Origin of the sequence: Pseudomonas sp. BP01 (assembly GCF_022760795.1) — a bacterium.
GTDB lineage: Bacteria > Pseudomonadota > Gammaproteobacteria > Pseudomonadales > Pseudomonadaceae > Aquipseudomonas > Aquipseudomonas putida_Q.
Map to the genome: position 1 here is coordinate 343095 of NZ_JAFBKA010000001.1, position 114145 is coordinate 457239.

The 114145-nt window shown below is 62.5% G+C and carries 102 protein-coding genes, 5 tRNA genes, 2 rRNA genes and 3 pseudogenes; 51 read left to right on the forward strand and 61 right to left on the reverse strand.

What is annotated here, in order from left to right; all coding sequences use genetic code 11:
- The first annotated feature begins 226 nt into the window (after positions 1 to 226).
- Positions 227 to 463: a YdcH family protein gene (locus JOY50_RS01565; protein ID WP_019470635.1), complete on the forward strand. Its 237-nt coding sequence runs from the start codon at positions 227 to 229 to the stop codon at positions 461 to 463.
- A 123-nt stretch (positions 464 to 586) separates the two neighbouring features.
- Here the strand turns inward: JOY50_RS01565 and JOY50_RS01570 are convergent, their stop codons facing one another.
- Positions 587 to 1768, reverse strand: coding sequence for a PLP-dependent aspartate aminotransferase family protein (locus JOY50_RS01570; RefSeq protein ID WP_132846796.1), 1182 nt, complete (start codon positions 1766 to 1768; stop codon positions 587 to 589).
- A gap of 92 nt (positions 1769 to 1860) precedes the next feature.
- Here JOY50_RS01570 and JOY50_RS01575 point away from each other — a divergent pair, with 92 nt between their 5' ends.
- Entirely contained in the window at positions 1861 to 2322 is a 462-nt protein-coding gene (locus JOY50_RS01575) for an Lrp/AsnC family transcriptional regulator (RefSeq protein WP_243054666.1), read from the forward strand.
- Between the two features lie 126 nt (positions 2323 to 2448).
- Here JOY50_RS01575 and JOY50_RS01580 read toward each other — a convergent pair whose 3' ends face one another.
- Complete coding sequence (locus JOY50_RS01580; protein WP_132846795.1) at positions 2449 to 4779, reverse strand: FdhF/YdeP family oxidoreductase; 2331 nt, start codon at positions 4777 to 4779, stop codon at positions 2449 to 2451.
- Between the two features lie 337 nt (positions 4780 to 5116).
- Between JOY50_RS01580 and moaA the strand changes: the two genes are divergently transcribed.
- Together moaA and JOY50_RS01590 are read left to right on the forward strand one after the other, a co-directional pair.
- Positions 5117 to 6121 (forward strand): GTP 3',8-cyclase MoaA, encoded by a 1005-nt coding sequence (gene moaA, locus JOY50_RS01585; protein WP_138737193.1) that lies wholly within the window; start codon positions 5117 to 5119, stop codon positions 6119 to 6121.
- A gap of 20 nt (positions 6122 to 6141) precedes the next feature.
- A complete protein-coding gene (locus JOY50_RS01590; RefSeq protein WP_132846792.1) occupies positions 6142 to 7041 on the forward strand; it encodes a bestrophin family protein in 900 nt (299 codons plus the stop codon).
- A gap of 130 nt (positions 7042 to 7171) precedes the next feature.
- Here JOY50_RS01590 and moaB read toward each other — a convergent pair whose 3' ends face one another.
- Positions 7172 to 7711: a molybdenum cofactor biosynthesis protein B gene (moaB, locus tag JOY50_RS01595; RefSeq protein ID WP_132846791.1), complete on the reverse strand. Its 540-nt coding sequence runs from the start codon at positions 7709 to 7711 to the stop codon at positions 7172 to 7174.
- A 139-nt stretch (positions 7712 to 7850) separates the two neighbouring features.
- Between moaB and JOY50_RS01600 the strand changes: the two genes are divergently transcribed.
- On the forward strand, positions 7851 to 8738 hold the full coding sequence (locus JOY50_RS01600) for a LysR family transcriptional regulator (RefSeq protein WP_132846790.1): 888 nt from the start codon (positions 7851 to 7853) through the stop codon (positions 8736 to 8738).
- On the opposite strand, the gene JOY50_RS01605 is transcribed toward JOY50_RS01600, so the two are convergent.
- A complete protein-coding gene (locus tag JOY50_RS01605; RefSeq protein WP_132846789.1) occupies positions 8726 to 9508 on the reverse strand; it encodes an AraC family transcriptional regulator in 783 nt (260 codons plus the stop codon). The two genes, JOY50_RS01600 and JOY50_RS01605, sit on opposite strands and share 13 nt — an antisense overlap.
- A gap of 377 nt (positions 9509 to 9885) precedes the next feature.
- On the opposite strand from JOY50_RS01605, the gene JOY50_RS01610 reads away from it, so the two are divergent.
- The 5 genes from JOY50_RS01610 to JOY50_RS01630 all read left to right on the forward strand — a co-directional run bounded on the left by JOY50_RS01610 (position 9886) and on the right by JOY50_RS01630 (position 16420).
- The gene (locus tag JOY50_RS01610; RefSeq protein ID WP_019472075.1) at positions 9886 to 11499 is read left to right on the forward strand and encodes an APC family permease; all 1614 of its coding nucleotides are present in this window, start codon (positions 9886 to 9888) and stop codon (positions 11497 to 11499) included.
- Between the two features lie 23 nt (positions 11500 to 11522).
- On the forward strand, positions 11523 to 12449 hold the full coding sequence (locus JOY50_RS01615) for a 4-hydroxyproline epimerase (protein WP_132846788.1): 927 nt from the start codon (positions 11523 to 11525) through the stop codon (positions 12447 to 12449).
- Positions 12450 to 12493: 44 nt separating this feature from the next.
- Complete coding sequence (locus JOY50_RS01620; RefSeq protein WP_243054667.1) at positions 12494 to 13441, forward strand: dihydrodipicolinate synthase family protein; 948 nt, start codon at positions 12494 to 12496, stop codon at positions 13439 to 13441.
- A gap of 151 nt (positions 13442 to 13592) precedes the next feature.
- Positions 13593 to 15170 (forward strand): aldehyde dehydrogenase (NADP(+)), encoded by a 1578-nt coding sequence (locus JOY50_RS01625; protein WP_243054668.1) that lies wholly within the window; start codon positions 13593 to 13595, stop codon positions 15168 to 15170.
- A 2-nt stretch (positions 15171 to 15172) separates the two neighbouring features.
- Positions 15173 to 16420, forward strand: a complete 1248-nt coding sequence (locus JOY50_RS01630; RefSeq protein ID WP_243054669.1) for an FAD-binding oxidoreductase — start codon at positions 15173 to 15175, stop codon at positions 16418 to 16420.
- 133 nt (positions 16421 to 16553) lie between these two features.
- Here the strand turns inward: JOY50_RS01630 and xenA are convergent, their stop codons facing one another.
- On the reverse strand, positions 16554 to 17645 hold the full coding sequence (gene xenA, locus JOY50_RS01635) for an NADH:flavin oxidoreductase/NADH oxidase (RefSeq protein ID WP_243054670.1): 1092 nt from the start codon (positions 17643 to 17645) through the stop codon (positions 16554 to 16556).
- A gap of 49 nt (positions 17646 to 17694) precedes the next feature.
- Between xenA and JOY50_RS01640 the strand changes: the two genes are divergently transcribed.
- Entirely contained in the window at positions 17695 to 18030 is a 336-nt protein-coding gene (locus JOY50_RS01640) for a helix-turn-helix transcriptional regulator (protein WP_243054671.1), read from the forward strand.
- A 131-nt stretch (positions 18031 to 18161) separates the two neighbouring features.
- Here the strand turns inward: JOY50_RS01640 and mqo are convergent, their stop codons facing one another.
- The gene (gene mqo, locus JOY50_RS01645) at positions 18162 to 19799 is read right to left on the reverse strand and encodes a malate dehydrogenase (quinone) (RefSeq protein ID WP_016498351.1); all 1638 of its coding nucleotides are present in this window, start codon (positions 19797 to 19799) and stop codon (positions 18162 to 18164) included.
- A 332-nt stretch (positions 19800 to 20131) separates the two neighbouring features.
- Here mqo and JOY50_RS01650 point away from each other — a divergent pair, with 332 nt between their 5' ends.
- The 3 genes from JOY50_RS01650 (at position 20132) to JOY50_RS01660 (ending at position 24332) form a co-directional block, all read left to right on the forward strand.
- Entirely contained in the window at positions 20132 to 20662 is a 531-nt protein-coding gene (locus JOY50_RS01650; RefSeq protein WP_132846549.1) for a sigma-70 family RNA polymerase sigma factor, read from the forward strand.
- A gap of 4 nt (positions 20663 to 20666) precedes the next feature.
- A complete protein-coding gene (locus JOY50_RS01655; RefSeq protein ID WP_132846548.1) occupies positions 20667 to 21632 on the forward strand; it encodes a FecR domain-containing protein in 966 nt (321 codons plus the stop codon).
- A gap of 258 nt (positions 21633 to 21890) precedes the next feature.
- Entirely contained in the window at positions 21891 to 24332 is a 2442-nt protein-coding gene (locus JOY50_RS01660) for a TonB-dependent siderophore receptor (RefSeq protein ID WP_243054672.1), read from the forward strand.
- Positions 24333 to 24419: 87 nt separating this feature from the next.
- On the opposite strand, the gene JOY50_RS01665 is transcribed toward JOY50_RS01660, so the two are convergent.
- On the reverse strand, positions 24420 to 24611 hold the full coding sequence (locus JOY50_RS01665; RefSeq protein WP_003254720.1) for a YhfL family protein: 192 nt from the start codon (positions 24609 to 24611) through the stop codon (positions 24420 to 24422).
- 189 nt (positions 24612 to 24800) lie between these two features.
- On the opposite strand from JOY50_RS01665, the gene JOY50_RS01670 reads away from it, so the two are divergent.
- A complete protein-coding gene (locus JOY50_RS01670) occupies positions 24801 to 25418 on the forward strand; it encodes a LysE family transporter (RefSeq protein WP_138737205.1) in 618 nt (205 codons plus the stop codon).
- Between the two features lie 25 nt (positions 25419 to 25443).
- Here JOY50_RS01670 and JOY50_RS01675 read toward each other — a convergent pair whose 3' ends face one another.
- Positions 25444 to 26607, reverse strand: a complete 1164-nt coding sequence (locus JOY50_RS01675) for an ATP-binding protein (RefSeq protein WP_138737206.1) — start codon at positions 26605 to 26607, stop codon at positions 25444 to 25446.
- A 414-nt stretch (positions 26608 to 27021) separates the two neighbouring features.
- Between JOY50_RS01675 and JOY50_RS01680 the strand changes: the two genes are divergently transcribed.
- Positions 27022 to 27285: a hypothetical protein gene (locus tag JOY50_RS01680; RefSeq protein ID WP_138737207.1), complete on the forward strand. Its 264-nt coding sequence runs from the start codon at positions 27022 to 27024 to the stop codon at positions 27283 to 27285.
- 136 nt (positions 27286 to 27421) lie between these two features.
- Positions 27422 to 27694 (forward strand): DUF3077 domain-containing protein, encoded by a 273-nt coding sequence (locus JOY50_RS01685; protein WP_138737208.1) that lies wholly within the window; start codon positions 27422 to 27424, stop codon positions 27692 to 27694.
- Between the two features lie 53 nt (positions 27695 to 27747).
- On the opposite strand, the gene JOY50_RS01690 is transcribed toward JOY50_RS01685, so the two are convergent.
- The 5 genes from JOY50_RS01690 to dapA form a co-directional block, all read right to left on the reverse strand.
- Positions 27748 to 27837: transfer RNA gene (locus tag JOY50_RS01690), tRNA-Ser, on the reverse strand.
- A 91-nt stretch (positions 27838 to 27928) separates the two neighbouring features.
- The gene (gene purC, locus JOY50_RS01695) at positions 27929 to 28639 is read right to left on the reverse strand and encodes a phosphoribosylaminoimidazolesuccinocarboxamide synthase (RefSeq protein WP_132846499.1); all 711 of its coding nucleotides are present in this window, start codon (positions 28637 to 28639) and stop codon (positions 27929 to 27931) included.
- Between the two features lie 30 nt (positions 28640 to 28669).
- Positions 28670 to 29428, reverse strand: coding sequence for an MBL fold metallo-hydrolase (locus JOY50_RS01700; RefSeq protein WP_132846498.1), 759 nt, complete (start codon positions 29426 to 29428; stop codon positions 28670 to 28672).
- Positions 29429 to 30550 (reverse strand): outer membrane protein assembly factor BamC, encoded by a 1122-nt coding sequence (bamC, locus tag JOY50_RS01705; RefSeq protein WP_132846497.1) that lies wholly within the window; start codon positions 30548 to 30550, stop codon positions 29429 to 29431. It lies immediately after the preceding gene.
- Between the two features lie 15 nt (positions 30551 to 30565).
- On the reverse strand, positions 30566 to 31453 hold the full coding sequence (dapA, locus tag JOY50_RS01710; protein ID WP_132846496.1) for a 4-hydroxy-tetrahydrodipicolinate synthase: 888 nt from the start codon (positions 31451 to 31453) through the stop codon (positions 30566 to 30568).
- Positions 31454 to 31712: 259 nt separating this feature from the next.
- On the opposite strand from dapA, the gene JOY50_RS01715 reads away from it, so the two are divergent.
- A complete protein-coding gene (locus JOY50_RS01715; protein ID WP_016488638.1) occupies positions 31713 to 32276 on the forward strand; it encodes a glycine cleavage system protein R in 564 nt (187 codons plus the stop codon).
- A gap of 11 nt (positions 32277 to 32287) precedes the next feature.
- Positions 32288 to 32761 carry a peroxiredoxin gene (locus JOY50_RS01720; RefSeq protein WP_019473798.1) on the forward strand — a complete coding sequence of 158 codons (474 nt, stop codon included), beginning with the start codon at positions 32288 to 32290 and terminating at the stop codon, positions 32759 to 32761.
- A 34-nt stretch (positions 32762 to 32795) separates the two neighbouring features.
- Here the strand turns inward: JOY50_RS01720 and JOY50_RS01725 are convergent, their stop codons facing one another.
- Positions 32796 to 33866: an AI-2E family transporter gene (locus JOY50_RS01725; RefSeq protein ID WP_019473967.1), complete on the reverse strand. Its 1071-nt coding sequence runs from the start codon at positions 33864 to 33866 to the stop codon at positions 32796 to 32798.
- A gap of 20 nt (positions 33867 to 33886) precedes the next feature.
- A complete protein-coding gene (locus JOY50_RS01730; RefSeq protein ID WP_016498337.1) occupies positions 33887 to 34126 on the reverse strand; it encodes a sulfurtransferase TusA family protein in 240 nt (79 codons plus the stop codon).
- A 122-nt stretch (positions 34127 to 34248) separates the two neighbouring features.
- On the opposite strand from JOY50_RS01730, the gene JOY50_RS01735 reads away from it, so the two are divergent.
- Entirely contained in the window at positions 34249 to 35685 is a 1437-nt protein-coding gene (locus tag JOY50_RS01735) for a M48 family metalloprotease (RefSeq protein ID WP_028613414.1), read from the forward strand.
- A gap of 32 nt (positions 35686 to 35717) precedes the next feature.
- On the opposite strand, the gene nadA is transcribed toward JOY50_RS01735, so the two are convergent.
- Positions 35718 to 36776, reverse strand: coding sequence for a quinolinate synthase NadA (nadA, locus tag JOY50_RS01740; protein WP_019472564.1), 1059 nt, complete (start codon positions 36774 to 36776; stop codon positions 35718 to 35720).
- Positions 36777 to 37125: 349 nt separating this feature from the next.
- Positions 37126 to 38634: a YdgA family protein gene (locus JOY50_RS01745; RefSeq protein WP_138737209.1), complete on the reverse strand. Its 1509-nt coding sequence runs from the start codon at positions 38632 to 38634 to the stop codon at positions 37126 to 37128.
- A gap of 433 nt (positions 38635 to 39067) precedes the next feature.
- Between JOY50_RS01745 and JOY50_RS01750 the strand changes: the two genes are divergently transcribed.
- From JOY50_RS01750 to JOY50_RS01760, 4 genes and pseudogenes are all read left to right on the forward strand, one after another.
- The gene (locus tag JOY50_RS01750) at positions 39068 to 40420 is read left to right on the forward strand and encodes an APC family permease (protein ID WP_132846494.1); all 1353 of its coding nucleotides are present in this window, start codon (positions 39068 to 39070) and stop codon (positions 40418 to 40420) included.
- 285 nt (positions 40421 to 40705) lie between these two features.
- A pseudogene (locus JOY50_RS29185) lies at positions 40706 to 41695 on the forward strand (HAMP domain-containing protein); the annotation flags it as partial.
- A gap of 102 nt (positions 41696 to 41797) precedes the next feature.
- Positions 41798 to 42553 carry a methyl-accepting chemotaxis protein gene (locus tag JOY50_RS29190; protein ID WP_403009168.1) on the forward strand — a complete coding sequence of 252 codons (756 nt, stop codon included), beginning with the start codon at positions 41798 to 41800 and terminating at the stop codon, positions 42551 to 42553.
- A 145-nt stretch (positions 42554 to 42698) separates the two neighbouring features.
- Positions 42699 to 43658 carry a cation diffusion facilitator family transporter gene (locus JOY50_RS01760; RefSeq protein ID WP_132846492.1) on the forward strand — a complete coding sequence of 320 codons (960 nt, stop codon included), beginning with the start codon at positions 42699 to 42701 and terminating at the stop codon, positions 43656 to 43658.
- A gap of 84 nt (positions 43659 to 43742) precedes the next feature.
- On the opposite strand, the gene JOY50_RS01765 is transcribed toward JOY50_RS01760, so the two are convergent.
- From JOY50_RS01765 to JOY50_RS01850, 18 genes are all read right to left on the reverse strand, one after another.
- Positions 43743 to 43818 (reverse strand) — tRNA-Lys (locus JOY50_RS01765).
- 60 nt (positions 43819 to 43878) lie between these two features.
- Positions 43879 to 44553 carry a 7-cyano-7-deazaguanine synthase QueC gene (gene queC, locus JOY50_RS01770; RefSeq protein WP_132846491.1) on the reverse strand — a complete coding sequence of 225 codons (675 nt, stop codon included), beginning with the start codon at positions 44551 to 44553 and terminating at the stop codon, positions 43879 to 43881.
- A gap of 16 nt (positions 44554 to 44569) precedes the next feature.
- Positions 44570 to 45217 (reverse strand): 7-carboxy-7-deazaguanine synthase QueE, encoded by a 648-nt coding sequence (gene queE / locus JOY50_RS01775; protein WP_132846490.1) that lies wholly within the window; start codon positions 45215 to 45217, stop codon positions 44570 to 44572.
- A gap of 168 nt (positions 45218 to 45385) precedes the next feature.
- The gene (ybgF, locus tag JOY50_RS01780) at positions 45386 to 46192 is read right to left on the reverse strand and encodes a tol-pal system protein YbgF (protein ID WP_132846489.1); all 807 of its coding nucleotides are present in this window, start codon (positions 46190 to 46192) and stop codon (positions 45386 to 45388) included.
- Positions 46193 to 46198: 6 nt separating this feature from the next.
- Positions 46199 to 46699 (reverse strand): peptidoglycan-associated lipoprotein Pal, encoded by a 501-nt coding sequence (pal, locus tag JOY50_RS01785; protein WP_012273762.1) that lies wholly within the window; start codon positions 46697 to 46699, stop codon positions 46199 to 46201.
- Between the two features lie 54 nt (positions 46700 to 46753).
- The gene (gene tolB, locus JOY50_RS01790) at positions 46754 to 48025 is read right to left on the reverse strand and encodes a Tol-Pal system beta propeller repeat protein TolB (protein WP_012051477.1); all 1272 of its coding nucleotides are present in this window, start codon (positions 48023 to 48025) and stop codon (positions 46754 to 46756) included.
- 26 nt (positions 48026 to 48051) lie between these two features.
- Positions 48052 to 49170 carry a cell envelope integrity protein TolA gene (gene tolA, locus JOY50_RS01795; protein ID WP_019472556.1) on the reverse strand — a complete coding sequence of 373 codons (1119 nt, stop codon included), beginning with the start codon at positions 49168 to 49170 and terminating at the stop codon, positions 48052 to 48054.
- Positions 49170 to 49622, reverse strand: a complete 453-nt coding sequence (gene tolR / locus JOY50_RS01800; RefSeq protein WP_012273765.1) for a protein TolR — start codon at positions 49620 to 49622, stop codon at positions 49170 to 49172. The genes tolA and tolR overlap by 1 nt, the downstream gene beginning before the upstream one ends.
- 14 nt (positions 49623 to 49636) lie before the next feature.
- A complete protein-coding gene (gene tolQ, locus JOY50_RS01805) occupies positions 49637 to 50332 on the reverse strand; it encodes a protein TolQ (RefSeq protein ID WP_008090219.1) in 696 nt (231 codons plus the stop codon).
- 2 nt (positions 50333 to 50334) lie between these two features.
- Entirely contained in the window at positions 50335 to 50787 is a 453-nt protein-coding gene (gene ybgC, locus JOY50_RS01810) for a tol-pal system-associated acyl-CoA thioesterase (RefSeq protein ID WP_016711994.1), read from the reverse strand.
- Between the two features lie 125 nt (positions 50788 to 50912).
- Positions 50913 to 51959 (reverse strand): Holliday junction branch migration DNA helicase RuvB, encoded by a 1047-nt coding sequence (ruvB, locus tag JOY50_RS01815; RefSeq protein ID WP_019472555.1) that lies wholly within the window; start codon positions 51957 to 51959, stop codon positions 50913 to 50915.
- Positions 51956 to 52573 carry a Holliday junction branch migration protein RuvA gene (gene ruvA / locus JOY50_RS01820; protein WP_019472554.1) on the reverse strand — a complete coding sequence of 206 codons (618 nt, stop codon included), beginning with the start codon at positions 52571 to 52573 and terminating at the stop codon, positions 51956 to 51958. The genes ruvB and ruvA overlap by 4 nt, the downstream gene beginning before the upstream one ends.
- A 109-nt stretch (positions 52574 to 52682) precedes the next feature.
- Positions 52683 to 53207: a crossover junction endodeoxyribonuclease RuvC gene (gene ruvC, locus JOY50_RS01825; protein ID WP_016498323.1), complete on the reverse strand. Its 525-nt coding sequence runs from the start codon at positions 53205 to 53207 to the stop codon at positions 52683 to 52685.
- Between the two features lie 188 nt (positions 53208 to 53395).
- On the reverse strand, positions 53396 to 54142 hold the full coding sequence (locus JOY50_RS01830) for a YebC/PmpR family DNA-binding transcriptional regulator (RefSeq protein WP_132846488.1): 747 nt from the start codon (positions 54140 to 54142) through the stop codon (positions 53396 to 53398).
- A 114-nt stretch (positions 54143 to 54256) separates the two neighbouring features.
- Positions 54257 to 56032, reverse strand: coding sequence for an aspartate--tRNA ligase (aspS, locus tag JOY50_RS01835; protein WP_019473360.1), 1776 nt, complete (start codon positions 56030 to 56032; stop codon positions 54257 to 54259).
- Positions 56033 to 56125: 93 nt separating this feature from the next.
- Entirely contained in the window at positions 56126 to 56347 is a 222-nt protein-coding gene (locus tag JOY50_RS01840) for an FmdB family zinc ribbon protein (RefSeq protein ID WP_003254776.1), read from the reverse strand.
- Between the two features lie 92 nt (positions 56348 to 56439).
- Positions 56440 to 56769, reverse strand: a complete 330-nt coding sequence (locus tag JOY50_RS01845; protein WP_132846487.1) for a ribbon-helix-helix domain-containing protein — start codon at positions 56767 to 56769, stop codon at positions 56440 to 56442.
- Positions 56770 to 56958: 189 nt separating this feature from the next.
- Complete coding sequence (locus JOY50_RS01850) at positions 56959 to 57432, reverse strand: Dps family protein (RefSeq protein WP_132846486.1); 474 nt, start codon at positions 57430 to 57432, stop codon at positions 56959 to 56961.
- A 280-nt stretch (positions 57433 to 57712) separates the two neighbouring features.
- On the opposite strand from JOY50_RS01850, the gene JOY50_RS29070 reads away from it, so the two are divergent.
- The gene (locus JOY50_RS29070) at positions 57713 to 58306 is read left to right on the forward strand and encodes a cold shock domain-containing protein (RefSeq protein WP_132846485.1); all 594 of its coding nucleotides are present in this window, start codon (positions 57713 to 57715) and stop codon (positions 58304 to 58306) included.
- A gap of 184 nt (positions 58307 to 58490) precedes the next feature.
- On the opposite strand, the gene JOY50_RS01860 is transcribed toward JOY50_RS29070, so the two are convergent.
- A complete protein-coding gene (locus JOY50_RS01860) occupies positions 58491 to 58697 on the reverse strand; it encodes a SlyX family protein (RefSeq protein ID WP_132846484.1) in 207 nt (68 codons plus the stop codon).
- 1 nt (position 58698) lies between these two features.
- Positions 58699 to 59118 carry an HIT domain-containing protein gene (locus tag JOY50_RS01865; protein ID WP_132846483.1) on the reverse strand — a complete coding sequence of 140 codons (420 nt, stop codon included), beginning with the start codon at positions 59116 to 59118 and terminating at the stop codon, positions 58699 to 58701.
- 691 nt (positions 59119 to 59809) lie between these two features.
- Here JOY50_RS01865 and JOY50_RS01870 point away from each other — a divergent pair.
- The 3 genes from JOY50_RS01870 (at position 59810) to JOY50_RS01880 (ending at position 63942) form a co-directional block, all read left to right on the forward strand.
- Positions 59810 to 61093, forward strand: a complete 1284-nt coding sequence (locus tag JOY50_RS01870) for an OprD family porin (RefSeq protein WP_019473355.1) — start codon at positions 59810 to 59812, stop codon at positions 61091 to 61093.
- A 159-nt stretch (positions 61094 to 61252) separates the two neighbouring features.
- On the forward strand, positions 61253 to 62968 hold the full coding sequence (locus JOY50_RS01875) for a proline--tRNA ligase (RefSeq protein ID WP_016498316.1): 1716 nt from the start codon (positions 61253 to 61255) through the stop codon (positions 62966 to 62968).
- 20 nt (positions 62969 to 62988) lie between these two features.
- The gene (locus JOY50_RS01880) at positions 62989 to 63942 is read left to right on the forward strand and encodes a hypothetical protein (RefSeq protein ID WP_019473354.1); all 954 of its coding nucleotides are present in this window, start codon (positions 62989 to 62991) and stop codon (positions 63940 to 63942) included.
- Positions 63943 to 64110: 168 nt separating this feature from the next.
- On the opposite strand, the gene dinB is transcribed toward JOY50_RS01880, so the two are convergent.
- The gene (gene dinB, locus JOY50_RS01885; protein ID WP_177313770.1) at positions 64111 to 65169 is read right to left on the reverse strand and encodes a DNA polymerase IV; all 1059 of its coding nucleotides are present in this window, start codon (positions 65167 to 65169) and stop codon (positions 64111 to 64113) included.
- Between the two features lie 221 nt (positions 65170 to 65390).
- Here dinB and JOY50_RS01890 point away from each other — a divergent pair.
- The 5 genes from JOY50_RS01890 to JOY50_RS01910 all read left to right on the forward strand — a co-directional run bounded on the left by JOY50_RS01890 (position 65391) and on the right by JOY50_RS01910 (position 70084).
- Positions 65391 to 65467, forward strand: a tRNA-Met gene (locus tag JOY50_RS01890).
- A gap of 134 nt (positions 65468 to 65601) precedes the next feature.
- Positions 65602 to 65678: transfer RNA gene (locus JOY50_RS01895), tRNA-Met, on the forward strand.
- Positions 65679 to 65811: 133 nt separating this feature from the next.
- Positions 65812 to 65888, forward strand: a tRNA-Met gene (locus JOY50_RS01900).
- Positions 65889 to 66149: 261 nt separating this feature from the next.
- Positions 66150 to 68792, forward strand: a complete 2643-nt coding sequence (mprF, locus tag JOY50_RS01905; protein WP_132846481.1) for a bifunctional lysylphosphatidylglycerol flippase/synthetase MprF — start codon at positions 66150 to 66152, stop codon at positions 68790 to 68792.
- Complete coding sequence (locus JOY50_RS01910; RefSeq protein ID WP_019473351.1) at positions 68792 to 70084, forward strand: virulence factor family protein; 1293 nt, start codon at positions 68792 to 68794, stop codon at positions 70082 to 70084. The genes mprF and JOY50_RS01910 overlap by 1 nt, the downstream gene beginning before the upstream one ends.
- 134 nt (positions 70085 to 70218) lie before the next feature.
- Here JOY50_RS01910 and JOY50_RS01915 read toward each other — a convergent pair whose 3' ends face one another.
- Positions 70219 to 72129, reverse strand: coding sequence for a potassium transporter Kup (locus JOY50_RS01915; protein ID WP_019473350.1), 1911 nt, complete (start codon positions 72127 to 72129; stop codon positions 70219 to 70221).
- A gap of 236 nt (positions 72130 to 72365) precedes the next feature.
- Here JOY50_RS01915 and rimO point away from each other — a divergent pair, with 236 nt between their 5' ends.
- The gene (gene rimO / locus JOY50_RS01920; protein ID WP_063427443.1) at positions 72366 to 73697 is read left to right on the forward strand and encodes a 30S ribosomal protein S12 methylthiotransferase RimO; all 1332 of its coding nucleotides are present in this window, start codon (positions 72366 to 72368) and stop codon (positions 73695 to 73697) included.
- A 71-nt stretch (positions 73698 to 73768) separates the two neighbouring features.
- On the opposite strand, the gene JOY50_RS01925 is transcribed toward rimO, so the two are convergent.
- The 4 genes from JOY50_RS01925 to JOY50_RS01940 are packed head-to-tail and all read right to left on the reverse strand — an operon-like array spanning position 73769 to position 77862.
- A complete protein-coding gene (locus JOY50_RS01925) occupies positions 73769 to 74518 on the reverse strand; it encodes a hypothetical protein (RefSeq protein WP_063427445.1) in 750 nt (249 codons plus the stop codon).
- A 54-nt stretch (positions 74519 to 74572) separates the two neighbouring features.
- Positions 74573 to 76321, reverse strand: coding sequence for a DUF5666 domain-containing protein (locus JOY50_RS01930; RefSeq protein ID WP_243054673.1), 1749 nt, complete (start codon positions 76319 to 76321; stop codon positions 74573 to 74575).
- On the reverse strand, positions 76318 to 77112 hold the full coding sequence (locus JOY50_RS01935; RefSeq protein WP_238342469.1) for a DUF6502 family protein: 795 nt from the start codon (positions 77110 to 77112) through the stop codon (positions 76318 to 76320). The genes JOY50_RS01930 and JOY50_RS01935 overlap by 4 nt, the downstream gene beginning before the upstream one ends.
- A gap of 57 nt (positions 77113 to 77169) precedes the next feature.
- Entirely contained in the window at positions 77170 to 77862 is a 693-nt protein-coding gene (locus JOY50_RS01940) for a hypothetical protein (RefSeq protein WP_243054679.1), read from the reverse strand.
- A gap of 209 nt (positions 77863 to 78071) precedes the next feature.
- Here JOY50_RS01940 and JOY50_RS01945 point away from each other — a divergent pair, with 209 nt between their 5' ends.
- The 4 genes from JOY50_RS01945 (at position 78072) to tsaA (ending at position 80520) form a co-directional block, all read left to right on the forward strand.
- Entirely contained in the window at positions 78072 to 78524 is a 453-nt protein-coding gene (locus JOY50_RS01945) for a GNAT family N-acetyltransferase (RefSeq protein ID WP_138737788.1), read from the forward strand.
- A gap of 77 nt (positions 78525 to 78601) precedes the next feature.
- Positions 78602 to 79312 carry an rRNA pseudouridine synthase gene (locus tag JOY50_RS01950; RefSeq protein WP_132846478.1) on the forward strand — a complete coding sequence of 237 codons (711 nt, stop codon included), beginning with the start codon at positions 78602 to 78604 and terminating at the stop codon, positions 79310 to 79312.
- 47 nt (positions 79313 to 79359) lie between these two features.
- The gene (locus tag JOY50_RS01955) at positions 79360 to 79821 is read left to right on the forward strand and encodes a DUF1456 family protein (RefSeq protein WP_132846477.1); all 462 of its coding nucleotides are present in this window, start codon (positions 79360 to 79362) and stop codon (positions 79819 to 79821) included.
- Positions 79822 to 79827: 6 nt separating this feature from the next.
- The gene (tsaA, locus tag JOY50_RS01960) at positions 79828 to 80520 is read left to right on the forward strand and encodes a tRNA (N6-threonylcarbamoyladenosine(37)-N6)-methyltransferase TrmO (RefSeq protein WP_132846476.1); all 693 of its coding nucleotides are present in this window, start codon (positions 79828 to 79830) and stop codon (positions 80518 to 80520) included.
- Between the two features lie 74 nt (positions 80521 to 80594).
- Here the strand turns inward: tsaA and JOY50_RS01965 are convergent, their stop codons facing one another.
- From JOY50_RS01965 to JOY50_RS01980, 4 genes are all read right to left on the reverse strand, one after another.
- Positions 80595 to 81917, reverse strand: coding sequence for a dicarboxylate/amino acid:cation symporter (locus JOY50_RS01965; RefSeq protein ID WP_016488678.1), 1323 nt, complete (start codon positions 81915 to 81917; stop codon positions 80595 to 80597).
- A 411-nt stretch (positions 81918 to 82328) separates the two neighbouring features.
- Complete coding sequence (locus tag JOY50_RS01970) at positions 82329 to 83675, reverse strand: ATP-binding protein (protein ID WP_132846475.1); 1347 nt, start codon at positions 83673 to 83675, stop codon at positions 82329 to 82331.
- The gene (locus JOY50_RS01975) at positions 83672 to 84349 is read right to left on the reverse strand and encodes a response regulator (protein ID WP_138737785.1); all 678 of its coding nucleotides are present in this window, start codon (positions 84347 to 84349) and stop codon (positions 83672 to 83674) included. Before JOY50_RS01975 ends, JOY50_RS01970 begins: the two co-directional genes overlap by 4 nt.
- A gap of 149 nt (positions 84350 to 84498) precedes the next feature.
- A complete protein-coding gene (locus JOY50_RS01980; protein ID WP_138737784.1) occupies positions 84499 to 85104 on the reverse strand; it encodes an outer membrane beta-barrel protein in 606 nt (201 codons plus the stop codon).
- 129 nt (positions 85105 to 85233) lie between these two features.
- On the opposite strand from JOY50_RS01980, the gene JOY50_RS01985 reads away from it, so the two are divergent.
- Together JOY50_RS01985 and JOY50_RS01990 are read left to right on the forward strand one after the other, a co-directional pair.
- The gene (locus JOY50_RS01985) at positions 85234 to 86028 is read left to right on the forward strand and encodes a dienelactone hydrolase family protein (protein ID WP_132846472.1); all 795 of its coding nucleotides are present in this window, start codon (positions 85234 to 85236) and stop codon (positions 86026 to 86028) included.
- 173 nt (positions 86029 to 86201) lie between these two features.
- Positions 86202 to 86903: a 4'-phosphopantetheinyl transferase gene (locus JOY50_RS01990; RefSeq protein ID WP_243054674.1), complete on the forward strand. Its 702-nt coding sequence runs from the start codon at positions 86202 to 86204 to the stop codon at positions 86901 to 86903.
- Between the two features lie 3 nt (positions 86904 to 86906).
- On the opposite strand, the gene JOY50_RS01995 is transcribed toward JOY50_RS01990, so the two are convergent.
- The 3 genes from JOY50_RS01995 to JOY50_RS02005 form a co-directional block, all read right to left on the reverse strand.
- Positions 86907 to 88514 (reverse strand): ATP-binding protein, encoded by a 1608-nt coding sequence (locus JOY50_RS01995; protein ID WP_132846470.1) that lies wholly within the window; start codon positions 88512 to 88514, stop codon positions 86907 to 86909.
- Entirely contained in the window at positions 88511 to 89209 is a 699-nt protein-coding gene (locus JOY50_RS02000; protein WP_132846469.1) for a response regulator transcription factor, read from the reverse strand. The genes JOY50_RS01995 and JOY50_RS02000 overlap by 4 nt, the downstream gene beginning before the upstream one ends.
- A gap of 400 nt (positions 89210 to 89609) precedes the next feature.
- A complete protein-coding gene (locus JOY50_RS02005) occupies positions 89610 to 89771 on the reverse strand; it encodes a hypothetical protein (RefSeq protein ID WP_165931655.1) in 162 nt (53 codons plus the stop codon).
- A 195-nt stretch (positions 89772 to 89966) separates the two neighbouring features.
- Here JOY50_RS02005 and JOY50_RS02010 point away from each other — a divergent pair, with 195 nt between their 5' ends.
- From JOY50_RS02010 to JOY50_RS02055, 11 genes are all read left to right on the forward strand, one after another.
- Positions 89967 to 92846, forward strand: a complete 2880-nt coding sequence (locus JOY50_RS02010) for a ribonucleoside-diphosphate reductase subunit alpha (protein ID WP_243054675.1) — start codon at positions 89967 to 89969, stop codon at positions 92844 to 92846.
- Positions 92847 to 92985: 139 nt separating this feature from the next.
- Positions 92986 to 93117, forward strand: a complete 132-nt coding sequence (locus tag JOY50_RS28980; protein ID WP_259136227.1) for a hypothetical protein — start codon at positions 92986 to 92988, stop codon at positions 93115 to 93117.
- Between the two features lie 506 nt (positions 93118 to 93623).
- On the forward strand, positions 93624 to 94874 hold the full coding sequence (locus tag JOY50_RS02015; protein WP_003254823.1) for a ribonucleotide-diphosphate reductase subunit beta: 1251 nt from the start codon (positions 93624 to 93626) through the stop codon (positions 94872 to 94874).
- A gap of 851 nt (positions 94875 to 95725) precedes the next feature.
- On the forward strand, positions 95726 to 96964 hold the full coding sequence (locus JOY50_RS02020) for an OprD family porin (protein ID WP_138737783.1): 1239 nt from the start codon (positions 95726 to 95728) through the stop codon (positions 96962 to 96964).
- Positions 96965 to 97204: 240 nt separating this feature from the next.
- Positions 97205 to 98011, forward strand: a complete 807-nt coding sequence (locus JOY50_RS02025) for an NAD(P)-dependent oxidoreductase (protein WP_138737782.1) — start codon at positions 97205 to 97207, stop codon at positions 98009 to 98011.
- Between the two features lie 26 nt (positions 98012 to 98037).
- Positions 98038 to 98919 (forward strand): SMP-30/gluconolactonase/LRE family protein, encoded by an 882-nt coding sequence (locus JOY50_RS02030; RefSeq protein WP_138737781.1) that lies wholly within the window; start codon positions 98038 to 98040, stop codon positions 98917 to 98919.
- A gap of 64 nt (positions 98920 to 98983) precedes the next feature.
- On the forward strand, positions 98984 to 99955 hold the full coding sequence (locus JOY50_RS02035; protein WP_016488691.1) for a TRAP transporter substrate-binding protein: 972 nt from the start codon (positions 98984 to 98986) through the stop codon (positions 99953 to 99955).
- Positions 99956 to 100021: 66 nt separating this feature from the next.
- Positions 100022 to 100549: a TRAP transporter small permease gene (locus JOY50_RS02040; protein WP_138737780.1), complete on the forward strand. Its 528-nt coding sequence runs from the start codon at positions 100022 to 100024 to the stop codon at positions 100547 to 100549.
- Positions 100550 to 101830, forward strand: a complete 1281-nt coding sequence (locus tag JOY50_RS02045; RefSeq protein WP_019472239.1) for a TRAP transporter large permease — start codon at positions 100550 to 100552, stop codon at positions 101828 to 101830.
- Between the two features lie 154 nt (positions 101831 to 101984).
- A complete protein-coding gene (locus JOY50_RS02050) occupies positions 101985 to 102908 on the forward strand; it encodes an EamA family transporter (protein WP_138737779.1) in 924 nt (307 codons plus the stop codon).
- A 24-nt stretch (positions 102909 to 102932) separates the two neighbouring features.
- On the forward strand, positions 102933 to 103802 hold the full coding sequence (locus JOY50_RS02055; protein ID WP_138737778.1) for an aldose 1-epimerase: 870 nt from the start codon (positions 102933 to 102935) through the stop codon (positions 103800 to 103802).
- Between the two features lie 147 nt (positions 103803 to 103949).
- Here JOY50_RS02055 and JOY50_RS02060 read toward each other — a convergent pair whose 3' ends face one another.
- The 11 genes and pseudogenes from JOY50_RS02060 to JOY50_RS02110 all read right to left on the reverse strand — a co-directional run.
- Positions 103950 to 105245 (reverse strand): MFS transporter, encoded by a 1296-nt coding sequence (locus JOY50_RS02060; protein ID WP_019472242.1) that lies wholly within the window; start codon positions 105243 to 105245, stop codon positions 103950 to 103952.
- 157 nt (positions 105246 to 105402) lie between these two features.
- On the reverse strand, positions 105403 to 106299 hold the full coding sequence (locus JOY50_RS02065) for a LysR family transcriptional regulator (protein WP_132846461.1): 897 nt from the start codon (positions 106297 to 106299) through the stop codon (positions 105403 to 105405).
- A 173-nt stretch (positions 106300 to 106472) separates the two neighbouring features.
- Positions 106473 to 108509, reverse strand: coding sequence for a pyridoxamine 5'-phosphate oxidase family protein (locus JOY50_RS02070; RefSeq protein WP_243054676.1), 2037 nt, complete (start codon positions 108507 to 108509; stop codon positions 106473 to 106475).
- Between the two features lie 27 nt (positions 108510 to 108536).
- Positions 108537 to 109166 carry a glutathione S-transferase family protein gene (locus tag JOY50_RS02075; protein ID WP_132846459.1) on the reverse strand — a complete coding sequence of 210 codons (630 nt, stop codon included), beginning with the start codon at positions 109164 to 109166 and terminating at the stop codon, positions 108537 to 108539.
- A gap of 169 nt (positions 109167 to 109335) precedes the next feature.
- Complete coding sequence (locus JOY50_RS02080; protein ID WP_063424766.1) at positions 109336 to 109887, reverse strand: UPF0149 family protein; 552 nt, start codon at positions 109885 to 109887, stop codon at positions 109336 to 109338.
- Positions 109888 to 109978: 91 nt separating this feature from the next.
- Positions 109979 to 110482, reverse strand: a pseudogene (locus JOY50_RS02085) (asparaginase); the annotation flags it as partial.
- Positions 110482 to 110718, reverse strand: a pseudogene (locus JOY50_RS02090) (hypothetical protein); the annotation flags it as partial. The pseudogenes JOY50_RS02085 and JOY50_RS02090, both read right to left, overlap by 1 nt.
- Positions 110719 to 110728: 10 nt before the next feature.
- Complete coding sequence (locus tag JOY50_RS02095; RefSeq protein ID WP_132846458.1) at positions 110729 to 111343, reverse strand: nitrilase-related carbon-nitrogen hydrolase; 615 nt, start codon at positions 111341 to 111343, stop codon at positions 110729 to 110731.
- 412 nt (positions 111344 to 111755) lie between these two features.
- On the reverse strand, positions 111756 to 113399 hold the full coding sequence (locus JOY50_RS02100; protein ID WP_132846457.1) for an acetolactate synthase large subunit: 1644 nt from the start codon (positions 113397 to 113399) through the stop codon (positions 111756 to 111758).
- Between the two features lie 390 nt (positions 113400 to 113789).
- Positions 113790 to 113905 (reverse strand): 5S ribosomal RNA (gene rrf / locus JOY50_RS02105).
- 134 nt (positions 113906 to 114039) lie between these two features.
- Positions 114040 to 114145 (reverse strand): 23S ribosomal RNA (locus JOY50_RS02110); the annotation flags it as partial.

The following is a 114145-nucleotide window of genomic DNA, read 5'->3' on the forward strand; positions in this document are numbered from 1 at the left end:
TCAGCCCCCGGCCGGATGGCACTGAGGGAAAGTTGGCCGAACTCTAGAAAGCGCGTCATCAATTTTTTGTGAAAAAGACGGTAACAATTTCGTGAAGCTTCGTCTTTTATCAATTACGTGAAAGCCATTCAGCTGCCATTCAGCCAAGCCGCCATCACAAGCCTGCGCAAACGCGGCTATCCTCAGAGGTCAGGACCTTACCGACAACCCTGACAGAGGTGAAGAAATGCCAGTTCCGCATGATCTGCTCGCTGACCTGCACGTTACCGCTGATGCATTCCAGGCGCTCATTGACAAAGACCAGACGCTGCACACGCTGCACAAGGAATACAACGCCAAGGACAAGGAGGTGGTCGCCGCCGAAGGCAACGGTACCAACGACGACGCCGTCAACCGGCTGCGCAAGGAACGGTTGCTGATCAAGGACAAGATCGAACGGATCATCCATCCGCCCAAATCCTGACAAAAATTCATCAAACCTGCTGGCCTCTTCGCGGGCTCGCCCGCTCCCACAGGGTCGTCACAGCCCTCAAGACCTGTGCAGTACCTGTGGGAGCGGGCGAGCCCGCGAAGAGGCCAGCAGCCCTTACACTGCAGCCAGCGCTGTCAGTGCACCATCCAGGTCCTCGATCAGGTCGCGGTAGTCCTCGATCCCCATCGACAGCCGCAGCAGGTTCTCACTGATCCCCATTACGCCTTTCTGCTCCGGGCTCAGCGAGCAATGCGACATGGTCCACGAGTGGTTGATCATGCTCTCCACCCCGCCCAGCGAGTCGGCCAGCACAAAGATCTGCAATGCCTCGACCAGGCGGTTGAGCGCGGCCCGATCACCCTTGACCTTCATCGCCACCACCGCCCCGCCACTGCGCATCTGGCGTTTGCACAGGTCATGCTGGGGGTGGCTTTCCAGCCCTGGGTAATACACCTGCTCGATCTGCGCATGCCCTTCGAGGAAGCGTGCCACCTGCAGGGCGTTGCTGCATTGGCGTTCCATGCGCACATCCAGGGTTTTCAGGCCGCGCAGGGCGAGGTAGCAGTCGAACGGCCCCTGCACCGCGCCAATCGCCATGCTGATGCGGCGCAGGCGTGCCAGCAGTGCATCATTGGCCGCTACTACAACGCCACCGGTCAGGTCGGAATGGCCGCCGATGTACTTGCTGGCCGAGTGCATCACCAGGTCTACGCCCAGGGTGATCGGGCGCTGGTTCCACGGTGAGCAGAAGGTGTTGTCGATGCAGGTAAGAATACCCCGCGCCTTGGCCAGGTCGCACACCGCCTTGATGTCGACCAGGTGCAGCAACGGGTTGGTCGGCGACTCGATCCAGATCAGCTGGGTTTCTGGCTTGATGGCGGCGGCTACGGCCTCAAGGTCGTTGAGGTCGACATAGGTGGTGGTCAGGCCCGAGGTGCGGCTGCGGTAGTCTTCCAGGATGCGGAAGGTGCCGCCATACACGCCGTTCATCACTACCACATGGGAGTCCTTGGGCAGCAGCTCCAGCACCGTCGCAGTGGCATTCACCCCCGAGGCACAGGCCACCGCGCCCACGCCTTCTTCCAGGGCGGCGACACAGGTTTCGTAGGCATGCCGGGTGGGGTTGCCGACCCGGCTGTAGGAGTACTCCGGCTTGTCGTCCAGGCTGCGCTTGGTGAACGAGCTGGCGGTGACGATGGCCGGGAAGATGGCGTTTTCGGCGACGCTGAACTGCTCGCCGGCGTGAATGGTTCGGGTGGCGAAATTGCGCGGCTTGTCGGACATGGTCAGGCCCATTGGCAGAGTGAAGGCTGCAACTATCGCACAACCCAAATCGTCTGGCCTTGGGGTAATCTGTGAAAAATTTTTCTACACGGCCCGCGCGCGATATGGACAGTTTCGACCAGCACATTCTTACCCTGCTTCAGCGCGATGCCTCGCTCTCGCTCAAGGACCTGGCCGAGGCCGTCAACCTGTCCACCACGCCGTGCTGGAAGCGGGTAAAGCGCCTAGAAGAAGAAGGCTACATACTCGGCCGTGTCGCCCTGCTGGCCCCCGAACGGCTAGGGCTGGGGCTGACGGTGTTCGTCCAGCTCAAGACCCAGCGCCACGACAGCGCCTGGCTGGAGCAGTTTGCCGCGACCGTGACCGGGTTCGAGGAAGTGATGGAGTTCTACCGCATGTCGGGGGACTGGGACTACATGCTGCGGGTGGTGGTGGGGGATATTGCGGCGTATGACCGGTTCTACAAAAAGCTGATTACCCGTACCGATGGGCTGTCGAACATCACCTCCAGTTTTGCCATGGAGCAGATGAAGTACACCACGGCTTACCCGGTGCATCGTTCCTGATTCTGTATGGCTGCACCGGCCCTATCGCCGGCAAGCCAGCTCCCACAGGTTTATCACAGGTTCTGAAATCTGTGCGGTCCTTGTGGGAGCTGGCTTGCCGGCGATAGGGCCCTTGCAGGCAACCTGTCAATCCGCGGCCAACGCCGCGGCAATGCGGTTCCCTGCCTTGGCTTTTTCGACCTTGATGGCGACAAACTTCGAGGTCGGGGTGTAGGTCCCCTCACCATAACTTTCCAGCGGCACCAGTGGGTTGGTCTCGGGGTAATACGCCGCCGCTTGCCCTTCAGGCACGTCATACGCCACCAGGCGGAAGCCGGAGACGCGCCGCTCCACGCCATCCTCCCACAGCGACACCAGGTCTACCTGCTCACCCGGCTCGAAACCCAGGCGGCGGATGTCGGCCTCGTTGACGAACACCACCTCACGCAGGCCAAACACCCCGCGGTAGCGGTCGTCCAGGCCATACAGGGTGGTGTTGTACTGGTCATGTGAACGCAGCGTTTGCAGGATCAGGTCGGGCTTGTCACCCCGTGCCAGTACCTTGGCGTTGATCAACTCTTCCGGCAGTGCGTGGGGCATGAAGCGGGCCTTGCCCGTGGCCGTGCGGAAGCTGCGATCGGCAGCGTTGTTGCCCAGGTGGAAACCGCCCGGGCTATGCAGGCGTTCGTTGAAGCCGGTGAAACCTGGGATCACGTCGGCGATCATGTCACGAATGCGGTTGTAGTCGGCCACCGCATACTCCCAGTCGATCGGCTGATTGCCCAGCGTGGCCTTGGCCATACCGGCGATGATCCACGGTTCCGAGCGCATGTGCGGCGAGCGCGGGCGCAACTGGCCGTTGGAGAGGTGCACCATGCTGAAGGTGTCCTCCACGGTCACGCCTTGCGGCCCTTCGGCCTGCAGGTCGATTTCGGTACGGCCCAGGCACGGCAGTATCAGCGCATCGCGGCCGGTGACCAGGTGCGAGCGGTTGAGCTTGGTGGAAATCTGCACGGTCAACGCGCAGTTCTGCAGCGCCGCGTGGGTGCGCAGGGTGTCCGGAGTGGCTTGGGCGAAGTTGCCGCCCAAGGCGATGAACACCTTGGCCCGCCCCTCTTCCATGGCCTTGATCGCCAGCACCGCGTTGTGCCCGTGGGCCCGCGGCACCTGGAACTGGAAGCGTTTCTCGATGGCATCGAGCAGCGCTGCCTTGGGTTTTTCGTCGATACCCATGGTGCGGTCGCCCTGCACGTTGCTGTGGCCGCGCACCGGCGACAGGCCGGCGCCGGGTTTGCCGACGTTGCCGCGCAGCAACTGCAGGTTGACGATTTCCTGCACAGTCGGCACCGAATGGCGGTGCTGGGTAACGCCCATGGCCCAGCACATGATCACCCGCTCGGCCTTGCGGTACATGCGTGCGGCCAGCTCGATCTCAGCCAGGGTCAGGCCCGACTGTTTGACGATGTGCGCCCAGGAGGTGGCGTCCACCGCCGCTAGGTACTCATCCAACCCGCTGGTGTGCTCGGCGATGAAGGCATGGTCGAACACCGCCGGCTCGCCCTTGGCCTGGGCTTCACGCTCCCACTGCAACAGGAACTTGGCAATGCCACGCATGGCCGCCATGTCACCACCCAGGGCCGGGCGGAAGTAGGCGCTGGACGTCGGCTCAGAGCCGTTGCTGAGCATTTCGAACGGGTGCTGTGGGTGTTGGAAGCGCTCCAGGCCACGCTCTTTCAGCGGGTTGAAGCACACCACCTGGGCCCCACGCTTGACCGCCTCACGCAGCGGTTCGAGCATGCGCGGGTGGTTGGTGCCGGGGTTCTGGCCGATGACGAAGATGGCGTCGGCCAGCTCCAGGTCGTGGAACACGACAGTGCCCTTGCCCACCCCGAGGGTTTCCGACATGCCTGCGCCGCTGGCTTCGTGGCACATGTTCGAGCAATCGGGGAAGTTGTTGGTGCCGTAAGCGCGCACGAACAGCTGGTAGAGGAACGCCGCCTCGTTGCTGGCCCGGCCCGAGGTGTAGAACTCGGCCTCATCGGGCGACTGCAGCGCACGCAGGTGCGTGGCGACCAGCTCGAAGGCCTCCTGCCAGGTGGTTTCGACATAGTGATCGGTGGCAGCGTCGTAACGCATCGGGTGCGTGAGGCGGCCCTGATATTCGAGCCAGTAGTCGGTCTGGTCCCTCAGCGCGCTGACGCTGTATTTGGCGAAGAAAGCCGGGTCGACCGAGCGACCGGTCGCCTCCCAGTTAACCGCCTTGGCGCCGTTTTCGCAGAACTTGACCATGTCGCTTTCCGGCGACTCGCCCCACGCACAGCCGGGGCAGTCGAAGCCGCCGTTCTGGTTGGTCTTGAGCATGGCCCGCAGGTTCTTGAAGGCATTTTCGCTGCCCAGCCAGCTTTTGGTGACGCTCTTGAGCGCCCCCCAACCGGCGGCGGCGCCTTTGTAGTCCCTGATGTGTTCGTCCTGGCTCATGCGATGAATCCTCACGCTTCGATGCTTTTTTCCAGCCTATTGAGCGTGAGGCAGGGGCGTCCAATCGAAAGATCTTACGGTGTGATAAGCGGTTTCGATCATGGGCCGGAATGGGGGTTGTAGTATTCGCGGGCACGCCCGCTCCCACGGGATTACCTTGCACCTCAGCCCTGTGATGTACCTGTGGGAGCGGGCATGCCCGCGAACGAGGCGACTCGGTCAGGCATTGGGAATGCCATGATAGAGGCCGTCGATCAAGCAGTCGGACAAAGCAATTTGACGCCCCTGCGGCCAGGTTATAGCTTGGAGATGTGTCCCAACCCATTCGAGCGCGAACGTGGAACAGAACAGCCGGGCCCTGATTGACGGCTTCAACCGGAAAATCGACTACCTGCGGATGTCGGTCACCGACCGCTGCGACTTCCGTTGCGTGTACTGCATGGCCGAAGACATGCAGTTTCTGCCGCGCCAGCAGATCCTCAGCCTCGAAGAACTGTTCCAGGTGGCCGAACGTTTCGTCGCCCTGGGCACCCGCAAGATCCGCCTGACCGGCGGCGAGCCACTGGTACGCCAGGGCATCGTCGACCTGTGCGGGCGCATCGCAGCCCTGCCCGGCCTGCGCGAACTGTGCCTGACCAGCAACGGCTCGCAACTGGGGCGCCTGGCACAGCCGCTGTTCGATGCCGGCGTGACGCGCCTGAACATCAGCCTCGACAGCCTGGACGCCGAACGCTTCAAGCAGCTGACCCGCACCGGCGACCTGCATCAGGTCATCGCCGGTATCGACGCCGCACGCAAGGCCGGCTTCAAGCGCACCAAGCTCAACTGCGTGGTGCTCAAGGGCCGCAACGATCATGAACTGGTCGATCTGGTGCGCTTTGCCATTGATCGCGAACTGGACATCACCTTCATCGAAGAAATGCCGCTAGGGGTGATCAGCGAGCATGAACGCGGCGAGTCGTTCTGCTCCAGTGATGAAGTACGTGAGCGCCTTGCCGAGCAGTTCACCCTGATCGAATCCACCGAATCCTCACAGGGCCCGGCCCGCTACTGGCGCCTGGCCGAAACCGCGAACACCCGGGTCGGCTTCATCTCGCCGCACAGCCACAACTTCTGCGCCACCTGCAACCGCGTGCGCCTGACGGTCGAAGGCCGCCTGCTGCTGTGCCTGGGCAATGAACATTCCGTGGACCTCAAGCATGTGCTGCGCGCCCACCCCGGCAACGCCGAACGCCTGGAAAAGGCCATCCGCGATTCGCTGCACCTCAAACCCTACCGCCACCACTTCGAAGTCGGTGGCGACGTGCAGATCCTGCGCTTCATGAACATGACCGGCGGCTAAGCGGCCGTCTCTGGATTTCCATGATCGTCCACCCAACCCCCGATGTGCTGCGTGTGCTGTTCACCCTCAAGGGTTCGATCGTCAAGCGCATTGCCCTGCGCTGCCTGATGGTGACCTTGCTGGCAGCATTGATCGTGCTGGTCGAGCGCCATTACCCGGCGTTTTTCTACCCGGTGAGTGCCACGCCGTTCACCTTGCTTGGCCTGTCGCTGTCGATCTTCATGAGCTTTCGCAACAACGCCTGCTATGACCGCTGGTGGGAGGGCCGCAAGGCCTGGGGCAAGCTGATCATTGAAACCCGCTCGTTCGTACGCGAAAGCGTGGTCATTACAGATGAAAAACTGCGTAGCGACCTGCTGCGCAGCCTGTGTGGTTTCGCTCATGCGCTTAATGCACGATTGCGTAACGAGGACGAACGGGTAGCTGCCAGACCGTGGTTGGCCCGGCCCGATGCGATCAGCCCACACAATGTGTGTGACGGCATCCTGCGTGAAATGGGCGAGCACTGTTCGCGCTTGGCCGCGCAGCAGCAGATCAGCGATTGGCGCTACAGCCTGCTGGAGCAGCGGCTGGTGGGGCTGACCGAAGTGCAGGCCACCTGTGAGCGGATCAAGGGTACACCCTTGCCGTTCCCCTATACGCTGCTGCTGCACCGCACCATCTACATCTTCTGCATTCTGCTGCCGTTTGCCCTGGCCGAGCCGCTGGGCTGGCTGGCGCCGCTGTTCACCACCATCGTGGGGTACACGTTCTTCGGGCTGGATGCGATTGGCAACGAGCTGGAAGACCCGTTCGGGCGCGATGAAAACGATTTGCCGACCGATGCCATGGTGCGGACTGTGGAGCGCGATGTGCTGGCGGGGTTGGGGGAGCAGCAGTTGCCGCCGGCGTTGTTGCCGGTGGGGTATGTGCTGAGCTGAGCAAATGCGCCGTCCTGTGCTGGCCCTTTAGCGGGTAAACCCGCTCCCACAGGGACTGCACAAAGACCAAAGGCAGTGGCGATCCTGTGGGAGCGGGTTTACCCGCGAAAGGGCCGGTACAGGATCCAGTTCACCCCCGGCTTGCGCAGGCCTCGATCGGCAACAGGTGTTTGACGAAGTTGCACGGCCGATGGCGGGCATCCAGCTGCTCGGCCAGGATACCCTCCCACGCGGTACGGCAGGCCCCGGTAGAGCCAGGCAGGCAGCACACCAACGTTTTATTGGACAACCCGGCCAACGCCCGGCTCTGCACGGTCGAGGTGCCGATATCCAGAATCGACAGCGCCCGGAACAGCTCACCAAAACCGTCGATGCGCTTGTCCAGCAGGCACTCGACGGCTTCCGGCGTGCTGTCTCGCCCGGTAAAGCCGGTACCGCCGGTAATCAGCACCACCTGCACCTGCTCATCGGCGATCCAGGTCGCGACCTGGGCGCGGATCTTGTACAGGTCGTCCTTGAGCAGCGCCCGCGCCACCAGCCGGTGGCCGACCTCTACCGAACGGCTGGCCAGCAGCTCGCCAGAGGTGTCGTTGTCGTAGGTACGGGTGTCGCTGACGGTCAGCACGGCGATGTTCAGCGGTACGAAGACCGCATCGGGTTGGATGCGCACGGTAAAACTCCTTGATGGCATTGTCGCCACGCTAGAGCCACGGCCCGAGGGCGTCCAATCGATATGGCGTACCGGGCGATCAATGACATCTATCGCAGACGTGGGTTAAGGTCTGCATAACCAGACGCCAGGCACTTTCATGGACATCAAGCAGCTCAAGTTCCTCATCGCCCTCGACCAGACCCGCCACTTCGGCCAGGCCGCGGCGCTGTGCCATATCACCCAGCCAACGCTGTCCATGCGCCTGCGTAACCTGGAGGACGAGCTTGAGCTGGTGCTGGTCAAGCGCGGCCAGCGCTTCGAAGGTTTTACCGAAGCCGGCGAGCGCATCCTGGCCTGGGCCCGCACCCTGCTCGCCGCCCACGACGGCCTGCAGGCCGAGGCCGCCAGCTGCCGCGGCCAGGTGGTCGGCAGCCTGCGCCTGGGTACGGTGCCGCTGGCCAGCTTCAACCCCATGCACCTGCTGCTGCCACTGCGCGAAAAATACCCCGAACTGCACTTTCAACTCAGCTCGCTGAGCTCGGAACAAGTCATCGACGGGCTCAGCCGCAACCAGCTCGACCTGGGTATTTGCTACCTGGACCAGGTCAATACCAGTTTTTTCGAAGTGATCGAACTGGGCACCACCACCATGGGCCTGCTGCACGACACCCGGCACTTCCAGTTTGCAGGCGACCCGCTGCGCTGGGATGCACTCAGCGATATACCGCTGGGCTTGCTGAGCAAAGGCATGCACTACCGCCAATCATTGGACCTGAGCTTCCGCAGCCGTGGCCTGGAGCCGAATGCGGTGCTGGAGAGCGACTCGACCTTCCAGCTGATCCAGGCCATCAACACCGGCATGTGCTGCGCGATCATGCCGCTGGACTGCGGCCTGGAAGACCTCAGCGAGCACCTGCGCATCGTGCCGGTGGCCGACGCCGCCATCCACAGCCAGGTCGGCCTGCTGTTGCGGCGCAGCGAGCCGCGCTCGGCGATTGCCGAACAGTGCTTCGCCGAGGCGCGAGCACTGTTTCAAGCCACCTGATCGCTGGTTGCCTGGCGATACTGGCGCGGGGTAAAGCCGGTCAGTTGCTTGAACTGGCGGCTGAAGGCGCTGTGGTCGGTGTAGCCGCAGCACATCGCCACTTCCGTGATCGGCAGCTCCGAATGCAACAGGCGGTGGGCGTGCTCCAGGCGTGCCTTGTGGATCATCTGCCGGGGCGTGAGGTGGAACACCCGCTTGCAATAGCGCTCCAGCTGGGCCACGGAAATACCGGCGATGCGGGTGAGCTCGCCCATGCTGATCGGCTGGTGAAAGTGCTGGCGAATGTGCTCGTCCACCGCGGCCAGGCGTTGATAGGCGGGGTGGCTGTCGGCGGCTGATTGCAGGTCGACCGAAATGCCAACCAGGCCGATGATCTCGCACGCCTGGTTGTACAGCGGGCGCTTGTGGGTCAGGCACCAGCCGGGCTCGCGGCTACCGTACAGGTGCAGCTCCAGTTGGTCCTCTAGCACCATGCCTTCCTTGAGCACCCGGCGGTCCTGTTCGGTGTAGCCGGGGCCCAGCTGTGCCGGGAACACCTCGGCGCTGGTCTTGCCCAGCAGCGGTTGCAGGCGCTTGAGACCACAGCGCTGGACCAGGGTGTTGTTGGCCAGCACGTAGCGGGCGGCCAGGTCCTTGATGAAGATCGCGGCGTTGGGGATGGCGTCGAGGATCGGCAGCAGCAGCGACACACCGGCGAGCAGGGCCTCGAGGTTGGCGGGGCGGTGCTGGTCAAGGGACTGGTAGAGGGTTGCCAGGGGAGTATCGGTCATCTGTCGGTTCTCTGCTGGCTGTGGCGGCCTCTTCGCGGGCTCGCCCGCTCCCACAGGTCCTCCACACGTTTCGGATTCTGCGCCGTACCTGTGGGAGCGGGCATGCCCGCGAAGAGGCCGGCACTATAATCACACCCTTACAGGCCTTGTGCGATGTGGCCTACAGCCTATCTACCAGCCCACCCTGGCCGCCAGCATTTTTTGCAACTGTGCCGATTTCGTCATCCCCCCTGCAGAAAACCATCAAGAACCGTCGCCCCGACCGGTTCACTCTATGCCCCACGCAAGCCGCCCAAGTCCTACAAGAGCGCGGCCCAAAAAGCCGCATCTCGTGACATCAGACCTGCCTATCCAATAACCAACAAAAAGGCGAACCCATGTCAGGCAAATTCAAGAAACAGTTATCACTGCTGGACCTCACCTTCATTGGCCTGGGGGCCATCTTCGGCTCCGGCTGGCTGTTCGCCGCCAGCCACGTGTCGGCCATCGCCGGCCCGGCCGGCATCCTCTCCTGGTTCCTTGGCGGGTTCGCCGTACTGCTGCTGGGCATCGTCTACTGTGAACTGGGCGCCGCCCTGCCACGTGCCGGTGGCGTGGTGCGCTACCCGGTTTACTCGCACGGCCCACTGCTCGGCTACCTGATGGGTTTCATTACCCTGATCGCCTTTTCCAGCCTGATCGCCATCGAAGTGGTCGCCTCACGCCAATACGCCGCCGCCTGGTTCCCCGGGCTGACCAAGGCCGGCTCCAGCGACCCGACCGTGCTCGGCTGGCTGGTGCAGTTCGCCCTGCTGGGGCTGTTCTTCTTCCTCAATTACCGCAGCGTGAAAACCTTCGCCAAGGCCAACAACCTGGTCAGCGTGTTCAAGTTCATCGTGCCGCTGCTGGTGATCGGCGTGCTGTTCACCTTCTTCAAGCCAGAAAACTTCGAGGTCCACGGCTTTGCCCCGTTCGGCCTGTCCGGGGTGGAAATGGCCGTATCGGCCGGCGGCATCATCTTCGCCTACCTGGGCCTGACGCCGATCATTTCGGTAGCAAGCGAGGTGAAGAACCCACAGCGCACCATCCCTATTGCACTGATTTTGTCGGTGCTGCTGTCCACCGCGATTTACGCCCTGCTGCAACTAGCCTTCCTCGGCAGCGTGCCGACCGAAATGCTGGCCAACGGCTGGGCCAGCGTGACCAAGGAACTGGCCCTGCCCTACCGTGACATCGCCCTGGCCCTGGGTGTGGGCTGGCTGGCCTACCTGGTGGTGGCCGACGCCGTGATCTCGCCCAGCGGCTGCGGCAACATCTACATGAACGCCACCCCGCGCGTGATCTACGGCTGGGCGCAGACCGGCACCTTCTTCAAGTACTTCACCCGCATCGATGCAGAGTCCGGCATCCCGCGCCCGGCCCTGTGGCTGACCTTCGGCCTGTCGGTGTTCTGGACCCTGCCGTTCCCCTCGTGGGAAGCGCTGATCAACGTGGTATCGGCTGCCCTGGTGCTGAGCTACGCCGTCGCCCCGGTCACCGTCGCCGCCCTGCGCCGCAATGCACCCCACATGCCGCGCCCGTTCCGGGTCAAGGGCATGGCCGTGCTCGGCCCGCTGTCGTTCATCATCGCCGCGCTGATCGTGTACTGGTCGGGCTGGAACACCGTGTCGTGGCTGCTGGCCCTGCAAATCGTGATGTTCGTGCTGTACCTGCTGTGCAGCCGTTTCGTACCCACCCAGCACCTGTCGCTGGCCCAGCAGGTTCGCTCGTCGGCATGGCTGATCGGGTTCTACGCGGTGACCATCCTGCTGTCGTGGCTGGGCAGCTTCGGCGGCCTGGGGGTAATCGGCCACCCGCTCGACACCGTGGCCGTGGCCGCCTGCGCGTTGGGCATCTACTACTGGGGCGCCGCGACGGGCGTGCCTGCCCACCTTGTGCGCCTGGAAGGTGAAGACGAAAGCGAAGCCAGCGCTGAACCCTATACCGGCCGCCCTGCTGCCGTCGCTTCCTGATCTTTTACGCAAGGGACAAGCCCATGAAACAGATACACGTCATCGACTCCCACACTGGCGGCGAACCAACCCGCCTGGTGATGAAGGGCTTCCCGCAACTGCACGGCCGCAGCATGGCCGAACAGCGCGACGAACTGCGCGAGCTGCACGACCCGTGGCGGCGTGCCTGCCTGCTGGAGCCACGCGGCAACGATGTGCTGGTCGGCGCGCTGTACTGCCCGCCGGTGTCGGCCGACGCTACCTGCGGGGTGATCTTCTTCAACAACGCCGGCTACCTGAACATGTGCGGCCACGGCACCATCGGCCTGGTCGCCTCGTTGCAGCACCTGGGCCTGATCGCACCGGGTGTGCACAAGATCGACACCCCGGTCGGCCAGGTCAGCGCCACCCTGCATGAAGACGGCGCCATCACCGTCGGCAACGTGCCCTCCTACCGCTACCGCCAGCAGGTGGCGGTGGAGGTGCCTGGCCATGGCGTGGTGCATGGCGACATCGCCTGGGGCGGCAACTGGTTCTTCCTGGTTTCCGAACACGGCCAGCGTATCGAGTTGGGCAACCGTGAGGCGCTGACCGAGTACACCTGGGCCATGCTCAAAGCCCTCGAAACCCAGGGCATCACCGGCGAAAACGGCGCGCCTATCGACCACGTCGAGCTGTTTGCCGACGACGCCAACGCCGACAGCCGCAACTTCGTGATGTGCCCCGGCAAGGCCTACGACCGCTCCCCGTGCGGCACCGGCACCAGCGCCAAGCTGGCCTGCCTGGCCGCCGACGGCAAGCTTGCCGAGGGCCAGACCTGGGTACAAGCCAGCATCACCGGTAGCCAGTTCCATGGTCGTTACGAGCGTGACGGCGAGCACATTCGCCCGTTCATCACCGGCCGCGCCTACATGACCGCCGACAGCACCCTGCTGATCGACGAACAGGATCCGTTCGCCTGGGGCATCTGAGCCCCGGCTTTTTCGCAAACCCAATTTCGCCAGGAGTAACAACAATGACCAACAACATCTTCACCGGCACCATGCCCGCCCTGATGACCCCGTGCACCGCCGAGCGCAAACCGGACTTCGACGCCCTGGTGCGCAAGGGCCAGCAGCTGATCGAGGCCGGCATGAGCGCCGTGGTGTACTGCGGTTCGATGGGCGACTGGCCACTGCTGACCGAGGCCGAGCGCCAGGAAGGCGTGGCGCGCCTGGTGGCCGCCGGCATCCCGACCATTGTCGGCACTGGCGCGGTGAACACCCGTGAAGCGGTAGCGCATGCCGCCCACGCGGCCAAGGTCGGCGCCGCCGGCCTGATGGTCATCCCTCGCGTGCTCAGCCGCGGTGCCTCGCTGATCGCCCAGAAGCACCACTTCTCGGCCATCCTCGCCGCCGCGCCCAAGCTGCCAGCGGTGATCTACAACAGCCCCTACTACGGCTTCGCCACCCGCGCCGACCTGTTCTTCGAGCTGCGCCGCGAATTCCCCAACCTGATCGGCTTCAAGGAATTCGGTGGCGGTGCCGACCTGCGTTACGCCGCCGAGCACATCACCTCCAAGGATGACGACGTGACCCTGATGGTGGGCGTGGACACCCAGGTGGTGCATGGCTTCGTCAACTGCAACGCCACCGGTGCCATCACCGGCATCGGCAATGCCCTGCCCCGTGAGGTGCTGCACCTGGTAAGCCTGAGCAAGCAGGCGGCCAAGGGCGACGCCAAGGCCCGTCGCCTGGCCCGCGAGCTGGAAGCGGCGCTGGCGGTGCTGTCGTCGTTCGATGAGGGCTGCGACCTGGTGCTGTACTACAAGCACCTGATGGTGCTGAACGGCGACAGCGAGTACAGCCTGCACTTCAACGAAACCGACGTGCTGACCGACGCCCAGCGCAACTATGCCGAACAGCAGTACGCGCTGTTCCGCAACTGGTACGCCAGCTGGTCGGCCGAGCAGAACATCGCCTAAGCAGCCACTGCTTTCCCTGTGGGAGCGGGCGTGCCCGCGAACACCGGCGCAGCCGGTGTCAGGTACCGAGTTGCCTGATTCGCGGGCACGCCCGCTCCCACAGGGTTCGTAGTGCCCCCATGCATATGCATTAGATTTCCAAGGAGGCTACATGACCCTCACCGGCTACATGCTGATCGGCCAGACGCCGGTAACCGGCAGCCGCGAAGCCATCCGCGGCATCGACCCGGCCACCGGCGAGCCACTGGAACCGGCCTACCTGGGCGGCACCGGCGAACACGTGGCCCAAGCCTGCGCCCTGGCCTGGGCGGCGTTCGATGGCTACCGCGAAACCACGCTCGAACAACGGGCGAAATTCCTCGAAACCATCGCCACCCAGATCGAAGCGCTGGGCGATGCCCTGATCGACCGCGCCATGGCCGAAAGCGGCCTGCCCAAGGCGCGCATCCAGGGCGAGCGTGGCCGCACCTGCACCCAGCTACGCACCTTCGCCCGGGTAGTGCGGGCCGGTGAATGGCTGGATGTGCGGGTCGACAATGCCCAGCCAGAACGCCAACCCTTGCCGCGCGCCGACCTGCGCCAGCGCCAGGTAGCCCTGGGGCCGGTAGCCGTGTTCGGTGCCAGCAATTTCCCGCTGGCCTTCTCGGTGGCCGGTGGCGATACCGCGTCGGCACTGGCTGCTGGCTGCCCAGTGGTGGTCAAGGCCCACAGCGCCCACCCTGGTACCAGCGAGCTGGTCGGCCAGGCGGTGGCGCAGGCGGTGAAGCTGTGCGGCTTGCCGGCCGGCGTATTCTCGCTGTTGTACGGCTCCGGCCGTGAAGTGGGCATCGCGCTGGTCAGCGACCCGCGCATCAAGGCCGTTGGCTTTACCGGATCACGCAGCGGTGGTATCGCGCTGTGCCAGGCGGCCCAGGCCCGCCCGGAGCCGATCCCGGTGTACGCCGAAATGAGCTCGATCAACCCGGTGTTTCTGTTCGAGGCAGCCCTGCAGGCCCGCGCCGAAGCGCTGGCGCAAGGTTTCGTCGCCTCGTTGACCCAAGGTGCCGGCCAGTTCTGCACCAACCCCGGCCTGGTGATTGCCCCCCAAGGGCCGGCGTTACAACGGTTTATCGACGCTGCCAGCGAGCACGTGCGCCAGGCCGCTGCGCAAACCATGCTCACCCCGGGCATCTTCAGTGCTTACCAGGCCGGTGTCGGTGGCTTGGCAGGAAACGCCAATGCCCAGGCTGCGGCCAGCGGCCAGGCAGGGCAAGGCCCCAACCAATGCCAGGCGCAGTTGTTCGTCACCCAAGCCGAAGCCTTCCTCGCCGACCCGGCGTTGCAAGCTGAAGTGTTCGGCGCGGCGTCGCTGGTGGTGGCGTGCGCCAGCGATGAACAGGCACGCCAAGTGGCCGAGCACCTGGAAGGCCAGTTGACCGCTACCCTGCAACTGGACGATGCCGACATCGACCGCGCCCGTGCGCTGCTGCCGACACTTGAACGCAAGGCTGGGCGCATTCTGGTCAATGGCTGGCCGACCGGCGTCGAGGTGTGCGATGCCATGGTCCATGGCGGGCCGTTCCCGGCCACCTCCGATGCCCGTACGACTTCGGTGGGCACGGCGGCGATCCTGCGCTTCCTGCGGCCGGTGTGCTACCAGGACTTCCCCAATGCCCTTCTGCCGCAAGCCTTGCAGCACGGCAACCCGCTGCAACTGCGGCGCCTGCTCGACGGCAAACGGGAAGGCTAAGCATGGTCCAAACCCCTGAAGCCGATATCGCCGTGGTCGGCGCCGGCATTGTCGGCGTCGCCTGTGCCCTGCAACTGGCCCGCCAGGGCCGCCGGGTACTGCTGGTGGACCGTCAGGCACCCGGCCAGGGCGCGTCCTATGGCAACGCCGGGCATCTGGCCACCGAGCAGGTGTTCCCGATTGCCGACCTGTCTATTCTCAAGCGCTTGCCGCGCATGTTGCTCGACCCGATGGGCCCGCTGCGCCTTGACTGGAAGTACCTGCCCAAGGCCATGCCCTGGTTCACCCGCCTGCTGCTCAACCTGCGCCCGGCCCCGTTCCAGCGCAGTGTGGCCGGCATCCGCACGCTGAACGAGGCCAGCCTGGGTGCCTGGCAGCGGCTACTGGGCTCGATCGGGCGCAGCGAACTGTTCCAGGAGGATGGTTCGTTGCTGGTGTTCGAGAAGCCTGAGTCACGCCAGGCACTGGAGGCGTTGCGCACCCGCATGCAACAGCAGGCGGTGCCGGTGGACGTCTGGTCGGCCGAAACTGTGCGCGAGGCAGCGCCGCAACTGAGCCCGACACTGCTGGGCGGGCTGTTCTTTCCGCGCACCGGGCACTTCATCGACCCTTACCGGGTAGTGTGCGAATTGTTCGAAGCGGCCAAGGCCTGCGGCGTGCGCTTTGTTCAGGCGCAGGTCGATGGCGGGCAGTTGCACAGTGCGGGCGTTAGCCTGGCCAGCGACCAGGGCACGCTCAATGCCCGCCAGGTGCTGATCAGCTGTGGTGCCCATTCTGCGAAACTGACCGCCGCGCTGACGGGCAAGCGGGTGCCGCTGGACACAGAACGCGGTTACCACCTGATGTTGCCGGGTGAGCACCAGCGCCTGCCGTTTGCAGTCACCTCGCTGGAGCGCAAGTTCATCATGACGCCCATGGCCGAAGGCTTGCGCCTGGCCGGCACGGTGGAGTTCGCCGGGCTGGAGGCACCGCCTAGCATGCAACGGGCTTGGCAGTTGCACCGGTTAAGCCAGGGGTTGTTCCGGCAAGACTTGAGCGTCGAAGGGGCGACGCCGTGGATGGGTTTCAGGCCATCGTTGCCAGACTCGTTGCCGGTGATCGACCGGGTGTGTGATGGGCGGGTGCTGTTGGCGTTTGGGCATCAGCACCTGGGGTTGACCCAGGCGGCGGTGACGGCGGAATGGGTGGGGCGGTTGGCTGAGCGGGCCGCTGGGCCTGGGATGGCAGCCTACCGTCTGGATCGGTTCTAGATTGGGGGGGCCGCGGTGCGGCCCAATCGCCGGCAAGCCAGCTCCCACAGGATCATCACAGGCTTCAAGCCCTGTGCAATACCTGTAGGAGCTGGCTTGCCGGCGATTGGGCTGCGCAGCGGCCCCGGCATTCTCAGCGATAGCGCTCAAGCCAGTGCGCATACGGCGCCGGCAAGGTCCAGGAGGCTTTCTCCACCCCCAGCTCCTTGGCCGCAAAGTACGCCCAGTGCGGGTCGGCCAGGTGCGCACGCCCTACCAAAACCAGGTCCAGCTGGTTTGCCTGCAACGCGGCCTCAGCCAGTTGCGGCGTGCCAAAGCCCCACGCCGAAGTCACCGGCAGCTTCGCCTCACGGCGCACACGCTCGGCAATCGGCCCCATGAACGCCGGGCCCCACGGGATGTTGGTCTCGGGAATGGTGAAACCGACACTTACGCTAAGCAGGTCCAGGCCGCCAGCCTTGAAGCGGCGCGCCAGTTCGATCGACTCTTCCAGGGTCTGCTCGTCGCGGCCATCGTATTCCAGCACACCAAAGCGCGCGGTCAACGGCAGGTTTTCTGGCCACACTTCACGCACCGCAGCCAGGGTTTCCAGCAAGAAGCGGCTGCGGTTGTCAAAGCTGCCACCGTAGGCATCGGTCCGCTGGTTGGAATGTTCGGAGAAGAAGCTCTGGCCCAGGTAGCCGTGGGCAAAGTGCAGTTCGATCCATTCGAAGCCGGCATCACGCGCACGGCGGGCGGCATCGACGAAGTCCTGCTTGACCCGGGCAATGTCGTCCAGAGTCATTTCGCGTGGCACTTTCGGCAGGTGCGCGCCAAAGGCAATGGCGGACGGGGCGATGGTTTCCCAGCCACGCGCGTCGTCGGCGGCAATGTGGTCGTCACCCTCCCACGGGCGGTTGGCGCTGGCCTTGCGCCCGGCGTGGGCGATCTGAATGCCCGGTACGGAACCTGCGGCCTTGATGGCCTGCACCACCGGTACGAATGCCTGGGCGTGAGCATCGCTCCAGATACCGGCACAACCGGGGGTGATACGGCCTTCCGGTGCCACCGCAGTGGCCTCGACCACCAGCAGCCCGGCACCGCCACGGGCCAGGCCGGCCAGGTGCACGTGGTGCCAGTCGTTGATCATGCCGTCTTCGGCCATGTATTGGCACATCGGCGGAATAGCAATGCGGTTACGCAGGGTGACGTCTTTGAGGCTGTAGGGTTCGAACAGTGCGGACATGGGAAACTCCGGGTTCATTTCAATACTGTTGTTCGATCATAATCGAACTATGGCAATTAGTGAAACCCCCGTTATCATGTCGGCCATGCGAGCCTATAAACATCCCAACGCTGAACACCTGATCCTTGAACGCCTGCTCTATGCGCTCAGCGACCCCGTGCGCCTGGAAATCGTCCGCCATCTGGCCGGCGTTGCCGAGGCCAGCTGTGGCGAGCTTGACGGTGGGCGGCCCAAGTCGAGCATGTCGCACCACTTCCGCGTACTACGTGATGCGGGGTTGGTGCACACCCGCAATGTGGGGACGACCCATATGAATTCATTGCGCAGCGAAATGCTGGGCGAGCGGTTTCCCGGGCTGCTGGAGTGCATCCTGCGCCAAAGATGATTTTGCCGCAGGCCCCGGGGTAGTGATGAGCCCGTGGGCCCATCAATACGTCGAACCGCCGCGCAAAGGCCCGAACAGGCAAAAAAAAACCACGAGGTTTCCCCCGTGGCTTCTTTCACGACAATGGCCGATTACAGCGCCATGTCGTTCTCAGGCTTGCTTTCAACCGGCTCGCTGGCCGCGCCACCGAAATCGACGCTGGCGTCGATCACTGGCGGTTTCTCCAACTGCAGTACTTCAGCGGTATAGTTCCACTCTTTCTGGGTGGCCGCCGCCGAATCGTTCAGCTTGGTGCCGTAGCTCGGCACGATCTGCTTGATCTTGGCCTGCCACTCTGGGGTAGCGACCTTTTCCTTGAACACGGTTTCCAGCACGGTCAGCATGATCGGCGCAGCAGTCGAAGCACCTGGCGATGCACCCAGCAGGCCGGCAATGGTACGGTCTTCGGACGCGACCACTTCGGTGCCCAGCTTCAGCACGCCGCCCTTCTCGGCATCACGCTTGATGATCTGCACACGCTGGCCGGCCTGCCACAGGCGCCAGTCTTCCTTCTTGGCATTCGGGAAGTAGGTGCGCAGGGCTTCGAAGCGGTCATCGTCAGACAGCATCAGCTGGCCAGCGAGGTACTCCACCAGCGGGTACTGCTCGATACCGACCTTGGTCATCGGCCACACGTTGTGGGTGGTGGTGCTGCTCAGCAGGTCCAGGTACGAGCCGTTCTTCAGGAACTTGGTCGAGAAGGTGGCAAATGGGCCAAACAGGATCACGCGCTTGCCGTCCAGCACGCGGGTGTCCAGGTGCGGTACCGACATGGGTGGCGCGCCAGTCGAGGCAATGCCGTAGGCCTTGGCCATGTGCTGCATCGCAATGGTCGGATTCTCGGTCACCAGGAACGAGCCACCCACCGGGAAGCCTGCGTATTCCTTGGCTTCAGGAATGCCCGATTTCTGCAGCAGCTTCAGTGCGCCGCCGCCGGCACCGATGAACAGGAACTTGGCATCGGTAGCCGATTCGGTACCGTCCTTCAGGTTCTTGTACTCGACGTGCCAGGAGCCGTCCTTGTTGCGGGTGATGTCCTGCACTTCGCTGGACAGCTTCAGGTCGAACTTGTCCTGGGTCTTCAGGTGGCCGACCATCTGGCGGGTGATCTCGCCGAAGTTGACGTCGGTGCCGATTGGCGTCCAGGTCACGGCCAGCTTCTGGTTCGGGTCGCGCCCTTCCATCATCAGCGGGACCCACTTGGCGATCTGCGCGTGGTCCTCGGAGTACTGCATCGGGCGGAACAGCGGGCTGGCCTGCAGCGCGTCGTAGCGCTTTTTCAGGAACTTGATGTTGTCATCGCCCCACACGAAGCTCATGTGCGGAGTGGTGTTGATGAACGAATGCGGGTTCTTCAGCACGCCCTGGCGAACCTGCCAGGCCCAGAACTGACGGGAGATCTGGAAGGCTTCGTTGATTTCGATGGCCTTGGAGATATTGACGTTGCCGTCTTTGTCTTCCGGGGTGTAGTTCAGCTCGGCCAGCGCGGAGTGGCCGGTGCCGGCGTTGTTCCAGCCGTTGGAGCTTTCTTCAGCCACGCCGTCCAGGCGCTCGACCATCTCCATCGACCAGCTTGGCTCCAGCTCGTGCAGCCACACAGCCAGGGTGGAGCTCATGATGCCGCCGCCGACCAGCAGCACATCTACTTTTTTGGTTTCTGCGGCGTGCGCTTGCATGAAGCTCGCAGCGACAGCCAGACCCAGCAAGGTCTTGCCAGCTTTCTTGAACATTGATCTATTCCAGTCAGGAGAACGGAGGGAGGGCCTGTGGCTGGCCCAGGTGTTCCGTGTTCTTCAGCGCAGGCTTGTTGTTGATCATTGTTCGGCAGCCAGAGAACCAGAAAACGACTCGGCCTTTTGTCGAATTGACCGACAGGGCTGAATCGTTTTTCTGATTGTATCCGAAATGCCAGCGCAAACAAATTGCCGGCCCTCGCGTCAAGGTGACGGGTTGTCCCAGGGCATACCCGCAAGCTTTGCAGTGATTGCAGTATTCTCTCGGCGCCCCTACTATTGCGATCATTTCTCATTCGCACCATTATGCGCTCGCGCCGGATGCCGCCGTGGTTTCGATCCCAGAGTTGAACACCTCGCTCCATACCCTGTACCACAGCCACTCGCGCTGGTTGCTCGGCTTTCTGTACCGCCGGTTAGGCAGCCGCTGCGATGCCGCCGACCTGGTGCAGGACACCTTCGTGCGCATCCTCAACCGCCCTAGGCAGTTTGACGGTGAACGCGGCGAGCGCTCGTACCTGGCGACCATCGCCCGCGGCCTGTGCGTGGACCACTGGCGCCGGCAAAAGCTGGAACAGGCCTGGTTGCAGCAGCTGGCCTTGCAGCCCGAGGCACTGCAACCCTCCCCCGAACAGCGCGCGATCATTGTCGAGACCCTGCACGAGGTGGACGCCATGCTGCTGCGTTTGCCGAGCAAGGTGCGCCAGGCATTCCTGCTGGCGCAGATCGATGGCTTGGCCTACCGCGACATTGCCGCGCACGTCGGGGTAAGCGAACGCATGATCAAGAAGTACCTGGCCCAGGCGTTTCTGCATTGCGCCATTCTCGAAGCCGAACTCGACGGCTTGCTGGTGGAGTGAAGCCATGATCTCGCCCGCGCAAAAACTCAGCCACGCCAGCCTGCAGCAAGCCGCGCACTGGTACGTGCAGTTACAGGACGAAAACGCCGCACCGCAGTTGCGCACGCAATGGCAACACTGGTTTGACCAGCACGGCGACCATCAGGCGGCCTGGCACTATGTGCAACGGGTCGGCCAGCGTTTTGCCCCGTTGCAAGCCGAAGGCGCCGCTGCGGGCCGGGCACTGCGCGAGCAAGACGCGCGTCGCTTCAGCCGGCGCACCGGGCTCAAGTCGCTGCTGGTGCTTGGCGCAGGCTCCCTGCTTGGCTGGCGGGCGTGGCACGGCGCCCCGTTGTCGGGCTGGGCTGCCGACATGGCCAACGGCATCGGTGAAATCCGCGAAACCCGCCTGGTTGATGGCAGCCAGTTGTGGCTGGGGGCTCAAAGTGCTGTGGACCTGGAATTCTCCACACTCAGCCGGGTACTCAAGCTGCGCTTTGGCGAGCTGCTGGTGGAAACCGCCCACGACCCGCGCCGCCCGTTCTTCGTCGACACTGCGCAAGGGCGCATGCAGGCCCTGGGAACACGCTTTGCAGTTTGCCAGCTGGGCGAAAATACCCGGCTGGACGTATACGCCGGCGCCGTGGAGGTGTGCACGGCTCAAAGCGGCGAGCGCTGCATCGTGCCAGCGGGCCAGCAGGTGGACTTCAGCGCTCAGGCAATCAGCAACACCCGCCCGGCCCAAAGCGCCGGCGAGTCGTGGATTTATCACCGCCTCAATGCCGAAGACATGCCATTGGCGCATTTGCTGCAAACGCTGGGGCGCTATCGCCACGGGCACCTGGGTTGGCACCCGGATGTCGCCAAGCTGTCGGTGATGGGTGCCTTCCCGCTCAAAGATACCGAGCGCGCACTGGCCTTGTTGCAAGCGGCATTGCCGGTGCGGGTGCAGCGGCTGACGCCCTGGTGGGTCACAGTCGAGCCGGTTTGATACCGGTACATCGCGCTGGGTTCTTCGCGGGCATGCCCGCTCCCACAGATGCGGTGTGAACCCGCAGCCTGCGTAGTACCTGTGGGAGCGGGCAAGCCCGCGAAGCAGGCGACACGGTATTTGGATCCCGCTGTGCCGGTGCTGGCAAATTCGTTGGAGCCGGTCAAAAAATCTTCCAACCCGGTTCCCTTTTTCCAATCTCGTTCGGTTAACCCGGCATAGCCCTCCCAACTCACCCTTTCGATCCCAGAGACCAGCATGCCGACGCCCTTCCACCCCGCGTTCCGCCTGGCGCTTGCCGCGCCCATCTCGCTGTGTGCCGCCGCCCCACTGCTGTTGCCCGCCAGCCAGGCCCACGCCGAACAGGCGGCCAGCGCCGAAACCCGCTTCAACATCGCACCCGGCTCGCTCACCAGCGCCCTCAACCAGTTCAGCAGCCAGGCCGGCATCTACCTGGCCGGCAGCAACGAACTGGCCGCCGGCAAGACCAGCCAGGGGCTGCAAGGCCGTTTCAGCGTCGCCCAAGGCCTGGCCCGGCTGTTACAGGGCAGCGGCCTGCAAGCCGTGCCCCAAGGCAGCGCGGGTTATGTACTGCAACCGCTTGCCGATGGCACCGCCCTGCAACTGGATGCCACGTCGATCAACGCCGCTACCCTGCTCGCCAGCAACGGCCAGGGCGATAGCGGCTACCGCGCCATCGCCAGTGCCACCGCCAGCAAAACCAGCAGCGCCCTGGCTGACACCCCGCGCTCGGTTTCGGTGGTAACCCGCCAGCGCATGGATGACCAGCAATCGCAAACCCTCACCGAGGTGCTGGGCTATGTACCAGGTATTTTCTCACCGCCGTTTGCCGGCGGTGATGGCCAAGCGGGTGACCTGTTCTTCATCCGTGGCTTCAACGCCACCGACTACGGCTATGGCCTGCTGCGCGATGGCCTGCGGGTGCAGGGCAACCGCTACGACACCAGCAGCGAACCCTACGGCCTGGAGCGGGTGGAAGTGTTCCGCGGCCCGACTTCGATCCTGTATGGCGAAAACGCCCCGGGTGGCGTGGTCAACCTGGTCAGCAAGCGGCCTACTGCCGAAGCGCGCGGCGAAGTGCAACTGAGCTACGGCTCGCACAACCGCCGCCAGTTGGGCGTCGACGTTTCCGGCCCGCTGACCGATGAGGGCAATGTTCTCGGCCGCCTGGTGATGATGGGGCGCAAGGCCGACACTCAGGTCGACCATCAGCCCGACGACCGCATGTACATCGCGCCATCACTGACGTTGAACTTCGACGACTTCAACAGCCTGACCGTGCTGGCCACCTACCAGCGCGACCGCACCTTGATGGAGCTTGGTTACCCGGCCGCCGGCACCCTGCTGCACAACCCCAACGGCAAGATCGACAAGGACCAGTTGTCCGGCAACCCAGACTGGGACAACTTCGAGCGAGAAACCTGGAGCCTGGGCTACGAGTTCAGCCACCGCTTCAACGACACCTGGCAGTTCCGCCAGAACTCGCGCTACATGCAGTCGCGCATCGACCGCCAGGAAATGTGGCCAGGCAGCCTGAACAACGGCGGCTTCGGCACCACCCTGAGCAACACGGCCTACGACCGCTACAACAAGTCCATCGCCTACTCGCTGGACAACCAGTTCGAAGGCCACTTCACCAGCGGCGCGTTCGACCACACCTTCCTGATCGGAGCAAGCCTGGACCGCACGTCGTTCAACCAGGATTGGGACGCGGGCAATGGCGGCACCATCAATGTGTTCGACCCGGTATGGAACGGCAAGCCAAGCACGCCTCTGCATGTGCAGAACGCCTTGCTCGACCAGACCATGTACGGCCTCTACAGCCAGCTGCAAACCAAGGTCGACAACTGGGTGCTGCTGTTGGGCGGGCGACTGGACCGGGTCAACAGCCAGTTCCGCAATAAAGCCGGCACCCTTAACGCACAAGCCGACATGGACAGCTGGGACAGCAAGTTCACCTGGCAGACCGGGGTGATGTACCAGTTCGAAAACGGCCTGTCGCCGTACTTCAGTTACTCCACCGCCTTCGCCCCGACCCAGCAGACCGAAAGCAAGAGCGGCCCGCTGGACCCCACCACCAGCGAGCAGTACGAAGTGGGTATCAAGTACGAGCCGAAAGGCTGGAACACTGCCTTCACCGCATCTGTGTACGACCTGCGCAAGAAAGACGACGTACTGTTCGATTCCGCCGTGGGTGACTACCGCCAGATCGGTGCCAGCCGGGCCAAGGGCGTGGAGCTTGAACTTAACAGCGACCTGAGCGAAAACCTCAACCTCACCGCTGCCTACACCTACACCGATTCGCGCATTACCAAGGACGCGGCCGGGTCGCTGTATGAAGACCACCAGATGACCGGCGTGCCACGCAACCAGGCGTCGGTGTGGAGCACATATCGCTTCCGTGACGGCCTGTTCAAGGGCTTGCAGATCGGTGGCGGCGTGCGCCACTTCGACAGTACCTTCGCCTATACCCCGGCGAGCCTGTACGGCAAGCTGGATACCGGTGACGTGACGCTGGTGGATGCCAAGGTGGGCTATGAAATCGACGAAAACTGGTCGGTCGAAGTCAACGCCCGCAACCTGTTCGACAAAGAGTATGTGGCAGGCTGCAACAACGCCGGCCGTTGCTACTGGGGTGAAGAGCGCACGCTGCTGGGAACCGTGTCGCTGCGCTGGTAAGTTGCCACAAACAAAAGCCCCCGGCCATTTACATGACCGGGGGCCTTGGATCACGCCGCAAGCGTCGCGATCAGGGTACCGCCAAGATTACTGCTGCTGAGGCAGTTTATCGATCGGGCCGCAGCCACCGATAATCTTGGAGATGGAAACCGAAGGGTGGAACAGGTAGTCGTAAGTGCAGTTTTTCGGTTGGTTGTAAACTTGGCCAGTGCAACCCGACAGCAGGGCAACACCTGAGACAACAGCAACGGCTACGGTGGCCTTGAACAGCTTTTTCATACAAAGTCCTTTAAATGAATCATCTTCGGCCATCTTCTGATGGCCGCGGGATGATACAGACTCCACCCATTGGATCCAAGTCGTACCTGGCACAAGTTCGTTGCAATTGTGCAACAACAGGTTGAAAAGCGCGCCTTTGGCGACGATAGTTCAGGGCACTGCCTTCGTCATGCCCAACAGGAACTCACCATGCTCGGCGTCACCGACTACGGCGCATTCGTCATCGCCTTCATCATTCTTCTGGCCATCCCCGGCCCGGGCAATTTTGCCTTGATCACCGCCACCGGCAAGGGCGGTATCAAGGCAGGCCTGGCTGCGACACTTGGGGTGATCATGGGTGACCAGGTGCTGCTGTGGCTGGCGGTAGCCGGCGTCGCCACCCTGCTGGCCACCTACCCCACCGCCTTCCACATGGTGCAATGGGCCGGTGCTGCGTACCTGGCGTACCTGGGCCTGCGCATGCTCCTGAGCAAACCCGGTGGTGCTGCCCACACCTGCCGCATGGACAACGGCCAGTACCTGCGCCAGACCATGATGATCACCCTGCTCAACCCCAAGGCGATCATGTTCTACATGGCGTTTTTCCCGCTGTTCGTCGACCCGGTGAAGCACCAGGGGCTGGTGACGTTCGGCTTCATGGCTGCGACGGTGGCGGTGGTGACCTTCGCGTATGGGCTGATTGCCGTGGTGCTGACCCATCAGCTGGCTGAACGCATGCGCGCCAACCCACGAATCAGCAACCTGTTCGAGCGGTTGGCAGGGGCTTGTCTGGTAGGGTTTGGTATCAAGTTGGCGGCGATGCGCTGAGCAAGGCCGCGGCACAGTTTGTGGGTCAACTCTGGCGACGCATGAACTCTGCAAAAAGCGGTACGGTGAAATCCAGCACACCATGATCGGTGCTGTAGGCCATGCCTTTGGCGATGACCTTGGCTCTTATGGGGCCAAGTGACGATTGGGTTCGGCCCATGGCCTTGGCGATATCACCTACCGCATAAGGCCCATCGCCAAGCTCCGACATGGCTCTGACGAAAAGCACTTCGCTGGGTGTCAACTGGTCGATACGCACCCTGAAGAAACCTGCATCCAGCAAAGCCAGGGTTTCCGAGTAGGATTGAACGACATCATCCAGCGATATCTCTGGCCCCTCGGCACAGTTCCACGCCGTGGACGCCCACTCTTGCAAAAAGAACGGATAGCCCTTGGTACGCACGACAATCTCTTGCAAGGCGGCCTCTGCAATGGATGCCTCCTCGTCCAGGATCGGCTTGAGCACGGCCTGGGCAGCAGCATCGGCATCAAGTGCATTGATTTCCGGATACAGGAACAGCCGCTCTGCATAGGATTTCGCCTCACCTGCCAACCGCGCGACCTGAGGCAGCCCGGCACCCACAAGCAGCACCGGCAGGCCTTCCTGAGACATTTTGTGCATGGAGACAATCAGGGCCCTGAGATCGGCCTCACTCAGGTACTGGACTTCGTCGATCAACAGAATCCAGCCTTTGCCTGCGGCCTGGGCCGCACGCCCGATAACGTTGAACAGGTCTGGCAGGTCGTATTGAAGATTGCCACTGTCCGCAAGGCCGGGCTCTGGCTCTACACCCACTTCCACACCGGCGATATCGATCTTGAAGATGGAGGCAAACCCACGCAGGCCCTTCAGCCCCCGATTTGCAATTTGCTTGGCGGCTTCCACGGTGGACAGGGAGCGCATGACCTTGCGCATTTCCGGGTAAAGAAGGCGCGCAAGGCTTTCCTCTTCCGGCGACTCGACCTTGGAGACCAGCAAGCCCGCTTGCTCTGCAATTTTCCCGACTTCGTTCAAGAGCACCGTTTTGCCAGTCCCTCTCAAGCCAAGCAGCATCATGGAGCGCGCGCTGCGCCCGTTGATAGCCCGCCCACACGAAACGCGCGCGTGCTCAAGCACCACATCGCGGCCTGCCAGCTCAGGCGGTCTGCTGCCGGCGCCGGGTGCGAAAGGGTTGCGGTACGGGTCCATGGGCTGCCTCCAGAGAACGGTTATAGCAATAGATAGCGAAGTCTAGCGATTTTCGCTATCTATGAGTAGATTTAGGTAGCGTTTGCCCTTCGGCGCTGCATATCAGCCCCCGTCCTACAGCTTGAACTCAGAATTATTCCCTTCCTTGTAGGGCGTTTCCCAAACATACTGGCAACCCGCTCAAACTGTTGCGACGGATTCGATCGCGCTCTAGTCTCGGCTTGTCGTTGTGAAATCAGCGACCGGCTTTGACAGGCCGACTACTCAAGTTTCCATTGCAGCGCTTAATGGCAGCTGTGCATGGGGCACATTCGTGTGCGCCGGGTCCTTGGGTACCGGTCTGTCAACCCATGTATAGCTGCCTCCATTCGTTTGACAGCGTTGCCAGGCGGCTCCACTACCCAAGGAGCTTACATGCGCAAGATGGTCCCCGATCCACCCTACTCCCTCGATTCCACCCAGGTCCTGCAAGACACCCTGGTCCAGTCCTCAGAGTACGTACTCTGCGCCCTGTCCGTCGCCCGCCAGTCCGTGCAACTCAAGCCTACCGCCTACAGCTCGATTGTGATGCAGGCCGTGATCCATGAAATGGAGGCGGTCCAGAGCCTGGTCGAGTCGGCATTGATGCAATTGCAGATGCGGCCGCATTTACCCACTGAGCCGTACACCTTGCACTAGCAGGCCAGGCCTCTTCGCGGCTAAAGCCGCTCCCACAGGGTTATCTCCGCCCTCAGGCACTACACAGCACCTGTGGGAGCGGGTTCACCCGCGAAGAGGCCAGCCCAGGCAACCCAGAACCCAGGGAAACAAATCAATGCCCACCGACAACACACAAGAACCCACCACAGTCGGCAAGACCTGCTTCTACCAAGGCGAAAACAACACCCACCCGCTGTTCCGCATCGAACCCGGCATCCCCTGCCAGGACGCCCGCGAACAGGCATCCGAACTGATGGGTTACGTGCGCGACCTGATCATCACCGGCCTGATGGACGGCGACCAGAAACTGATCCGGGCCTCGCACTACCTCAGCGCGATGGCCAAGGCGCTGCTGGATGATGCTGAATTGGGGATGATGAAAAAGTAAGGCACAACGAAAAAGCCCCTGGAAGCTTTCGCTTTCAGGGGCTTGATCTTGTATGGCGGAGAGATAGGGATTTGAACCCTAGGTACTGTTGCCAGTACAACGGATTTCGAATCCGTCCCGTTCGACCACTCCGGCATCTCTCCAATGCCGCGCATCATACCAGCGTTCTTTTAAAACGCAAACCTTTTTTTAAAAAAAATCGCGTGGTATCAGGCGCTTGCGTGAACGCGCCGCTTACAGGGACACGCCCAGGCGCTTGGCAACTTCTTCGTAGGCTTCGATCACGTCGCCCAGGCCCTGGCGGAAGCGGTCCTTGTCCATCTTCTTGCGGGTTTCTTTGTCCCACAGGCGGCAGCCGTCCGGGCTGAACTCGTCGCCCAGCACGATCTGGCCGTGGAATACGCCGAATTCCAGCTTGAAGTCGACCAGCAGCAGGCCGGCGTCATCGAACAGCTTGGTCAGCACCTCGTTGACCTTCAGCGACAGCTTTTTCATTTCGACCAGCTGCTCGGCGGTGCCCCAGCCGAACGCGACAACGTGGGATTCGTTGATGAAGGGGTCGCCCTTCTCGTCGTTCTTCAGGAACAGTTCGAAGGTGGACGGCTCCAGCTTGATGCCCTCCTCCACGCCCAGGCGCTTGACCAGGCTGCCGGCAGCGTAGTTACGCACTACGCACTCGACCGGGATCATGTCCAGCTTCTTCACCAGGCACTCGTTGTCGCCCAGCAGCTTGTCGAACTGGGTCGGCACGCCGGCTTCTTCCAGTTTCTGCATGATGAAGGCGTTGAACTTGTTATTCACCGTGCCTTTGCGGTCGAGCTGTTCGATACGCTTGCCGTCGAACGCCGAAGTGTCGTTACGGAACAGCAGGATCAAGCGGTCAGCGTCGTCGGTCTTGTAAACCGATTTGGCCTTGCCGCGGTAGAGTTCGTCGCGTTTTTCCATGATTGGGCTCCGCTTGCTTGAGGTGTTGGGCTAGGCGATTTCGCGCCAGTCGAGCCCGTGTTCCTGATTCGCCACCTGGAGCCAGTCCGGGTCGCACCCTAAGGTGTCGACGAAGCACTGGCGGGCCAAGTGTGGCAGGTTGTTCTTGCTGCTGAGGTGGGCCAGCACCAGGTGTTGCAGGTTGCTCCAGCCCAACTCGTGCACCAGGCGCGCGGCCTGGTGATTGTTCAAATGCCCTTGCATGCCACCTACCCGCTGCTTCAGGAAGACCGGGTAGTGACCGCGTGCCAGCAGGTCGCGGCAGTGGTTGGCCTCGATCAGCAGTGCATCCAGGCCCTGGTAACGCTCCAGCAACAACGCGTCGTACGAGCCCAGGTCGGTCAGCATGCCGAAGCGCCGCTGGCCGTCGCTGATCACGTATTGCAGCGGCTCGTAGGCGTCGTGCTCTACCCGCGCTGCGGTCACTTCCAGGCTGCCGATACGCAGGCTTTGGCCACAAGCGAGAAAACCGGCCACCTCCACCGGCTTGCGCATGCCGCGCAAGGTCCCTTGGCTGAGGTAGACCGGTACATTGTAGCGCCGTGACAGCAAGCCGACCCCATGCACGTGGTCGGCATGTTCGTGGGTGACCAGTACCGCGCTGATCTGGGCCGCCGAGACGCCGAGCAGCGCCAGGCGCCGCTCGGTTTCACGCAGGGAAAAGCCGCAATCGACCAGGATGAACGTGTCACCACTGGCGATCAGCGTGCCGTTCCCTTGGCTGCCGCTTCCGAGTACCGCGAAGCGCACTTAGCCCAGGTGGTCCTGAATGGCGCTCAGCACGCGGCGGGCGACATCGGCCGGAGCCACGGTGTTGATGTTTTTCTCGACCGTGACCTGCACGCTCTCACCCACCTTGCTCAGGCGAACCTGGTAGCGCTCGGCACGGGCTTCACGCTCTTCCTTGGTCGGCTCGCTGCCGAACATGCGGCTGAAGAAGCCAGGCTGGTTCTGCTTGTCGTCAGGCTTTTCCGAGAGGTTGATGTAGTACAGGCCCAGGCTGCGGTTGATGTCTTCGACACGCCACTCGCCACCCTGCTCCAGGGCACGGCCCACGCCAGACCAGGCACGGTCCAGGTCGGAACCCAGGTACAGCACCGGGTTGCCGCTGCCGTCTTCGCTGAGGCTGACGCGGCTTGGCGCGTCGAAATCGCGCGCGGCCAGCAGCGACACCGAACCGCCCTTCTCGGCGCTGCGGTTCATGCTGGCAAGCATTTCGTCGACCAGCAGGGCATCGGCACCGGTATTGCTGGACGTGGACGGGAACCCTGGCTCGGCAGTGCTGCCGGCCGGGCGCTCGACGCTGACCACGTACACCTCGGAGGTGTTGCGCTGCACGCCAGGTTCCATGCGCACACGGACGCGAACTTCGCTGTCACCGCTGCTGGCGGTGCTGGCCAGGCGCTGGCCAAGCGACGCCGACAGTTCGTCGAAACGCTGCCAGGTGGTGTTGAATTCACCGGTCTGCGGGCGCTCTTCAGCAATGCGGAAGCCGTTGTCCTCGAAGAACTGGCGGGCCACTGGCCACACCTCGGCAGGCGAATGCTGGGCCAGCACCCAACGGCTGCTGCCGCTGCGTTGCAGGCTGTAGTCGGTGACCTGGGCGGCGCCACCGGTCAGCGGTTGCGGGCGCGGCACTTCGAACTCGCCAGCGACGTTATCATCGGCGACGTTACGCGGAATGGGCAGCAACGGGTCAAGGCGCTTGACGTTGCTGGCGTCCTGCGGCAGCTGCATTGGCGCAGTCGGGTGCGCCTGCAGGTAGTCGCTGCCGCGGTCGCGGAAATAGCCATCCTCGCCCCACAGCCAGCCACACCCACTGGTGCTGGAGATAATCAGGGCAAGGGCGGAAAGACCAGCCAGTCGCTTCATGCGGTGTACTTCCTCTTAAACCAGTACGCCGGACTGGCGCAAGGCAGTACGGACTTTTTCGTGGCAGCTTTCGCTCAGCCAGGTCAGTGGCAGGCGAATACCTTTGTGCATCAGGCCCATTTCGACCAGCGCCCATTTCACAGGGATCGGGTTGGCTTCGCAGAACAGGTCTTTGTGCAGCGGCATGAGTTTTTCGTTGATCGCGCGGGCCTTCTCGGCATTGCCCGCAAGGGCGGCCTCGCACAGGTCGGCCATTTCGCGCGGGGCGACGTTGGCAGTAACGGAGATGTTGCCCTTGCCGCCCATCAGGATCAGCTCGACGGCAGTCGGATCGTCGCCGGACAGGACGATGAAGTCCTTGCTGACGCCATCGAGGATGGCCTTGGCGCGGACCAGGTCGCCGGTGGCTTCCTTGATGCCGATGATGTTCGGCACGGTCGACAGGCGGATCACGGTCTCGGCCTGCATGTCGCAGGAGGTGCGGCCGGGTACGTTGTAGAGGATCTGCGGGATGTCGACGGCTTCGGCAATGTGCTTGAAGTGCTGGTACAGGCCTTCTTGCGTCGGCTTGTTGTAGTACGGCACGACCAGCAGGCAGGCGTCGGCACCGGCGCTCTTGGCGTTCTGGGTCAGGTGCACGGCTTCGGCAGTGGAGTTGGCACCGGTGCCAGCGATGACCGGTACGCTGCGGCTGCTGCGCTTGACGCGCTCGACCACGTGCTTGATCACCAGGATGTGCTCTTCGACATCCAGCGTGGCGGACTCACCGGTGGTGCCAACAGCGACGATCGCATGGGTGCCGTTTTCCAGGTGGAAGTCTACAAGTTTGTCGAGGCTGCCCCAGTCAACACGCCCTTGTGCATCCATGGGTGTGACCAATGCCACCATACTGCCCGCAATCATGTAACTGCTCCTGCCGGAAAAAGAGAGCGGTAATGGTACTGGGGGCATCGACCTTGCACAAGCGAAGCAGGCGGGCGGAGCATTCCCCTCGGCGCCTTATTTCGCTACCCTTGGCCCTTTGATCGGTGCAGCGCGGCCCGCCGGGCCGTCGACCTTGCTCCCCGCCGGCGTCCAAGACCTCGCATGCGAGCCCCGGGCCCCGCCGACAGGTGGCTTTTGGCCGTCCTGCACCGACCGCTCATCGTTTTAGGAATGCTGCATGTCCACCCCCACCACTGTCCGCGAACAATTCCTTGTCATCAGTGCCCTGGGACCGAATCCCATGGAACTGGCCAACGTCCTCAGCCGCGCTGCCTTCGAAAACCGCTGCGCGGTGGTCACCTCGCGCCTGAGCCGCCACGGCGAGACCAGCGCCCTGGTGCTGCAGGTGGGCGGCAGCTGGGACGCCCTGGCGCGCCTTGAATCCACCCTGCCAGGCCTGGGTAAGAAGCACGGCCTGACCCTGGACGTGGTGCGCAGCGCCGACCAGGAAGTGCGCCCGCAGGCCCTGCCCTACGTGGCTTATGTGAGCGCCGCCTACCGCCCGGACATCATCAACGAGCTGTGCCAGTTCTTCCTCGATCACCGTGTCGAGCTGGAAGCCATGACTTGCGACACCTACCTGGCACCGCAGACCGGCAGCAGCATGCTCAACGCCCAGTTCACAGTGATCCTGCCGGCCGGCACCCAGATCAGCTGGCTGCGTGACCAATTCCTGGACTTTGCCGACGCCCTGAACCTCGATGCGCTGATCGAGCCATGGCGTCCCCAGAACCCAATGTAAGGAAACCGACCATGGCTGTAGCACTCGACCAACCTGTTGCCGACTTCCAGGCCCAGGCCACCAGCGGGCAGACCGTCAGCCTGGCCGAGCTCAAGGGCCAGCAAGTGGTGGTGTATTTCTACCCGAAGGACAGCACGCCGGGCTGCACCACCCAGGGCCAGGGGTTCCGCGACCAGCATGATGCCTTTGCCGCAGCCAACACTGTGGTGTTCGGGGTATCGCGCGACGGCATCAAGTCGCACGAGAACTTCAAGGCCAAGCAAGGCTTCCCGTTCGAGCTGATCAGCGACAAGGACGAGGCCCTGTGCCAGCTGTTCGACGTGATCAAGCTGAAAAAGCTGTATGGCAAGGAATACATGGGCGTTGACCGCAGCACCTTCCTGATCGACAAGGACGGTGTGCTGCGCCAGGAATGGCGTGGAGTGAAGGTGCCTGGGCATGTGGATGCCGTATTGGCGGCAGCCCAAGCCTTGAACAAGGCTTGAGATTCAATGGGGCTGCTTTGCAGCCCCAGTTACATCAAAGTAGCGGTGACACGCTAGGCTCCTGCCGCGGCCAGGCATCCAGCACGGCCTTGATCAGCGTCGCCAGCGGGATGGCGAAGAAGATCCCCCAGAACCCCCACAACCCGCCAAACAGCAGTACCGCGCAAATGATCGCTACCGGGTGCAGGCTCACCGCCTCGGAGAACAGCAGCGGTACCAGCACGTTGCCGTCCAGCGCCTGGATAATCGCGTACACCGTCATCAGGTAAATGAACTGGTCGCCCCAACCCCACTGGAACAGCGCAATCAGCGTCACCGGTACCGTCACTACCACGGCGCCCACATACGGCACCACCACCGACAGCCCCACCAGTAGCGCCAGCAGCGCGGCGTAGTTGAGCCCCAGGCTGATGAAGGCGATATAGGTGGCGATGCCACAGATCAGGATTTCGATGCCCTTGCCGCGAATGTAGTTGGCAATCTGCCGGTTCATCTCACTGCCCACCCGGTTCAGCAAGGCGCGCTGCCTGGGCAGGTAGCCACTGACCCAACGGCCGATCAGTTCGCGGTCCTTGAGGAAGAAAAACACCAGAATCGGCACCAGCACCAGGTAGATCATGGCGTTGACCAGCAACGGCAGGCTCGACAGCGAGAAGGTCAACGCCCACTGGCCAAACTTGCCAATTTCCCCGCGCACCGACTCGATCGCATGCAATACCTGCTCGTCCGACACCAAGTGTGGGTAGCGCTCGGGCAGCAGCAACAGCAGCGACTGCCACTTGCCGAGCATGCCCGGCAGCTCGTTGAACAGGGTAATCAGCTGGTGCCACAACAGCGGCACCAACACCAGCATGAACACCGCCAGCGCGCCCATGAACAAGGCGAACACCAGCATCACCGCCAGGCGGGTAGGCACCCGTAGCCGCTCCAGGGCGTTGACCAGCCCCTGCATCAGGAACGCCAGCACCATGCCCGCCAGCACCGGCGCCAGCATGCCGCCCAGCGTGAGCACGGCGGTAAAAGCCAGGAACAACAGGACCGCTAGCACCACTGCCTCTTCATCGGAGAAGTAGCGCTGCATCCAGTCGCGAAGCACTTTGAACATTGACGATCCTTGGAAAAGACTCAGGCCTTGCGCAGCCAGTAGGTATAGGTGCCGGCCTCAGCCGTTTCCTGCAGCAGGGTATGACCGGCCAGCTTGGCGAAAGTGCGGAAGTCGCGCTGGGAGCCGGCGTCGGTGGCGATCACCTTCAGCACCGCGCCGCTGGCCAGGCGATTGAGCTCCATCTTGGCCTTGAGCAGCGGCAAAGGGCAATTCAGCCCGCTGGCGTCCAGTTCGGCGTCGCAGGTCAGGGTGTCACTCATCGCGGGGCTCTCCAAAGGCATTGCCGGGTTGCTGCTTGACAGGGTTGGCTAGGATAGCGCCACTGGTCGCCAACGTGTGAGCCCGCTACAGTAGGTATCTTTGATCGACGCGAGCTTCGTGCATGAATCTACTGCGCCCTACCCTGCTGACGCTGGCCTGCCTAATGGCCCTTCCCGGCCATGCTGACGACCTGCCATCACTGGGTGACGCCAGTTCCGCGATCGTCTCGCCGCAACAGGAGCACCAACTGGGCCGCGCCTGGCTGAGCCTGCTGCGCGGCCAGGTCAACCAGTTGAACGATCCGCAGCTCAAGGACTACGTCGAAACCAGCGTATACAAGCTGGCCGAAACCAGCCAACTGCAGGACCGGCGCCTGGAATTCATCCTTATCGACAGCCGCGAGCTCAACGCCTTTGCCGCACCGGGTGGCATCGTCGGGGTCAACGGTGGGCTATTCCTCAACGCCCAGACCGAGGGTGAATACGCCTCGGTACTGGCCCACGAACTGGCGCACTTGTCACAGCGCCACTTCGCCCGCGGCGTTGAGGCGCAGCAGCGCATGCAACTGCCGATGATGGCCGCGCTGCTGGCCGGCATCGTGCTGGCGGCAGGTGGCGCTGGCGATGCGGGTATCGGCATGATTGCCGGCACCCAGGCGGCGGCGATCCAGGAGCAGCGGCGCTTCTCGCGGCAGAACGAACAGGAAGCCGACCGCATCGGCATTCAAAACCTGGAAAAAGCCGGCTACGACCCGCGCAACATGCCGTCCATGTTCGAGCGCCTGGCGCGGCAGTACCGCTACGACGCCAAGCCGCCGGAATTTCTGCTGACCCACCCGGTGACCCAGTCACGTATCGCCGATACCCGCAACCGTGCCGAACAGGCGCCCAAGGGTGGCGTGGAAGACAGCATGCGCTACCAGCTGATCCGCGCCCGGGTGGCACTGACCTATGAGGGCACCCCGGGGCTTGCCGCCAAGCGCTTCCGTGCCCAGCTGGACGAAGACCCCAAGCTGGACGCCGCGCGTTACGGCCTGGCCCTGGCGCAAATCAAGGGTGGCCAGCTTAACGAAGCGCGCGAAATGCTCAAGCCGCTGCTGGCCAAGGCGCCCAACGACATCACCTACAACCTGGCGCAGATCGACCTGGACATCACCAACAATCGCCTGGCCGACGCGCAGCAGCGGGCCGAGCGGATGCAGGGGCTGTACCCTGGCAACTACCCGCTGAAACAAGTGCGTGCCGATCTGCTGGTGAAGCAGAACAAGCCTGCCGAGGCGGAAAAGGTATTGAACGAGTTGATCAAGAGCCGGCCGGATGACCCGGACGTGTGGTACGACATGGCTGAAGTGCGGGGTTTGTCGGGCAATACCATCGGCTTGCACCGGGCTCGAGCCGAGTTCTTCACCTTGGTAGGGGATTTTGACCAGGCGATCCAGCAGCTGGACTACGCCAAGCGCCGAGCGGGCGGCAACTTCCCGCTGGCGTCGCAGATCGACCAGCGCCAGCGCGAGATCCTGGAGCAGCAGCGCATGGTTCGGGAAATGATGGGGCGCTGAGAATCTGGGGGGCGCTTTGCGCCCCAGCATTTTCAAGCGTTACCGGAAAGCTTCAGGCGCGCCGCCTGGGTAAAGTCCAGCATGCGGTTCAGCGGTTTGATCGCCTTGGGCACCAGCGCCGGGTCGACAAAAATCTCGTTGCTGCCATTACGCAGGCAATCCAGCACTCGCTCCAGGGTGTTCATCGCCATCCACGGGCAATGTGCACAGCTGCGGCATGCTGCGCCGTTGCCGGCGGTAGGGGCTTCGACAAACTCTTTGTCCGGGCACAACTGCTGCATCTTGTAGAAGATGCCGCGGTCGGTGGCGACGATGAAGGTCTTGTTCGGCAGGGTCTGCGCCGCCTTGATCAGCTGGCTGGTAGACCCCACCGCGTCGGCCAGCTCGATCACCGCTTCCGGCGACTCGGGGTGTACCAAAATGGCTGCGTCCGGGTACAACGCCTTCATGTCGGCCAACTGGCGCGACTTGAACTCTTCGTGAACGATGCAGGCACCGTCCCACAGCAGCATGTCGGCACCGGTTTGCTTCTGGATGTAACGGCCCAGGTGCTGGTCCGGGCCCCAGATGATGGTTTCGCCGTTGTCCATCAGGCTTTCGACGATTTCCAGTGCGCAGCTTGAAGTCACCACCCAGTCGGCACGGGCTTTCACGGCTGCGGAAGTGTTGGCGTAAACCACCACGGTGCGTTCAGGGTGCTGGTCGCAGAAGGCTGAGAACTCTTCCACCGGGCAGCCCAGGTCGAGCGAGCAGGTGGCCTCCAGGGTGGGCATCAGCACGCGCTTTTCCGGGGTAAGAATTTTCGCAGTCTCGCCCATGAAGCGCACACCGGCCACGATCACCGTTTCGGCCGGGTGATTCTTGCCGAAACGGGCCATTTCCAGCGAGTCGGACACGCAGCCGCCGGTTTCTTCCGCCAGGGCCTGGATGACCGGGTCGCAGTAATAGTGGGCAACCAGCACGGCATTCTGAGCCTTGAGCTCGGCAGCGATGGCCGCACGGTATTCGGCCTCCTGCTCGGCTGTCAGCGGGTTGGGCTGCTTGGCGTCGAGGTGAGCCTGAACCAACAGGCGTTCGGAAATCTGGGTCATGATCGCTGGACCTGCAGGCGCGCGTGCGCGTCAAATCGAGTGTATCACCCGGCCCTGGCAGATCGGCTAAGGGTGCCGGACGGTACGCAGGCCGCCACGGCCCTCTGCGGGCGCGGATTATTATCGGAGGCCGAAGGCTACAGACAATCCAGCGATTACTAAAGTGGTTTTTGTGTTGTCACCCAGGCGACTGCAATGAGCTTTGTGTAGGAGCGGCCTTGAGTCGCGAAAGGGCTGCGAAGCAGCCCCAGCAATTCGTGCATCTGCGCTGAAGTGCCGGGGCTGCTTTGCAGCCCTTTCGCGACACAAGGCCGCTCCTACAAGACAGCGTTACCTGACAAAGCGGGTATCAACCCTGCGGCGACAGTGCTGCCAGATGTGCTGCAATGAGCATGGCGAACTCTTCCACAGTCATCTTCTTGCCGTTGAAATCAACCATGCCATCGGCATAGTGCAGGCTGCTCACCACATCGTTGCCTTCGACGGTCGCCAAGCCACTTTGCAGCGCCATCATGCCGACCATCTCCCCCGCCTGGCTCGACTGCATGGCAATCGCCTGGGCGTCGGTCTGGCCGTCCAGCAGCGCCTGCAAGGTCGCCAGGTCACCCATCATCGGCTTGGACAGCGACAGCTTGCTCTTCACCTCGGTGATCAGCTGCTTGCTCAACTGGTCCGGCGGCAAGTCGAAACTGGCCGGGGCGGCGAAGTCCATCGACAGGTTGAAACGGCTCTCGCCATTGGCGGTCTTGAACGACAGGTTTTCTATCGCCACCTTGGGCTTGGCGGCCAGCAGTTGCCGCAGGTCACCCTGGAACCGGGCCTTCTCTGCGTCGTCCATCTGGATCTGCGGCACAGGCTGACCGGCTGCAGCGGCCGCCTCGAACTCCGGCAGGTGCGCCTGGTACCACTTCGACAACGCCTGCAATGCCGGTGCGTTGACCGAATTGACACTCACCAGCATGTGCGCCTTGCCCACCGCACGGCCATCCCAGGTGATGTCGCCGACCTTGTACTCCACGCGACCCCCCACTGCATCCGGGCCGTCCAGGGTTTGCAGGACATTCTGCTCCAGGCCGTTGATCAGCAGCACTTGCTGCTTCGGCCCCAGGGTGACCTTGGTTTCTGCCAGCGCCAGATCGACATTGCCCACATAGATGGCGTCGTGCGCGGTGGCCTGAAGGTTGCCGCCCACCGTCAGGCCTTTGAGTTCGAACGTGGCAGGCGGCTGGTCATCGCGCACAAGTTTCATCACGAAACGGTCGGCCTGGCCGTGGAACTTCGACGCCTTGCCTTCCTTGTCGCCACTGACTTCCAGCTGCATGCCCGAGAAGTCGAGGCTGTTGCCGTCTGCCTCGTCGAGCTTGACCGGCGCCAGCCGGACCTGGCTGACCACACTGCCGCCGTAACCCAGGCTGGTCTGTGCGCTGACCGGGGCCTGCTCGCCTGCAGCGGCGAACCACGCTGCGGTGGCATCGTCCTTTTGCAAAGTGCTGTTGCTGACCCCCATCACCGGCATCAGCTTCAACGCCTTGACCCGCGACCAGGGAAACGGGCCGTGCTCGATCTGGTCGGTCACGCCCACGTCGAAACTCACTACCTCGCCATCACCCACGTTGATATCGCGGGCCTTGAGCCGGTACTGGGCGGTACTGCTGAAGAAATGCTGCTCCAGCGACACCCGCTCGATGCTCATGCTACCGCCGGTGGTCACCAGGGCCTTCTTGAGCTCGGCGTTGCTGCGGACAAGGGCGTTGTCCAGCTCGGCAGGCAGCTGCTTGCCGGTGTACCAGGCGCCAGCGGTGGTTACGACGGCAATGGCAATCGCCAGGCCGGAAAGGATGCCAACTGATTTCTTCATGAATAGAACCGATTGTCCGTAAGGCTTCTTGGGCGACAAAGGCCACGCAGGAGGCGAAGAGTACCACTGCGACAGAACACGATGACCGGTCCGAAAAGAGAAAACACATTTTTCAGAGGAGTCTGCCCCCCTCAAAGGGAGCATCACTCGTTAATTTTTACGAACATTCGAATTGATCAAAACCGCAAAAAACCGCGCAAAAACCGAACAAAAGCCCCTATAAATCGATAAATATTTCAATTTGGTAACATCTTGTCATGTTTAACTTGACAGTCACCTACCCATCGTTTTTTATTTTCACCACTTAGCGCGTCTCCCCCCGCGCCTTCCGCCGCTCCTACAAAAAAGGTGAACAACATGGAGCCCACCCGCTCGCCCTTGCCGCATGCGCAATACACCGTGCCCGCCGTTTACGCCCAGGAGCCATGCCAGCATGCAGCCTGATCACAGCGCTTCCGGCGACGGCCAACTCCGCAAAACCCTGCGCCTCTGGCACGTGATCATCATCGGCCTGGCCTACCTGACCCCGATGACCGTGTTCGATACCTTCGGCATCGTCAGCGGGATCACCGCCGGCCATGTGCCTAGCGCCTACATCCTGGCGCTGGCGGGCATCCTGTTCACCGCCGTGAGCTACGGCACTCTGGTAAAACGCTTCCCGCAGTCGGGCTCGGCGTACACCTACACACAACGCGCGATCAACCCGCATGTGGGCTTCCTGGTCGGCTGGTCGTCGCTGCTGGATTACCTGCTGCTGCCAATGGTCAACGCGCTGCTGGCCAAGCTGTACCTCTCGGCCATGTTCCCCGAAGTGCCGGAGTGGCTATGGGTAGTCGGCTTCGTCAGCCTGATCAGCCTGATCAACATGCGCAGCGTAAACCTGGTGGCGCACTTCAACCTGCTGTTCGTGGGCGTGCAGGTGGTGATCATCGCCGTGTTCATCTACCTGTGCGTGCGCGGCCTGGGCCAGGGTGAAGGGCTGGGTACCACCTGGAGCCTGCTGCCGTTCGCCGACAGCCAGACCCACCTCAGCGCGCTGGCCGCCGGCGCGACCATCCTGTGCTTCTCGTTCCTGGGCTTCGACGCGGTCACCTGCCTGTCCGAAGAAACCCGCGACCCGGCCAAGACCATCCCGCGGGCGATCTTCCTCACTGCGCTGATCGGTGGCGTGGTGTTCATCACCGTGTCGTATTTCATCCAGGCCTACTTCCCGACCATGGCGCGCTTCCACGACCAGGAAGCAGCCCTGCCGGAAATCGCCCTGTACGTTGGCGGCAAGCTGTTCCAGTCGATTTTCATCGCCTGCACCGTGATCAACACCATCGCTTCGGGCCTGGCCTCGCAAACCAGCGTGTCGCGCCTGCTGTACGTGATGGGCCGCGACAACGTGATCCCGGCCAGCCTCTTTGCCCGCCTGCACTCGCGCTACAAGACGCCGGTGCTGAACATTGCCGTGGTGGGACTGGTTGCGCTGTCGGCGATCTTCTTCGATCTGGTCACTGCCACTTCAATCATCAACTTCGGTGCGCTGGTGGCGTTCAGCTTCGTCAACCTGTCAGTAATCAACCACTGCTACCTGCGCGAAGGTAACCGCCGGGGCCTGGCCAACCAGCTGAAGTACCTGGTGCTGCCAACCATAGGCTTCTGCATCATCGTCTCGCTGTGGCTGGACCTGAACGCGCATTCGCTGATGTTCGGCGGCATCTGGGCCGCGGTCGGGTTGATCTACCTGGGTTGGCTGACCAAAGCCTTCCGCTCGGCACCCCCCAACTACGTCTCCGAATGACCCATGCTGCCAACAACGCCCGCGCCTGACCGCGGGCGTTGTACTTGATCGAAAAGGAACGCCCTCATGCCGCTGCGTCGCCTCACCATCCAGTGGAAGATCACCCTGCTGGTCGGCCTGTGCCTGCTGGCCATCGTCGCCCTGCTGGTGGCCACGTCATTGACCCAGGCGCGGCGCAGCGCTGCGCTGGTCAACCAGGCCAATACCGCCATGCTCGACAGCAGCGCGCGCCAGCGCCTGCAGGCCCACGCCGAAACCCAGGCCCTGCGTGTGCAGCGCTACTTCATGGACGCCTACCAGTACGGCAATGGCTTTGCCCGCCTGGTGCAGGTGCTCAAGGCCCGAGGCGGCAGCGACCTGCGGGCCGAGCTGACACGCCAGGCCCGCGCCAGCCTGGCCGGCAACCCAGATGTGATCGGCCTGTACCTGGTGTTCCAGCCCAACGCGCTGGACCAGCAGGACAGCCAGCACCTCGGCCAGGACGCCATGGGCAGCAATGAACGGGGGCGTTTCTCGATGTACTGGTCGCAGCCTCGCCCCGGCACCCTGGAACTTGAAGCCATGCCGGAAGCGATGCTCGGCGATGCCAGCATCGGCAGCAACGGTGCGGCCAAGAACCGCTGGCTGACCTGCCCGCAGGACACCGCCCGTGCCTGCATGCTCGAACCGTACCTGGACGAGGTCAATGGCCGCCAGGTGCTGATGACCAGCATTGCCCTGCCACTGCTGGAGCATGGCAAGGTGGTCGGCGTGGTCGGCCTGGACATCGGCCTGGCCAATCTGCAGCAACTGAGCCTGGACGGCCGCCGGGAGGTGTTCGATGGCCAGGGTCATGTGAGTATCGCCAGCGCAGCTGGCCTGCTGGCAGGCAATAGCCGCGATGCCAGCGTGCTCGGCAAGCCCATGGACAACGCGGTGGCCGACGGCCTGCTGCGCGTGGCCCACCCCTTCGCCCCTATCCCTGGCGCAGCCCCTTGGCAGGTGTTGCTGGAACTGCCGGAAAGCGTGCTGCAGGCTCCCGCCGTGGCCCTCAACCAGCGCCTGGACGCCCATAACCAGAATGCCAACCTCACCAGCCTGCTGATCGGCCTTGGCGCCGCCATCGCAGGTTTGCTGCTAGTGTGGTTGACCGCACGCGGCGTTACCCGTCCAATTTTGGTCGTGGCCGCACGCCTGGAAGACATCGCCAGCGGCGAAGGCGACCTCACCCGCCGCCTGGACTACGCCCGCCAGGACGAACTGGGCCAGCTCACCCACTGGTTCAACCGCTTCCTTGACAAGCTGCAGCCGGTCATCGCCCAGGTCAAAGGCTCGCTGCAGGAGGCCCGCGGCACCGCCGACCAGTCGGCCGCCATCGCCAGCCAGACCAGCAACGGCATGCAGCAACAGCACCGCGAAATCGAGCAGGTGGCCACGGCAGCCAACGAGATGAGCGCCACGGCCCTGGATGTCGCCCACAATGCCTCGCAGGCGGCCCAGGCCGCACGTGCCGCCGACCAGGCCAGCCGCGAAGGCCTGCAACTGATCGACAGCACCCGCCAGGGTATCGATCGCCTGGCCGCCGGCATGAACACTGCCATGGACGAAGCACGCGCACTGGAAGGCCGTAGCGGCCAGATCGGTTCGGTGCTGGAGGTGATCCGCGCCATTGCCGAGCAGACCAACCTGCTGGCACTCAATGCCGCCATCGAAGCCGCCCGCGCGGGCGAAGCCGGGCGTGGTTTTGCCGTGGTCGCCGATGAGGTGCGCGGCCTGGCCCAGCGCACACAGGTGTCGGTGGAGGAAATTCGCCAGGTCATCGAAGGCCTGCAACAAGGTACCCAGGATGTAGTGGGCGCCATGCACGAAGGCCAGCGCCAGGCCCAGGCCAGCGCGGCACGCATGGAACAGGCACTGCCTGCACTGCAGCGTATTGGCGAGGCGGTGACCGTGATCAGCGACATGAACCTGCAGATTGCCTCCGCAGCCGAAGAGCAGAGCGCGGTGGCCGAGGAAGTAAACCGCAACGTGGCGGGCATCCGGGATGTGACAGAATCATTGGCTGGCCAGGCCGACGAATCGGCGCGCATCAGCCAGGCGCTGAACCGGCTGGCCAACCAGCAACAGGCGCTGATGGAGCAATTTCGCGTCTAACCTGCAAGGGCCCTTTCGCGGGCACGCCCGCTCCCACAGGTGCGCCGTCGCCTTCCAGGCCGACGCAGACCCTGTGGGAGCGGGCGTGCCCGCGAAGAAGCCATTACAGACACCACAGCATTATCGTTTTTACTGAGCACACGTCATGCAGACCGCAACCAGATCCACCTTCTTCGACATCACCAGCGAACAGGGCCTGTTACGCACCTCGATTGCCGTGACCCTGTTCATCGCCACCATCGGCATCGCCTTCGGCCTGGCTTCCGGCTCGTTCTCCATCGTCTTCGACGGCGTGTACTCGCTGGTCGACGCCAGCATGAGCGGCCTGTCGCTCGTCGTAGTCAAACTGATTACCTCGCACACCACCAGCGTGCAAATGTCGCGCAAGCTGCGCGAGCGCTTCACCATGGGCTTCTGGCACCTGGAACCGATGGTGCTGGCACTCAACGGCATCCTGCTAAGCGGCGTGGCCATCTACGCGCTGATCAACGCCGTCAGCAGCCTGCTGGAAGGCGGCCGCCACCTGGAGTTCGGCATTGCCATGGTTTATGCGGTACTGACCGTGATCACCTGCGTGACCATCGCCGTCGTCGAAGCCCGCGCCAACCGCAAGCTGAAGTCAGACTTCGTGCGCATGGACGTCAAGGGCTGGGTGATGTCGGCCAGTATCACTGCCGCGCTGTTGATCGCCTTCTGCTTTGGTTATGCGGTGCAGGGCACGTCGCTGGAGTGGGTGTCGCCGTACATCGACCCGGCGGTGCTGGCGCTGGTGTGCCTGGTGATCATTCCGCTGCCGCTGTCGGTGGTGCGCCAGGCGCTGTCGGAAATCTTCCTGGTTACCCCCGGTGACCTCAAGCTGCACGTAGATGAAGTAGCCAAGGCCTTTGTCGCCCGCCACGGGCTGCAATCGTACCGCGCCTATGTCGCCAAGGTCGGGCGCTCACGGGAGATCGAGCTGTATTTCATCGTGCCAAAGACCTTGGCTGCGAAGACCATCGATGAATGGGATACGTGGCGTAACGAGATTGGTGATGCAGTAGGCGGCGAAGGGCCGGACCGCTGGCTGACGGTGGTGTTCACCGGCGACCCGGAGTGGGCTGAGTAAGCTTGGGGCGCTGTGCGCCCCAAGGATCCCGAAAACGAAAAAGCCCGCGACCATTTCTGGTAGCGGGCTTTGACGTACTGCGTATGGTGGGTCGTGTAGGATTCGAACCTACGACCAATTGGTTAAAAGCCAACTGCTCTACCAACTGAGCTAACGACCCGATTGATGGCGCGTATAATACTGATTTCTAACGAGAAATCAATACCCCATCAAGGTTTTTTCAAGCATACCGGGTCGGGTCTGCTACACCGGCCGCCTTGAAGCCGTCCGCGCGCAGGCGGCAGCTGTCACATTTTCCGCAAGCGCGGCCATCATCGTCGGCTTGGTAGCAGGACACGGTCAGGCTGTAATCCACGCCGCGGGCCATACCAGCCTGCACGATCTGCGCCTTGCTCATGTTCTGCAGGGGCGCCTGGATACGGAAGCCCTGCCCTTCTACACCCGCCTTGGTCGCCAGGTTGGCCATGCGCTCGAAGGCTTCGACAAACTCGGGGCGGCAATCAGGGTAACCGGAGTAATCCACGGCATTGACGCCAATGAAGATATCACGCGCTTGAAGCACTTCTGCCCAACCCAGGGCCAGTGACAGGAACACGGTATTGCGCGCTGGCACGTAGGTGACCGGGATGCCTTCGCTCGGGGCTTCCGGCACGTCGATGCTGGTGTCGGTCAAGGCCGAACCACCGATACCGTCGAGGTTCAGGCCGATCACCTTGTGCTCGACGACACCCAGGTCGCGGGCTACTCGGGCAGCAGCATTCAGCTCGGCACGGTGGCGCTGGCCATAGTCGAAGCTCATGGTGTAGCAGTTGTAGCCTTCGGCCTTGGCCATGGCGACCACAGTGGCCGAGTCCAGGCCGCCGGACAACAGGATTACTGCGCGTTTGTCTGTCATGTGTGCTTGCTCCTAATCAACGCCCGGGTTCGTCGTTCCACAGCAGCTTGTGCAGCTGCATCTGGAAGCGTACGGGCAGGTTGTCAGCGACGATCCAGTCCGCCAGATCGCTGGCGTTTACCTGGTGGTGGCTGGGTGAGAACAGGACCTCCCCGGCACGCTCAGCCAGGTTGTACTGGATCAGCTTGGAAACCGCCCAGTCATAGTCCTCACGGGAACAGATGACAAACTTGACCTGGTCGTTGCGGGTCAACTGCTCGATGTTCTCGTAGCGGTTACGATGCGATTCTTCGGAGCCCGGGGTCTTCAGGTCGACCACGCGGCTGACGCGGGTGTCGGTGCCGGCGATATCCAACGCGCCGCTGGTCTCCAGCGATACCTCGTAACCGGCGTTACACAGGCGCTGCAGCAGCGGCAGTGCGTTGGGCTGCGCCAGTGGCTCGCCACCTGTGACACAGACGTAGCGCGGTTTGAAGCCGGCAACCTGCTCAAGGATCGAATCGAGGGTACGAATAGTGCCGCCAGTAAAGGCATAGGCACTGTCGCAGTACTGGCAGCGCAGGGGGCAACCGGTGAGGCGCACGAATACGGTGGGCAGCCCAGCCGTTCGCGTTTCACCCTGCAAAGAGTAAAAGACTTCTGTGATGCGTAATGTGTCTTGCATGCTCGCCACGGGCGTGACAGCTAAACAGGCTGTCCGCCTCCGTCAGGCACTGTCGCGGACTCGACATGGCGTTATCCGCAGCAGCGTGTTTACGAAAAAAGGGCAGTGATTCTAACGAAAAAACCCGCGACTGGCGCGGGTTTATTTCGAGCGGTACCGCTACAAGGCTTAGAGCCTCTGCAAGTCACGCTGGGCCAGTTGCGCGGCAGAGGTGCCGGGGTACTGGGTGATGACTTGCTGGAGGATGCCCTTGACCTTGTCGGTGTGGCCCATGCGGCGCTCGACATCGGCCAGCTTGTACAGCGAATCCGGCACCTTGCTGTGCTTGGGATACTTCTGGCTGACCTGGGCGAAGGCCTGGCTGGCACCCGGCAGGTCGCCTTTGGCCAGGTTCACTTCACCCAGCCAGTACTGGGCGTTGCCGGCGTACTGGCTGTTGGGGTACTTGCGCAGGAAGGCATTGAAGGCCTGGCTGGCCTTGTCAAAGTCCTTCTGCTTGATCAGGTCGAAAGCAGCATCGTAGTAGAGCTTTTCTTTCGCTGGATCACCGGGCTCGCTACTGGCGGCCGGTTGTTGCGCAGCAGCGCCAGCTGCTGCACCAGGGGCGGCATTTGAAGCACCACCACCGGAGGAATTGTCAGGGGTCGCGGCAGGTGCGGCGCCACTGTTGATGCGACGGTCCAGGTCCTGGTATCGCTCCAGGTTTTCCTGCTTCATGCGCGACACATCGTTCTGCAGCTCTTCGATGATGCCTTGCTGGCGGGAAAGCTGGTCCTGCATCTGTTGCAGCTGCATGAACAGCTGGCCCTGTGCAGAGGCAGGGGCCGAAGCCCCTGACCCGGCATAGGCGCCGCTCGTGCCATAACCCACAGGCGGGTAGCCGCCTGCGTTGTCATCTACTACAGGGACCTCAGCCCAGGCCGCGAGCGGCAGGCTGAGTGCGAGGACGGTTACTACACGGCGGCACATACGCATAAGAACTTACTTACGCAGTTCTACGCGGCGGTTCTGAGCCCAGGATTGCTCGTCGTTGCCAGTGGCAACAGGACGCTCTTCACCGTAGGAGACCAGTTCCAGCTGAGCAGGGGAAACGCCCTGCAGAACCAGGTAGCGCTGAACGGCTTTGGCACGACGCTCACCCAGAGCCATGTTGTACTCGCGGGTGCCGCGCTCGTCGGTGTTGCCTTCCAGGACAACGCGGTTGCCGTTGGACTTCAGGTCCTTGGCGTGAACGTCCAGAGCGCGCATGGCTTCTGGCTTCAGGTCCGAGCTGTCGTATTCGAAGTAGAAGGTGGTGATTGCGCGCAGGGCGGCTTCTTCGCTCAGGGAGCCGTCAACAGCGCCAGTGTTGGCACCGTAGCCAGCGTTCGGATCTACAGCAGCGCCTTCGCCTGCGTTGTCACCGCCTTTCGAGGAGCAACCTACAGCTACGGCCATGGCCAGAGCCAGCGCAGCGAATTTACCAAACTTCAGCATTTCCATCGTGAAACTCCTAATGAAACCCCAGTGTGTTAAGCAAAACGTATTACGCCGCAATCAGTTCAGGTAAGGGGACCAGGACGGTTCTCTGACTTCGCCTTGAGCGGTAGGAAGTGGGAGCCTCACGCGGCCATTAAGCGACACGAGCATCAAGACTCCCCGGCCCTGCTGGCGGGTGGCGTAGATTAGCATGGTGCCGTTTGGCGCAACAGTGGGAGACTCATCAAGACTTGTTTCCGAGAGAATCTTTACACTTCCGCGTTGCAAGTCCTGTGCCGCCACTTTGAAGTTGGTAAAGCCCTGTTGGCGATGAATCATTACCAGGGTCTTTTCGTCAGCCGACAGTTTCGGGTTGGCGTTGTAGTTGCCCACGAAGGTTACGCGCTCGGCACCGCCACCGCTGACCGACTGTTTGTAGATCTGCGGCTTGCCGCCACGGTCGGACGTGAAGTAAAGGGTATTGCCATCTTTACCCCAGAACGGCTCGGTGTTGATACCGGGGCCTGCGGTCACTCGGCTGATCTGGCGCGACGCCACGTTCATCACATAGATGTCCGGGTTGCCGTCCTTGGACAGCACGAACGCCAGGCGCGAACCATCGGGCGACCAGGCTGGCGCGCCGTTCAGGCCTTCGAAGTTGGTCACCTGCTCGCGGCGGCCGGTATCGATGTTCTGAACGAAGATGCGCGGGCGCTTCTGCTCGAACGACACGTAGGCGATACGCTTGCCATCGGGCGCAAAGCGTGGCGACAGGATCGGCTCACGCGATTGCAGCAAGGTGACCGCACGTGCACCGTCATAGTCCGAACGCTGCAGGGTGTAGCGGGTGTTGTTGGTGGAGAAGCGCTCGGCCGTCACGTACAGCATACGGGTAGAGAACGCACCCTTGATGCCGGTGAGCTTCTCGAACGACTGGTCGGCGATGTAGTGCGCCATGTCGCGCAACTGGTCGGTGCTGCCTGCGACGCTACCGGTCAGCACTTGCTGCTCGGTGGCGACGTTGAACAGGGCGTACTGCACCTGCAGGCGACCGCCCGATGGCACGATGCTGCCGACCATCACGTATTGGGCACCCAGCGCTTTCCAGTCACGGAAGATCACTTCGCTGGCCTGCGACGGCTGGCTGATCATGTTCTGCCGCGGAATTGGCGAGTAGTAGCCAGAGTTGCGCAGGTCGTTGCCGATGATATCGGCAATGTCTTCGGGCAGCACGCTGCCGCCTTGCAGACCGAACGGCACTACCGCAATGGGAGTTGCCCGGTCGCTGCCGCTGGTGACCAGGATGTTTTTTTCCTCTGCCACCGCCATGCCTGCCACGCAGCAGAGCATGACCAGCAGTCCTCTCAGACGTTTAATCACAACGCTAGATCCTCAGGTGTAAATGTCATCTTGAACGAACGATATTGGTTGAAATCGCTCGGCTTCATACCCTGCATCTCGGTCAAACGACCAATGTTTTTCACCGCAGCCACCGCCGAACTGTCATACGGGCCGTCACCACTGGAACGGGCCACGCTGACACTGGTGATGGTACCGTCCGGCAACATGTTGATCTGCAGGACCACCGTCATGCCCTTGCGCGCGGAAGGCGGACGTGCCCAGCCCTCGGCCGCGCGCATGCGGATCAGGTCGTCGAAGTCGCCGGCCACCTGGTCACCCTGCTCGTCGGCCAGCGCCTGCTGCCGCTCGGTGGTGTCGGACAACAGCTCGGCCAGGGCCTGGGCTTTCTTGTCTTCTGCCGCCTTGCGGGCCGCTTCCTGTGCCTTTTTCTTCTGGGCGTCTGCAGCGGCCTTTTTCTTGGCCTCTTCAGCTGCCTTCTTCTTCGCGTCCTCGGCCGCCGCTTTCTTCTTGGCGTCCTCGGCTGCTTTCTTCTTGGCCTCTTCGGCTGCCTTTTTCTTGGCGTCCTCGGCGGCTTGTTTCTTCGCCTCTTCAGCGGCCTCTTTCTTGGCCTCTTCTTCGGCTTTTTTCTTGGCTTCGTCCTCGGCCTTCTTCTTGGCGATGTCGGCCTGCTGCTTCTCGGCGGCCTTCTTCGCCTCATCGGCCTTCTTGGCTTCTGCGGCTTTCTTGGCCTCGCTAGCCTTGGCGGCTTCGGCAGCCTTGGCAGCGTCCTCGGCTTTTTTCGCCTCGGCGGCTTCGCGAGCCTCCTCGGCCTTTTGAGCGGCGTCGGCCTTCTTTTGTTCCGCGGCCTTCACGGCCTCCTGCTCGACCTTCTTCTGCTCCAGCTGCTCGACCTCGGTCTGGCGCGAAGCGGTTTTCTTCGCTTCCCCGGCAATCTTCTGATTGGTCTGGGTGGTCGCCTGGCTCTTGGACTTGAGCTGGTACAGGGTAGCCTGAACGATCGGCTTGGAAGGCGGCAGTTCAGGCGTCATGGCAAAACTGACGAACAGCAGGGCGAACACCAGCACATGCAGGCCGATGGCCCAGACACTGGGCCAGAAGTAGCTTTCCGAGGCGGATGGCTCTCGCTGTTGCATCAGGGCGCCTCGGTAATCAGGCCAACGTTACCGACACCGGCCTTCTGCAACCCGCCCATGGCACCCATGACCGCGCCATAGTCGACAGCCTTGTCGCCACGAATGAACACCTGGGTCTGCTTGCCCTGGTCACGGCCGGCAGCAATGATCTTGGTCACTGCATTGGTCATGTCAGGCAAGGTCATGGCCTTGTCCATCTGCTTGTCGGTATCGACTTCGCTGCCAAGGTTCCAGTAATAGGTTTTATCGGCCTTGATGGAGATGGTGAGGATCTGGACGTTGTTGTCCTGCGGCAAGGCTTCACTGGAAACCTTGGGCAGGTCGACCTTCACGCCCTGGTTGAGCATGGGCGCCGTCACCATGAAGATGACCAGCAGCACCAGCATCACATCGATGTAGGGCACCACGTTCATCTCGGCGACGGGCTTGCGTTTGTGGCGAACTCGGGCCATGGGCTTCTACCTGATTACTCTTCGCTGGTGTGCACTTTGCGGTGCAGGATCGCCTGGAACTCGTCGGCGAAGGTGTAGTAACGACCGATCAGCACTTCGCTGCGCGCGGCGAAACGGTTGTAGGCGATTACCGCCGGGATTGCTGCGAACAGGCCGATGGCGGTGGCGATCAGCGCTTCGGCGATACCCGGGGCGACGGTCGCCAGGGTGGCCTGCTGGGCGCTGGCCAGGCCGCGGAAGGAGTTCATGATGCCCCACACGGTACCGAACAGGCCGATGTACGGGCTGGTGGAACCGACGGTGGCCAGGAACGGCAGGCTCTGCTCGAGTTTTTCTTCCTCGCGCGAAATGGCTACACGCATGGCACGGCCAACGCCCTCCATGACGGCGTCCGGGTCAACGCCCGGCTGCTGACGCAGGCGGGAGAACTCTTTGAAGCCGGCACGGAACACCTGCTCGACGCCGGAATCCGGGTCTGGGTTGCTGCCTGCCTGGCGGTACAGCTTGGACAGGTCGATGCCCGACCAGAAGCGCTCCTCGAAGGCATCCAGCGCACGACGACCGGCGCGCAGCATGGTGCTGCGCTGGAAGATCATGATCCATGAGGTGACCGAGGCGGCCACCAGGATCAGCATTACCAGCTGTACCACCACGCTGGCATTGCTGACCAGACTCCACATGGAGGTATGGTCGACGACGTTAGCTTCCACGCTTATTCTCCTGCATTCGATTGATTACCCGAGCCGTCCGCCGCAAAGGCGTCGCGCAGCTGGGGGGGTATGGCTCGGGGTTTGAAAGTGTCGGCGCGCACGGCGGCCACCAGGAACTGCCCTTCGCAAAGCAGCGTTTCATCCTTTTCCCGCCAGACCTGCTGTACAAAACGCAGGCTGGCGCGATTGAGTTCAAGTACTTGCGCGGTCACCCGCAACTCGTCATCCAGCCGCGCCGGCGCGTGATAGCGCGCTTCGCTGGAATGGACCACGAACAGCAGGTTGTCTTCGGCCAGCTGCGACTGGGAAAAACCCAGGTGCCGCAGGCGTTCGGTACGCGCGCGCTCCATGAATTTCAGGTAGTTGACGTAATACACCACGCCGCCCGCATCGGTATCTTCGTAATAGACGCGACAACGGTGTGCGAACGGTTCGAGCTGATTTTGCGCGCGCATACTCTAGTGCTTACTCCTCAGCTTGCCAATCCGCTGTGGCAACTGTTTTTTCTTCATTAATGTCTTATTGCCAGCGCACCTTGGGCATGCCAGCGGTAGGACCACGAAAAGTCGCTTTTGATCTGTCATTCATCGCCTGGCTCGGAAAAATCAGCGCCCTCCCCCAAACGCCCGGGAATATTCAGGCCAAAGTGCAGGTAGGCATGCCGGGTGACCACGCGGCCACGCGGGGTGCGCATGATATAGCCCTGCTGGATCAGGTACGGCTCCAGCACATCCTCGATGGTATGGCGCTCTTCGCTGATGGCCGCAGCCAGGTTGTCCACACCCACCGGGCCGCCATCGAACTTCTCGATCATGGTCAGCAGCAGGCGGCGGTCGGAATGGTCGAAACCACGCTCGTCGACGTCCAGCAGGTTCAACGCCATGTCGGCCACGGCCTTGGTAATCTGGCCCTTGCCGCGCACCTCGGCGTAGTCACGCACACGGCGCAGCAGGCGGTTGGCGATACGTGGCGTGCCACGGGCACGTCGTGCAATCTCGTAGGCGCCCTGGTCTTCGATGACCAGGCCAAGGATATTGGCCGAACGGCTGACGATGGTGGCCAGGTCCTTGTCGCTGTAGAACTCCAGGCGCTGGACGATACCGAAGCGGTCCCGCAACGGGTTGGTGAGCATGCCGGCACGGGTGGTAGCCCCTACCAGGGTGAACGGTGGCAGGTCGAGCTTGATCGAGCGGGCCGCCGGGCCTTCGCCGATCATGATGTCGAGCTGGAAGTCCTCCATGGCCGGGTACAGCACCTCTTCGACGACCGGTGACAGGCGGTGGATCTCGTCGATGAACAGCACGTCGTGCGGTTCGAGGTTGGTCAGCATGGCTGCCAGGTCGCCGGGGCGCTCGAGGATCGGCCCCGAGGTGCTTTTTACCGACACGCCCATTTCATGGGCGATAATGTTGGCCAGGGTGGTCTTGCCCAGCCCCGGCGGGCCGAAGATCAGGGTGTGGTCCAGCGACTCGCTGCGGCCACGGGCAGCCTGGATGAACAGCGCCATCTGTTCGCGCACCACCGGCTGGCCGATGTAATCGTCCAGGCTCAGCGGGCGAATCGCTCGGTCCTGGACTTCTTCACGGTCGCGGCCACTGGCGGCGATCAGGCGGTCGGCTTCGATCACTTGGTAATCATCCCTTTCAGGCTGCGGCGGATCAGTTCTTCACTGCTCAGGCCGGCCTTGTCCTTGATCGCGGCGATCGCCTTGCTCGCTTCCTGCGGCTTGTAGCCCAGCGAGACCAGGGCGCTGACGGCATCAGCCTCGGCGCTGGATTCGCTGGCGACCGGCAACGGGCCATCGGACACCAGGGTAAACATGGCCGGGGAGGTTTCCCAGGCCTTGAAACGGTCCTTGAGCTCTACCAGCAGGCGTTCGGCGGTTTTTTTGCCGACACCGGGCACGCGCACCAAGGCCGACGTATCCTGGGCCTGCACGCAACGCACCAGCTCGTCGACTTCCAGGCCGGACATCAGTGCCAGTGCCAGCTTCGGCCCCACGCCGTTGAGCCGGATGAGCTCGCGGAACAGCTCACGCTCGCGCTTTTCGGCAAACCCATAGAGCAAATGGGCGTCTTCACGCACCACCAGATGGGTGTGCACGGTGACGGGTTCGCCCAGCTTGGGCAGACGGTACAGCGTAGTCATGGGAACTTCCAGTTCGTAACCCACGCCGTTGACGTCGATAATCAGGTGCGGCGGCTGTTTCTCCGCCAGGGTGCCGCGCAAACGTCCAATCACGTTCCGATCCTTCCTCTCGGGGAGCCGGTCAAAGACCGCTCAACCCTATCAGCAAATGCAACGGGTGAACGCATCACCCGCACAAAATGTGTATCAGCGCATGAAGCGCCTACAGACGCAAGCGCCCGCCGCGTCGCCGCGCCGTGGCCAGGCCATGCGGCACCAGGCTGGAGCGGGTATGGGCGTGGCACAGGGCGATGGCCAGGGCGTCGGAGGCGTCGATCTGCGGCTTTTGCGTCAATTTCAACAGGTGCATGACCATCATCATCACCTGCTCCTTGTTGGCCCCACCGGTGCCGGCTACCGCTTGTTTGACCTGTGTGGCGCTGTATTCAGCGATTTCCAGGCCGGCTTCGGCGGCAGCGACGATAGCCGCGCCGCGGGCCTGGCCGAGCTTCAGCGCCGAGTCGGCGTTACGCGCCATGAACACGCGCTCGATGCCCATGGTCACCGGTTCGTGCTGGGCGATGATTTCACTGACGCCGCGAAAAACAATCTGCAGCCGCTCGTGCAGCTCGCCGCTGCCGGTGCGGATGCAGCCCGACGCCACGTACTCGCAACCACGGGCGGTCTGGCGTACCACGCCATAGCCGGTGATGCGCGAACCGGGGTCGATACCAAGAATCAGAGTCATAGTGCCTGTCGTTCAAAGCTCACGATTCAAGACCATTAGGGCCGCTGCGCGACCCATCGCTGGCAAGCCAGCTCTCACAAGTACAGTGCAGGCCTGAAGAAATGCACTGTACCTGTGGGAGCTGGCTTGCCGGCGATGGGCTGCGCAGCGGCCCCAATAGCAGCCTTGACGCGAAGGGTCAGGAGACCTTAGCCGATCTTTTCCATGATCTCGTCGGAAATCTGGGCATTGGAGTAGACGTTCTGCACGTCATCCAGGTCTTCGAGCATGTCGATCAGCTTGAGCACCTTTTCAGCACCGTCCTGGTCCAGCTCGGCACTGGTGGTCGGCTGCATGACGATTTCTGCATCATCGGCCTTGAAACCAGCCTCTTCCAGGGCATTACGCACGGCATAGAAGCTGTTGAACGAGGTGAACACGTCGAACGAGCCGTCATCGTTGGCCACCACGTCGTCAGCATCGGCTTCCATCGCCGCTTCCATCAGCGCGTCTTCATCCACGCCCGGGGCAAAACTGATCTGCCCCTTGCGCTCGAACAGGTAGGCCACCGAGCCGTCGGTACCCAGGTTGCCGCCACACTTGGTGAAAGCATGCCGCACGGCGGCGGCGGTGCGGTTGCGGTTGTCGGTCATGGTCTCGACCATGATCGCCACACCACCCGGGCCATAACCTTCGTAGCTGAGCTCTTCGACGTTGTCGCTTTCATTGGTGCCAGCACCACGGGCCACGGCTCGGTCGATGATATCGCGGCTCATGTTGGCGCCCAGGGCCTTGTCCAGCGCCAGGCGCAGGCGCGGGTTGGATGCCGGGTCAGGGCCGCCCTGCTTGGCAGCGACCGTGAGCTCGCGGATCCACTTGGTGAAGACCTTGCCTCTCTTGGCATCCTGGCGCTCTTTGCGGTGCTTGATGTTCGCCCACTTGGAATGACCAGCCATAACGACTCCGAATCCTTTGAATCACAAACAGCCCCGCCCCTGTACGGGGCGGGACGGGAAAATACCTGCGCCGAAACGCAAAGGCGCATCCATGTGGATGCGCCCGGGGACCGCTTACTCGACCTTGGTCTGTTCGCGCAGTCGGATGTGCAGCTCGCGCAGGGCCTTGGCGTCGACCAGGCCAGGAGCCTGGGTCATGACGCACGCGGCGCTCTGGGTTTTCGGGAAGGCGATCACTTCACGGATCGACTGGGCGCCGGTCATCAGCATGACCAGGCGGTCCAGACCAAAGGCCAGGCCACCGTGAGGCGGTGCACCGAACTTCAGTGCGTCGAGCAGGAAGCCGAACTTCTCTTCCTGTTCTTCTGCCTCGATACCCAGCAGGCGGAATACCGCCTGTTGCATCTCTTTGCGGTGGATACGGATCGAACCGCCACCCAGTTCGGTGCCGTTCAGCACCATGTCGTAGGCACGGGACAGGGCCGTGGCCGGGTTGGCCTCAAGCTCTTCCGGGCTGCACTTGGGCGCAGTGAACGGGTGGTGCAGCGCAGTGAAGCTGCCGTCTTCGTTCTCTTCGAACATCGGGAAGTCGACGACCCACATCGGCGCCCACTCACAGGTCAGCAGCTCGAAGTCGTGGCCCAGGCGGATACGCAGCGCGCCCAGGGCTTCGCTGACCACCTTGAACTTGTCGGCACCGAAGAACACGATGTCGCCGTCTACAGCGCCAACGCGGTCGAGGATGTTGTTGAGGTTGGCCTCAGGGATGTTCTTGACGATCGGCGACTGCAGGCCTTCAACGCCTTTAGCACGCTCGTTGACCTTGATGTAGGCCAGGCCCTTGGCACCGTAGATGCCGACGAACTTGGTGTACTCGTCGATCTTGCTGCGCGGCATGCTGGCACCGCCTGGCAGACGCAGGGCAGTAACGCGGCACTTCGGGTCGTTGGCCGGGCCGGCGAACACCTTGAAGTCGACATCCTTCAGCTGGTCGGCAACGTCGACCAGTTCCAGTGGGTTACGCAGGTCTGGCTTGTCGGAACCGTAGCGACGCATGGCTTCTTCGAAGGTCATGTGCGGGAATTCGCCGAATTCCAGGTCCAGCACTTCCTTGAACAGCTTGCGGATCATGCTCTCGGTCAGGCCCATGATCTCGCTTTCATCGAGGAAGCTGGTCTCGATGTCGATCTGGGTGAATTCCGGTTGGCGGTCGGCACGCAGGTCTTCGTCACGGAAGCACTTGGCGATCTGGTAGTAGCGGTCGAAGCCGGCGACCATGAGCAGCTGCTTGAACAGCTGCGGCGACTGCGGCAGGGCGAAGAAGCTACCAGCGTGGGTACGGCTTGGCACCAGGTAGTCACGCGCGCCTTCCGGGGTGGCGCGGGTCAGGATCGGCGTTTCGACGTCGAGGAAGCCGTTTTCATCGAGGAAGCGACGGATGCTGCTGGTGATGCGCGAACGCAGACGCAGCTTGTCGGCCATTTCCGGGCGACGCAGGTCGATGAAGCGGTAGCGCAGGCGGGTTTCCTCGCCAACGTCGGAGAATTCGTTCAGCGGGAACGGCGGGGTTTCCGCTTCGTTGAGCACGGTCAACTGGTAGCCGAGGATCTCAATGGCGCCGGAGGCCATGTTGGCATTCACCGCACCGTCAGGGCGCTTGCGGACCTTGCCGGTGACCTGCACGACGTATTCGCTGCGCACGCGGTCGGCGGCGGCGAAGGTTTCGGCGCGATCCGGGTCGAACACGACCTGGGCCATGCCTTCGCGGTCACGGATGTCGAGGAAGATCACCCCGCCGTGGTCGCGGCGACGATGGACCCAGCCGCAAAGGGTGACTTCCTGGCCGTCCAGGCTCTCGTTCAGTTGGCCGCAATAATGGCTGCGCATCATGATGGTGGTTTCGCTTCTCGTGATTCGTGTATTCGGTGGAGGCCTTGGCCGCCCGGAGGGCTAATACTGCAAGACCCGGTCACAGCATTCAACTCAGTCGGCCTTGTCGCCGCCTGCCAGATTCTTTTTCGCCCCGGTCTTGAAGTCGGTCTCGTACCAACCATTACCGCTCAGGCGGAAGCCTGGCACCGACAGCAGCTTCTTGAGCGCCGGCGCCTGACAGGCCGGGCAATCGGTCAGCGGCGCGGCGCTGATCTTCTGCAGCACTTCCATGCGGTGCTCGCAGGACGCACATTGATAGTCATAAAGGGGCATGGGTGTCTCTCGTCAACCACAACGCTGGCTGCCGGGGCAGCAAAAAGCGGGATTATATATGGTTAGCAAGCACTGCGCAGCCCGCCAGACGATCAGCGCACACTTGGCGGGTCCTGCAGCCAAGCGACGCAAATTACCCGAATCAGCCCGCTGAAGTTGCGCACCCCACCCTGGCGCAGGTGCACTTCGCGGTCCACATAGGACAACACCGCACTGACCGAACAGCGATTGGCGGCGGCGATGCGTTCAAGGATACCCCAGTACACGGCCTCCAGACGCAGGCAGGTAGAAAAACCGTTCAGCCGCACGGAACGTGATACCGGCTGTGTCTGCAACATGTCGAAATCCGCCTTGAACGGATCAATGCACTGTTTTCCTGGCCAACTCCCCAGGCCAGCCACACGCTTGTTCGCTTGCATCATGCGCCCTACTTCCTCGTCACCGGTAACAGGTGACCAATGAAGCGCCGGGCAGCAGGTTTAAAGCAGCGGCAAAACCTTCCCGCACAAACATAAAAGACGGTGCCGGACACTGTGGGAGCAGGCGCACCGGCCAGGCCGGTGTTCGCGGGCTCCTCCGCCCCCACAGGGTCATGTCACAGCTTCGTGTGGTTACTTACCGTCGAGCAGCACCCGCAGCATCCAGGCAGTTTTTTCGTGAACCTGCATACGCTGGGTCAGCAAGTCGGCAGTCGGCTCGTCACTGACCTTGTCCACTACCGGGAAAATGCTGCGCGCAGTACGCACCACGGCCTCCTGCCCCTGGACCAGCTGGCGGATCATCTCGTCCGCCGGGGGTACGCCTTCCTCCTCCTTGATCGAGGAGTGCCGTGCATAGAATGCATACGACCCCGGCGCCGGGAACCCCAGGGCACGGATGCGCTCGGCAATCGAATCGACTGCCAGCGCCAGTTCGTTGTACTGCTCTTCGAACATCAGGTGCAGGGTGCGGAACGACGGACCGGTGACGTTCCAGTGAAAGTTATGGGTTTTCAGATACAGCACGTAGGTATCCGACAACAGGCGGGACAGCCCATCGACGATGGACTTGCGATCTTCTTCATTGATACCGATATCGATTGCCATTGAAGCTCCCCTTTCCATAAGGCTTGAGACTCAAGCGGATGCCGACCACTGTAGCAACACTTGACCCACACCGCCTGTGACATGGCGCAACACATCGCCCACCACGGCCTGCAATTTGAGTAGCCTTCGGCTTTGCTGTTAAATAGGCACCGTGCCACCCGTGCGGACTGTCATTGCCGGGTGCATAGGCTGGCTTGTCACGTGTTCGCGCTTTACACCTCATGCGCACCGTGCTGCCAGCTCTTCCTGTGATCGGCCTTATCAACGGTGAGCCAACTCCATGTTCAAGATCGTCCATCTGGTGACGGGCGTGGCAGCCTTGCTGCTATCGCTCATACCCAGCCTGAAAACCGATGCGACACCCTTCCTGCAACAACCCGACGCGGTGTACCTTGCCCTGCTCGGCCTGCTAAACCTGGTCCTGGCCCCGGTCGTGCCGCTGTACTACCGCGGCGCCCGGCAGCAGTTGCAGCACCTTGCCTGCGCCCTGCTGGTGGTGGCGGTGGTGCTGCAGACCCTGACGCTGCTGGCCCGCCCGGAAATGGGCAACCTCGCTGCGCTGGTCTGCGCGGCCTTGGCCGTAGGCCTGCACCTGGCGGTGGGCTTTGCCCGCAGCCCGCGCAAGGCACGCACCAACCAGCATGCCGCCCAGGAGGCCGGCAACCGCGATACCGGCACCGTAAAGTGGTTCAACACGTCGAAAGGCTTTGGTTTCATCTCCCGTGATTCGGGTGATGACATTTTCGTGCACTTTCGCGCCATTCGCGGCGAAGGCCACCGCATTCTGGTCGAAGGCCAGCGTGTGGAGTTTTCGGTGATGCACCGCGACAAGGGCCTGCAGGCCGAAGACGTGGTTGCGGTAACCCGCCGCTGACTGTGCAGGCAACTGCCCGCGCCCATAGGGCATCGCCTTCATGGCATGCACTAGCCCTGTAGGAGCGGCCTTGTGTCGCGATAGGGCTGCGAAGCAGCCCCGGCAATATTTGCAACACCGCTGAAACCCCGGGGCCGCCTTGCGGCCCATCGCGACACGAGGCCGCTCCTACAGGGGCACGGCGTCAGTAATGAGGCGGCGGCGCCTCTTCCCCTTCGCTGCCGTACTGGCCGACCATCTCTTCATGGCGCTTGATCAGCTCGGCCACCTGCAATTGCAGCCGCTCGATCACCCGCCCCTGCTCGACCACCACATCATTCAGCGCCTGGATAGCGTCATCCTGAAACGCCTGACGGGTTTCCAGTTCGACAATACGCAATTCCAGCGACATGTCAGGCCTCCTTATAGCCCGCGAGCTGCAACCCACGCAGGCGTTGGCGGACGGCTTGCAACTGGTCGTCGCTGTAAGCCAAGGCCGGGCACTTGCCCCACACCGGTGCCGGCCAGGCGGCGTCGTCACGCTGGCGCACGATCACATGCATGTGCAACTGGCTGACAACATTGCCCAGCGTGGCCACGTTCATCTTGTCGGCGCCATAGCTGGCCTTCAGCGCTTCAGCCAGAAGGGTGGTTTCCTGCCACAACTGCTGCTGCTCCGCCGCTTCAAGCTCGAACAGCTCGCTGATACCGGCGCGCTTGGGCACCAGGATGAACCATGGGTAGTTGGCATCCTTGCTCAGCAGCAGCTGGCACAACGCAAACTCTCCCAGCACCAGGGAATCCTGCTGCAAACGCGAATCCAGAACGAACACGGCATATCTCCTTCAGGCAAAAACGACCCGCTTCAAGCGGAAAACAGACCTGCAAGGATACCTTGCACACTCTCGGTAACACAGCGCTACTTTTCGCACCAAAATGAGGCCACCTGCGCACCGCCACCACACTTGTCACCCCACAATCGAGACTGGATGAACAAATTGCGGTAACACATTGACTTTCATGGCAGCTTTTTAAATTTTAATGATTCGCGACTCCAACATGCGCTCAGGCAGCCGTCGCCCCGTGTTTACGGCACTTTCCGACCCTCGGTAGCAGGTTTTGTGAAAATTTCATGAAGTGTTGCGAATTTTGAGCACGCTTGTTGCATTCACTTCACGCCAAGTCGGCACGACATCTGCACTGGCAGGTGTACGCGACAAATAACAACAGCCGCATTGGTTACCAGGGAGTTTCCTCAACCAGAATCCGTAGTTACAGATTCGTTACGGTGACAGGAACAGCGCTGGCGTTATACGGCCCATAAACCGGGGCGTGATTTGCGACATGGATATACGTAAAAGCGACATGGCAAAAAAGTTCCGCAAAGAGTCTATATAGCCATATCGCCAACAACAGTCAGCGTGCTATACATTTTCGCCGACATAACAAGAAAGAGCTGCACCCTATAACTAAAACACCTGGGCGCAGCGGTACTCTTCCTAAAAACCAAAGGAGCAAATCACGATGCGCGTGATGAAGTGGAGCATGATCGCCCTGGCCGTTGCGGCAGGGACCTCGCAGTTGGCAATGGCCTCGGCACAGGACGAGTCCAAAGGTTTCATTGAAGACAGCAAGCTGAACGTCAAGACCCGCATGCTGTACTTTAGCCGTGACTTCCGTAACAACGCACCTGGCACCCAAAGCCGCGTTGAAGAAACCGGCCTTGGCTTCCTCGGCACCTTTGAATCGGGCTTCACCCAAGGTACCGTGGGCTTCGGCGTCGACGCCATCGGCATGCTGGGCCTCAAGCTGGACAGCGGCCGCGGCCGTGCCGGCACCGGCCTGTTCCCGACAGGTTCCGACGGCCGTTCGCAAGACGACTACTCCGAAGCTGGCGGCGCAGTGAAAATGCGCATCTCCAACACTGTGCTCAAATGGGGTGACCAGTTCACCGCCCTGCCAGTACTGGCTACCGACGACAGCCGACTGCTGCCGGAAGTTGCAGAAGGCGGCCTGATCACCAGCAACGAGATCGATGGCCTGACCCTGCATGCCGGTCACTTCACTGCCATGAATGCGCAGGCTCAGACTTACCACGACAGCCTGAACATGACCGAGGCCAACGTCTTTGGTGGCACTTACGCCATTAATGACAACCTCAGCACCAGCGTCTACTACTCGCATATCGAAGACCACTTCCGCAAGTGGTACGGCAATATCAACTGGGCGCTGCCGATCAGCGACAAGCAAGGCCTGGTGTTCGACTTCAACATCTATGACACCAAGTCGATCGGCAACAACCTGACCGGCGCGTTCGTCAGCAAGGCCGACGGCAGCAACGAGCTGGACAACATTGCAGCCAGCCTCTCGGCCGCCTACAACATTGGCGCCCACACCTTCACCCTGGCCTACCAGAAAGTCAGCGGCGACGGCGACTATGCCTACGGCGTCGACGGTGGCGGTACGGTCTTCCTGGCCAACTCCGTGGCCCGCTCCGACTTCAACGCCGAAGACGAGAAGTCCTGGCAGGCACGCTACGACCTGAACTTTGCCGAATTCGGCGTACCAGGCCTGACCTTCATGACCCGTTACGTGCGCGGTACTGGTGCAACTACCCGCACCACCGACGACGGCAAGGAATGGGAACGCGACATCGACGTCAAGTACGTGATGCAAAGCGGCCCGGCCAAGGACCTGAGCTTGCGCGTACGTCAGGCCACCTACCGTTCGGGCGATGGCGTCTACTACGGTTCCCCATCGATCGACGAACTGCGCCTGATCGTGGAGTACCCGCTGAGCATCCTGTAAGCCTGGCTTGCAGTGCCCCGCACCTGAAAAGCCCGGCGATCTCGCCGGGCTTTTTCTTGGCTGACAAGCGGCCCGCCCTGGGGCATCCTGTACGCCTTCGTTTCGCCCCCGTACAATGCGGGGCTATTTCAACGTCTTAGGCAATCGACACGGCTAACCATGCGCACCAGTCAATATTTGCTCGCCACCCAGAAAGAAACCCCTGCCGACGCAGTGGTCATCAGCCATCAGCTCATGCTGCGTGCCGGCATGATCCGCAAACTGGCCTCCGGCCTGTACACCTGGCTGCCGATGGGCCTGCGGGTAATGCGCAAGGTCGAAGCCGTGGTGCGTGAGGAAATGAACGCCGCCGGCGCCCTGGAAGTGCTGATGCCAAGCATCCAGCCTGCCGAGCTGTGGCAGGAGTCCGGCCGCTGGGAGCAGTACGGCCCTGAGCTGCTGCGCCTGAAGGACCGCCACCAGCGCGACTTCTGCGTTGGCCCGACCCACGAAGAAGTCATCACCGACCTGGCCCGTAACGAGCTGTCCAGCTATAAACAGCTGCCGCTCAACATGTACCAGATCCAGACCAAGTTCCGTGACGAGATCCGCCCGCGCTTCGGCCTGATGCGCGGCCGCGAGTTCATCATGAAGGACGCCTACTCGTTCCATGCCGACCAGGCTTCCCTGCAGGAAACCTACGACCGCATGCACCAGGCGTACAGCAACGTATTCACCCGCCTGGGCCTGGACTTCCGCCCAGTGCAGGCCGACACCGGCTCGATCGGTGGCAGCTACTCGCACGAGTTCCACGTACTGGCCGAATCTGGCGAAGACGACGTGATCTTCAGCGACAGCTCCGACTACGCCGCCAACATCGAGAAGGCCGAAGCCATCCCGCGTGAAACCGTGCGCCCTGCCCCTACCGAGGAGCTGCGCCTGGTCGACACGCCAGAGGCCAAGACCATCGCGCAACTGGTGGAAAACCATGGCCTGGCGATCGAGAAGACCGTCAAGACCCTGATCGTGCGCGGCGCTGAAGAAGGCAAGCTGATTGCCCTGATCGTTCGCGGCGACCACGAGCTGAACGAAATCAAGGCCACCAAGCTGGAACAGGTTGCCGACCCTCTGGTCATGGCCACCGAAGCCGAACTGCGCGACGCCATTGGCGCCGGTGCCGGCTCGCTCGGCCCGCTGAACCTGCCGCTGGAATGCATCATCGACCGTTCGGTTGCCCTGATGAGCGACTTCGGCATCGGCGCCAACATCGACGACAAGCACTACTTCGGTGTGAACTGGGAGCGCGACCTGCCGGTTCCACAGGTCGCCGACCTGCGGAACGTGGTCGAAGGCGACCCAAGCCCGGACGGCCAGGGCACCCTGGTGATCAAGCGCGGCATCGAAGTGGGCCACATCTTCCAGCTGGGCACCAAGTACAGCGAAGCGCTGAAGTGCCAGGTACTGGGCGAGAACGGCAAGCCGGTGGTTCTGTCGATGGGCTGCTACGGTATTGGTGTGTCCCGCGTGGTCGCCGCTGCCATCGAGCAGAGCTATGACGACAAGGGCATCATCTGGAACGATGCCCTGGCGCCGTTCCAGATCGCCCTGGTACCGCTGCGCTACGAAACCGAGGTGGTTCGCGAGGCAACCGACAAGCTGTACGCCGAACTGACCGCCGCCGGCTTCGAAGTGCTGCTGGACGACCGCGACAAGAAGACCAGCCCAGGCATCAAGTTTGCCGACATGGAGCTGATCGGCATCCCACACCGCATCGTCGTCAGCGATCGCGGCCTGGCCGAAGGCAACCTGGAGTACAAGCACCGCACCGAGCAGGACGCCCAGGCGTTGCCGCTCAATGAAGTGCTGAGCTTCCTGCAGGCCCGCGTTCGCCGCTGATAACCAATGCACGAGTGATCATGTTCAAGCGAAGTACCTTTACCCTGGGGGGCGCCGCACTGTGCGGCGCCCTGCTCGTCAGCGGCTGCGCCAACCAGATGTCCCAGCGCAGCGACCACGAGGAGCGCGTCGAGCGCAAATTGCTCGAGCACACCCTGCAGATCGATGTCGGCGAGCCGAAGGTGATGGAGCTTCCGCAACGGCGTGTGCGCGTGCATGAGCTGAAGCGTTTCGAAGTCACCGAGTTCGAAGTCACCCGTCGCTATGACCGCTACACGCCTTACCAGCCCTGGCGGGAGGTCTACGAGATCCCGCTGGGTGCAGTGGCCGTGGTGGCGGGCGTCGGCGCCAACGTGGTGAACGTCTTCGCCTTGGGCAACCTGCCGCAAAGCATCACCCACGACTGGCTCAGCTACGGCGTGGATGGGCTCAACCCGTTCATGAACGTGCCGTCCAACGGGCGTGCCCAGCAGAACCTGGCCGGGATCAGCGAAGTGCAGAAAGGCAAGCGCGAGGAAGCCACCAGCGTGCCCTGGAGCGAACGCCTGGTCGAGGTCAAGGCTGGCAAGATGACCCACGAACTGACCACCGACAGGAACGGCGTGCTGCGTCTGAACCTGCTCGACAGCCCATTCTCCGAGCAAAACCTCAACCACATCGGCACCCTGCACCTTCAAGTACTCGACGAGGACAACGCGGTACGTGGTGATGCCAGCCTGCTGGTCAGCGCCACCCTGCGCAACAAGCTGCTCGAAGCCCATGAACTGATCTTCGACGACCTCGAGGATGACGATGTTGGCCAGTGGGTACATCGGGTGAAGCGCCTGTCGGAACTGGGCCTTGAAGAGGAAGCCAGTGAAATGGAACAAAGCCTGATCGAGCTGACCCGCAACGATCCGGAGCTGCAGCAGGAGTTTCTGCAATCGCTGACCAAGGCCACTGGCCGGTTGGTGGCAGATCCGGGCGTGCAGTAACCCGCCTTCATGCACACCCTGTAGATACTCTGTCGCGATGGGCTGCGCAGCAGCCCCGGCAATTCATGCATTAACGCTGAAATCCTGGGGCTGCTGCGCAGCCCATCCGACCGGTCCGGCGCCCCGGCAAGGCCGCTCCTACAGGGACCGCGCAATTTGATGAGGCTTCTATATAGGCGGGAAGAGCTCCAACTGTTCATGCGCTCCGCGTAAATCGCGCAACCTTACCCCTACCCCCAGCAAGCGCACCGGCTTGCCACCCCGGGCGAACGCCTGGCCCAGCAGTTGCCGATAACTTTCAAGATCCCGTCCAGCCCCTGCCTGCTCCAGGGTGGTCTGGCTGAAGTCATGGAACTTGACCTTGACGAACGGCTTGTCCGGGCGATAACTGCTGTCCATGCGGGCGATACGCTCGTTCAGGCTTTCCAGCAACTCGGGCAACCGCGCCAGGCAACTGGCCAGGTCCGGCAGGTCGGTGTCGTAGGTGTTTTCCACGCTGACTGACTGCCTGCGGCTGTCATTGTGTACTGCACGGTCATCTATACCCCGCGCCAGCCCCCACAAACGCTCGCCAAAGCTGCCAAACTCTCGCACCAAGGCCAAGCGCGACCACTCACGCAGGTCCAGGCAGGTGTCGATGCCCAGCCGCGTCAGTTTATCTGCCGTCACCTTGCCCACCCCATGCAGCCTGGCCACCGGCAAGGCGGCGACAAAGGCCTCCACCTCGCCCGGGGTAATCACGAACAGCCCGTTGGGCTTACGCCAGTCACTGGCAATCTTGGCCAGGAACTTGTTCGGCGCCACACCCGCCGACACGGTGATATGCAAGGTGCGGGCGACGCGCCGGCGAATATCCTCGGCGATGCGCGTGGCGCTGCCCGCATACCACTGGCTATCGCTGACATCCAGGTAGGCTTCGTCCAGCGACAAAGGCTCGATCAGCTCGGTGTAGTCGCGGAAGATGGCGTGGATTTCCCGTGAGGCCTCACGGTAGGCCTCGAAGCGCGGCTTGACGATCAACAGGTCGGGGCACTGCTTCAGCGCATGCCGTGACGACATGGCCGAGCGCACACCATAGGCACGCGCTTCATAGTTGCAGGTGGCGATCACCCCGCGGTGCTCGGGCGAGCCCCCAACCGCCATGGGCCGCCCGGCCAGACGCGGGTCGTCACGCATCTCGATCGCGGCATAGAAGCAATCGCAGTCGACGTGGATGATCTTGCGCAAGGACATGGGTGGCCGTCAGCACTGTAAATTCATACAGATAGTATCGCATGCGACCCTACCTGAAACACCTCACCCGGCGCATCACACGACAAAGTGCCTGAAAGCCCCGTCGCGCCTGACCTGCTTGCTGACAGCGAGCGCTAAGGGTTTGAACAAAAAAGGGTTTTTCAATGAAACTGCTTGACACTGGGGCGTAAATCCGTAGAATTCGATCTCACAGGCGCGGGATGGAGCAGCCTGGTAGCTCGTCGGGCTCATAACCCGAAGGTCGTCGGTTCAAATCCGGCTCCCGCAACCAGATTAAAGAAAAGGCCACTGTTCATACAGTGGCCTTTTTCTTTGCCCTCAAAAAAGTAACGCCGAAAAACCTTTGATAAATCAAAGCTTAGCGCTTGACACGCCCTCAACAAACTGTAGAATGCGCCCCACAGACGCGGGATGGAGCAGTCTGGTAGCTCGTCGGGCTCATAACCCGAAGGTCGTCGGTTCAAATCCGGCTCCCGCAACCAAGTTCAAGAAAAGGCCACTGTTAACACAGTGGCCTTTTTCTTTGTCTGCTAAAAAGCAGCCTCGAAAAACCTCGACAAATCAAAGCTTAGCGCTTGACATACAAGCCACACGCTGTAGAATCCGCCCCACTGACGCGGGATGGAGCAGCCTGGTAGCTCGTCGGGCTCATAACCCGAAGGTCGTCGGTTCAAATCCGGCTCCCGCAACCATATTCGTCAGAACAAACCCCGCCTGTGTAACAGCAGCGCGGGGTTTGTTGCATCTGCCCTCCCTGTTCTTCCCAGCCTCTTGTCTCCCCGCCCTCCAGCCAACCCGCAGGCTTGAGGCATCGTGCCCAGGATGAACTATCTTTAACCCTGCCAGGCCACTGAAAGTGCCTGAGTCCGGAGTAACATTGGATACGTTTTTCTAAGGGACTTTCACTTGGCCGTACCTCCCCTCTGCCTCGCGCTGTATGCCCGGGGCAAACCATGACTTCACACAACCCCGAACCTCCGGTGCCACTCGCCTCGGCGCTACCCGGTGCCGTGCAGCGCCTGCCCTTGCTTGAACGCCTGAGCCGCTACCGCCAGCCCATCGGCCTGGTCGTGACCCTGGTGCTGTTCACCATGGCCTTGATTGCCTGCCGCCACCTGCTGAGCGAGCTGGACATCTATGCCTTGCACGATGCCATGCTCAGCGTGCCGGCCCAGTCGATGCTCGGCGCCGTGTTGGCGACCGTGATCGGCTTCGCGATCCTGTTAGGTTACGAGTGGTCGGCCAGCCGCTATGCCGGCGTGAAACTGCCGGCACGCAGCCTGGCGCTGGGCGGTTTCAGCGCCTTTGCCATCGGCAACGCCATTGGCCTGTCGATGCTTTCGGGCGGCTCGGTGCGCTACCGCCTGTATGGACGCCAGGGTCTGGGGGCTGGCGAAGTCGCACGCATGACGGTGTTTGCCAGCCTGTCACTGGGCTGCGCGCTGCCGCCCCTGGCCGCCTTGGCAACCTTGAGCGACCTGCCCGCAGCCTCTACGGCACTGAGGGTGGCGCCAGGCCTGCTGGCAGGTATCGCCGCTGCGGTGCTTGTGGCGTCCGTCCTGCTGGTGTTCGGCTTGTACCGCCGGCGCCTGGCCGAACAGCCGCTGGCCAATAACCTGCTGGTGCAACTGGGCCGCCGCACACTGCGCCTACCAAGCGCACGCCTGGCTGCCCTGCAATTGCTGATTACCGCGCTGGATGTGGCAGCGGCCGCCACCGTGCTGTACATGCTGCTGCCCGAAGCACCACCCTTCGGCGCGTTTGTGCTGGTGTACCTGCTGGCCTTGGCCGCAGGCGTGCTCAGCCACGTACCGGGCGGCGTCGGGGTGTTCGAAGCCATCCTGCTGGCCGCCTTTGCCGACCAGCTCGGTGCCGCGCCACTGGCGGCCGCCCTGCTGCTGTACCGGCTGATCTATGTGGTGCTGCCGCTGCTGCTGGCCTGCGTGTTGCTGCTGGCCAATGAAGCCCGGCGCCTGCTGTTCGCACAGCAAGCCATCAAGGCCGCCTCCGGCATGGCCGCACCCATCCTGTCGATACTGGTATTCCTGTCCGGGGTGGTGCTGCTGTTTTCGGGCGTCACCCCCGAGATCGACACCCGCCTGGAACATATGGGCTTTCTGGTGCCGCACCGGCTGATCGATGCCTCGCACTTTGGCGCCAGCCTGATCGGCGTGCTGTGCCTGCTGCTGGCCCAGGGCCTGCGCCGACGCCTGTCCGCCGCCTGGTTGCTGACCACCGTGCTGTTGCTGGTCGGCGCCCTGCTGTCACTGCTCAAGGGCTTTGACTGGGAGGAGGCTTGCCTGCTGACCTTCACCGCCGCCCTGCTGGCCCTGTTCCGTCGCTCCTTCTACCGCCCCAGCCGCCTGCTGGAGCTGCCGTTTTCACCGGTGTTCCTGGTGGCCAGCGCCTGCGCCGTGGGCGCATCGGTGTGGCTGCTGCTGTTCGCCTACCAGGATGTGCCCTACAGCCATCAGCTGTGGTGGCAGTTCACCCTCGACGCCGATGCCCCGCGCGGCCTGCGCGCCGCCATGGGCAGTGCCTTGTTGCTGGCTGCCTTGGCGCTGACCTGGCTGCTGCGCACCGCGCCGCCAGTGATCCACCTGCCCGACGACGACGAACTGCAGCGCGCCAACCGTATTCTGCTGGCCTCCGACCAGCCCGACGGCGGCCTGGCCCTGACCGGCGACAAGGCGTTGCTGTTCCACCCCCGCGACAATGCCTTCCTCATGTACGCCCGTCGCGGCCGCAGCCTGGTGGCCCTGTACGACCCGATCGGCCCGGCCCTGGAGCGCGCCGAAATGATCTGGCAGTTCCGCGACCTGTGCGATCTGCACCACGCCCGGCCGGTGTTCTACCAGGTGCGCGCCGAAAACCTGCCTTTTTATATGGACATCGGCCTGACGGCACTGAAGCTGGGCGAAGAAGCCCGGGTCGACTTGCGCCGCTTCGACCTCGAGGCCAAGGGCAAGGAGATGAAAGACCTGCGCTACACCTGGAACCGTGGTGGCCGCGACGGCCTGAGCCTGGAAATCCACGAGCCCGGTCACGCCCCGCTGGCCGAGCTGAAGGAAATTTCCGATGCCTGGCTCAGCGGCAAGAACGTGCGCGAGAAAGGCTTTTCGCTGGGCCGCTTCAGCCCGGAGTACCTGCAGCACTTCCGCGTTGCCCTGATCCGCTTCCAGGGTCGGCCGGTGGCCTTCGCCAACCTGCTGGAGACCCACAGCAACGAGCTGGCCAGCCTTGACCTGATGCGTGCGCACCCCGAGGCCCCGAAGCTGACCATGGAATTCATGATGATCGGCCTGATCCTGCACTACAAAAGCCATGAGTATTCCCGCTTCAGCCTGGGCATGGTGCCGCTTTCAGGCCTTCAGCCGCGGCGTGGCGCGCCGTTGACCCAGCGCCTGGGCTCAATGGTGTTCCGCCGTGGCGAGCAGCTTTACAACTTCCAGGGGCTTCGACGCTTCAAGGACAAATTCCAACCGGATTGGGAACCCCGCTACATGGCCGTGCCGGCCGGGCTCGACCCGCTTGTGGCACTGGCCGATACTGCCGCCCTGATTGCAGGCGGCCTGACTGGATTGGTGAAACGTTGATGACCCGACGCTTTTGGCTGTACCTGCTGGTTCCCCTGCTGCTGGCCGCCCTGGGGGGTGCGCTGGCGTTCTGGCTGTGGACGCGCCCGGCTCCCGAAGCGCGCCTGGAGCAATTGAGCATCAATGACACCAGCATCACCCGCGTGACCCCAGGTGTGCATCCCAAGGCCCGGGTGGCCATCGGTGTGCCACAAGACCAGGCGTTGACGGACAAGCAGCTGCTCGACCTGAGCCAGGCCGGTGAAGCCCAGCTGGTGCAGGTGATCTTGCCGCCTAACGACTGCAGCAAGCAGCAACAGGCCATGGACCAGGCCCTGGCCGAGCTGCCGGAAAAGCCGACGTTGGTGGCCGGTATCGGCCCTGGCGCCGCCCAGGCCTGGCGCTGGCTGGCCAGCCAGAACAATGACAAGGCCCGGGCCATTTCCGTGGACTTCAGCCTGGAGCAACCTGGCTGCCAGTCCCCGCTGCCCAAGGCGGCTGCCCACGGCCACTGGAACGTCGCCTGGAACGACAACCCGGATGACGCCAGCGCCGCCTTCGTGCGCGACCAGGCCAATGCCGAAACCAGCATCAGCGACTACGACATCCATCTGCCACAAGTGCTCAAGGCCCAGCTGACCCAGGCCCTGGTAGGCCACGACGGCAACGCCTTGGCCATCCCTGTGGTGGAAGTGCCGGCCGGGCAGACAACCGACACGGTCACCCTGTTCCTCTCCGGTGACGGCGGCTGGCGCGACCTGGACCGCGATGTTGCCGGCGAAATGGCCAAGCTGGGCTACCCGGTGGTGGGTATCGACACGCTGCGCTATTACTGGCAGCACAAAACCCCGGAGCAAAGTGCGGCCGACCTGTCCGAGCTGATGCAGCACTACCGGCAGAAGTGGGGTACCAAGCGCTTTGTACTGACCGGCTATTCGTTCGGTGCCGATGTGCTACCGGCGATCTACAACCGCCTGCCGGTGGAGGACCAGCAACGTATCGACGCGGTGATGCTGCTGGCCTTTGCCCGCAGCGGCAGCTTCGAGATCGAGGTCGAAGGCTGGCTGGGCAAGGAAGGCCAGGAAGCACCCACCGGACCGGAAATGGCCAGGCTGCCAGCCTCCAAGGTGGTGTGCGTGTATGGCGTGGAAGAGACCGATGAAAGCGGTTGCACCGAAAGCACTGCGGTGGGTGAACGCCTGAAGCTGCCTGGAGGGCATCACTTTGATGAGAACTACCCGGCGCTGGCCAAGCGCTTGATTGGTGAGATCGAGACACGCCAGGGCAAGTCCAGCGTCGCCGAACAGAACTGATAATGATTGGGGCCGCTTTGCGGCCCATCGCCGGCAAGCCAGGCTCCCACATCTACTGCGCACATCTCCGCCATTGTGCTGTCCCTGTGGGAGCCTGGCTTGCAGGCGATGGGCTGCAGAGCAGCCCTTGGCAATCAGATCTCGACCTGGGTCCCCAGTTCGATCACTCGGTTCAGCGGCAGGTTGAAGAAGCGCAGGTTACCGTTGGCATTCTTCAGCAAGAACGCGAACAGGTTGCCCCGCCAGCGCGACATCCCCTCCAGCCGTGACGCGATTACCGTCTCGCGGCTGAGGAAGTAGGTGGTGCGCATCGGGGTGAAGTCCAGATCGTCCAGGTGACACAGCTTCAATGCCGCCGGCACGTCCGGTTCGTCCATGAAGCCAAAGTGCAACAGCACACGGAAGAACCCGTCACCATAAGCCTCCACCTCGAAGCGCTCCTGCTCCGGCACCCGCGGCCGGTCCTCGCTGACCACGGTCAGCAACACCACCTGGCTGTGCAGCACCTGGTTATGCAGCATGTTGTGCAACAGGGCATGGGGCACGGCATCCGACCGGGCAGTGAGGAACACCGCCGTCCCTTCGACCCGGTGCGGCGGCTGAATGCGGATACTGCTGATGAACAGCGGCAACGGCAGCGCACCTTCGTCGATGCGCTCCACCAGGATCTGCTTGCCGCGTTTCCAGGTGCTCATCAGCAGGAACAACACACCACCGGCCAACACCGGGAAAGCACCGCCCTGGATGATTTTCGGTACGTTGGCGGCGAAAAACAGCCCATCGACAAACAGGAAGCCCACCAGGATCGGCACTGCCAGCACCGGCGGCCACTTCCACAACAGCAGCATCACCGCCGACACCAGAATGGTGGTCATCAGCATGGTGCCGGTCACCGCCACGCCGTAGGCCGCCGCCAGGGCGCCGGACGACTCGAAGCCGATCACCAGCAGCACCACGCCCACCATCAGCGTCCAGTTCACGGCACCAATGTAGATTTGCCCCTGCTCGTCGCTGGAGGTGTGCTGGATCTGCATACGCGGAATGTAACCCAGCTGGATGGCCTGGCGGGTCAGGGAAAATGCCCCGGAAATGACCGCCTGTGAGGCGATCACAGTGGCCATTGTGGCTAACCCGACCAACGGCAGCAGCGCCCAGCTTGGCGCCAGCAGGTAGAAGGGGTTACGGGCCGCCTCGGGGTTTTGCAGCAGCAGTGCACCCTGGCCAAAATAGTTGAGCACCAACGCGGGTAGCACCAGGATGAACCAGGCCCGGGCGATCGGCTTGCGGCCAAAATGGCCCATGTCGGCATACAGCGCCTCGGCGCCGGTCAGCGCCAGCACCACCGCGCCGAGGATGGCCACACCCATGCCTGGGTGAACCACGAAGAAGTTGACCGCCCAGCCCGGATTAAAGGCCTTGAGTACTTCCGGGCTCTGCGAGATACCGTGCACGCCCAATGCGCCCAGCACCACGAACCAGGTGACCATGATCGGGCCGAACAGCTTGCCGATCTTCTCGGTGCCGTGCTTCTGCACCAGGAATAGCGCCACCAGCACCACCAGCGAAATCGGCACCACCCAGTGGTCGATACCGTCAAACGCCAGGCCCATGCCCTCCACGGCCGACAGCACCGATACGGCCGGGGTGATCATGCTGTCGCCATAGAACAGCGAAGCGCCGATCAAACCGCAGATCACCATCAACGTACGTAACCGCGGATAGGCCGCCGTGGCCCGACGCGCCAGTGCGGTCAGCGCCATGGTGCCACCCTCGCCCTGGTTGTCGGCGCGCAGGATGAACATCACGTACTTGAACGACACCACCCACAACAGCGACCACAGGATCAGCGACAGGATCCCCAACACGCCATCATGGTTGACCGGCACCCCGTAGCCGCCGGTGAAGACTTCCTTGAGGGTATACAACGGGCTGGTGCCGATATCGCCATAAACCACCCCGACCGCCGCCACGAGCAGGCCCAGCGACCGCGCCGCTCCCTGCTTCCCCGCGTGTCCGCCCTCGGCGTGACTGCTTGCCTGAACCATCGACCACTCCCGCAGACGGCCATCTCGGCCTTTAGTATTCACTCGCGCGCCAGGCCCCCGAAGGCACCTTCACGCAACGGCGCGAAGCATAGCGCAGCGTTCGTCGTATTTCTGCTGGTCAAGCGACCTTGCGCTCGCTAGAATTGCGCACTTTTTGATCAGAGGCGCTAAAAAGCGCCCGTCAAGATCGCCCGCGATTCCGGCCGGGCGACCTGCATTCAATACCGAGGTTAGTCATGTCCACCACGCCCGCCACCCCCAAGGTAGGTTTCGTAAGCCTGGGTTGCCCAAAAGCCCTCGTCGATTCCGAGCGCATCCTCACCCAGCTGCGCATGGAAGGCTATGAAGTCGTGCCCACCTACGAGGACGCCGACGTGGTGGTGGTCAACACCTGCGGCTTCATCGACAGCGCCAAGGCCGAGTCGCTTGAAGTGATCGGCGAAGCGATCAAGGAAAACGGCAAGGTCATCGTCACCGGCTGCATGGGTGTCGAGGAAGGCAGCATCCGTGACGTACACCCCAGCGTGCTGTCGGTCACCGGCCCGCAGCAGTACGAGCAGGTGGTCAACGCCGTGCACGAAGTGGTACCGCCGCGCCAGGACCACAACCCGCTGATCGACCTGGTGCCGCCACAGGGCATCAAGCTGACCCCGCGCCACTATGCCTACCTGAAGATTTCCGAAGGCTGCAACCACAGCTGCAGCTTCTGCATCATCCCGTCGATGCGCGGCAAGCTGGTCAGCCGCCCGGTGGGTGAAGTGCTGAGCGAGGCCGAGCGCCTGGTCAAGGCCGGGGTCAAGGAGATCCTGGTGATTTCCCAGGACACCAGCGCCTACGGCGTCGATGTCAAGTACAAGACCGACTTCTGGAACGGCCGCCCGGTCAAGACCCGCATGCTCGAACTGTGCGAGGCCCTGAGCAGCCTGGGTGCCTGGGTACGCCTGCACTATGTGTACCCGTACCCCAACGTCGACGACGTGATCCCGCTGATGGCCGCCGGCAAAATCCTGCCGTACCTGGACATCCCGTTCCAGCATGCCAGCCCGAAAGTGCTCAAGTCGATGAAGCGCCCTGCCTTCGAAGACCGCACCCTGGCGCGCATCAAGAACTGGCGCGAGCAATGCCCTGAGCTGGTAATCCGCTCCACCTTCATTGTCGGCTTCCCAGGCGAGACCGAGGAAGACTTCCAGTACCTGCTGGACTGGCTGACCGAAGCCCAGCTCGACCGTGTGGGCTGCTTCCAGTACTCGCCTGTAGAAGGCGCCCCGGCCAACGACCTGGGCCTGGAAGAAGTGCCGGACGAGATCAAGCAAGCGCGCTGGGACCGCTTCATGGCCCACCAGCAGGCCATCAGCACCGCCCGCCTGCAACTGCGCATCGGCAAGGAAATCGAAGTGCTGATCGACGAAGTCGAGGAACAGGGTTCGGTTGGCCGCAGCTTCTTCGATGCCCCGGAAATCGACGGCAGCGTGTTCATCGATGGCGACCATGGCTTCAAGCCAGGCGACAAAGTGCGTTGCCGTGTAGTGGATGCCGACGAATACGACATGTGGGCAGAGCCCATCTAAAACGGCGGAAACCTGAAAAGCCCCTGCCCTGGCATTCCCCGCGAGAATGACCGGCGCAGGGGCTTTTTTCGTTAAAACGTGTGAAACAGCATCAGGCCACCCTCTGCATCCGGGCTGGCATCAGAGAAGCCTTTGACCGCATAGAGCTGGACTTTCCATTGCTGGTTGAGCTTGTGGGTCAGGAACAGGGTGAGCTCCTTGATCTGCGAGCCGGTCGAGACCACTTTCTGCCGCCAGTCGTAGGAGGCGCCCGCGGAAGTACCTGCAGCCACAGGCAGGGCGAAGCCAAGGCTGATAAATACCGGGTCGTCAAAGTCGCTGTCGGGCGGGTCGCCGAACTTCTTCCAGCCCAATGTCGCGAAGCCTGTGACCGGGCCAAAGCCCTGAGTGATGTCGACCTGGGCGGTGTAGTCGTATTCACCGGTGCCAAGGCACTGGTCTTCATCGGCGGTGGGGAATTTGACCTTGCCGATCAGGTCGAGCATCAGGCCGCCGTCACTGCCATCCAGCAGGGCATACCCGGCGCTGGCGACCGTGTCACCCAGCCCGCTTTCCACATCCCGGCAACCTCCGGGCAGGGGGTCACCATTGGGGCCTACTTCCGGGTTGGTGATACGCAACCAGGGCACGGTGACCTTGTAGGTCATGGGGCCGGTTTCATATTTGCCGACCACGGGGACGTACCAGATTTCCGAAGTGGTACCTGTGCCATAGTCGCCACTTGAGTAGTCCATGCCGATGGCGGTGCTGAAGGTATCGGCCACGGTCGACGCACTGGTGCATGACAGCAGGCAGGCAAAAAGAGGGAGCGCGGGTCTCATCTGCACCTCAGTACCCATTCGGGAAGTGTGGTCGGACTTCCCCAGCCTAGTTGCCTAACGCCCGGATCGCTCCGGATGCTCTACTTTTTCGACGGTCTCTACCTTTTCCGGCCTTTCGATGGTTTCGAATTTCTCGACTTTTTCCACCTTCTCGACCTTTTCAGGCTTTTCTACTTTCTCTACCTTTTCGACTTTTTCGACTTTTTCGACTTTTTCGACTTTTTCGACTTTTTCGACTTTTTCGACTTTTTCGACTTTTTCAGGCTTTTCGACTTTTTCGACCTTCTCAACTTTTTCTACTTTCTCGACCTTTTCAGGCTTCTCGACCTTCTCGACCTTCTCGACCTTCTCGACCTTCTCGACCTTCTCGACCTTCTCAACCTTCTCAACCTTTTCCACTTTCTCGACTTCAATCTTCTCTACCCGATCACCCTTCCCACTGTTGCTGCTCTCGGGCTGCTCCACGGTTTCGACATGCTCTGACTTGCCAGACTTGTCCACGCTTTCAGACCTGCCGTGACCACTGGCGTCTTCAACGGTACTGCGCCCACTGTGATCATCACTGCTTTCGCTGCGAACACTGATCGCCTCGCTTGTTCCATGGCCGCTATTGTCGGAGCCGCCTGACTCACTGCTGCCGTGCTCGCCGCCGTGCCCCGAATGGCCTCGGTCCGGGTTGTCAGCACGGTCATCCTGGAACTCCACACGGGTGGCCCGTAACTCGTGAGTACCACTGAGCACGCCGCTGACCCGAACGCGTTGATCGAGCGCCAACACTGCAGGCTGCCTGCCGACAACCACGGTGCCCTGCCCCAGCGTCACATTGATACCCGCGACCACCAGTTGCCGTGCCTGCACGCGCTGCACCAACCCTTCGACCACCGCCTGCTGGACGCGGCCAGCAAACGGCAGGCTCGGGTCTGGACGGGTTTGTGCCACTTCCAGCTGGCGCCCGGTCCACTGGCCGCGCACCAGCACTTCCCGTGCGGGGGCTACGCGAGTGCCCAGCGCCAACCCTTGCAGGCTGCCTGGGCGGTCGATTGCACCAATGGCACTGGCCTCTCTGAGGCCCGGCGCCCGTTCGATACGAGTTGCCACCACTTCGCCCGTGGCATCGCGCAGGCCACTGACCCGGACCGGCTCGCCCGCACGCAGCCCTTCAGCCACCCGCGCGCCTGCGGCGAGCCGCACAGGCTGGCCCATCACCCGCAGGGGGGCCGAGGCATTGGGGAGCGCCGTCAGCGGCCCTTCGTAGACGTTGAGGATCGAGATACGCCCTGCCTGGAGACCGCGCTGGGTGGCAATTGCCTCCACCGCTACAACCTGCCCGATCGCCAAGTGAGCACTGCTGGCGGGTGCACCGTTTTCACTCACCGGCACGTCTTTGCCATAGTGCACTTCCATGCCATTGACGCAGATCGAAGCAAACCCGGTGATGGTGCCGACGATGCCGGTACCACCGGTACCGCCTGGGCGCAGGATCGGCGCACCGGTACCGCCTACCCCACCGTTACCGTGATCAAAGTAGGTGCCGTCCACACCTTCGGCCACCGCGCCAGTACCGCCGGTGCCGCCAGGGCGTTGCGGGAGGGGCGCGCCAGTGCCGCCGACACCACCGTTTTCATTGCGTGCACCGGTACCGCCTGTCCCTCCCGGAAACTGCAGGCCTGTGGCCCCGGCCATGCCCACTTCGTCACGGCTGACACAAACCGGTGCTGCAACCACCTCGGCAGGCGCCGCCAGGTTCAACCCCAGGACCAGGGCAAAGACAACGGCACGGAGGCAGCGCGTGAGGGGGGTCATGGGCCTGGCGTCTTGGACAATTCGGGGTCTGCAGCTTCAGTGTAGAAATAAAGCCCGACAGTGATCCGCCGACGTTGCTCCGCGCTGGGCTCATCAACGCTTTCCAGCTCTGCTGCGAGCCGGCTGAAGGCCAGCAACGTCTGCATGCCATCTTTGGTAACCACTTCACGCACGTGCTCGACGCTGGCCGGGCTCAAAGCATCGTAGTGCACACTGCGTTCGAAGAACGGCAGGCCCTGGCCACTGAGGTTGTGCACCGCTGCGCAGGCATGATCATGCAGGTTGTGACCGAAGTACGCGGCTTTTTCATCGAAACCTTTCTGCGGCACGAACGCCTGGGCTTGCAGGTGCACACGATCCTGCTCATCAAGCCGGACGATGCCAAGGCGCAACCATTCATCCAGCACCACACGCCCGCGGATATCAGTGCTGACCGTGGCCACCAGGGCATCGAATGAGCACTCGCCCCCCACACTTGCCAAACGCGGCAGTGCCAGTGCCTGGCCAGGTGCCGAGCAGAACGGCGGGCGGGTGGTCCATGCATTGACCAACTGTGCGCCCAGGGTGATGTTCGCCGGCAAGGCCTCAAGTGCCATGCCACCTTCGCTGCGCAGCCGCCGGACATCCTTGCGATGCACACCCGTGAGCAGGCTGATGCGACTGTCGGTGGCCGGGGCGCCGTCCAGGCGAAACTCGCGATCGGCCACGTCGACGAACACATCCTTGAGCAGGTCGGCGAACATCGTGTAGGACACCCCCTTGCGCAACATCAAGCGCACCAGCGGGCGCATGACACGCCGCAGTGCGCTTAACATCGAGGGGGGTAAGGTTGGGCTGATCAACGCCTGTCAGCTCCTGCTGTTGTCATCACCCGGTTCGCCACCCACATGGTTGCCGTGATCGTCACCAGGTTCACCACCAACGTGATTGCCGTGATCATCGCCAGGCTCGCCGCCGACATGATTACCATGATCATCCCCGGGCTCACCGCCAACATGGTTGCCATGATCGTCACCGGGCTCACCGCCAACGTGATTGCCGTGATCGTCACCGGGCTCACCACCCACGTGATTGCCATGATCGTCACCCGCTTCAGCATGGTTGCCGCTGCGCCCAGCATTTGAATCACCGGCGTGGCCCAGGCCGGAGTTGCCATGGCCGCTGCCACTGTTGCCGGCATGGCCGCCGGCATGGCCGCCGCCGTCACCGCCACTGCCGTGGCCACCACCGCCGCCACTTCCACCACCGCTTCCGCCGCCGCCACCGTGGCCGCCACCACCTCCGCCGCTTCCGCCGCCACCACCGTGGCCGCCACCACCTCCGCCGCTTCCGCCGCCACCACCGTGGCCGCCACCACCTCCGCCGCTTCCGCCGCCACCACCGTGGCCACCACCGCCGCCGCCGTGGCCACCACCACCACCACCACCGCCATCTTTGGCGTAGGCGCTGGAGCCATGAGAAATCGAGTCAGGGATCAAAACAATGGACGTCGACAGCACGCCAGCCACGGCAACCGCCAGTAAAGCCTTCTTGAACAGCAGGTGGATTTGCATAGTCCGTCTCCAGGTCGTCGCCACGAGAACGCCAAATCAGCAGAAATCTTGTTTTCAGTGTTTTCATTTCTTTGTGTGGGATTTTTTCCCACGCTTAACTAATAGACCCCTGCGCCCCACGCTTCAAGCGCCGCGAGGACAAGCCGACCGGTGGTTGGCCTGCTATGTTTTCCTGATCGCCATGGAGGACCACCGGCATGCCATCGCTACTGACGCTACAAACCCCGCACTTGCGCGACTACGGCGAGCTGGTGCAGGTCTGGGAGGACTCGGTACGTGCCACTCACGATTTTCTGCCAGAGGGCTACATCGTTTTACTGCGCGAACAGGTGCTGCGCCGCTACCTCGACGCAGTGATGCTGATCTGCTGCAAGGACCGGCAACGCATCTGTGGCTTTGCCGGGGTCGCCAACGGGCGCGTGGACATGCTGTTTGTTGCACCTGAGTACCGCGGCAAAGGGGTGGGCAAGCGCCTGCTGCACTATGCGATCGACGAGCTGAATGCCGAGCGCCTGGACGTCAACGAGCAGAACTCTCAGGCCTTGGGCTTTTACCTGCACGAAGGCTTCGAGGTCATCGGCCGATCGGAAACCGACGGCCTGGGCCAGCCCTACCCTCTGCTGCACATGCGCCTTGGCAAAATGGCGTAAATGACACAGATTCCCAGCCCCTCTGCCGCTCAGGCAGGTACAATGCTGGCCTTTCCCTGCCTTTGCGAATTGCCGTCATGTCCGAACCCGTCCGCCTGTCCAAACGCCTTATCGAGCAACTTGGCTGCTCTCGCCGCGATGCCGAGCTCTATATCGAAGGTGGCTGGGTCACGGTCGACGGCGTGGTAGTCGAGCAGCCGCAGTTCAAGGTCGAACACCAGCACGTCGCGCTGCTCCCGGGTGCCCGCGTCGAAGCACTGGAGCCGGTCACCCTGCTGCTCAACCAAGCGGCCGGTGTGGACAGCGAAAGCGCGCGCGCCAGCATGAACATGGACAACCTCAGCGAGGCGCACCGCGAAGGCGTGCGCGCCCTGCATGGGCACTTTAACCGCCAGGCCTGCGTGGCACCGCTCGAGCGCGGCGCCAGCGGCCTGCAGGTATTCACCCAGGACTGGCGGGTAAGCCGCAAGATCGAGGCCGACCTGCGTCGACTGGAGCAGGAGTTCATTGTCGAAGTGCGCGGCGAGACCACTCCTCAGGCGCTGGAACGCCTGGCGCGTGGTGCCATGCGCAATGACCGCGAGCTGCCCAAGGCCAAGGCCAGTTGGCAGAACGAGACCCACCTGCGCATGGTCGTGAAAAACCCCCAGCCTGGGCAGATCGCCGAGCTGTGCGCGTACCTGCGCCTGGAACTGGTCGGCATGCGCCGCATTCGTCTGGGCGGTGTGTCGATGGGCAAGCTGCCCCTCGGCCAATGGCGCTACGTGGCGACTACCGAACGTTTCTAAGCAACACGCCACGCACAAGCGTGGCACCTGAACAGGATTCTGCAGCAATGAACCACAACGACGTCCTGCGCAGCCTGCGCTACATGCTCAAGGTGAACGACGCCAAGATGGCCGAGATCATCAGCCTTTCCGGCCTCGAAGTGCACCCCCAGGTCTTGGCCACCTACCTGAAGAAGGAAGAAGAGGAAGGCTTCGTACGTTGCCCTGATCGGGTAATGGCGCACTTCCTCGATGGCCTGGTGATCCACCGCCGCGGCAAGGACGACAGCCGCCCGCCGCAGCCGGTCGAGCTGCCAGTGACCAACAACCTCATCCTCAAGAAGCTGCGGGTGGCCTTCGAACTCAAGGAAGACGACCTGCACGCGATCCTCAAGTCGGTCAACTTCCCGGTCAGCAAGCCTGAACTCAGCGCGCTGTTCCGCAAGGCCGGCCACGAAAACTATCGCCCATGCGGCGACCAGTTGCTGCGCAACTTCCTCAAAGGCCTGACCCAGCGCGTGCGCGGCTGAGTGGCCATGCAGCATACGGTTGCCCCGGTCGGCATTGTCCGCTCCTGCTTCAAGGAAAAATTCGCCATCCCGCGCCAGCCCCAACTGGCGCCTGCAGCGCGCGGCGTGCTCGAACTGCTGCCGCCGTTCGACCAGGGTGATGCGGTCGAAGGCCTGGAGCAGGTCAGCCATGTCTGGCTGCTGTTCCTGTTCCACCAGGCCCTGGAGGACAAGCCGCGCCTGAAAGTGCGGCCACCGCGGCTGGGCGGCAACAAGAGCATGGGGGTGTTCGCCACCCGTGCAACCCACCGGCCAAACGGCATCGGCCAGTCGGTGGTACGCCTGGAGGGTGTAGAGCCTGGGCGCCTGTTGCTGTCCGGGATCGACCTGCTCGATGGCACGCCGGTGCTGGACATCAAGCCTTATGTGCCGTATGCCGACAGCATTGCAGACGCCAGCAACCAGATGGCCAGCAATGCGCCCGCCGCGATTGCCGTGCAGTGGGGCGACAACGCCCTGCCCCAGGCCCGCGAGCACGCACTGCGCCTGGCTGAACCGCTGGTAGAACTGATCGAACAATGCCTGGCGCAAGACCCGCGCCCGGCCTACCAGGTACCACCGGCCGAGCGGGTGTACGGGGTGAAGTTCTGGGATGTGCAGGTGAGGTGGCATTACCCTCAGCCGGAGGTGATCCGGGTGCTGGAGGTGGTGCTGGCCTGACCGCGCACCGACGCGAACAGCGCACATGAAAAAGGCGACCCGAAGGTCGCCTTTCTCGTTCTACAGCCGCGCGATCAGCGAGCCGGGCCTTCGGCCACGCCCAGGTCATCGGTCGGACGGGTATCGACCAGCGGTGCACCACCGGAGGCCAGCTCGGAGGCCAGCTTGTCGTTGTCCATTTCCTTGACCCACTTGGCCACGACCACGGTGGCAACGGCGTTGCCCACCAGGTTGGTCAGTGCGCGGGCTTCAGACATGAAGCGGTCGATGCCGAGGATCAGCGCCAGGCCCGCTACCGGCAGGTGGCCAACAGCCGACAGGGTGGCGGCCAGCACGATGAAGCCCGAACCGGTCACGCCGGCAGCACCTTTGGAAGCCACCAGCAGCACCAGCAGCAGGGTGATCTGGTGGGTGATGTCCATGGTGGTATCGGTGGCCTGGGCGATGAACACCGCAGCCATGGTCAGGTAAATGGAGGTGCCGTCCAGGTTGAACGAGTAACCGGTCGGAATGACCAGGCCCACCACCGACTTCTTCGCACCCAGGCGCTCCATCTTGGCCAGCATGCGTGGCAGGGCCGATTCCGAGGAGGAAGTACCCAGCACGATCAGCAGCTCTTCACGGATGTAGCGGATCAGCTTGAGCACGCTGAAGCCGTGGGCGCGGCAGATACCGCCCAGCACCACCAGCACGAACAGCAGGCAGGTGATGTAGAAGCACGCCATCAGGTAGCCCAGTTGCACCAGCGAACCCACGCCGTACTGGCCGATGGTGAAGGCCATGGCGCCGAAAGCACCGATCGGGGCCAGCTTCATGATCATGTTGATGATGTTGAACATGACATGGGCGAAGCGGTCGATCATGTCCAGCAACGGCTTGCCGTAGCTACCCAGGCGGTGCAGGGCGAAGCCGAACAGCACGGAGAACATCAGCACCTGCAGGATATCGCCGTTGGCGAAGGCGCCGACCACGGTGTTGGGGATGACGTTGAGCAGGAAGCCGACGGTGGTCTGCTGCGCGCCGGCGGCGGCGTAGGCAGCCACGCTGCTGGCGTTCAGGGTGCTGACGTCGATGTGCATGCCAGCGCCTGGCTTGACCACGTTGACGACGACGAGGCCGATGATCAGGGCGATGGTGGAGACGATTTCAAAGTACAGCAGCGCGTAGCCGCCAGTCTTGCCGACCGACTTCATGCTCTGCATGCCGGCGATGCCGCTGACCACGGTACAGAAGATGATCGGGGCGATGACCATCTTGATCAGTTTGACGAAGCCGTCACCCAAGGGTTTGAGGGCGACGCCCGTTTCCGGATAGTAGTGGCCGAGCAGGATGCCGATGGTGATGGCAACGATCACCTGGACATACAGGGATTTGTACAGCGGCTGACGTGTCGTCATGGCTCATTTTCCTCAAGTGTGCCGGTTCACCCTTCCCAGGGTGATGGGGCACTTGAATCGCTAACCCTCCTGCACTTGGAGGGATTTGTCGTTGTGTTCGAGCTGCCTGGGCAGGCCTCTGCCAGGATCATTAGCAAGGGTGGTGCCAAAATGCCCATGAAGGGTGCAAAGGCTGCATTTGCAAGGGATAAATGCCCAACGACAGGGCGATTTACCTGAGGAAGGCTGGCGGATTTCCGCCCGGTGGCGGGTTTTGTACAGGGGGGATGGCGGGAATCCGCCCATCGCGATTTGCCTGAACTGGCCTCTTCGCGGGTAAACCCGCTCCCAGAGGTACTGCACAGGGTCTGAAAGCGGTGCGGAGCCTGTGGGAGCGGGTTTACCCGCGAAGAGGCCGGCAACGCCAGTAAATCAATCGAGGTGGAAGGTGATCCTGAACGCAGCCCCGCCCAAGGGCGAATCCCCCAGGCTGAGCTCGGCGTCATAGCTGTCGACAATGTCCTTTACTACCGCCAGCCCGATGCCCTGCCCGGGGTGCTGGCTGTCCAGCCGCTCACCGCGCTCCAGAATGCGCTCACGCTGATCGGCCGGCACCCCTGGCCCATCGTCTTCGATACACAAGATCAACTGCCCGGGCGCCTGCTCAAGGCTCACCCGCACCTGGCCCAGGCTCAGGCGGTAGGCGTTTTCCAGCAGGTTGCCGAGCATTTCCAGCAAGGCGCCCTGCTCCATCGGCACCTGTGCCGCATCGGGCAGTTCCAGTGCCACGCTCACCTGCTTGTCGCGGTATACCTTGGCCAAGGTGCTGCACAGGCTGTCGAGCAACGGCCGCAGCCTCACGCTGTGACGCACCAGGCCACTCTTGCGCAGGCTGGCGCGTTGCAGCTGATAGTCGATCTGCTGGCTCATGCGCTCGATCTGGCTTTGCAGCACCCGCGCCTGCTCGCGCTCACCGCTGCGCTGCTGCAGGCTTTCGCCCACGCCTTGCAACACCGCCAGCGGCGTCTTCAGGCTGTGCGCCAGGTCGTCCAGCGAGTCGCGGTAGCGCGTACGCTGCTCACGCTCACTGCGCAACAGGCGGTTGAGCGAACGGGTGAGGCGCAGCAGCTCGCGAGGGTGCTCGCCGCTCAGGCCATCGCGCGCCCCCGACTCCACTTCGTCCAGCTCGTGGCTTAGCCGGCGCAACGAGCGCAGGCCCCAGGTCAGGCCAGCCCACAGCAGCACCATCAGCGCCAGCAAGGCAGCACCGAAGCCCAGGTAGAGCTTCTCGCGCAGGCCATTGAGGGTGGCCGTGTACTCGCTCACCGGCTGCAGCGCGACAATGCTGTAGGCAGCACTTTGCCCCCCCAGCAACTTGATCTCGACGTCGTACACGAAAAACTCTTCGCCATCGCCCTGGTGAATGCGGGCGAATTCGTTGCCGCGCCCGTCATAGCGCGGGCGGTAGTTGATGTGCCGATCGGCGGTGGCCCGTGACTGCCAGACCAGGTTGCCATCGCGGTCAAAGATATAACCGAGCAGGCCCGTATAGGGCAGGTTGTAGCGCTCGTCCGGCAGCAATGTCGGCATTTGCAGCCCGCCATCCTCGATACGCGCGGCAGAAATCAGCGTGGTCACATCCGAAGCCAGGCGCTGCTCGATCGATTCCTGCAGGGCCAGGCTAAAGGCCTTCTGCAAGGCCGGCAGCAGCGCCAGCATGAACAGCAGTGCCAATACTGCGGCGGCCAGCATCAGGCGTACCCGCAGCGAGCGGATCATCGGCAGCGCTCGGTGAACAGATAGCCCAGGCCGCGTACGGTGTCGATGGGTTTGAAGCCGTGCTCGCCCTCAAGCTTGCGGCGCAGGCGGCCCACCAGTACTTCGATGACATTGGGGTCGCGCTCCTCGTCGCCCGGGTACAGCTGCTCCATCAGGCGATCCTTGGCCACCACCTGCTGATGATGGCGCATGAGGTATTCGAGAATGCGGTATTCGTAGGCGGTCAGCGCCAAGGGCTGGTCATCAAGGGTGGCCTGCTTGCGGTTGAGGTCCAGTACCAAGGGGCCTGCGGCGATGGTCGACTGGGTGAAGCCGCTGGAGCGGCGCAACAGGGCATTCAGCCGCGCTTCCAGCTCTTCGAACTGGAACGGTTTGACCAGATAGTCGTCGGCACCGGCGGCCAGGCCCTCGACCTTGTCCTGCCAGTTGCCGCGGGCGGTGAGGATAAGAATGGGGAAGGTCTTGTCCTGGCTGCGCAAGCGCGTGATCAGCTCCAGGCCACTGATACCGGGCAGGCCCAGGTCGATGATGGCCAGGTCGAAGTGGTACTGCCCGGCCTGGTACAGCGCCTCCTCGGCATTGGCGACCGCCTCGACCACATGGCCGCTTTCGCCCAGACGGGTGTAGAGGTGATGGCGAAGCAGGGCTTCGTCCTCGACCACCAGCAGTTTCATGTGCAGCTCCTTGTGTATATTGCGTGTACCGGCCCTTTCGCGGCTAAAGCCGCTCCCACAAGTACTGCACAAGTCTCAGGAATTGTGCGATCCCTGTGGGAGCGGCTTTAGCCGCGAAAGGGCCGGTACAGGATAACGCGGCTCGCTGGTCAGAACTTGTAGCTTGCTGCCAGATAGGTCTGCGCGCTGCTGGTCAGCCGCAGGGTGCCGTCCTTCGGCCCGCCATGGGCGCCCACTTCGGTCGCGGCATTGCTGCGCAGGTAACGATAGCCCAGCTCCACCGAAGCCTTGTCGGTAATGTCCTGGATCACACCGGCCTGCAGGCCGTAGGCATAACCGTAGTCGGTATCCCGGCTAGCGCCTGGCGAGTCCTGGGTGAGCTTGGTCATGCCCAGGCTGCCCCCGCCGAACAGTTTGGTGGTATCGCCCACCGGCAGGAACAGGTCATAGCTGCCCAGCAGGTTTTCCTGGCGCAACTTCAGGCCGCTGTGGTCACCCGAGACGTTGTCGTAGGTCATGTAGTAGCGGCCCTGGTCGTTGATCTTGCCCACACGTACACCCCAGGTGTCATCCTTGCCGATGATGCCATCGGCGTTGAGGTGGTCGGTGTTGCGCTGCAGCAGGCCCGATTTGCGAACCTTGTCGCTGGTCTGGCCGTAGGTGAGGCTGGCGAAGTTGTCGTCGGCGGCCTGGGCAGTGGTGATGCCAGCGGCACAGACGGCCATGGCGGCAAGCAGGGTGTTGAAGGTTTTCATGGCTGGTTACTCCAGTTGGGTGCGCTGTTTCGGTCTGGAAGCTAGAGTAAGGAGGGCACCCTGAACCGCGACTGAACCCTGGCTGAACACCGGCTGAACGAACTGTCTGCAAGACAAGGAGTAGTAAAGATGCGCGCCCTGCTGGCCCTGACCCTGATGTGCAGCGCCGCCCTCGCCCAGGCGGCGATAGTGACCCGTGAAATTCCCTACCAGGACGCCGACGGCAAGCGTTTGATCGGCTACTACGCCTATGATGATGCAGTCCAAGGCAAGCGTCCGGGCATCGTCGTGGTGCATGAATGGTGGGGGCTGAATGACTATGCCAAGCGCCGCGCCCGTGACCTCGCGGCCTTGGGTTACAGTGCGCTGGCCATCGACATGTATGGCGATGGCAAGCAGACCGAACATCCGCAGGATGCCCAAGCGTTCATGGCCGAAGCGATGAAAGACCCGGAGGCTGCCGCCGAGCGCTTCGACGCCGGCCTGAAACTGCTGGAACTACAGCCTTACACCGACAAGAGCAGCTTAGGTGCCGTCGGTTACTGCTTCGGCGGCAAGGTGGTGCTCGATGCAGCACGACGCGGTGCGGACAAGCTCGATGCAGTGGTGAGCTTCCACGGTGCACTGGCCACACAGACGCCGGCCCAAGCCGGCAAGGTGAAGGCCTATGTACTGGTCGAGCACGGCGCCGCAGACAGCATGGTCACCCAAGAGCAGGTCAATGCGTTCAAAGCGGAAATGGACGCCGCCAAGGTCAACTACCAGTTCGTCAACATTCCTGGGGCCAAGCATGGCTTCACCAACCCCGATGCTGACCGGCTGAGCCATGGCGAACATGGTGGACCGGACATTGGCTACAACAAGGCTGCGGACGAGAGCTCTTGGGCGGATATGCAGGCGTTCTTCAAGCAGGTGTTCAAATAAGGATTGTCGGGGCCGCTTTGAGGCCCATCGCCGGCAAGCCAGCTCCCACAAGCACTGCGCAAACCTCAAGCGCTGCGCAGCACCTGTGGGAGCTGGCTTGCCGGCGATGGGCTGCAACGCAGCCCCAGCAATCCCACCTCCCACACCGCCGCTGCGGCTGGCACAATAGCCCCATGAACACTTTCCCCGCCTGCTGCGCCCCACTCCAGCACCACTGGCCCCTGCCCCGCCCGCTGCCCGGCGCGGTGCTGGTCAGTTGCGCCTTCGACCCTGCCCGCCTGGCACCCGACGACTTCCAGCGCGCCGGCGTCGTGCCCAGCGCCAGCCTGCAGCGCTCGGTGGCCAAGCGCCAAACCGAATACCTGGCCGGCCGGGTGTGCGCGCGCGCCGCGCTGCAGCGCCTGGACGGTCGCGACTACGTGCCCGGCACCCATGAGGATCGCTCGCCAATCTGGCCGGCGGGCATCCACGGCTCGATCACCCACGGCAAAGGCTGGGCCGCCGCCGTTGTCGCCTCCGAAGGCAGCTGCCAGGGCCTGGGCCTGGATCAGGAGGCGTTGCTGGATGACGAACGCGCCGAACGGCTGATGGCTGAAATCCTCACCCCCCCCGAGCTCGAACGCCTGGACCGCCGTCAACTCGGCCTGACGGTCACCCTGACCTTCTCGCTGAAGGAAAGCCTGTTCAAGACCCTCTATCCGCTGACCCGCCAGCGCTTCTATTTCGAACACGCCGAGGTGCTGGACTGGTCCACCGAAGGCCTGGCCCGCCTGCGCCTGCTCACCGACCTGTCGCCGCAGTGGCGCCAAGGCGCCGAGTTGCAAGGCCAGTTCTGCCTGCAGGACGGCCACCTGCTCAGCCTGGTCAGCGTCTGACCTTTACTGTGGCGCTTGCTGGCGTGGCCAGTTCAGGCTGAAGCAGGCGCCACCCAACGCTTCGCTACGCCCCACCGTCGCCCGGCCCGTGTGCCAGTAGATGATTCGCCGCACGATCGACAAGCCCAGGCCGTGCCCACCCGAAGCACGGGTGCGGCTGTCATCCAGGCGGGTGAACGGGGTGAAGATGCGGTCCCAGAAGCCCTCGGGGATCCCCGGCCCGTCATCTTCGACATCGATGCGGCATCGCTGCTGCCCCAACTGGTAGCTCACGCGCACCTCAGACCCGGCATGGCGCATGGCGTTACTGACCAGGTTCTGCAGCGCCCGGTGCAAGTAACGCGGCTCGGCCTCGACCCACGCGCCTTCGGCATCCGCGCCCTGGCAGTCGCCGCGCACGACCCGCACCTCGGCACGCAACGGTGCCAGCTCTTCGATCACCCGCGCGAGCAAGGCATCCAGGTCGACCCGCTGGAACTTCAAGGCCGGCGCGCCTTGCTCCAGGCGAGCGTAGGTCAGCATTTCGTCGACCAGCTTGTCGAGGTCCTGGATATCCCCGTCCATGCCCGCCAAGTGCTTGGCCCGCGCCTGTTCGGTGGTGGCAGTTTCGATCATCTCCAAGCCAAAGCGCAGGCGTGCAACCGGCGTGCGCAACTCGTGGGACACCGCCCGCACCAGCTCGCGCTGCATGGTCAGCGAGCGCTGAAGGTGCTCGGCCATGCCGTTGAAGGCGGCGGCCAGACGCCCCACCGAGTCGGCATCACCGGCGGGCACGCGGGTGTCCAGGCTGCCCTGGGCGATGCGTGTGGCGGCAATCTCCAGGCCCGACACCCGGCGCTCCAGCTGGCGCACCAGCAGGTAAACCACCAGGCCGATCAGGCACAGGCCGAGAAAGGTAATCAGGATCAGCAACTGCGGTGGATACGGGTTGAGCTGGTACAACGGGCCAATTTCCAGCACCCAGGGCGAGCCTGCCAGCCCGGCAAACACCCGGATCGAGTCGCCATCCTTGCCCAGCGCCATGACCGTGTCGCCCTCCTCGACCCGGCGCCGCTGGTCATCGTCCAGGCTGACCCGCTCGATGCGCTGCAGGGCGACGCCAAAACCGAAGCCCTTTTCCTGCTTGATCTGTGCCAGCCGCTGCTGCTGCTCGGTGATCGGGTAGCGCACCAGTTCATCGGCCAACAGATACAGGGTGGCCCGCGCCAGTTGCTCGCTTATCTGCTTGATCTGCGCCACCAGCATCAGGTCTTCCTGGCCGACTTTGCGCAGCACTTGCGCCGCATGTGGGCCTGTCTTTTCGACCACCACCAGGCCGCGGTACAGGCGCGCCCGCTGGCCGCCGTCGAGGCTGCGCCCAGTCATCGGTTGCAGCGCCAGCGGCACACCGAGCAATCGCTCCCAGATCAGCAGCGAGCGTTTGCGTTCGGTTGCATTCTGCTGTGCCAGGTTGTCAGCCATCAGGCTGAAGGTACCTTGGGCCAGGCCTTCCCGGTGCTGGGCGGCGCGCACTTCGTTGGCCAGGTGCAGGCTAAGCACGCCGAGCAAGGCCACCAGCACCAGCACCGCCAGCATGCCGCCGTAGATACGCAGAAAGATCGAATTGTTCATGGCGCTTCGCCGACAAACAGGTAGCCCTTGCTGCGCAGGGTCTTGATCAGCCGTGGCTGAAGCGGGTCATCGCCGATCTTGGGGCGGATCTTCGAGATGCGTATGTCGATGGAACGGTCCTGGCCGTCGTAGCCGACGCCACGCAGCGCGGTGAAGATCTGTTCACGGGTCAGAACCCGGCCCGCGTTGCTGGCCAGCAGCCAGAGCAGGTCGAACTCGGCACCGGTCAGCTCGATCAGCTGGTCGCCCAGGCGCGCCTCGCGCAGGCGGTTGTCGATACGCAGTGCGCCAAACGCCAGCTCCTGGCGCTTGCTGTCCACGGCTTCGCTGCGGCGCAGCAGGGCCTGGATACGCGCCAGCAGCAGGCGTGGACGTACCGGTTTGCAGACATAGTCGTCGGCGCCAAGGTCCAGGCCCTGGACCTGGTCGAGTTCGTCGCTGCGTGCGGTGAGCATGAGAATGGGGCCGGGGTACTGGTTGCGTACCCGGCGGCAGATGCTCAGGCCGTCCTCGCCGGGCAGCATGAGGTCGAGGATAACCAGATCGGGCTGGCTGTCGACGATGCGCCGGGCGGCGCGGGCGCCATCGCCCTCCACCGCGACCTCGAAGCCACTGGCCTGCAGGTACTCGGCGGTGAGCTCGGCCAGGCGCTGGTCGTCTTCGACGATGAGGATGCGGGGTACGGGGTGGTCCATGGCCTCTGCCTTTGCTTGTTGTTTTTTATTACCTGTACCGGCCTTGTGCTGCGAAGGGGCCGGTACAGGGAACATAACCCTTTAACCAAAAGGCAACATCCCCCCAGGATACTCAGTAGCACCTCCGGCGCTGCCAACCCGCCCGTAGCCCCCTCGACTGAACCGTTTTTTGTGATAGGGTTCGCGCCCGAAAAAAACTGCCCGGGGGCAGCAAGGCGCAGAAAAATACTGCAAACCACTTGGCACAAGGCCTACAGCGAATACCCACCATTCACTCACAAAGTACGCACAAGTTATCCACAGGTGCTCGCCTTGCAAAGCCCCCAATACCGCATTATCTTGTATCCCGAACGCAGCGAACCACTACATATAGGGGTTCGTGCAAAATCACACACAAAAGTCAACCCGCAAAATCAAGCGATTTTACGAGCTGAACTTCAGGTGATTTCAGCAGCCAAACCGCTCCTGCGGAGGCGACCGAGGCAAGCCCTTCCAGGGCCTTGTTCGGGTATGGGTGTTGCAGGCCAGGCCTGGCATCCATCAGCAACAGTTTTTGGGCCAAGCCCAAAACCTTTGACTTCGGCCAGGGAGCGGCAAGCTATTGCCCCTTATTCCTGAGTCTGTCCCGAAGTCGGTACGCCCGTGCGGGCGGATGCGTATGCATTGCGCATCCCCGCCGGGCCATCGAGCAAGTGGACGGAACGGTGGGCGCCCAAAAGGCGCCTGAACAATATAGAAACTGTGGAGACACCCACCCATGCAAACCGACACAACTCGCGAGAACCCGCAGGCCAAGGTGCCGCAGTCCGCCGATTCCAACCAGGATCTGGCCGCCACTGCCCCTGGCCAACTGCGCGTGATCAAGCGTAACGGCACTGTCGTCCCCTACACCGACGACAAGATCACCGTTGCCATCACCAAGGCGTTCCTTGCAGTTGAAGGCGGTACCGCCGCCGCCTCGTCGCGCATCCACGACACCGTCGCGCGCCTGACCGAACAGGTTACCGCCACGTTCAAACGTCGCATGCCATCGGGTGGCACCATCCACATCGAAGAAATCCAGGACCAGGTAGAACTGGCCCTGATGCGCGCCGGCGAGCAGAAAGTTGCCCGCGACTACGTGATCTACCGCGACCAGCGCGCCAAAGAGCGCGCCACCCGCGCCAACACCGACGCCGTGGTCGAGCCGCACCCGAGCATCCGCATCACCCTGGCTGACGGCAGCCTGGCGCCGCTCGACATGGCCCGCCTGAACACCATCATCAGCGAAGCCTGCGAAGGCCTGGCTGAAGTCGATGGCGACCTGATCCAGCGCGAAACCCTGAAGAACCTGTACGACGGCGTGGCCATCAAGGACGTCAACACCGCCCTGGTGATGACCGCCCGTACCCTGGTCGAGCGCGAGCCGAACTACTCGTTCGTGACCGCCCGCCTGCTGATGGACACCCTGCGTGCCGAAGGCCTGGGCTTCCTCAGCGTTGCCGACAGCGCCACCCACCACGAGATGGCTGACCTGTACGCCAAGGCCCTGCCGGCCTACATCGCCAAAGGTATCGAGTTCGAGCTGCTGAACCCGGCCCTGGCCGACTTCGACCTGGAAAAACTGGGCAAGGCGATCAACCACGAGCGCGACCAACAGTTCACCTACCTGGGCCTGCAGACCCTGTACGACCGCTACTTCATCCACAAGGATGGCGTGCGCTTCGAGCTGCCGCAGGTGTTCTTCATGCGTGTGGCCATGGGCCTGGCGCTGGAAGAGAAAGACAAGGAAGCCCGTGCGATCGAGTTCTACAACCTGTTGTCGTCCTTCGACTACATGGCCTCGACCCCGACCCTGTTCAACGCCGGTACCCTGCGCCCGCAGCTGTCCAGCTGCTACCTGACCACCGTGCCGGACGACCTGTCGGGCATCTACCACGCGATCCACGACAACGCGATGCTGTCGAAATTCGCCGGTGGCCTGGGCAACGACTGGACCCCTGTGCGTGCACTGGGTTCCTACATCAAGGGCACCAACGGCAAGTCCCAAGGCGTCGTACCGTTCCTGAAAGTGGTCAACGACACTGCCGTTGCCGTCAACCAGGGTGGCAAGCGCAAGGGCGCCGTCTGTGCCTACCTGGAAACCTGGCACCTGGACATCGAAGAGTTCATCGAGCTGCGCAAGAACACCGGTGATGACCGCCGTCGTACCCACGACATGAACACCGCCAACTGGATCCCTGACCTGTTCATGAAGCGTGTCTTCGATGACGGCAAGTGGACCCTGTTCTCGCCTTCGGAAGTGCCAGACCTGCACGACCTGACCGGCAAGGCATTCGAAGAGCGCTACGAGTACTACGAAGCCCTGACCGAGTACAACAAGATCAAGGTGTTCAAGACCATCCAGGCCAAAGACCTGTGGCGCAAGATGCTGTCGATGCTGTTCGAGACCGGCCACCCGTGGTTGACCTTCAAGGACCCGTGCAACCTGCGTTCGCCGCAGCAGCACGTGGGCGTGGTCCACAGCTCGAACCTGTGCACCGAGATCACCTTGAACACCAACAAGGACGAGATCGCGGTCTGCAACCTGGGCTCCATCAACCTGCCAAACCACATCAATGATGGCAAGCTGGACACCGCCAAGCTGCAACGTACCGTGAACACGGCTGTGCGCATGCTCGACAACGTGATCGACATCAACTACTACTCGGTGCCGCAGGCGCGTAACTCGAACCTCAAGCACCGCCCGGTCGGCCTGGGCATCATGGGCTTCCAGGACGCACTGTACCTGCAGCACATCGCCTACGGTTCCGACGCTGCCGTCGAGTTCGCCGACAAGTCGATGGAAGCGGTCAGCTACTTCGCGATCCAGGCATCCTGCGACCTGGCCGACGAGCGTGGCGCGTACGAGACCTTCCAGGGTTCGCTGTGGTCCAAAGGCATCCTGCCGCTGGATTCGCAACAGATCCTGATCGAGGCCCGTGGCCAGAAGTACATCGACGTCGACCTGAACGAGACCCTGGACTGGGCGCCGGTGCGTGCTCGCGTACAAAAAGGTATTCGTAACTCGAACATCATGGCCATCGCGCCAACCGCGACCATCGCCAACATCACCGGCGTGTCGCAGTCGATCGAGCCGACCTACCAGAACCTGTACGTGAAATCGAACTTGTCGGGCGAGTTCACCGTGATCAACCCGTACCTGGTCCGTGACTTGAAGGCCCGCGGCCTGTGGGACTCGGTCATGATCAACGACCTGAAGTACTACGACGGTTCGGTGCAGCAGATCGAGCGTATCCCGCAAGAGCTGAAAGACCTGTACGCCACCGCGTTCGAAGTCGAGACCAAGTGGATTGTCGACGCAGCTTCCCGTCGCCAGAAGTGGATCGACCAAGCTCAATCGCTGAACCTGTACATCGCGGGCGCCTCGGGCAAGAAGCTGGACGTGACCTACCGCATGGCCTGGTACCGTGGCCTGAAAACCACCTACTACCTCCGTGCCCTGGCTGCGACCAGCACCGAGAAGTCGACCATCAACACCGGCAAGCTCAACGCCGTTTCCAGCGGCGGCGACAGCGCCCCGGTCCAGGCAGCCGGCCCAGCGCCAGTGCCAAAGGCCTGCGCGATCGACGAGCCTGACTGCGAAGCCTGCCAGTAAGGCCTGAATGCCGCGCGGGGTGCCTACAGGTGCCCCGCGCGGCATTTTTGTATCCGCGTCACTGAGAAGCCCTGCCCTTTTCCCGCTGCGTATGCGGTTCGGTAAAAGGACAAAACCTCTCTATAAAGGACGCAAGCCCATGGCGCGGAAAAAAGTGGCAACTCGCAAGATTGGTCGCAATGCTGAAACCGGCCGTTTTACCTCGGTAGAAGTCGCACGCAAACACCCCCAGACGCATATCGTCGAAACGCTGCGCAGCCACCGCTGCTAGTGTTGCCTGCCCCCGCCTCATCGCCGGCAAGGCAGCTCCCACAGGTACTGCATCGCCCTGCGGTCAGGCGCGGTGCCTGTGGGAGCTGGCTTGCCGGCGATGAGGCCCGGACACGCATCATAAAACCCTCAAAAACACTATATAGTGTGTCATAAATTTAAACTGGCACAAGATATAGGTTAGCGCTACACTCTCCCCCCGTAGATGAACACAGCCATTTCGTGAACGGACGCACGCAAAACCGGTCGAAAAAGTTACCCTCGCCCGCAACACATGCGCCCCGATCGAAGGTGAATTCCGGTATACTTTGCGCCCTCTGAAAAGAGCACCATTCATTGTCCTGGCCCCTCCCCGAGGCCTGGCCAGGTACAAGCCAGAACACATTCAGATGTAAACGAGAGTCAGCCTCTCGAGCTGTCCATTCGCCGTTACGGCCTTGCGTCAGGCATCACATTCTTAAAATCCAACCGGTTGCCCCAGGGCGACCCTCAAGCAGGAGCCAAACCATGCTGAGCTGGGACGAATTCGACAAAGAAGACGGCGAAGTAGCCGCCAAAGGCAACACCCCTGCGCAGGCCGCTGCCGCCGCCACCCTCGACAAGCTCGACAGCGCCGGTGGTGCCGCCGCCCTGGAAGCCCGTGCGGCCACCGCTTCTGACTCCGAAGCCGTCAAACGTGCCAAGGCTGCCCTCGACGCCCTGGACGTTGCCGAAGGCCTGGCCGAGCTGGAAGGCTCCTCGGCCCGCGTTGCCGTAGATGAAAAGCGCATGATCAACTGCCGCGCCGACCTCAACCAGCTGGTACCGTTCAAATACGACTGGGCCTGGCAGAAGTACCTGGACGGCTGCGCCAACCACTGGATGCCGCAAGAGGTCAACATGACCGCCGACATCGCCCTGTGGAAGAGCCAGGACGGCCTGACCGAAGACGAGCGTCGCATCGTCATGCGTAACCTGGGCTTCTTCTCCACCGCCGACTCGCTGGTTGCCAACAACCTGGCCCTGGCCGTGTACCGCCTGATCACCAACCCGGAGTGCCGCCAGTACATCCTGCGCCAGGCCTTTGAAGAGGCGATCCACACCCACGCCTACCAGTACTGCATCGAGTCGCTGGGCATGGATGAAGGCGAGATCTTCAACATGTACCACGAGATCCCGTCGGTCGCTAAAAAAGCCGCCTGGGGCCTGAAGTACACCCGCGCCATCTCCGACCCGGAATTCAACACCGGCACCGTCGAAACCGACAAAGAGCTGCTGCGCAACCTGATCGCCTACTACTGCGTACTGGAAGGCATCTTCTTCTACTGCGGCTTCACCCAGATCCTGTCCATGGGCCGCCGCAACAAGATGACCGGCGTTGCCGAGCAGTTCCAGTACATCCTGCGTGACGAGTCGATGCACCTGAACTTCGGTATCGACGTGATCAACCAGATCAAGATCGAAAACCCGCACCTGTGGGACGCGGCGATGAAGGAAGAAGCGACCCAGATGATCCTGCAAGGGACCCAGCTGGAGATCGAATACGCCCGTGACACCATGCCACGCGGTGTACTGGGCATGAACGCAGCGATGATGGAGGACTACCTCAAGTTCATCGCCAACCGTCGTTTGACCCAGATTGGCCTGAAAGAAGAATATCCAGGGACTACCAACCCGTTCCCATGGATGAGTGAGATCATGGACTTGAAGAAAGAGAAAAACTTCTTTGAGACCCGTGTGATTGAGTATCAGACGGGTGGTGCTTTGAGCTGGGACTGATTGTCCGGGCTGAACATCGAGGAGGCTGCCGATTGGCAGCCTTTTTTATTGGTGGAGTGAGCCTAGGGGTGAGCGGACAGCTTTGCCTGTGCTGGCCTCTTCGCGGGTGAACCCCACATAAGCAGAGCTGCTGAGCAGCTCGCGTAATCGCCGTAGGAGATGCCTTATGTCGCGCAGCGGCCCCAAAACTCCGCACCTGTGATATTGCCGGGGCCGCTGTGCGGCCCTTTCGCGGCACAAGGCCGCTCCTACAGGGAATCGCGTAGCAGGGGAGATTTGCCAAGGGAGCTGGCGGCCGTGGCGCCAGGGAGCGCTCGATATTAGCCGATGAGCGTTGCGAAAAAGGAAGAGGCCCCGCCCACGCCGACAGGAGGGGTACGGCACCAACGAGGATGCCGGGACTGGACATGCCAGTCTACGTGGTCGAGGGCGAGGCCAGATCTGAAGATAGCGCAGGCTAGCGGCAGGGTCCACAGTCAATCGGATTTGATTTGTAAATCATGTCCCGCGTACGGCGCGTGGAATGCAGCAACTGGGACCCTACCTGCTCAGCTATCAGCCGTTGACAGCTCACCTCCCACTTGATAATAATCGCCCACAGTTGTACGACAACACATAACAAGAACAACAATCAGTGGACGATCCCATGTCGACACCCATCCCGCTCCACCCACGTCTGTTGCATACCCCTCTTCGCCCGGCCAGCCCGCGTACACCTGCCAGTACGTAGCGACGGGTTACCGCGCATTCACCCCTGGCCCTGACCGGCCCGTTAACTACCCGCCCCTGCCGCAGGCCGCTTGTGCGTGCCCGGTGGACGGGCTGCCACACCCTTCGGGAGCACAACAATAATGAAAATCTGCCACACCCTGCCCTTCGCCCTGCTTGGCGCCGGGGTCATCGCCGGCCTGCCGGGCACCAGCCTGGCTGCGGGCTTTGTCGAGGACAGCAAGGCCACCCTCGGGCTGCGCAACTTCTACATCAACCGCAACTTCACCAACCCCAGCAACCCGCAGAGCAAGGCCGAGGAGTGGACACAAAGCTTCATTCTCGATGCCCGTTCAGGGTTCACCGAAGGCCCGGTCGGGTTTGGCGTGGATGTGCTGGGGCTGTGGTCGGTCAAGCTCGATGGCGGCGGCGGTACCTATGGCACGGCGTTGCTGCCGCGCCATGACGATGGCAAGCCGGCAGATGACTATGGGCGCCTGGCAGTGGCGGGCAAGGCGCGGATCTCCAAGACCGAGCTGAAGATCGGTGAGTGGATGCCGGTGCTGCCGATTCTGCGTTCGGACGACGGACGCTCGTTGCCGCAGACGTTCCGTGGCGGGCAGGTCACCTCCAATGAAATCGCAGGGCTCACCCTGTACGGCGGCCAGTTCCGCGGCAACAGCCCGCGTAACGACGCCAGCATGGAAGACATGAGCTACGGCGCTGGCGTGTCGGACCGGTTCAACTTCGTCGGCGGCGAGTACAAGTTCAACCAGGACCGCACGCTGGTAGGGCTGTGGAATGCGGTGCTGAAGGACGTGTACCAGCAGCAATACCTGCAACTGAGCCACAGCCAGCCGGTGGGTGACTGGACCTTGGGTGCGAACCTGGGCTACTTCCATGGCGATGAGGACGGCTCCGAACGCGCCGGCGAACTGGACAACAAGACCTACTCGGGGATGTTCTCGGCCAAGTACGGCGGCAGCACCTTCTGGGTGGGTTTGCAGAAAGTGGATGGCGATACCTGGATGCGGGTCAACGGCACCAGTGGCGGGACCTTGGCCAACGACAGTTACAACTCCAGCTTCGACAATGCCAACGAGCGCTCGTGGCAGGTGCGTCATGACTTCAACTTTGTCACCGTCGGGGTACCGGGGTTGACCCTGATGAACCGCTACATCAGCGGGCGCGATGTGCATAGTGGGGGGGTGACCGATGGCAAGGAGTGGGTGCGTGAGACGGAGCTGGCGTACGTGATCCAGAGCGGGGCGTTCAAGGACCTGAGCGTGAAATGGCGAAATTCGTCGATTCGGCGGGATTACAGCAATAACGAGTTCGATGAGAACCGGTTGATCTTCAATTACCCGTTATCGCTCTTGTAACCGAGAAGCCCGGCACTGATTGAAATTAGGGCCGCTTTGCGCCCCATCGCCGGCAAGCCAGCTCCCACCAGGCCGCGGTAATTTCCAGCCAAGTGGAGTATCTGTGGGAGCTGGCTTGCCGGCGATAGGGCCCTGACAGGCCATAAAGAGACGCAGGCCTCATTGACAACAGCCGAACCCACCGCCAATAATCAGCAAAGTCATACGACAACCTACAACAATTAACAACAAGAGCCGGCCATGACCACTACCCCCCTCAATCGCCTGCTGCTCACCGGAGCCGCAGGCGGCCTGGGCAAGGTCCTTCGCGAACGCCTGCAAGGCTACGCCGAGGTCCTGCGCCTTTCCGACATCAGCGAAATGGCCCCTGCTGCGGGCCCACATGAAGAAGTCATCACCTGCGACCTGGCCGACAAGGCTGCGGTACATGCCTTGGTCGAAGGCGTGGATGCCATCATCCACTTCGGCGGCGTGTCCACCGAGCATTCTTTCGAAGACATCCTCGGGCCAAACATCTGCGGCGTGTTCCATGTTTACGAAGCCGCACGCAAGCATGGCGTGAAGCGCATCATCTTCGCCAGCTCCAACCACACCATCGGTTTCTACCGCCAGGATGAGCGCATCGACGCCCACTCCCCGCGGCGCCCCGACAGTTACTATGGGCTGTCCAAGTGCTACGGCGAGGATGTCGCCAGTTTCTACTTCGACCGCTACGGCATCGAGACCGTCAGCATTCGCATCGGCTCGTCATTCCCCCAGCCCCAGAACCCGCGCATGCTCTGCACCTGGCTGAGCTACGACGATCTGGTGCAACTGATCGAGCGCGGGTTGTTCACGCCCGACGTTGGCCACACCATTGTCTACGGCGCCTCCGATAACCGCACCGTGTGGTGGGACAACCGCTATGCCGAGCACCTTGGGTATGAGCCCAAGGACAGCTCCGAGCGCTTCCGCGCCGCTGTGGAAGCCCAACCGGCGCCCCCCGCCGATGACCCGAGCATGGTCTACCAGGGCGGCGCCTTCGCCGTGGCCGGCCCGTTCAACTGAACCCACGCACGCCAGGAGGCACGACCATGAACTGCGAACTGATTGTCGACGCCCGCAACGGCACCGGCGAAAGCCCCGTGTGGCACACCAGCGAACAGGCCCTGTACTGGGTCGATATTCCCGCCCGTCAGTTGCACCGCTGGCAGGCGGCCGATGGCAAGCACCAGGTCTGGCAGGGCGACGAGATGCTGGCCTGCATCGCCCGCAGCGGCCAGGGCTGGGTCGCTGGCATGGAAAGCGGCATCTTCCAGCTCCAGGCCAAGCCCGACGGCAGCCTTGATAGCCGTCTGCTCAGCAGCGTGCCGCACGCCCAGGCCGGCATGCGCTTCAACGATGGCCGCTGCGACCGCCAGGGCCGCTTCTGGGCCGGCACCATGCTGCTGGACATGCAGCAAGGTGCCCACGTGGGTGCGCTGTACCGGCATGATGGAGAAGGCCAGCTGCACCTGCAGCAAGATGGCATGATCGTACCCAACGGCCTGGCCTTCAGCCCCGACGGCACGCGCATGTACCTGTCCGACTCGCACCCCAACGTGCAGAAGATCTGGGCTTTCGACTACGACATCGACAGCGGCACGCCATACAACAAGCGGCTGTTCGTCGACATGCGCGGCTACCCAGGCCGCCCCGATGGCGCAGCAATCGACCAGGACGGCTGCTACTGGATCTGCGGCAATGACGCCGGGCAGATCCACCGCTTCACCCCTGACGGCCGCCTCGACCGCTCGCTGAGCGTGCCGGTGAAAAAGCCGGCAATGTGCGCCTTCGGCGGCGCCAACCTCGACACCCTGTACGTCACCTCGATCCGCCCCACAGGCACAGACCTCAGTGACCAGCCCCTGGCGGGCGGGGTATTTGCCCTCAACCCTGACACCAAGGGCCTGGAGGAACCTACCTACCGGGGCTGACGCCCTCTGCCGCACCCACACTTGCACGCACGAAACCGGATAATAAAAACCACGGAGTTTCATCATGACGTTCAAACGCAAGCTGCTCCTTGCCGTACTCCCGTTCGCCTTCAGCGTGGCCATGCCCGCCTCGGCACTGGACATCAAGTTCGCCGAAATCCACCCGGCCGGCTACCCGACCGTGGTCGCCGAGCAGAACATGGGCAAAAAACTCGAGCAGGCCAGTAACGGCGACATCACCTTCAAGATGTTCGCCGGCGGTGTGCTGGGCTCGGAAAAGGAAGTGATCGAACAGGCGCAGATCGGTGCGGTGCAGATGACCCGCGTCAGCCTGGGCATCGTCGGCCCGGTGGTGCCGGATGTGAACGTGTTCAACATGCCGTTCGTGTTCCGCGACCATGATCACATGCGCAAGATCATCGACGGCGAGATCGGCCAGGAGATCCTCGACAAGATCACCAACTCCGATTTCAACCTGGTGGCCCTGGCCTGGATGGACGGCGGCTCACGCAGCATCTATACGAAAAAACCGGTACGCAGCCTGGAAGACCTCAAGGGCATGAAGATTCGCGTACAGGGCAACCCGCTGTTCATCGACATGATGAACGCCATGGGCGGCAACGGCATCGCCATGGACACCGGGGAAATCTTCAGCGCCCTGCAAACCGGCGTGATCGATGGCGCCGAGAACAACCCGCCCACCCTGCTTGAGCACAACCACTTCCAGAGCGCCAAGTACTACACCCTGACCGGGCACCTGATCCTGCCGGAACCTGTAGTGATGTCCAAGACCACCTGGAACAAGCTCAGCCCCGAGCAGCAGGCGTTGGTGAAGAAGGTGGCGCGTGAAGCACAGATGGAAGAGCGCGCGCTGTGGGATGCCAAGTCTGCCGCCAGCGAAGAGAAGCTCAAGGCCGCTGGTGTCGAGTTCATTACCGTCGACAAGAAGCCGTTCTATGACGCCACCGCCTCCGTACGGGAAAAATACGGCGCGCCGTACGCCGACCTGATGAAGCGTATCGACGCCGTCCAGTAACAGCGGCCCCAGCCCAATCGACCTCGGCAGTGCGGCGCCCGCCGCCCTGCCGCTTTGGTGATGCCCATGAAAAACCTCTTCCTGCGTGTGAACGACACGCTGTACCGCGCCTGTATCTGGATCGCCGGCCTGTCGATCCTGACCATGACGCTGATCATTCCCTGGGGCATCTTTGCCCGTTACGTGCTCGGTACCGGCTCCAGCTGGCCGGAGCCGGTGGCCATCCTGCTGATGGTGATGTTCACGTTCGTCGGCGCCGCTGCCAGCTACCGGGCCGGGGCGCACATGGCGGTGGCGATGATCACCGATCGCCTGCCACCGCTGCAGCGCAGCATGGTCGCGCTTCTGGTGCAAGTACTGATGATTCTGGTGTGCGTGTTCATGACCTACTACGGCACCAAGCTGTGCATCACTACCTGGAACCAGTTTCTGGCATCCCTGCCGGGTGTGCGGGTGGGCATGACCTATGCGCCGATCCCGGTCGGTGGCGTGCTGACCCTGGTCTTTGTGCTGGAAAAACTCCTGATGGGCGACCAGAGCCACCGCAAGGTGGTGCGTTTCGACCACGTAGAAGAAAGCGAAGGAGCGGCATAAATGGATGCGTTCATTCTGTTGGGCAGTTTCATCGCACTCATCCTGCTGGGCATGCCGGTGGCCTACGCTCTGGGCCTGTCGGCGTTGATCGGCGCCTGGTGGATCGACATCCCGCTGCAGGCGATGATGATCCAGGTGGCCAGTGGGGTTAACAAGTTCTCGCTGCTGGCCATTCCTTTCTTCGTCCTGGCCGGCGCGATCATGGCCGAAGGCGGTATGTCACGGCGGCTGGTGGCCTTTGCCGGGGTGCTGGTGGGCTTCGTGCGTGGCGGCCTGTCGCTGGTCAACATCATGGCCTCGACCTTCTTCGGCGCGATTTCCGGCTCGTCGGTGGCCGACACCGCCTCGGTGGGCTCGGTACTGATCCCGGAGATGGAGCGCAAAGGCTACCCGCGTGAATTCTCCACCGCCGTGACCGTCAGTGGCTCGGTACAGGCGCTGCTGACCCCGCCCAGCCACAATTCGGTGCTGTACTCGCTGGCGGCGGGGGGCACGGTATCCATTGCCTCGCTGTTCATGGCGGGTGTGATGCCTGGGTTGCTGCTGAGCGCAGTCATGATGGGGCTGTGCCTTATCTTCGCGAAAAAGCGCAACTACCCCAAAGGCGAAGTGATCCCGCTGCGCCAGGCGTTGAAGATTGCCGGTGAGGCGCTGTGGGGCCTGATGGCCATGGTCATCATCCTCGGCGGCATCCTGTCGGGCGTGTTCACCGCGACCGAATCGGCAGCCGTGGCGGTGGTGTGGTCATTCTTCGTGACCATGTTCATCTACCGCGACTACAAGTGGCGCGACCTGCCCAAACTGATGCACCGCACGGTACGGACCATCTCCATCGTGATGATCCTGATCGGCTTTGCCGCCAGCTTCGGCTACGTGATGACGCTGATGCAGATCCCGTCGAAGATCACCACGGCGTTCCTGACCCTGTCGGACAACCGCTACGTGATCCTGATGTGCATCAACTTCATGCTGTTGCTGCTGGGCACGGTGATGGACATGGCGCCGCTGATCCTGATCCTTACGCCGATCCTGCTGCCGGTGATTACCGGTATTGGTGTGGACCCGGTGCACTTCGGCATGATCATGCTGGTGAACCTGGGGATCGGGCTGATAACACCACCGGTGGGCGCCGTGCTGTTCGTGGGCTCGGCCATCGGCAAGGTAAGCATCGAGTCGACAGTGAAGGCGCTGCTGCCGTTCTATCTGGCGCTGTTCCTGGTGCTGATGGCGGTGACTTACATACCTGCGATCTCGCTGTGGCTGCCTAGCGTGGTGCTGTAACGGCAATCGGGGCCGCTCTGCGCCCCATCGCCGGCAAGCCAGCTCCCACAGGATTGTGCAGCCTTCCAGCCCTGCGCAAGCCCTGTGGGAGCTGGCTTGCCGGCGATGGGCTGCAAAGCAGCCCTCTGGTTCTTTCTGCAAATGGATCCTGCACATGGCTGTTCCCTCCTCCGCTGTACCTCTATTCCCGCGCAAACTGGCCATCGCCCTGCTCGCCCTGCTGGCCTGTTCATTCGCCGGCAACCACATCGCCGCGCGCATCGCCTTCGATGACGGCACCGGCGTGCTGCTGGCGATTCTCTGCCGCTCAGGCATCACCTTGCTGGTACTGGCCTGCCTGCTGTTGTGGCAACGCCAGGCGCTGGGCCTGCCCGCAGGCACCCGGCACTGGCAGCTGCTGCTGGGCCTGCTGATCGCCACCCAAAGCCTGTGCCTGTACTCGGCGGTGGCGCGCATTCCGGTAGCCCTGGCGCTGCTGGTGGGCAACACCTTCCCGATGCTGCTGGCGCTGCTCACCTGGGCGCTGGGCGGCGCACGCCCGACCGGCCGCACCGTGCTGTTCATGGGCCTGATCCTGTGCGGCCTGGTGCTGGCGCTGGATGTGCCGGCACGCCTTGCCGACAGCGGCACGGCCAACCCGCACTGGGCGCTAGGGGTCGGCCTGGCCTTCGGCGCCGCCTGTGCCTTCGCCTGCGCCTTGTGGATCACCGACCACAAACTGGCCAGCGTGCGCGGCCCCGTGCGCAGCCTGCTGACCTTGCTGATCGTGTTCTCCAGCATGCTGGTTGCAGGCGCAAGCGGCGTGATGCCGTCCGGTCTGTCACTGCCTGGCAGCAGCAGTGGCTGGGTGGCTTTAGCCAGCCTGGTGGTGCTGTATGGCCTGGCCTTCACCTTGCTGTTTGTGTGTGTGCCAAGGCTGAACATGGCGCAGAACGCACCGGTGATGAACGTCGAGCCCATCGCCACACTGCTGCTGGGCTGGGCCTTGCTCGACCAGCAGCTCGGCACCCTGCAATTACTCGGCGGTGCCGTGGTGGTGTGCGGCATCGTGCTGCTCACCTACCGTCGGGCCAGTTGATTGTTCATTTGAAAGGAGCCTTGAATGGCTGTGACCGAACTGCACCTGCAAGACCACCTGACCCGCCTGAGCCTGGCGCCGGAACTGGGCGCCAGCCTGGTGAACTGGGAAGTGAAAGCAACCGGGCAAGCACTGCTACGCCATTCTGACCCGGCCGCGCTGGCCAGTGGCACCCCGCGACGCCTGGCCTGTTACCCGCTGGCGCCATGGTCCAACCGCATTGCCGAGGGTGGCTTTGCCCGGCCGGATGGCTGGCAGACGCTTGTGCCCAATACCGGGCACGACACCTACCCGATTCATGGCAGTGCCTGGCAACAGGCCTGGCAGGTAGAACACCACAGTGAACGACGGGCCCGGTTGACGCTGGACAGTGCAGTGCCGTTTGCCTACCAAGCCACGCTGGATGTGCACCTGCAGGATGGCTGCCTGAGCCTGGACCTGCATGTGACGCACCTGGATGAACCGGCTACCTGGTATGGGTTGGGGTTGCATCCTTACTTCCCGCGGTATCCCGATACCCAGCTATATGCAGTGGCGCGCAAGGTATGGCTGGCGGAGGACGGGCGGTTGCCGTCGTACCAGGCCGAGGTGCCTGAGCAGTGGTGTTTCAATGCCTTGGGGCGTTTGCCCGAGACGGTGGTCGATCACGCCTTCAGTGGCTGGCCGGGAGAGTGTGTGATCGAACAGCCAAGCGCGGGTTATCGACTGGCGTGCAGTGCCAGCGGGGCTGAGCACTTCTTGCTGTTTTGCCCGCAGGGGCAAGGTTTTTTCTGCTTTGAACCGGTAAGCCACCCGGTCAATGCGCATCACCTGCCAGGGCGGCCGGGGTTGCGGTTGTTGCAGCGGGGGGAAGGAATGAGCTTGGGGTTCAGGATGCAGTATCGAGCCCTTTGATTGTGTTGCCTTGATTGGGGCTGCTGCGCAGCCCATCGCCGGCAAGCCAGCTCCCACCCGACCGGATAGGCCTCCAGCCTTGTGCAGTACCTGTGGGAGCCTGGCTTGCCGGCGATGGGCCGCAAAGCGGCCCCTAAATTTCAAGCCTTATGCCAATGCCCCGGTCGGGTTCGCCATCGGCGTGACCGAAGGCTCGCCACGCACCTCCCGCGCCACCTTCCACACCAGCACTGCTGCCACGATATCGAACGCCGCCAGCACCACAAACAGCGGGCTGTAACCAATCTGCGTGACCAGAATGCCGAACACCAGGGTAAACACCGCCGCCCCCAAGTACCCACACATGCCACCCATGCCCGTCGCTGTGGCCACCTGGTCCTTGCTGAACGAGTCCGAGGTGATGGAGTACAGCGCCCCCGACAGTGTCTGGTGGGCAAACCCGCCAATGCACAGCAACAGGATCGCCATATACGGGCTTTCCACCAGGCCGATGCAGGCCGGGCCGATCATGCAACTGGCACCGAACACCAGCACCATCTTGCGCGAGGTGAACAGCGATACCTTGAAGTAGCGGTGGAACAGCGGGCTCAGATACCCGCCCAGCACACAGCCGATATCGGCAGCCAGGAACGGCAGCCAGGCGAACATCGCCACTTCCTTGATGTTCATGTGCCGCTCGGTCATCAGGTACAGCGGAATCCAGGCGTTGAAGGTTTGCCAGGCGGGCTCGGAGAGGATCCGCGCCGAAGCGATGGCATAGAAGTTACGGGCCTTGAAGATACGCTTCCACGCGCCCTTCTCGCGGCTGTCCTGTTTGAAGTGCGCTTCCTGCCCGGCCAGGATGTAGTCGCGCTCCTCATCACTCAGGCGCTTCTGGTCACGCGGGTGCTTGTACAACAGCATCCACAGCAGGGTCCAGACAATGCCGGATACACCAACGATCACGAATGCCAGCTGCCAGCCACTGTGCAGGATCGCCCACACCACCAGCGGCGGTGCCAGCAAGGCGCCAAGCGACGAGCCGATATTGAACCAGCCGATCGCCACCGAGCGCTCCTTGGCCGGGAACCACTCGGTGGTTGCCTTGACCCCAGCCGGCAAGCCGGCGGCTTCGGTCATGCCCAGCAGCCCGCGCATGAAGGCCATGCTCTGCCAACCGGTGGCCAGGGCCGCGCCAGCACAGGCCAGCGACCAGGCCATGGCAAACACGGCAAAGCCCAGCTTGGTGCCGATGAAATCGATGAACCAGCCGGCTACCGGCTGCATGAGGGCGTAGCACACCTGCCAACTGGCAACGATCTTGGCGTATTGCTCGGTACTGATGGAGAGGTCGGTCATCAAGGTGGGGGCGGCCACCGAGAGGGTGTTGCGGGCGAGGTAGTTGACGACGAGCCCAGCCGTGACAAGGCTGACCATCCACCAACGGATGCCTTTCATCTTCATGGTTCACCTGAGTTTCTTGTTTTTAGTGTGGCGAGCGATTGTCGCGAACACCGGCAGCGGTATTTGCGACAAATTGTTTCAGGCGAAAGAGTGGCACGTCATAGGTCGTCGTACAACACTTATTATTTCTGAATGTTTCACCCTGTGTTGTACGATCTCAATCCAACTGCTGCGCCCGCAGCGCCTGCGCCAGCATGTCGATGAAGGCCCTGACCTTGGCAGAGCCGTACTTGCTCTCGCGATGCAACACATGGATGGGCCAGGGCGCCTCCTCGTACTCGGCCAGGATCACCTGCAATTGCCCACTGGCCAGCTCATCGGCCACTTGGTACGACAACAGCCGGGCAATCCCCAGCCCGCCACTAGCGGCAGCGATCGCCCCGTCATTGCTGGTCACCGTCAGGCGCGGCTTCATGCGCACCAGGGTTGGCTCTTCTGTCATCCCAAAGCGCCAGCCCGCCCGGGGCGACAGGTTGGTGGTGCCGATCACCGCATGCCCGGCCAGGTCCGAGGGATGCTTCGGCACGCCATGGCGTGCCAGGTAGTCGGGGGACGCACACAACATGCGCCGCACCCTGCCGACCCGCAATGCCTTCAACCCGGAGTCGGGCAACGGGCCGATGCGTACGGCCACATCCATGCCCTCCTCGACCATGTTCACCACACGGTCGAGGAAGTAGGCGGAAACATCGACGTCCGGGTACTGCTGCAGGTAGCGGACGATACACGGCATGACGAACTTTTTGCCGAACAGGATCGGGGCGGTAACGGCCAGGTCGCCTTTGGGGGTGGCGTTGATGCCGGCGGCCGCTTCGTTGGCCTCGTGGATGCTGGCGAGGATATGCCGGGTGTCTTCCAGGTAGCGGCCGCCAGCTTCGGTCAGGCGCACGCTGCGGGTGGTACGCAGCAGCAGCTTGACCCCAAGCTGGTCTTCCAAAGCGCTGACGGCGCGGGTGACGGCGGCCGGTGAGATGTCCAGGCGGCGGGCGGCGGCGGCGAAGCTTTCCAGCTCACCTACCGCGACAAACACCTTCATCAGGTGGATCTGGTCCATGCGGGCTCCTGGGTATTTGCGGTGCCGGGATTATCGGACATCCGGGGCGTTTTGTGCTGCCTGCCTTGGCCTCATCGCCGGCAAGCCAGCTACCACCTCGACCGCATGGAACTCAAGGTATGTGCGATCCCAGTGGGAGCTGGCTTGCCGGCGATGAGGCCGGGACAGGGATATCAGATATCCAGCACCAGGGCCTGTATCCCCTCCTCCACCTGCGCCGGCACCGCACAACAGATCAGCACCGACCCCGCCTCCGGCAGCTCTGCCGGTGGGTTCGGGTAATGCACCTGGCCGCTCACCAGCCTGGTCTTGCAGGTACCGCACGACCCACCCCGGCAACTGAACTCCGGCGCCAGCCCCCGCGCCTCGGCCAGTTCCAGCAGGGTGCCGCTGCCTGGAGCCCAGCGCGCCTCCTTGGCCGACGCCGCGAAGTACACCGGCACTGGCTCGCTGGCCGCAGGCGGCTGTTGCAAGGTGGGCTGGCCGGCATCCGTGTGCCGCCGCAGCGTTGACGGGCCAAAGGCTTCAGCGTGAATGCGCGCATCCGGCACATGCACCGTGCGCAGCCCTTCATAGAGGTCCTGAGTAAAGCTGCCCGGGCCGCACAGGTAGAAATCGTAGTCGTCCAGCGCCAGCGTCGCCTTGACCTGCTCGATGCCCAGTCGGCCGGTAAACTCATAATCCTGCCCGGCAACGGCATGGTCTTCTGGCTGGCTGAGGGCGCGATGAACGTGCAGCAAGCCGCCAGCCTGTTGCCGCAAGCTTGCAAGCTCCTGCCCGAATGGCAGGTCGGCCAGGCTGCGGGAGCCATGGAACAAATGGATGCGGCGTGCCTGGCCTTTGCTCAGCTGCTCACGCAGCATGGCCAGCAACGGCGTGATACCCACGCCCGCACCAATCAGCACAAGCGGGCGCGTACTTTGTTCATCCAGCGTGAAACTGCCCATAGGCGAGCGCACATCCAGCACATCACCTGGCTTGACGCGCTCATGCAGGTGCCGAGAGGCGGGGCCCTGCGCTTTTACGCTGATACGCAGGTAGCCATCGGAGGGTGCGCTCGACAAGCTGTAGGTCCGGATCATCGCGGCCTCACCGTCGATCTGCACTTGCACCGGAATGTGTTGCCCTGGCGCAAAGACCACGCGGCTATCGCTGGGCGGCTCAAGGTAGAACGAGCGGATATCGCGGCTCTCCTGCTCCACCCGCTGCACACGCCAGGCCTGCCATTGGCGCTGTCGCTGGCGTTGCTGCAGGCGTGCGTCGGCCTCGGCCCAGGTGCCAGTCATCAGGCTGGTCGGCGCGTATTCCTTGAACGCCCAGCGCAGGGAAACCGCCGCCGGGCGCCACACTACCTGCTCCACCTCCAGCGTCCACAGCCGCTCGGCACCTTCGAAATCCGGGATGGCGGGGCTGTCCAGCAGCACCTCGGCACGCCCGCACAGCTGCAGCACGTTGCCGTTGCTGAAGTCGATGAACAGCAAGCCGGCCCGGGGGTTAACCAACAAGTTGCCCAAGGTGTTGAAGTGCAGGTTGCCCGCGTAGTCGGGAATGATCAGCCGATTGCCCTCGACCTTGACGAACCCTGGCCGGCCGCCACGGTGAGAAACATCCACAGCGCGCTGGCCGTCGCCTTGCTCGACATAGCTGGCGACGAAGAACGTGTCGGCGGCCTGGATCATGCTGACGGTTGTGCCATCCAGTGTTGTCGCATCGATACGCGCCTGGGCGGGCTCGGCGACGCGGGTGTAGTCACGCAACTGGATGTACTGCGGGCAGTTGCCGAACGACTGCTCCACCGTCACCTGCAGTTGCCCTTCTGCAGCCTGGCGGATCTGCCCGTTGATGCGATTACGCCGACGGCTGTGCAGTTCGATACCCAGCAAGCCGACCGCCTGCCCGGCTACCAGCCCCGGGGTAGCGGGGTCATCTGCTGGCAGCGTGGTGTCGATCGTCAGCACGCGAGGGTCGGGCGAGCTGACGAACCCTTCCGGCCCTTCCAGCAGCGTGGCCCAAGGCCGACCCAAGGCGTCCACACTGGCGACGACCATGAACGGCAACTGGTGATAGAAACTACGGTGCTGGTCGGGCATGTAGTCACGAATGACCTTTTGCCCGAACGCCTCCATGCGCTCTGCTACACCGACCTTTTCCTGCAGGGTTTTCTCGCCCGCATGCCAAGGCGAGGGGCGGTGGTCCGGGGACTGTTGCATGGTGGCGTTCCTCGCGATGGCGGAGTATCAGGCCTGGGTCTGCAGCCCGATCACAGTACGCGGCATGGGCACGAAGCCCGGCAGCGATTCGATCCGTGCCAGCCAACTGCGCACGTTGGCATAGGGCTCCAGCGACACATTGCCTTCGGGGGCGTGGGCGATGTACGAGTAGTTGGCGATGTCGGCGATGGTGGGCAAGCTGCCCGCCAGGAATGGCGCCTTGGCCAGCTCGGCGTCGATCACCTTGAGCAGGGTATGGGCACGGGCAATGACTTCGTCTGCGTTGAACGCAGCGCCGAACACGGTCACCAGGCGCGCAGCAGCGGGGCCAAAGGCCAGCGGGCCGGCAGCCACCGACAACCAGCGTTGCACACGGGCGGCGGCAGCAGGTTCTTCGGGCAACCAGGTACCGTTGTCGTACTTTTTAGCGAGGTAAACGAGGATGGCATTGGAATCGGCGATCACCGTGCCGTTGTCATCGATAACCGGGACCTGGCCGAACGGGTTGAGGGCCAGAAAATCCGGCTGCTTGTGCGCGCCTTTGGCCAGGTCGACGAACACCAGCTCGGTGGGCAGGTTGAGCAGCGAGAGCATCAACTCGATGCGATGGGCGTGGCCAGACTTGGGGAAGTTGTAGAGCTTGATCGGGTTCGACATGGGTTTAGCTCCTGGTCAGCACCGGAATGGGCTGGTGGAGCCTATGCTGCACTGGATCGGCTGGCAGCAGAATCAGTGCCCAAGGGAAACCATAATTTCGCGGGGCGCAATAATGGTTTCCAAAAGATGTGCAGGTAAGTGCGGGGGCCGCTAGCCAACGATTATCAGGTCAGTGCAGCTTCTTGAAATACCGGAACAGCCCACGTGCGGCCTCAACTACCTGCGGAACGCAGGCCTGGATATCGGCTTCGCTCATCTGGTCCAGCAGCTCGAAGTTGTCCTCTAGCCCGTGTAGCGAAATGGCCTTGAGCAATAGGTCCTGCTCCGGCGGCAACTCGCCCCAACCAGCAATCTGGGTGCCGCGCATATAGCCGAAGCACCACTCCTCCATGACGATCACAGTGCCACCCTCACCCTCGCTTTCCTCGAACAGCGGCTCGAAGTGGTCGACGTCTTCAGTCAATGCCTCTTTCACCTGATCGGCATAGCGCAACATCAACGCGGTGTACGCTTCTTCATGCGCAGGCTTCTTGAACTTCGGCACCTTGCCACCGGCCACTGCAGGTAGCCATTGTTCCGGGAAGACGGCAACAGGCGAACTGGCCAGCGCGGTGAAAAAGCCATTGAGTTCGGCCAGGTTCAGCACGGAATAGTCGTTGCCGTAGGTGATCAACAGGTCTTCGAGACGGTCGAGTTCTTTTTCGCTGAGTACGGGGAGCATGGGTGAGAATCCTGGGAAGCAAAAGTGAGTGCACCCTAGCACAGCAACGCCGGAAGGGCTGCCCGCGTGAACGACCGCGCGGGCAGATGGTTCATGCGTGCAACCAGTCGTGCAACTCATGTCGCCTATCGGTGCCAATCAACAGCCACAGCAATATTCGGCATTTGCACGGGCAGAGGTGCCCTGCCATGTATACGCCTTTTTTCTGCAGGTCGATCTCTGCACCCGCAAACCCATAGGTTGTCCGGGCGGTAGGCCCATTACCTGTGCGTGTGGCAACAACTACGGGCAAGGTGGGCGCCAGGTGTTCCAGCACATCGGACCAACTAGCGGCAACATGCCCAGCGCCGAAGCCGGCAATGACCAACCCTTCATAACCCAATGTAGCCACAGTCTGCAGCAGCGCCGTGTCTGCGTCCAGGCAGGCTTCCAGCAGGGCAACGCGCTGGTCGGTGCGATGCGGTACGGGCAGCACTTCCCGTCGTACGGGCGGATGGCGATAGACCACTTCCCCCTCCACCACTTCGCCCAATGGGCCACATCCCGGCGACTCGAACGCGGCTATCGCCATGCTGGCCGTCTTGCGAACCCTTGCGCCAGGCAAGCGCCTAGTAGCAAGCCCAGTGCGGGCAGCTCGTGCTTGTAAAATGCCACTTCACTGATATCACCGAAGATCCAGCGCAAGCGGCTCAGGGGCTGATCGAGCGTCGCCACCATAACGGCATAATCCGGCCATTGGCCCTGGGCAAGGCTCGCAGCGAGTACCAGCAGCAGACAGGCAAAAATCAACACAGGCCAACGCTGTCGTCCTGAGAAGAGTAGCGTGTTCATTTGCGACTCCTCAACGTGGCATTGGCGCATGCAAGCGGTAGCCAAGATTGGCATCGTAGAGGTCGGTACGCCGGTCCCGCGGCAGGTCGTTGAGGTTGTTCCAGATCGGCGCCGAGCGTGCACTGCTCAGATCTACATCGGCATAGAGAATTTCTTCGGCCTCTGCACTGCCCACTTCGCCGATCGGCCAGCCATTGGTACCGGCGATCAGCGAGCACCCCAGGAAGCGCCCACCCCGCTCGCTCCCGTGCGCCTTACGGTAGTGCCCGAGTCGGCCTTCAGGGCCAAACAATACGGCACTGTCGTAGAGCTTCAGCCCATCGCGCTCGGAAAAACCTGCGGCCAGGTAAACCTGGTATTCCCTGGCGAAGTCCGCCCAGGCTTTCAGACTCGGGCCGTCGTGCAACGTCTCTGCATGGGCATAGGCTTCGGCGCGGGAGTTGAAGGTGTAGCCGGTATTGGCCAGCTCAGGCAGCACTATCAGGTTGGCGCCTTCGCGTGCTGCGCGGCGGGCCAGTGCCAGACCTCTACCCAAGTTGCGCTCACAATGCTCAAGACCGCCCTGGGGGTCATACTGGATAACAGCGATACGGACAGGGCTGACGGGGGAACAGGATTCAGACATGGCGGCTTCCTTTTTGTGGTTGTTTTGGAAGGACGCCAGCAAAGCGATGTTGGGCCTGGGAGGGACAGTCAGGGGGGTCCTATGGGACCGAAGGAAAATCACATGATCGCAGTAGGACTCCCCCTACAAAATGCCCCGTACGCCGCTCTTTCCCAACCTGGTAGGTACTGCTCTGGGGTTAGGGAAACGCGCGGCCTACGGCTGCATCGGCAGTGATGGGTCGATGGTCAGATCGGCGGGGTGGTTATGTGTAGAACCTATTGTCATGCTCTCGTGTTCTCCATGAGTTGAAGAACCTGAGCATGAGCAATTGCTAGATGCGTGAGGGGGTTGTTATGCACCACCCGCCGGCACCTACAGGATCGTGAGATACCTGAAGGGGCCGGCTTGCCAGCGATACAGTCCTCGGTGCTTACACCGCCAGCGCGCGCTCACGCAGCTCGCTGTTGAGGATGCGGTCGTTCTCGCTGTAATCGACCGGGCAGTCGATCACGTGCACGCCTGGGGTCTTGATGCAGTGTTCCAGCAGTGGCAGCAGGCCTTCGGCGCTTTCCACGCGATGACCGTTGGCACCGTAGGCTTCGGCGTATTTGACGAAGTCCGGGTTGCCGTAGTCCAGGCCGAAATCGGTGAAGCCCATGTTGGCCTGCTTCCAGCGGATCATGCCGTAGCCATCGTCACGCAGGATCACCACGGTGATATGCATGCCCAGGCGTACTGCGGTTTCCAGCTCCTGGCTGTTCATCATGAAGCCGCCGTCGCCGCACACCGAGATCACCGGGCGGTCCGGGTGCACCAGGTGCGCCGCCATGGCCGATGGCAGGCCGGCGCCCATGGTCGCCAGGGCGTTGTCCAGCAGCACGGTGTTCGGTTTGTGCGCCTTGTAGTTACGGGCGAACCAGATCTTGTAGATGCCGTTGTCCAGGGCAACGATGCCTTCGGACGGCAGAACGCGACGGATGTCGGCAACCATGCGCTGCGGGTAGACCGGGAAGCGGTTGTCGTCAGCGCCTTCGGCGATTTGGGCTTCGTTGGCTTCACGGATGGCCATCAGGCGGGTGAAGTCCCAGTGTGAGGTCTCGGTCAAGGCTTCGCCGATCTGCCACACGGCGTTGGCGATGTCGCCGATCACTTCAACCTGCGGGAAGTAAACAGCATCGACTTCGGCAGAGCGGAAGTTGATGTGAATGACTTCGGTGCCACCACGGACCATGAAGAACGGCGGCTTCTCGATCACGTCGTGGCCGATGTTGACGATCAGGTCGGCGGCTTCGACGGCGCGGTGGACGAAGTCGCCCGACGACAGCGCAGCGTTACCCAGGAAGCGCGGGTGGCGCTCGTCGACCACACCTTTACCCATCTGGGTGGTGATGAACGGGATGCCAGTCTTGTCGATCAGCTGCTTGAGGACCTTGGCGGTCATCTTGCGGTTGGCACCTGCACCAATCACCAGGATCGGGTTGCGCGCGTTCTGCAATTTTTCCACGGCGGCCTGGATGGCCACATGCTCGGCCAGCGGGCGGCGGTGCAGGCTACGCGGGATCGGCAGTGCGTCGGTCTGCTCGGCGGCGATGTCTTCCGGCAGTTCCAGGTGTACCGCACCCGGCTTTTCTTCTTCAGCCAGGCGGAAAGCTTCGCGCATGCGGGCCGGGATGTTGTCGGCCGAGGCAAACTGGTGGGTGTACTTGGTGATGGGGTCCATCATGCCGCACACGTCAATGATCTGGAAGCGGCCCTGCTTGGACTTCTTGATCGGCTTCTGCCCGGTGATCATCATCATCGGCATGCCGCCCAGGTAGGCGTAGGCGCTGGCGGTGACCAGGTTGGTGGCACCAGGGCCGAGGGTGGACAGGCTGACGCCGGTCTTGCCGGTCAGGCGGCCGTAGGTGGCAGCCATGAAGCCTGCAGACTGCTCGTGGCGGGTCAGTACCAGCTTGATCTTCGACTTGCGCAGGGATTCGAGCAGGTCGAGGTTTTCCTCACCAGGAATGCCGAACACATACTCGACACCTTCGTTTTCCAGGCATTGCACAACGACATCGGCGGCCTTGGCCATCTTGCTTGCTACCTCAAGTGATGGGACGGTGGAAGTCCGGATGCGCAGCACGGTGCGCTGGCATCGCTCGGTCCAGAGGCAGGAATGCCCTGAATCAAAGTCTTGACGTAGGGTGGGCGTGGGAAAGTCACGTTAATGTGACTGCAATATTGTCGCAGAGCTGCGCAGGCCCCGTTTTAGAAGCAACAGTCTTGCTCAGACTTTGAAAGGGTGCTCGATCACTGTGGGAGCGGGCGTGCCCGCGAAACAGGCTGCGCGGTGGATGGCACGGGCTTCGCCCGTGTTCGCGGGGCAAGCCCGCTCCCATAGGGATTCAAGCTGGCCGGATTTTTTCGTCCAAAAAGACAAAACCCCTACCTGCATGCGCAGATAGGGGTTTTGCGAAATGAATCTTGACGATGACCTACTCTCACATGGGGAAACCCCACACTACCATCGGCGATGCATCGTTTCACTGCTGAGTTCGGGATGGGATCAGGTGGTTCCAATGCTCTATGGTCGTCAAGAAATTCTGTAGCCAGAATGTCCAGATGGACAGCCCAGCGAATCCGGATATGCGATATTTGTGGTTCGTTGCGAACTTTCGGTTCGTGTCATCTTCACCACCGCAATCTGCGTCAGCAAATTGCTTGGGTGTTATATGGTCAAGCCTCACGGGCAATTAGTATTGGTTAGCTCAACGCCTCACAGCGCTTACACACCCAACCTATCAACGTCGTAGTCTTCGACGGCCCTTTAGGGGATTC

Bases quoted from the DNA above. Each gene is read 5' to 3' on its own strand.
- JOY50_RS01605 (WP_132846789.1), bottom strand. From the start codon at position 9,508: ATGACCGATACTCCCCTGGCAACCCTCTACCAGTCCCTTGACCAGCAC.
- JOY50_RS02060 (WP_019472242.1), bottom strand. From the start codon at position 105,245: ATGAAGATGAAAGGCATCCGTTGGTGGATGGTCAGCCTTGTCACGGCT.
- JOY50_RS01875 (WP_016498316.1), top strand. From the start codon at position 61,253: ATGCGCACCAGTCAATATTTGCTCGCCACCCAGAAAGAAACCCCTGCC.
- JOY50_RS02065 (WP_132846461.1), bottom strand. From the start codon at position 106,299: ATGGACCAGATCCACCTGATGAAGGTGTTTGTCGCGGTAGGTGAGCTG.
- JOY50_RS01760 (WP_132846492.1), top strand. From the start codon at position 42,699: ATGCAGACCGCAACCAGATCCACCTTCTTCGACATCACCAGCGAACAG.
- JOY50_RS01955 (WP_132846477.1), top strand. From the start codon at position 79,360: ATGAACCACAACGACGTCCTGCGCAGCCTGCGCTACATGCTCAAGGTG.
- JOY50_RS02035 (WP_016488691.1), top strand. From the start codon at position 98,984: ATGACGTTCAAACGCAAGCTGCTCCTTGCCGTACTCCCGTTCGCCTTC.
- JOY50_RS01715 (WP_016488638.1), top strand. From the start codon at position 31,713: ATGTCCACCCCCACCACTGTCCGCGAACAATTCCTTGTCATCAGTGCC.
- JOY50_RS29190 (WP_403009168.1), top strand. From the start codon at position 41,798: ATGCAGCAACAGCACCGCGAAATCGAGCAGGTGGCCACGGCAGCCAAC.
- JOY50_RS01725 (WP_019473967.1), bottom strand. From the start codon at position 33,866: ATGTTCAAAGTGCTTCGCGACTGGATGCAGCGCTACTTCTCCGATGAA.
- JOY50_RS01625 (WP_243054668.1), top strand. From the start codon at position 13,593: ATGACCCTCACCGGCTACATGCTGATCGGCCAGACGCCGGTAACCGGC.
- bamC (WP_132846497.1), bottom strand. From the start codon at position 30,550: ATGAAGCGACTGGCTGGTCTTTCCGCCCTTGCCCTGATTATCTCCAGC.
- JOY50_RS01860 (WP_132846484.1), bottom strand. From the start codon at position 58,697: ATGTCGCTGGAATTGCGTATTGTCGAACTGGAAACCCGTCAGGCGTTT.
- JOY50_RS01685 (WP_138737208.1), top strand. From the start codon at position 27,422: ATGCCCACCGACAACACACAAGAACCCACCACAGTCGGCAAGACCTGC.
- JOY50_RS01995 (WP_132846470.1), bottom strand. From the start codon at position 88,514: ATGAACAATTCGATCTTTCTGCGTATCTACGGCGGCATGCTGGCGGTG.
- ybgC (WP_016711994.1), bottom strand. From the start codon at position 50,787: ATGCGCGCGCAAAATCAGCTCGAACCGTTCGCACACCGTTGTCGCGTC.
- JOY50_RS01630 (WP_243054669.1), top strand. From the start codon at position 15,173: ATGGTCCAAACCCCTGAAGCCGATATCGCCGTGGTCGGCGCCGGCATT.
- JOY50_RS02045 (WP_019472239.1), top strand. From the start codon at position 100,550: ATGGATGCGTTCATTCTGTTGGGCAGTTTCATCGCACTCATCCTGCTG.
- JOY50_RS01640 (WP_243054671.1), top strand. From the start codon at position 17,695: ATGGCAATTAGTGAAACCCCCGTTATCATGTCGGCCATGCGAGCCTAT.
- JOY50_RS02080 (WP_063424766.1), bottom strand. From the start codon at position 109,887: ATGCTCCCCGTACTCAGCGAAAAAGAACTCGACCGTCTCGAAGACCTG.
- JOY50_RS01830 (WP_132846488.1), bottom strand. From the start codon at position 54,142: ATGGCTGGTCATTCCAAGTGGGCGAACATCAAGCACCGCAAAGAGCGC.
- ybgF (WP_132846489.1), bottom strand. From the start codon at position 46,192: ATGCGTATGTGCCGCCGTGTAGTAACCGTCCTCGCACTCAGCCTGCCG.
- JOY50_RS01575 (WP_243054666.1), top strand. From the start codon at position 1,861: ATGGACAGTTTCGACCAGCACATTCTTACCCTGCTTCAGCGCGATGCC.
- JOY50_RS02025 (WP_138737782.1), top strand. From the start codon at position 97,205: ATGACCACTACCCCCCTCAATCGCCTGCTGCTCACCGGAGCCGCAGGC.
- JOY50_RS01845 (WP_132846487.1), bottom strand. From the start codon at position 56,769: ATGATGCAAGCGAACAAGCGTGTGGCTGGCCTGGGGAGTTGGCCAGGA.
- JOY50_RS01840 (WP_003254776.1), bottom strand. From the start codon at position 56,347: ATGCCCCTTTATGACTATCAATGTGCGTCCTGCGAGCACCGCATGGAA.
- queE (WP_132846490.1), bottom strand. From the start codon at position 45,217: ATGCAAGACACATTACGCATCACAGAAGTCTTTTACTCTTTGCAGGGT.
- JOY50_RS02070 (WP_243054676.1), bottom strand. From the start codon at position 108,509: ATGCAACAGTCCCCGGACCACCGCCCCTCGCCTTGGCATGCGGGCGAG.
- JOY50_RS01925 (WP_063427445.1), bottom strand. From the start codon at position 74,518: ATGAGACCCGCGCTCCCTCTTTTTGCCTGCCTGCTGTCATGCACCAGT.
- JOY50_RS01930 (WP_243054673.1), bottom strand. From the start codon at position 76,321: ATGACCCCCCTCACGCGCTGCCTCCGTGCCGTTGTCTTTGCCCTGGTC.
- JOY50_RS01570 (WP_132846796.1), bottom strand. From the start codon at position 1,768: ATGGGCCTGACCATGTCCGACAAGCCGCGCAATTTCGCCACCCGAACC.
- JOY50_RS01610 (WP_019472075.1), top strand. From the start codon at position 9,886: ATGTCAGGCAAATTCAAGAAACAGTTATCACTGCTGGACCTCACCTTC.
- JOY50_RS01850 (WP_132846486.1), bottom strand. From the start codon at position 57,432: ATGGCAATCGATATCGGTATCAATGAAGAAGATCGCAAGTCCATCGTC.
- JOY50_RS02055 (WP_138737778.1), top strand. From the start codon at position 102,933: ATGGCTGTGACCGAACTGCACCTGCAAGACCACCTGACCCGCCTGAGC.
- rimO (WP_063427443.1), top strand. From the start codon at position 72,366: ATGTCCACCACGCCCGCCACCCCCAAGGTAGGTTTCGTAAGCCTGGGT.
- JOY50_RS01675 (WP_138737206.1), bottom strand. From the start codon at position 26,607: ATGGACCCGTACCGCAACCCTTTCGCACCCGGCGCCGGCAGCAGACCG.
- JOY50_RS02000 (WP_132846469.1), bottom strand. From the start codon at position 89,209: ATGGACCACCCCGTACCCCGCATCCTCATCGTCGAAGACGACCAGCGC.
- JOY50_RS02075 (WP_132846459.1), bottom strand. From the start codon at position 109,166: ATGTCGAACCCGATCAAGCTCTACAACTTCCCCAAGTCTGGCCACGCC.
- JOY50_RS01660 (WP_243054672.1), top strand. From the start codon at position 21,891: ATGCCGACGCCCTTCCACCCCGCGTTCCGCCTGGCGCTTGCCGCGCCC.
- JOY50_RS02010 (WP_243054675.1), top strand. From the start codon at position 89,967: ATGCAAACCGACACAACTCGCGAGAACCCGCAGGCCAAGGTGCCGCAG.
- JOY50_RS01565 (WP_019470635.1), top strand. From the start codon at position 227: ATGCCAGTTCCGCATGATCTGCTCGCTGACCTGCACGTTACCGCTGAT.
- JOY50_RS02095 (WP_132846458.1), bottom strand. From the start codon at position 111,343: ATGTCTGAATCCTGTTCCCCCGTCAGCCCTGTCCGTATCGCTGTTATC.
- JOY50_RS01730 (WP_016498337.1), bottom strand. From the start codon at position 34,126: ATGAGTGACACCCTGACCTGCGACGCCGAACTGGACGCCAGCGGGCTG.
- JOY50_RS01980 (WP_138737784.1), bottom strand. From the start codon at position 85,104: ATGAAAACCTTCAACACCCTGCTTGCCGCCATGGCCGTCTGTGCCGCT.
- JOY50_RS01945 (WP_138737788.1), top strand. From the start codon at position 78,072: ATGCCATCGCTACTGACGCTACAAACCCCGCACTTGCGCGACTACGGC.
- ruvC (WP_016498323.1), bottom strand. From the start codon at position 53,207: ATGACTCTGATTCTTGGTATCGACCCCGGTTCGCGCATCACCGGCTAT.
- mprF (WP_132846481.1), top strand. From the start codon at position 66,150: ATGACTTCACACAACCCCGAACCTCCGGTGCCACTCGCCTCGGCGCTA.
- JOY50_RS01915 (WP_019473350.1), bottom strand. From the start codon at position 72,129: ATGGTTCAGGCAAGCAGTCACGCCGAGGGCGGACACGCGGGGAAGCAG.
- dapA (WP_132846496.1), bottom strand. From the start codon at position 31,453: ATGATTGCGGGCAGTATGGTGGCATTGGTCACACCCATGGATGCACAA.
- JOY50_RS29070 (WP_132846485.1), top strand. From the start codon at position 57,713: ATGTTCAAGATCGTCCATCTGGTGACGGGCGTGGCAGCCTTGCTGCTA.
- JOY50_RS01735 (WP_028613414.1), top strand. From the start codon at position 34,249: ATGAATCTACTGCGCCCTACCCTGCTGACGCTGGCCTGCCTAATGGCC.
- JOY50_RS01750 (WP_132846494.1), top strand. From the start codon at position 39,068: ATGCAGCCTGATCACAGCGCTTCCGGCGACGGCCAACTCCGCAAAACC.
- mqo (WP_016498351.1), bottom strand. From the start codon at position 19,799: ATGTTCAAGAAAGCTGGCAAGACCTTGCTGGGTCTGGCTGTCGCTGCG.
- JOY50_RS01720 (WP_019473798.1), top strand. From the start codon at position 32,288: ATGGCTGTAGCACTCGACCAACCTGTTGCCGACTTCCAGGCCCAGGCC.
- pal (WP_012273762.1), bottom strand. From the start codon at position 46,699: ATGGAAATGCTGAAGTTTGGTAAATTCGCTGCGCTGGCTCTGGCCATG.
- nadA (WP_019472564.1), bottom strand. From the start codon at position 36,776: ATGACCCAGATTTCCGAACGCCTGTTGGTTCAGGCTCACCTCGACGCC.
- tolA (WP_019472556.1), bottom strand. From the start codon at position 49,170: ATGCAACAGCGAGAGCCATCCGCCTCGGAAAGCTACTTCTGGCCCAGT.
- JOY50_RS01655 (WP_132846548.1), top strand. From the start codon at position 20,667: ATGATCTCGCCCGCGCAAAAACTCAGCCACGCCAGCCTGCAGCAAGCC.
- JOY50_RS02015 (WP_003254823.1), top strand. From the start codon at position 93,624: ATGCTGAGCTGGGACGAATTCGACAAAGAAGACGGCGAAGTAGCCGCC.
- JOY50_RS01600 (WP_132846790.1), top strand. From the start codon at position 7,851: ATGGACATCAAGCAGCTCAAGTTCCTCATCGCCCTCGACCAGACCCGC.
- purC (WP_132846499.1), bottom strand. From the start codon at position 28,639: ATGGAAAAACGCGACGAACTCTACCGCGGCAAGGCCAAATCGGTTTAC.
- xenA (WP_243054670.1), bottom strand. From the start codon at position 17,645: ATGTCCGCACTGTTCGAACCCTACAGCCTCAAAGACGTCACCCTGCGT.
- JOY50_RS01975 (WP_138737785.1), bottom strand. From the start codon at position 84,349: ATGAAACTGCTGGTGGTCGAGGACGAAGCCCTGCTTCGCCATCACCTC.
- tsaA (WP_132846476.1), top strand. From the start codon at position 79,828: ATGCAGCATACGGTTGCCCCGGTCGGCATTGTCCGCTCCTGCTTCAAG.
- JOY50_RS01590 (WP_132846792.1), top strand. From the start codon at position 6,142: ATGATCGTCCACCCAACCCCCGATGTGCTGCGTGTGCTGTTCACCCTC.
- JOY50_RS01745 (WP_138737209.1), bottom strand. From the start codon at position 38,634: ATGAAGAAATCAGTTGGCATCCTTTCCGGCCTGGCGATTGCCATTGCC.
- JOY50_RS02020 (WP_138737783.1), top strand. From the start codon at position 95,726: ATGAAAATCTGCCACACCCTGCCCTTCGCCCTGCTTGGCGCCGGGGTC.
- JOY50_RS01935 (WP_238342469.1), bottom strand. From the start codon at position 77,112: ATGCGCCCGCTGGTGCGCTTGATGTTGCGCAAGGGGGTGTCCTACACG.
- JOY50_RS01870 (WP_019473355.1), top strand. From the start codon at position 59,810: ATGCGCGTGATGAAGTGGAGCATGATCGCCCTGGCCGTTGCGGCAGGG.
- JOY50_RS02050 (WP_138737779.1), top strand. From the start codon at position 101,985: ATGGCTGTTCCCTCCTCCGCTGTACCTCTATTCCCGCGCAAACTGGCC.
- JOY50_RS01670 (WP_138737205.1), top strand. From the start codon at position 24,801: ATGCTCGGCGTCACCGACTACGGCGCATTCGTCATCGCCTTCATCATT.
- aspS (WP_019473360.1), bottom strand. From the start codon at position 56,032: ATGATGCGCAGCCATTATTGCGGCCAACTGAACGAGAGCCTGGACGGC.
- queC (WP_132846491.1), bottom strand. From the start codon at position 44,553: ATGACAGACAAACGCGCAGTAATCCTGTTGTCCGGCGGCCTGGACTCG.
- JOY50_RS01615 (WP_132846788.1), top strand. From the start codon at position 11,523: ATGAAACAGATACACGTCATCGACTCCCACACTGGCGGCGAACCAACC.
- JOY50_RS28980 (WP_259136227.1), top strand. From the start codon at position 92,986: ATGGCGCGGAAAAAAGTGGCAACTCGCAAGATTGGTCGCAATGCTGAA.
- JOY50_RS01990 (WP_243054674.1), top strand. From the start codon at position 86,202: ATGAACACTTTCCCCGCCTGCTGCGCCCCACTCCAGCACCACTGGCCC.
- JOY50_RS01620 (WP_243054667.1), top strand. From the start codon at position 12,494: ATGACCAACAACATCTTCACCGGCACCATGCCCGCCCTGATGACCCCG.
- tolR (WP_012273765.1), bottom strand. From the start codon at position 49,622: ATGGCCCGAGTTCGCCACAAACGCAAGCCCGTCGCCGAGATGAACGTG.
- JOY50_RS01680 (WP_138737207.1), top strand. From the start codon at position 27,022: ATGCGCAAGATGGTCCCCGATCCACCCTACTCCCTCGATTCCACCCAG.
- JOY50_RS01880 (WP_019473354.1), top strand. From the start codon at position 62,989: ATGTTCAAGCGAAGTACCTTTACCCTGGGGGGCGCCGCACTGTGCGGC.
- JOY50_RS01970 (WP_132846475.1), bottom strand. From the start codon at position 83,675: ATGATCCGCTCGCTGCGGGTACGCCTGATGCTGGCCGCCGCAGTATTG.
- JOY50_RS02040 (WP_138737780.1), top strand. From the start codon at position 100,022: ATGAAAAACCTCTTCCTGCGTGTGAACGACACGCTGTACCGCGCCTGT.
- JOY50_RS02100 (WP_132846457.1), bottom strand. From the start codon at position 113,399: ATGGCCAAGGCCGCCGATGTCGTTGTGCAATGCCTGGAAAACGAAGGT.
- JOY50_RS01580 (WP_132846795.1), bottom strand. From the start codon at position 4,779: ATGAGCCAGGACGAACACATCAGGGACTACAAAGGCGCCGCCGCCGGT.
- JOY50_RS01965 (WP_016488678.1), bottom strand. From the start codon at position 81,917: ATGACGACACGTCAGCCGCTGTACAAATCCCTGTATGTCCAGGTGATC.
- JOY50_RS01910 (WP_019473351.1), top strand. From the start codon at position 68,792: ATGACCCGACGCTTTTGGCTGTACCTGCTGGTTCCCCTGCTGCTGGCC.
- tolB (WP_012051477.1), bottom strand. From the start codon at position 48,025: ATGCTCTGCTGCGTGGCAGGCATGGCGGTGGCAGAGGAAAAAAACATC.
- JOY50_RS01950 (WP_132846478.1), top strand. From the start codon at position 78,602: ATGTCCGAACCCGTCCGCCTGTCCAAACGCCTTATCGAGCAACTTGGC.
- JOY50_RS01985 (WP_132846472.1), top strand. From the start codon at position 85,234: ATGCGCGCCCTGCTGGCCCTGACCCTGATGTGCAGCGCCGCCCTCGCC.
- JOY50_RS02030 (WP_138737781.1), top strand. From the start codon at position 98,038: ATGAACTGCGAACTGATTGTCGACGCCCGCAACGGCACCGGCGAAAGC.
- JOY50_RS01665 (WP_003254720.1), bottom strand. From the start codon at position 24,611: ATGAAAAAGCTGTTCAAGGCCACCGTAGCCGTTGCTGTTGTCTCAGGT.